This window comes from Hymenobacter sp. DG25A (assembly GCF_001280305.1).
GTDB lineage: Bacteria > Bacteroidota > Bacteroidia > Cytophagales > Hymenobacteraceae > Hymenobacter.
The window spans coordinates 3,624,105-3,738,976 of the sequence record NZ_CP012623.1 but is presented as its reverse complement, the minus strand read 5'-3'; the positions used below and the strand labels follow the sequence as shown (position 1 = coordinate 3,738,976).

105 protein-coding genes and 1 tRNA gene (1 of these 106 only partly in view) are annotated in these 114,872 nt (G+C 58.3%); 42 read left to right on the top strand and 64 right to left on the bottom strand.

Annotated elements, in window-relative coordinates; all coding sequences use genetic code 11:
- Positions 1-182 precede the first annotated feature (182 nt).
- The gene (locus AM218_RS16055) at positions 183-578 is read left to right on the top strand and encodes a YybH family protein (protein ID WP_054415093.1); all 396 of its coding nucleotides are present in this window, start codon (positions 183-185) and stop codon (positions 576-578) included.
- Between the two features lie 322 nt (positions 579-900).
- On the opposite strand, the gene AM218_RS16050 is transcribed toward AM218_RS16055, so the two are convergent.
- The 3 genes from AM218_RS16050 to AM218_RS17150 all read right to left on the bottom strand — a co-directional run bounded on the left by AM218_RS16050 (position 901) and on the right by AM218_RS17150 (position 4,681).
- On the bottom strand, positions 901-2,355 hold the full coding sequence (locus tag AM218_RS16050) for a TolC family protein (protein ID WP_071843820.1): 1,455 nt from the start codon (positions 2,353-2,355) through the stop codon (positions 901-903).
- A gap of 20 nt (positions 2,356-2,375) precedes the next feature.
- The gene (locus tag AM218_RS16045) at positions 2,376-3,623 is read right to left on the bottom strand and encodes an efflux RND transporter periplasmic adaptor subunit (protein WP_054415089.1); all 1,248 of its coding nucleotides are present in this window, start codon (positions 3,621-3,623) and stop codon (positions 2,376-2,378) included.
- A gap of 263 nt (positions 3,624-3,886) precedes the next feature.
- Positions 3,887-4,681 carry a LuxR C-terminal-related transcriptional regulator gene (locus AM218_RS17150; protein WP_054415087.1) on the bottom strand — a complete coding sequence of 265 codons (795 nt, stop codon included), beginning with the start codon at positions 4,679-4,681 and terminating at the stop codon, positions 3,887-3,889.
- A gap of 458 nt (positions 4,682-5,139) precedes the next feature.
- Here AM218_RS17150 and AM218_RS16035 point away from each other — a divergent pair, with 458 nt between their 5' ends.
- The gene (locus AM218_RS16035) at positions 5,140-6,630 is read left to right on the top strand and encodes a nicotinate phosphoribosyltransferase (RefSeq protein WP_054415085.1); all 1,491 of its coding nucleotides are present in this window, start codon (positions 5,140-5,142) and stop codon (positions 6,628-6,630) included.
- Between the two features lie 10 nt (positions 6,631-6,640).
- On the opposite strand, the gene AM218_RS16030 is transcribed toward AM218_RS16035, so the two are convergent.
- The 15 genes from AM218_RS16030 to AM218_RS16875 all read right to left on the bottom strand — a co-directional run bounded on the left by AM218_RS16030 (position 6,641) and on the right by AM218_RS16875 (position 22,325).
- A complete protein-coding gene (locus AM218_RS16030; RefSeq protein WP_054415083.1) occupies positions 6,641-7,060 on the bottom strand; it encodes a hypothetical protein in 420 nt (139 codons plus the stop codon).
- 43 nt (positions 7,061-7,103) lie between these two features.
- The gene (locus tag AM218_RS16025; RefSeq protein WP_054415081.1) at positions 7,104-8,225 is read right to left on the bottom strand and encodes a Gfo/Idh/MocA family protein; all 1,122 of its coding nucleotides are present in this window, start codon (positions 8,223-8,225) and stop codon (positions 7,104-7,106) included.
- Between the two features lie 304 nt (positions 8,226-8,529).
- Complete coding sequence (locus AM218_RS16020) at positions 8,530-9,639, bottom strand: AIR synthase-related protein (protein ID WP_054415080.1); 1,110 nt, start codon at positions 9,637-9,639, stop codon at positions 8,530-8,532.
- A 142-nt stretch (positions 9,640-9,781) separates the two neighbouring features.
- Positions 9,782-11,290 carry an amidophosphoribosyltransferase gene (purF, locus tag AM218_RS16015; protein WP_054415078.1) on the bottom strand — a complete coding sequence of 503 codons (1,509 nt, stop codon included), beginning with the start codon at positions 11,288-11,290 and terminating at the stop codon, positions 9,782-9,784.
- An 8-nt stretch (positions 11,291-11,298) separates the two neighbouring features.
- Positions 11,299-11,991 (bottom strand): phosphoribosylglycinamide formyltransferase, encoded by a 693-nt coding sequence (gene purN / locus AM218_RS16010; RefSeq protein ID WP_231717511.1) that lies wholly within the window; start codon positions 11,989-11,991, stop codon positions 11,299-11,301.
- Positions 11,975-13,258 (bottom strand): phosphoribosylamine--glycine ligase, encoded by a 1,284-nt coding sequence (purD, locus tag AM218_RS16005; protein WP_054415076.1) that lies wholly within the window; start codon positions 13,256-13,258, stop codon positions 11,975-11,977. The genes purN and purD overlap by 17 nt, the downstream gene beginning before the upstream one ends.
- Positions 13,259-13,280: 22 nt before the next feature.
- Positions 13,281-13,916: a CatB-related O-acetyltransferase gene (locus AM218_RS16000; RefSeq protein ID WP_054415074.1), complete on the bottom strand. Its 636-nt coding sequence runs from the start codon at positions 13,914-13,916 to the stop codon at positions 13,281-13,283.
- A gap of 4 nt (positions 13,917-13,920) precedes the next feature.
- A complete protein-coding gene (locus AM218_RS15995) occupies positions 13,921-14,304 on the bottom strand; it encodes a nuclear transport factor 2 family protein (RefSeq protein WP_054415072.1) in 384 nt (127 codons plus the stop codon).
- A 90-nt stretch (positions 14,305-14,394) separates the two neighbouring features.
- Positions 14,395-15,327, bottom strand: a complete 933-nt coding sequence (locus AM218_RS15990) for a phosphoribosylaminoimidazolesuccinocarboxamide synthase (RefSeq protein WP_054415070.1) — start codon at positions 15,325-15,327, stop codon at positions 14,395-14,397.
- Positions 15,328-15,373: 46 nt separating this feature from the next.
- A complete protein-coding gene (locus AM218_RS15985) occupies positions 15,374-16,414 on the bottom strand; it encodes a phosphoribosylformylglycinamidine synthase subunit PurQ (RefSeq protein WP_082318332.1) in 1,041 nt (346 codons plus the stop codon).
- A gap of 4 nt (positions 16,415-16,418) precedes the next feature.
- Entirely contained in the window at positions 16,419-19,448 is a 3,030-nt protein-coding gene (locus AM218_RS15980; RefSeq protein ID WP_054415068.1) for a phosphoribosylformylglycinamidine synthase subunit PurL, read from the bottom strand.
- Positions 19,449-19,573: 125 nt separating this feature from the next.
- Positions 19,574-20,188, bottom strand: coding sequence for an orotate phosphoribosyltransferase (gene pyrE, locus AM218_RS15975; RefSeq protein WP_082318282.1), 615 nt, complete (start codon positions 20,186-20,188; stop codon positions 19,574-19,576).
- Positions 20,189-20,318: 130 nt separating this feature from the next.
- Positions 20,319-21,083, bottom strand: coding sequence for an orotidine-5'-phosphate decarboxylase (gene pyrF, locus AM218_RS15970; RefSeq protein ID WP_054415066.1), 765 nt, complete (start codon positions 21,081-21,083; stop codon positions 20,319-20,321).
- The gene (locus AM218_RS15965) at positions 21,071-21,934 is read right to left on the bottom strand and encodes a dihydroorotate dehydrogenase (protein WP_082318281.1); all 864 of its coding nucleotides are present in this window, start codon (positions 21,932-21,934) and stop codon (positions 21,071-21,073) included. The genes pyrF and AM218_RS15965 overlap by 13 nt, the downstream gene beginning before the upstream one ends.
- 241 nt (positions 21,935-22,175) lie before the next feature.
- On the bottom strand, positions 22,176-22,325 hold the full coding sequence (locus AM218_RS16875) for a hypothetical protein (protein WP_157547698.1): 150 nt from the start codon (positions 22,323-22,325) through the stop codon (positions 22,176-22,178).
- 728 nt (positions 22,326-23,053) lie between these two features.
- On the opposite strand from AM218_RS16875, the gene AM218_RS15960 reads away from it, so the two are divergent.
- Positions 23,054-23,632, top strand: coding sequence for a DUF4468 domain-containing protein (locus AM218_RS15960; RefSeq protein ID WP_082318280.1), 579 nt, complete (start codon positions 23,054-23,056; stop codon positions 23,630-23,632).
- A gap of 292 nt (positions 23,633-23,924) precedes the next feature.
- Here AM218_RS15960 and AM218_RS15955 read toward each other — a convergent pair whose 3' ends face one another.
- The gene (locus AM218_RS15955; protein WP_231717510.1) at positions 23,925-24,737 is read right to left on the bottom strand and encodes a DNA/RNA non-specific endonuclease; all 813 of its coding nucleotides are present in this window, start codon (positions 24,735-24,737) and stop codon (positions 23,925-23,927) included.
- 505 nt (positions 24,738-25,242) lie between these two features.
- Positions 25,243-25,557: a T9SS type A sorting domain-containing protein gene (locus AM218_RS15950; RefSeq protein WP_054415058.1), complete on the bottom strand. Its 315-nt coding sequence runs from the start codon at positions 25,555-25,557 to the stop codon at positions 25,243-25,245.
- A 234-nt stretch (positions 25,558-25,791) separates the two neighbouring features.
- On the opposite strand from AM218_RS15950, the gene AM218_RS15945 reads away from it, so the two are divergent.
- From AM218_RS15945 to AM218_RS15935, 3 genes are all read left to right on the top strand, one after another.
- Positions 25,792-26,910: an NAD(P)/FAD-dependent oxidoreductase gene (locus tag AM218_RS15945; protein ID WP_054415911.1), complete on the top strand. Its 1,119-nt coding sequence runs from the start codon at positions 25,792-25,794 to the stop codon at positions 26,908-26,910.
- Positions 26,911-26,973: 63 nt separating this feature from the next.
- A complete protein-coding gene (locus AM218_RS15940) occupies positions 26,974-28,152 on the top strand; it encodes a type III polyketide synthase (RefSeq protein ID WP_054415056.1) in 1,179 nt (392 codons plus the stop codon).
- A 45-nt stretch (positions 28,153-28,197) separates the two neighbouring features.
- Positions 28,198-28,908: a methyltransferase domain-containing protein gene (locus AM218_RS15935; RefSeq protein WP_231717509.1), complete on the top strand. Its 711-nt coding sequence runs from the start codon at positions 28,198-28,200 to the stop codon at positions 28,906-28,908.
- A 28-nt stretch (positions 28,909-28,936) separates the two neighbouring features.
- On the opposite strand, the gene AM218_RS15930 is transcribed toward AM218_RS15935, so the two are convergent.
- Together AM218_RS15930 and AM218_RS15925 are read right to left on the bottom strand one after the other, a co-directional pair.
- Positions 28,937-29,845 (bottom strand): histone deacetylase family protein, encoded by a 909-nt coding sequence (locus AM218_RS15930; protein ID WP_054415909.1) that lies wholly within the window; start codon positions 29,843-29,845, stop codon positions 28,937-28,939.
- A gap of 135 nt (positions 29,846-29,980) precedes the next feature.
- Positions 29,981-30,055 (bottom strand) — tRNA-Val (locus AM218_RS15925).
- A gap of 189 nt (positions 30,056-30,244) precedes the next feature.
- Here AM218_RS15925 and AM218_RS15920 point away from each other — a divergent pair.
- Both AM218_RS15920 and AM218_RS15915 read left to right on the top strand, forming a co-directional pair.
- Complete coding sequence (locus tag AM218_RS15920) at positions 30,245-30,943, top strand: porin family protein (protein WP_054415053.1); 699 nt, start codon at positions 30,245-30,247, stop codon at positions 30,941-30,943.
- A 79-nt stretch (positions 30,944-31,022) separates the two neighbouring features.
- Complete coding sequence (locus AM218_RS15915) at positions 31,023-31,523, top strand: DUF6992 family protein (RefSeq protein ID WP_054415052.1); 501 nt, start codon at positions 31,023-31,025, stop codon at positions 31,521-31,523.
- A gap of 66 nt (positions 31,524-31,589) precedes the next feature.
- On the opposite strand, the gene AM218_RS15910 is transcribed toward AM218_RS15915, so the two are convergent.
- From AM218_RS15910 to AM218_RS15880, 7 genes are all read right to left on the bottom strand, one after another.
- The gene (locus AM218_RS15910; protein WP_054415050.1) at positions 31,590-32,156 is read right to left on the bottom strand and encodes a type 1 glutamine amidotransferase domain-containing protein; all 567 of its coding nucleotides are present in this window, start codon (positions 32,154-32,156) and stop codon (positions 31,590-31,592) included.
- A 101-nt stretch (positions 32,157-32,257) separates the two neighbouring features.
- A complete protein-coding gene (locus AM218_RS15905) occupies positions 32,258-32,785 on the bottom strand; it encodes an acyl-CoA thioesterase (protein ID WP_054415048.1) in 528 nt (175 codons plus the stop codon).
- Between the two features lie 117 nt (positions 32,786-32,902).
- A complete protein-coding gene (locus AM218_RS15900; protein WP_054415046.1) occupies positions 32,903-34,006 on the bottom strand; it encodes a DUF3616 domain-containing protein in 1,104 nt (367 codons plus the stop codon).
- Between the two features lie 74 nt (positions 34,007-34,080).
- Complete coding sequence (locus tag AM218_RS15895; protein WP_054415044.1) at positions 34,081-34,515, bottom strand: hypothetical protein; 435 nt, start codon at positions 34,513-34,515, stop codon at positions 34,081-34,083.
- Positions 34,516-34,611: 96 nt separating this feature from the next.
- Complete coding sequence (locus AM218_RS15890; RefSeq protein ID WP_157547696.1) at positions 34,612-35,058, bottom strand: hypothetical protein; 447 nt, start codon at positions 35,056-35,058, stop codon at positions 34,612-34,614.
- Between the two features lie 124 nt (positions 35,059-35,182).
- Positions 35,183-37,186 carry an FAD-dependent oxidoreductase gene (locus tag AM218_RS15885; protein ID WP_054415041.1) on the bottom strand — a complete coding sequence of 668 codons (2,004 nt, stop codon included), beginning with the start codon at positions 37,184-37,186 and terminating at the stop codon, positions 35,183-35,185.
- A gap of 233 nt (positions 37,187-37,419) precedes the next feature.
- Entirely contained in the window at positions 37,420-38,868 is a 1,449-nt protein-coding gene (locus AM218_RS15880; RefSeq protein WP_054415039.1) for an aldehyde dehydrogenase family protein, read from the bottom strand.
- 231 nt (positions 38,869-39,099) lie between these two features.
- Between AM218_RS15880 and AM218_RS15875 the strand changes: the two genes are divergently transcribed.
- Complete coding sequence (locus tag AM218_RS15875; protein WP_157547695.1) at positions 39,100-39,567, top strand: DinB family protein; 468 nt, start codon at positions 39,100-39,102, stop codon at positions 39,565-39,567.
- Between the two features lie 117 nt (positions 39,568-39,684).
- Here the strand turns inward: AM218_RS15875 and AM218_RS15870 are convergent, their stop codons facing one another.
- The gene (locus tag AM218_RS15870) at positions 39,685-40,101 is read right to left on the bottom strand and encodes a hypothetical protein (protein WP_157547694.1); all 417 of its coding nucleotides are present in this window, start codon (positions 40,099-40,101) and stop codon (positions 39,685-39,687) included.
- A gap of 138 nt (positions 40,102-40,239) precedes the next feature.
- Here AM218_RS15870 and AM218_RS15865 point away from each other — a divergent pair, with 138 nt between their 5' ends.
- Positions 40,240-41,091: an AraC family transcriptional regulator gene (locus AM218_RS15865; RefSeq protein WP_054415032.1), complete on the top strand. Its 852-nt coding sequence runs from the start codon at positions 40,240-40,242 to the stop codon at positions 41,089-41,091.
- A 174-nt stretch (positions 41,092-41,265) separates the two neighbouring features.
- A complete protein-coding gene (locus AM218_RS15860; protein WP_054415030.1) occupies positions 41,266-42,237 on the top strand; it encodes a hypothetical protein in 972 nt (323 codons plus the stop codon).
- 85 nt (positions 42,238-42,322) lie between these two features.
- Here AM218_RS15860 and AM218_RS15855 read toward each other — a convergent pair whose 3' ends face one another.
- The gene (locus AM218_RS15855; RefSeq protein WP_054415028.1) at positions 42,323-42,988 is read right to left on the bottom strand and encodes a T-complex 10 C-terminal domain-containing protein; all 666 of its coding nucleotides are present in this window, start codon (positions 42,986-42,988) and stop codon (positions 42,323-42,325) included.
- Positions 42,989-43,335: 347 nt separating this feature from the next.
- Here AM218_RS15855 and AM218_RS15850 point away from each other — a divergent pair, with 347 nt between their 5' ends.
- Entirely contained in the window at positions 43,336-43,620 is a 285-nt protein-coding gene (locus AM218_RS15850; RefSeq protein ID WP_054415026.1) for a hypothetical protein, read from the top strand.
- A 61-nt stretch (positions 43,621-43,681) separates the two neighbouring features.
- On the opposite strand, the gene AM218_RS15845 is transcribed toward AM218_RS15850, so the two are convergent.
- Positions 43,682-44,782, bottom strand: coding sequence for a M23 family metallopeptidase (locus AM218_RS15845; RefSeq protein ID WP_054415023.1), 1,101 nt, complete (start codon positions 44,780-44,782; stop codon positions 43,682-43,684).
- Positions 44,783-44,936: 154 nt separating this feature from the next.
- Here AM218_RS15845 and AM218_RS15840 point away from each other — a divergent pair, with 154 nt between their 5' ends.
- The 5 genes from AM218_RS15840 (at position 44,937) to rlmF (ending at position 49,106) form a co-directional block, all read left to right on the top strand.
- Positions 44,937-45,548, top strand: coding sequence for a pseudouridine synthase (locus tag AM218_RS15840; RefSeq protein ID WP_054415022.1), 612 nt, complete (start codon positions 44,937-44,939; stop codon positions 45,546-45,548).
- Positions 45,549-45,637: 89 nt separating this feature from the next.
- Positions 45,638-45,847, top strand: coding sequence for an alkylphosphonate utilization protein (locus AM218_RS15835; RefSeq protein WP_054415020.1), 210 nt, complete (start codon positions 45,638-45,640; stop codon positions 45,845-45,847).
- A gap of 323 nt (positions 45,848-46,170) precedes the next feature.
- Positions 46,171-46,629, top strand: a complete 459-nt coding sequence (locus AM218_RS15830; RefSeq protein WP_054415018.1) for a cold-shock protein — start codon at positions 46,171-46,173, stop codon at positions 46,627-46,629.
- Positions 46,630-46,899: 270 nt separating this feature from the next.
- On the top strand, positions 46,900-47,901 hold the full coding sequence (locus AM218_RS15825; RefSeq protein WP_071843819.1) for an MBL fold metallo-hydrolase: 1,002 nt from the start codon (positions 46,900-46,902) through the stop codon (positions 47,899-47,901).
- A gap of 215 nt (positions 47,902-48,116) precedes the next feature.
- The gene (gene rlmF / locus AM218_RS15820) at positions 48,117-49,106 is read left to right on the top strand and encodes a 23S rRNA (adenine(1618)-N(6))-methyltransferase RlmF (protein WP_054415017.1); all 990 of its coding nucleotides are present in this window, start codon (positions 48,117-48,119) and stop codon (positions 49,104-49,106) included.
- Positions 49,107-49,611: 505 nt separating this feature from the next.
- Here rlmF and AM218_RS15815 read toward each other — a convergent pair.
- Together AM218_RS15815 and AM218_RS15810 are read right to left on the bottom strand one after the other, a co-directional pair.
- A complete protein-coding gene (locus AM218_RS15815; RefSeq protein WP_054415015.1) occupies positions 49,612-49,935 on the bottom strand; it encodes a hypothetical protein in 324 nt (107 codons plus the stop codon).
- Between the two features lie 152 nt (positions 49,936-50,087).
- Complete coding sequence (locus tag AM218_RS15810) at positions 50,088-50,489, bottom strand: hypothetical protein (protein ID WP_054415013.1); 402 nt, start codon at positions 50,487-50,489, stop codon at positions 50,088-50,090.
- Between the two features lie 494 nt (positions 50,490-50,983).
- Between AM218_RS15810 and AM218_RS15805 the strand changes: the two genes are divergently transcribed.
- The 3 genes from AM218_RS15805 (at position 50,984) to AM218_RS15795 (ending at position 55,219) form a co-directional block, all read left to right on the top strand.
- Entirely contained in the window at positions 50,984-52,657 is a 1,674-nt protein-coding gene (locus AM218_RS15805; RefSeq protein ID WP_054415011.1) for a hypothetical protein, read from the top strand.
- 335 nt (positions 52,658-52,992) lie between these two features.
- Positions 52,993-54,372: an AAA family ATPase gene (locus AM218_RS15800; RefSeq protein ID WP_054415009.1), complete on the top strand. Its 1,380-nt coding sequence runs from the start codon at positions 52,993-52,995 to the stop codon at positions 54,370-54,372.
- Entirely contained in the window at positions 54,365-55,219 is an 855-nt protein-coding gene (locus tag AM218_RS15795; protein ID WP_082318276.1) for a DUF4435 domain-containing protein, read from the top strand. The genes AM218_RS15800 and AM218_RS15795 overlap by 8 nt, the downstream gene beginning before the upstream one ends.
- Positions 55,220-55,324: 105 nt before the next feature.
- Here AM218_RS15795 and lpdA read toward each other — a convergent pair whose 3' ends face one another.
- The gene (lpdA, locus tag AM218_RS15790) at positions 55,325-56,731 is read right to left on the bottom strand and encodes a dihydrolipoyl dehydrogenase (RefSeq protein ID WP_054415005.1); all 1,407 of its coding nucleotides are present in this window, start codon (positions 56,729-56,731) and stop codon (positions 55,325-55,327) included.
- 433 nt (positions 56,732-57,164) lie between these two features.
- Positions 57,165-58,826, bottom strand: coding sequence for a M1 family metallopeptidase (locus AM218_RS15785; protein WP_054415003.1), 1,662 nt, complete (start codon positions 58,824-58,826; stop codon positions 57,165-57,167).
- Positions 58,827-58,996: 170 nt separating this feature from the next.
- On the opposite strand from AM218_RS15785, the gene yedA reads away from it, so the two are divergent.
- On the top strand, positions 58,997-59,938 hold the full coding sequence (gene yedA, locus AM218_RS15780; RefSeq protein ID WP_054415001.1) for a drug/metabolite exporter YedA: 942 nt from the start codon (positions 58,997-58,999) through the stop codon (positions 59,936-59,938).
- Positions 59,939-59,945: 7 nt separating this feature from the next.
- On the opposite strand, the gene AM218_RS15775 is transcribed toward yedA, so the two are convergent.
- The 12 genes from AM218_RS15775 to AM218_RS15725 form a co-directional block, all read right to left on the bottom strand.
- Positions 59,946-60,860 (bottom strand): universal stress protein, encoded by a 915-nt coding sequence (locus AM218_RS15775; protein ID WP_054414999.1) that lies wholly within the window; start codon positions 60,858-60,860, stop codon positions 59,946-59,948.
- Positions 60,861-60,910: 50 nt separating this feature from the next.
- The gene (locus AM218_RS15770) at positions 60,911-61,645 is read right to left on the bottom strand and encodes a sulfite exporter TauE/SafE family protein (protein WP_054414997.1); all 735 of its coding nucleotides are present in this window, start codon (positions 61,643-61,645) and stop codon (positions 60,911-60,913) included.
- 45 nt (positions 61,646-61,690) lie between these two features.
- Positions 61,691-62,368: a hypothetical protein gene (locus tag AM218_RS15765; protein WP_054414995.1), complete on the bottom strand. Its 678-nt coding sequence runs from the start codon at positions 62,366-62,368 to the stop codon at positions 61,691-61,693.
- A gap of 85 nt (positions 62,369-62,453) precedes the next feature.
- The gene (locus AM218_RS15760; protein WP_054414993.1) at positions 62,454-62,927 is read right to left on the bottom strand and encodes a FixH family protein; all 474 of its coding nucleotides are present in this window, start codon (positions 62,925-62,927) and stop codon (positions 62,454-62,456) included.
- 150 nt (positions 62,928-63,077) lie between these two features.
- On the bottom strand, positions 63,078-64,487 hold the full coding sequence (gene ccoG, locus AM218_RS15755; protein WP_054414991.1) for a cytochrome c oxidase accessory protein CcoG: 1,410 nt from the start codon (positions 64,485-64,487) through the stop codon (positions 63,078-63,080).
- Positions 64,488-64,556: 69 nt separating this feature from the next.
- Complete coding sequence (locus AM218_RS15750; RefSeq protein ID WP_082318275.1) at positions 64,557-65,423, bottom strand: cbb3-type cytochrome c oxidase N-terminal domain-containing protein; 867 nt, start codon at positions 65,421-65,423, stop codon at positions 64,557-64,559.
- The gene (locus AM218_RS15745; RefSeq protein ID WP_054414989.1) at positions 65,417-65,683 is read right to left on the bottom strand and encodes a hypothetical protein; all 267 of its coding nucleotides are present in this window, start codon (positions 65,681-65,683) and stop codon (positions 65,417-65,419) included. Before AM218_RS15745 ends, AM218_RS15750 begins: the two co-directional genes overlap by 7 nt.
- The gene (locus AM218_RS15740) at positions 65,677-65,880 is read right to left on the bottom strand and encodes a hypothetical protein (RefSeq protein WP_054414988.1); all 204 of its coding nucleotides are present in this window, start codon (positions 65,878-65,880) and stop codon (positions 65,677-65,679) included. The genes AM218_RS15745 and AM218_RS15740 overlap by 7 nt, the downstream gene beginning before the upstream one ends.
- Before the next feature lie 36 nt (positions 65,881-65,916).
- Entirely contained in the window at positions 65,917-68,112 is a 2,196-nt protein-coding gene (gene ccoN, locus AM218_RS15735; RefSeq protein WP_054414986.1) for a cytochrome-c oxidase, cbb3-type subunit I, read from the bottom strand.
- Between the two features lie 119 nt (positions 68,113-68,231).
- Complete coding sequence (locus tag AM218_RS15730) at positions 68,232-68,723, bottom strand: DUF4126 family protein (RefSeq protein ID WP_054414984.1); 492 nt, start codon at positions 68,721-68,723, stop codon at positions 68,232-68,234.
- Between the two features lie 291 nt (positions 68,724-69,014).
- The gene (ccoS, locus tag AM218_RS16450; RefSeq protein ID WP_071843818.1) at positions 69,015-69,179 is read right to left on the bottom strand and encodes a cbb3-type cytochrome oxidase assembly protein CcoS; all 165 of its coding nucleotides are present in this window, start codon (positions 69,177-69,179) and stop codon (positions 69,015-69,017) included.
- A 5-nt stretch (positions 69,180-69,184) separates the two neighbouring features.
- The gene (locus AM218_RS15725; RefSeq protein ID WP_054414982.1) at positions 69,185-71,608 is read right to left on the bottom strand and encodes a heavy metal translocating P-type ATPase; all 2,424 of its coding nucleotides are present in this window, start codon (positions 71,606-71,608) and stop codon (positions 69,185-69,187) included.
- Positions 71,609-71,775: 167 nt separating this feature from the next.
- Here AM218_RS15725 and AM218_RS15720 point away from each other — a divergent pair, with 167 nt between their 5' ends.
- From AM218_RS15720 to AM218_RS15710, 3 genes are all read left to right on the top strand, one after another.
- Positions 71,776-72,267, top strand: a complete 492-nt coding sequence (locus AM218_RS15720; protein ID WP_071843817.1) for a hypothetical protein — start codon at positions 71,776-71,778, stop codon at positions 72,265-72,267.
- A gap of 35 nt (positions 72,268-72,302) precedes the next feature.
- Complete coding sequence (locus AM218_RS15715) at positions 72,303-72,701, top strand: group III truncated hemoglobin (protein WP_054415907.1); 399 nt, start codon at positions 72,303-72,305, stop codon at positions 72,699-72,701.
- Positions 72,702-72,822: 121 nt separating this feature from the next.
- Positions 72,823-73,191, top strand: a complete 369-nt coding sequence (locus AM218_RS15710; protein WP_054414980.1) for a group III truncated hemoglobin — start codon at positions 72,823-72,825, stop codon at positions 73,189-73,191.
- 86 nt (positions 73,192-73,277) lie between these two features.
- On the opposite strand, the gene AM218_RS15705 is transcribed toward AM218_RS15710, so the two are convergent.
- From AM218_RS15705 to AM218_RS15690, 4 genes are all read right to left on the bottom strand, one after another.
- Positions 73,278-74,993, bottom strand: a complete 1,716-nt coding sequence (locus tag AM218_RS15705) for a carbamoyltransferase family protein (protein ID WP_054414978.1) — start codon at positions 74,991-74,993, stop codon at positions 73,278-73,280.
- A gap of 134 nt (positions 74,994-75,127) precedes the next feature.
- Positions 75,128-76,813 carry a 2-oxoglutarate dehydrogenase complex dihydrolipoyllysine-residue succinyltransferase gene (odhB, locus tag AM218_RS15700; protein WP_054414975.1) on the bottom strand — a complete coding sequence of 562 codons (1,686 nt, stop codon included), beginning with the start codon at positions 76,811-76,813 and terminating at the stop codon, positions 75,128-75,130.
- A gap of 127 nt (positions 76,814-76,940) precedes the next feature.
- Positions 76,941-79,787 carry a 2-oxoglutarate dehydrogenase E1 component gene (locus tag AM218_RS15695; RefSeq protein ID WP_054414973.1) on the bottom strand — a complete coding sequence of 949 codons (2,847 nt, stop codon included), beginning with the start codon at positions 79,785-79,787 and terminating at the stop codon, positions 76,941-76,943.
- A gap of 211 nt (positions 79,788-79,998) precedes the next feature.
- Positions 79,999-81,126, bottom strand: coding sequence for an L-dopachrome tautomerase-related protein (locus AM218_RS15690; RefSeq protein ID WP_157547692.1), 1,128 nt, complete (start codon positions 81,124-81,126; stop codon positions 79,999-80,001).
- Between the two features lie 497 nt (positions 81,127-81,623).
- Here AM218_RS15690 and AM218_RS15685 point away from each other — a divergent pair, with 497 nt between their 5' ends.
- The gene (locus tag AM218_RS15685) at positions 81,624-82,175 is read left to right on the top strand and encodes an RlpA-like double-psi beta-barrel domain-containing protein (protein WP_054414969.1); all 552 of its coding nucleotides are present in this window, start codon (positions 81,624-81,626) and stop codon (positions 82,173-82,175) included.
- A gap of 21 nt (positions 82,176-82,196) precedes the next feature.
- On the opposite strand, the gene AM218_RS15680 is transcribed toward AM218_RS15685, so the two are convergent.
- Positions 82,197-83,213 carry a hypothetical protein gene (locus AM218_RS15680; protein ID WP_082318274.1) on the bottom strand — a complete coding sequence of 339 codons (1,017 nt, stop codon included), beginning with the start codon at positions 83,211-83,213 and terminating at the stop codon, positions 82,197-82,199.
- Between the two features lie 129 nt (positions 83,214-83,342).
- The gene (locus AM218_RS15675; protein WP_054414966.1) at positions 83,343-83,744 is read right to left on the bottom strand and encodes a hypothetical protein; all 402 of its coding nucleotides are present in this window, start codon (positions 83,742-83,744) and stop codon (positions 83,343-83,345) included.
- A 124-nt stretch (positions 83,745-83,868) separates the two neighbouring features.
- On the opposite strand from AM218_RS15675, the gene AM218_RS15670 reads away from it, so the two are divergent.
- Entirely contained in the window at positions 83,869-85,707 is a 1,839-nt protein-coding gene (locus tag AM218_RS15670; RefSeq protein ID WP_054414964.1) for a WG repeat-containing protein, read from the top strand.
- A gap of 27 nt (positions 85,708-85,734) precedes the next feature.
- Here the strand turns inward: AM218_RS15670 and AM218_RS15665 are convergent, their stop codons facing one another.
- A complete protein-coding gene (locus AM218_RS15665) occupies positions 85,735-86,148 on the bottom strand; it encodes a DUF6799 domain-containing protein (protein WP_054414962.1) in 414 nt (137 codons plus the stop codon).
- A gap of 200 nt (positions 86,149-86,348) precedes the next feature.
- Between AM218_RS15665 and AM218_RS15660 the strand changes: the two genes are divergently transcribed.
- Positions 86,349-86,621 (top strand): hypothetical protein, encoded by a 273-nt coding sequence (locus AM218_RS15660; RefSeq protein ID WP_054414960.1) that lies wholly within the window; start codon positions 86,349-86,351, stop codon positions 86,619-86,621.
- 81 nt (positions 86,622-86,702) lie between these two features.
- On the opposite strand, the gene AM218_RS15655 is transcribed toward AM218_RS15660, so the two are convergent.
- The gene (locus AM218_RS15655; protein ID WP_054414949.1) at positions 86,703-88,220 is read right to left on the bottom strand and encodes a hypothetical protein; all 1,518 of its coding nucleotides are present in this window, start codon (positions 88,218-88,220) and stop codon (positions 86,703-86,705) included.
- A 222-nt stretch (positions 88,221-88,442) separates the two neighbouring features.
- Here AM218_RS15655 and AM218_RS15650 point away from each other — a divergent pair, with 222 nt between their 5' ends.
- The 11 genes from AM218_RS15650 to AM218_RS15600 all read left to right on the top strand — a co-directional run bounded on the left by AM218_RS15650 (position 88,443) and on the right by AM218_RS15600 (position 101,940).
- On the top strand, positions 88,443-89,180 hold the full coding sequence (locus tag AM218_RS15650; protein ID WP_054414946.1) for a hypothetical protein: 738 nt from the start codon (positions 88,443-88,445) through the stop codon (positions 89,178-89,180).
- Between the two features lie 43 nt (positions 89,181-89,223).
- Positions 89,224-89,817: a hypothetical protein gene (locus AM218_RS15645; RefSeq protein WP_071843816.1), complete on the top strand. Its 594-nt coding sequence runs from the start codon at positions 89,224-89,226 to the stop codon at positions 89,815-89,817.
- A 73-nt stretch (positions 89,818-89,890) separates the two neighbouring features.
- On the top strand, positions 89,891-90,109 hold the full coding sequence (locus AM218_RS15640; protein ID WP_054414942.1) for a CsbD family protein: 219 nt from the start codon (positions 89,891-89,893) through the stop codon (positions 90,107-90,109).
- Positions 90,110-90,308: 199 nt separating this feature from the next.
- Positions 90,309-90,881, top strand: a complete 573-nt coding sequence (locus AM218_RS15635) for an RNA polymerase sigma factor (RefSeq protein WP_054414940.1) — start codon at positions 90,309-90,311, stop codon at positions 90,879-90,881.
- A gap of 134 nt (positions 90,882-91,015) precedes the next feature.
- On the top strand, positions 91,016-92,047 hold the full coding sequence (locus AM218_RS15630; protein ID WP_054414938.1) for a FecR family protein: 1,032 nt from the start codon (positions 91,016-91,018) through the stop codon (positions 92,045-92,047).
- Between the two features lie 43 nt (positions 92,048-92,090).
- Entirely contained in the window at positions 92,091-95,549 is a 3,459-nt protein-coding gene (locus AM218_RS15625) for a SusC/RagA family TonB-linked outer membrane protein (protein ID WP_054414936.1), read from the top strand.
- Between the two features lie 21 nt (positions 95,550-95,570).
- Positions 95,571-97,073 carry a RagB/SusD family nutrient uptake outer membrane protein gene (locus tag AM218_RS15620; RefSeq protein WP_054414934.1) on the top strand — a complete coding sequence of 501 codons (1,503 nt, stop codon included), beginning with the start codon at positions 95,571-95,573 and terminating at the stop codon, positions 97,071-97,073.
- A gap of 75 nt (positions 97,074-97,148) precedes the next feature.
- On the top strand, positions 97,149-98,246 hold the full coding sequence (locus AM218_RS15615) for a LamG-like jellyroll fold domain-containing protein (RefSeq protein ID WP_054414932.1): 1,098 nt from the start codon (positions 97,149-97,151) through the stop codon (positions 98,244-98,246).
- Positions 98,247-98,351: 105 nt separating this feature from the next.
- Positions 98,352-99,542, top strand: coding sequence for a glycoside hydrolase family 130 protein (locus AM218_RS15610; protein ID WP_082318330.1), 1,191 nt, complete (start codon positions 98,352-98,354; stop codon positions 99,540-99,542).
- Between the two features lie 72 nt (positions 99,543-99,614).
- Positions 99,615-100,889, top strand: a complete 1,275-nt coding sequence (gene fucP / locus AM218_RS15605; protein ID WP_054414930.1) for an L-fucose:H+ symporter permease — start codon at positions 99,615-99,617, stop codon at positions 100,887-100,889.
- Between the two features lie 220 nt (positions 100,890-101,109).
- On the top strand, positions 101,110-101,940 hold the full coding sequence (locus AM218_RS15600) for a DUF1206 domain-containing protein (protein WP_071843815.1): 831 nt from the start codon (positions 101,110-101,112) through the stop codon (positions 101,938-101,940).
- Between the two features lie 120 nt (positions 101,941-102,060).
- On the opposite strand, the gene AM218_RS15595 is transcribed toward AM218_RS15600, so the two are convergent.
- Complete coding sequence (locus AM218_RS15595; protein ID WP_054414925.1) at positions 102,061-103,275, bottom strand: NAD(P)-dependent oxidoreductase; 1,215 nt, start codon at positions 103,273-103,275, stop codon at positions 102,061-102,063.
- 259 nt (positions 103,276-103,534) lie between these two features.
- Between AM218_RS15595 and gcvP the strand changes: the two genes are divergently transcribed.
- Entirely contained in the window at positions 103,535-106,459 is a 2,925-nt protein-coding gene (gene gcvP / locus AM218_RS15590; RefSeq protein ID WP_054414922.1) for an aminomethyl-transferring glycine dehydrogenase, read from the top strand.
- Between the two features lie 127 nt (positions 106,460-106,586).
- Here the strand turns inward: gcvP and AM218_RS15585 are convergent, their stop codons facing one another.
- Entirely contained in the window at positions 106,587-106,880 is a 294-nt protein-coding gene (locus AM218_RS15585) for a hypothetical protein (protein ID WP_054414920.1), read from the bottom strand.
- A gap of 222 nt (positions 106,881-107,102) precedes the next feature.
- On the opposite strand from AM218_RS15585, the gene AM218_RS15580 reads away from it, so the two are divergent.
- Positions 107,103-107,699, top strand: a complete 597-nt coding sequence (locus AM218_RS15580; protein ID WP_197273986.1) for a DUF4136 domain-containing protein — start codon at positions 107,103-107,105, stop codon at positions 107,697-107,699.
- 77 nt (positions 107,700-107,776) lie between these two features.
- Here AM218_RS15580 and lipA read toward each other — a convergent pair whose 3' ends face one another.
- Together lipA and AM218_RS15570 are read right to left on the bottom strand one after the other, a co-directional pair.
- Positions 107,777-108,670 (bottom strand): lipoyl synthase, encoded by an 894-nt coding sequence (gene lipA / locus AM218_RS15575; RefSeq protein ID WP_054415904.1) that lies wholly within the window; start codon positions 108,668-108,670, stop codon positions 107,777-107,779.
- A 78-nt stretch (positions 108,671-108,748) separates the two neighbouring features.
- A complete protein-coding gene (locus AM218_RS15570; RefSeq protein ID WP_157547691.1) occupies positions 108,749-109,534 on the bottom strand; it encodes a hypothetical protein in 786 nt (261 codons plus the stop codon).
- Positions 109,535-109,651: 117 nt separating this feature from the next.
- Here AM218_RS15570 and AM218_RS15565 point away from each other — a divergent pair, with 117 nt between their 5' ends.
- Positions 109,652-110,059: an OsmC family protein gene (locus AM218_RS15565; protein WP_054414914.1), complete on the top strand. Its 408-nt coding sequence runs from the start codon at positions 109,652-109,654 to the stop codon at positions 110,057-110,059.
- A gap of 94 nt (positions 110,060-110,153) precedes the next feature.
- On the opposite strand, the gene ytxJ is transcribed toward AM218_RS15565, so the two are convergent.
- The 4 genes from ytxJ to AM218_RS15545 all read right to left on the bottom strand — a co-directional run bounded on the left by ytxJ (position 110,154) and on the right by AM218_RS15545 (position 113,395).
- Positions 110,154-110,492, bottom strand: a complete 339-nt coding sequence (gene ytxJ, locus AM218_RS15560) for a bacillithiol system redox-active protein YtxJ (RefSeq protein WP_054414912.1) — start codon at positions 110,490-110,492, stop codon at positions 110,154-110,156.
- Positions 110,489-110,857, bottom strand: coding sequence for a cupredoxin domain-containing protein (locus AM218_RS15555; protein ID WP_054414910.1), 369 nt, complete (start codon positions 110,855-110,857; stop codon positions 110,489-110,491). Before AM218_RS15555 ends, ytxJ begins: the two co-directional genes overlap by 4 nt.
- Before the next feature lie 92 nt (positions 110,858-110,949).
- Positions 110,950-111,294 (bottom strand): hypothetical protein, encoded by a 345-nt coding sequence (locus AM218_RS15550; RefSeq protein ID WP_157547690.1) that lies wholly within the window; start codon positions 111,292-111,294, stop codon positions 110,950-110,952.
- Between the two features lie 121 nt (positions 111,295-111,415).
- Positions 111,416-113,395: an alpha-ketoacid dehydrogenase subunit alpha/beta gene (locus AM218_RS15545; protein ID WP_054414906.1), complete on the bottom strand. Its 1,980-nt coding sequence runs from the start codon at positions 113,393-113,395 to the stop codon at positions 111,416-111,418.
- 138 nt (positions 113,396-113,533) lie between these two features.
- Here AM218_RS15545 and AM218_RS15540 point away from each other — a divergent pair, with 138 nt between their 5' ends.
- Positions 113,534-114,872, top strand: the 5' portion of a protein-coding gene (locus AM218_RS15540) for a SusC/RagA family TonB-linked outer membrane protein (RefSeq protein WP_054414904.1). Its footprint extends 1,286 nt past the window's final position; only the first 1,339 of its 2,625 coding nucleotides appear in the window; the start codon lies at positions 113,534-113,536; its stop codon lies off the right edge, out of view.

The following is a 114,872-nucleotide window of genomic DNA, read 5'->3' as shown; positions in this document are numbered from 1 at the left end:
GTTCGGAAATGGCGCGCCTACTGTGCGCTTTTGCGCCAAGTCTTCCCAAACAGCCGTAGCACGCACTCGAAACCCACCATAATTATTCCCTTAAGTCCCTCAGCATGACATTTTTATTTTTATGAATTATTTCCATCTTACATAAGCATCATTTTTTTCCCATCCACTTCATCTCATTCATTATGCCTACCACAGCCACAAGCATTCGTGATGAAATCCGGCGTGCCAACGACACCTTTGAAGCCAGCTTTGCGCGCGGAGACTCCGCCGCCATTGCCCGCCTGTACACTGACGGTGGCGTAGTGCTGCCCACCGGCATGGAGCCCATTCAGGGCACCGCAGGCATTCAGGCGTTCTGGCAGGGCGCCATGGAAATGGGCATTAAGCAGGTAAAGCTGAAAACCCGGGAGGTAGAAGAGCTGGAAGACACCGCCATTGAACTCGGCAACTACACGCTCTTCGGTGGCGCCGGCCAGCTGATAGACCAGGGCAAATACATGGTGGTCTGGAAACAGCAGGGAGGCCAGTGGAAGCTGCACCAGGATATCTGGAACACCAACATTCCGGCTGCTTCCTAAGCCGTCATCCCTTAGTCATTCCCGGCCGGGCGAAGAATCAGCCCGCCCGATACTCATACAAAAAGCCCTTTACCGTGCCACGGTAAAGGGCTTTTGCCTTGAATTGTCATGCAGAGCGGAGTCGAAGCATCTCTCCCGCTTCGCCTGTCATCCTGAGCAAAGCGAAGGACCTTATCACGCTGGAACGAGTCGTTGTTACGCTTTTCGTTCTTTGGTGATAAGGTCCTTCGCTTTGCTCAGGATGACATATAGTTTGGCAACGTCAGCACGCGATATGCTTCGCGGCGCTCTGCATGACGTTCGGGTGGCTTTTTAAACAGCTTTACTGCTTCGCCACCAGCGGCTCCTGGCGCTCAAAATCATACAGTGTGAGGGCGCGCAGGCGGTAGTGAGCCACCCAACTGGCGCGCAGCGCGGCAATGTAGCTGCGCTTGGCCTGGTCTTTTTCGTTGAGGGCAATGTTCAGGTCCGTGAGGCTGATGCGGCCCACCTGGTAGGTGGCGCGGGCAATATCGTAGCGGCGCTGGGCCAGCGTATCGGCGCGGGCGGCTAGGTCCAGCTGCTCGTTGAGGCTGCTGAGCTGGGCGGCCTGCGTGAGCACCGACTGCTCAAACGTCTGCTGCTCCTGGGCTACGGTTTGCTGCACCTGTTGGCGGTTGAGCTCGGCAGTTTTCACAATGGATTTCTGCCGGCCCCAGTCCAGAATAGGCACCGAGAAGGCCAGGCGCACCTGCTGCTGGTCCTGTGGGTTGTTGTAGCTCGACCAGAACGTTTCAGCCTGGTTCATGTAGCCCAGGTTGGCCACCAGACTGGCCTGAAAGCCGGTAGTGCCTTTGGCGCGTGCCACCTCACTCTCGGCCTGCAGCAAACGCCGCCGGAACACCAGCGACTCGCGCCGGTTCTGGCGGGCCTGCGCCAGCGCCTGATCTGTGGGCACCGGGAAGCGCGGCGCGGCGGTAGGAATAGCCAGCTGCAGCGCCTCGGCGCTCAGGCCGGTGTAGCTCTGCAGGTCAATGGCGGCGCTCTGGGCCTCCAGCAGGGCCTGCCCCAGGGCCCGGCGGGAATTCAGCAGGTTGAGCTCCAGCAGCAGCAGGTCGCTCTGCGAGAGGCGGCCCAGCTTGTAGCGCTCCTGCCCTATCCGGAACAGATCTTCGTTGGCTTGCACGTTCTGCCGGGCTACTGAGGCATTCACCTGCTGCAGAAGCACATCGAAATACAGCTCCGTAATGCGCTGGGCAATGTTCTCGCGCTCCTCCACGTACTGCCGCTGCGACTCCTGGTAGCGCAAAGGCTCAATTTGCCGGGCCCAGCGCAGGGAGTTGTATGCGCCCAGGGGCTGCGTGAGGCCAATGCCAATGGGCCGGTTGCTATAGCTGCGCTGGCTGGTGTTAAAATTATCGAAGCGCTGCATCTCGGAGGCAATCATAATCTGCCCGCCGGTGAAGCCAATATTCTGGGTGAGGGTGGCCGCCAGGTTGGAGTTGTTGAAGCGCACGGCCCGGAAGGCGGTGGTGCCATCGGGCTGCACTACCGGGGCTATCTGGCGGCTGAAGTCCGGAATGGCACCCTGCAGGGCCAGCTGGGGGCGGTAGTTGGCGCGATAGGTGCGCCACTGCCAATAGCTGGTTTCGCGGTTGGTCTGCGCCTGCCTGGCTACCGATGACTGCGCCAGTGCCTGGGCAATTACCTGCTCCAGGGTGAGCGGCGCGGGGGGGGCCTGGGCAGTCAGGCGCAGCCCGGGCACCAACAGCAAAGCGACAAATAGAAAACGTTTCATAGCTCAGGAAAGGCGCGGAGTTAGTCTTTAATCGTCAGGAGAGGCGTGGTATCGTACTCCTTCATGTCCGAGATGATAATCTCGTCGCCGGGCTGCAGGCCGCTGAGCACCTGCACGTAGTCGAAGTTGCTGTCGCCGAAGCGCACGGTGCGCTGCTCGGCTTTGTCGCCCTTCACTACAAATACTTTCTGCTCCTGCCCGCCCTGGTAGAAGGGGCCGTTTTTTACGCGCGTCACGTGGTTGTGCGCTTTGGTTACCACGTACACATCGGCGCGCAGATTGGAGCGCAGCGCCGGGTGGTGGTTTTCCTCCAGCGTAGCATAGAAGTTCACCACGCCCTTATCCACGGCCGGGCTTACCGTGCTGATGGTGCCGCGCAGGTCAGTGCCGTTTAGGCGCACCACCACCGGCGCACCCACATGCAGGGCATCGGCGTAGGAATCGGAAATGGAGGCTTTCACCCGGAAGCTGGTCAGGTCGGCTACGCGGGCCAGGGGGTCGCCCTGGTTCACGGTGGTGCCCAGCTCATCGTTTACCCAGGTAACCACGCCGGGCTGCTGGCTGCTGATGTTGGCTTGGGCCAGCTTGCCGGCCAGGTCGGAAATGCTGCGGTCCTGCATCTGCATGGTGTAGCCCAGCTCGCGCACGTCGGCGGCGTTGCTCAGGCGCTGGTTGCGGATCTGCTCGCGCAGGCGCTGCAGCTCCAGTTGGGCCACTTTCAGGCTCAGCTCGGCCTGGCGCACACTCTCGGTAGTGCCGCCGCCTATTTTGAGCAGGTACTGCTCATCGTGCAGCGCCGACTGCAGGCTGCGCACTTTTACCTGCTGCACCTGCTCCTGAGACTGCAAATCGTTGAGGCCGTGCTCCAGCTTGAGCTGCAGCTGGGAGTTTTTATTGCGGTTCTGCTGCTGCTCGTCCTGCAGCTTGGCCAGACTACTGGTGGTCAGATCTTTATCCAGCTCCAGAATGGTTTGCCCGGGCTTTACCTTCTCCCCTACCTGTAGGGCCACCCGCCGGATGGTGCTTTGAATAGGGCTGGTAATGACGGCCTCGTGGCCGGGAATAATGAGGCCCGAGGCTGTGAGGGAGGCTTCTACGTCGCCGGTTTCCGCGGTGGCGGTGAGAATATCGGTGCTTTTCACGCTGGGCCGCAGCACCGTGCGGAAAGCTAGCAGGCCGCCTATTGCTACGGCCACCACCAGAAAAACAATCAGCCAACGACGACGCTGGCGGCGGGTTTGAATGGCGGTAGAAATTGCTCTGTCCATTTTCGTGCAGGAAGGGTAAAGGTTCCTGCAGGTATAGCCAATGCCCGTGCCATTTTTATAAGGCATTGTTTATCAATATTTTGAATACAAATATTAGATTATCCCTATCCCAAATTATGTCCAAAAATGGACAGGGTGTTCGGAAATGAAAGCGCCCTTCTCCACCATCGGTCACAAAAAACACCGGCCCCGGGCTCCCTCTCAGGAAGGCCGGGGCCGGTGGCCGCAAGCGGGTAAAGCGGGTAAAGCGGGTAAAGCGGATCTTAAATCAAGCCGGCCGCTTCGGCAAAGCTTACCAGCTTGGATGTGTCTTTGATGTTGGTCTTTTCCAGCATGTTGCGCCGGTGGGTTTCCACCGTATGCACACTGATAAAGAGCTGATCGGCAATGTCCTTACTGGTGAAGTCCCGGCCCAGCAGGCGCAGAATCTCCAGCTCCCGCTTGCTGAGGAAGTTATCGGTGCTGAGCGTGTGGCTTTCGGTATTGTAAGTATAAAGCAGATCGGTGTGCTGGTCTCGGACGATGTTAATCATCATGTTATCGTTCTTTTTCAGGTGCGACACATTGCTGATAATCAGCAGCATCCGGCAGGCATTACCTTCCTCATCCAGATCCAGAATGGCATTGCGCTGCAATACGCGCATGTAGTTGCCATTGAGGCACCGCAGGCGGTAATCGTAGCTGGAGCGGTAGTTTAGACGGTGCTGCCGCTCGGGCATGGCATCCAGATAATCCAGCTCCAGCTCCAGAAAACGCACCAAGCCCGGCAAGTCGTCGGGGTGCACAATGGTGAAGGTGAAATCCAGGCCCCCGGTCAGAAACCGCTCGGCTTTGTAGCCCAGGGCCCGTTCCACCATGTCGCTGATATAGACGTAGCTGGCCTGACTGGCATCGAAAATAGCCACGCCGCAGTCTACCATGACAAAAATCTTCTCTAGCAGCGGATTATGCTGCAACAGCAGCTCTTTATCAAACGAGCTACCCCCGGCTGCATGAGTCCGGTAACGCTGCACTAGCTGGCTTACCGAGGTGTGCGACACCTGCAAAACCTCTTCCATAGCCTTCTCAAATTTTACTCCCCTCTACGCTACTCCATCCCCTCTTCCTGCTCGTTTCCCCTGCCTATAGTCGCACCCTCGGTCTGAGGTATCGGCAAGAGAATCTGCTACTGTGCTGGGTTTTGTTCTCCCACCACCAATTCAATATTTTAAATATAACGAATTATATATATAATTTTATATTTTTTATATTACAAGGCTGATAATACATGATAACTATCAGGTGATATGCTGTTTATATATAGCCGCAATTTACTTTACAAGATAGTATACGCGGCGCGGCAGAAGGTTGCATAGCTTTTGGGGAATATTATCTGTCGGCCATTATTTTAGTTGAAACGCGGAGTACCTATTCTGTTCATGGCCCTTCCGGCATACTGTTTCAGCAAGAAACTGCCGCTTCAGCACCATATTGACAGCTCCACCGTAGTAGAAGCAATTCTTCCCAACTTGCCCGCATGAATTCAGCCCCGCTTTCCGGCCTGTATGCGCCCTCGCTTAGTCTGCTCACCGACCTCTATCAGCTTACCATGGCCTATGGCTACTGGCAACAGGGCCTACAAGACCGCGAAGCCGTGTTTCACCTATACTTTCGCCGCCCGCCCTTTGAGGGCGGCTATGCCGTGTGCGCAGGCCTGGCCTACGCCGCCGACTGGCTTTCGCACCTCCATTTCTCCGAGGATGACCTGACGTACCTGCGCAGCCTGAAAGGCAGCAAAGGCACTCCGCTCTTCGACCCTAAGTTTCTGGAATACCTACGCGAGCTGAAATTCACCTGTGATGTGGATGCCATTGCGGAGGGTACGGTGGTTTTCGCCAATGAGCCCCTGATTAGGGTGCAGGGCCCTTTGCTGCAGGCCCAGCTGGTAGAAACCGCCCTGCTCACGCTGGTTAATTTCCAGACGCTGGTGGCAACCAAAGCAGCCCGCGTGCGCGAAGCAATAGGCCCTGAGGACCAGATGCTGGAGTTTGGCCTGCGGCGCGCTCAGGGGTTCGACGGCGGCCTTTCCGCCAGCCGGGCCGCCTATCTGGGCGGGGCCGATGCTACCTCCAACGTACTGGCCGGGCAGCGCTTCAGCATTCCTGTAAAGGGCACCCACGCCCACAGCTGGATTATGGCTTTTGAAGACGAGGAAACGGCTTTTAAGGCCTACGCCCAGGCTTTCCCGGATGACTCGGTATTTCTGGTAGACACTTACGATACGCTGGAAGGCGTGCGCCACGCCATTGCCGTGGCCCGCGAAATGCGCGCCAACGGCCACGAGCTGGGCGGCATCCGCCTGGACTCCGGCGACCTGGCCTACCTCAGCCGCGAGGCTCGCGCCCTGCTGGACGAGGCAGGCTTCCAGCAAGTCCGCATTGTGGCCAGCAACGACCTGGAAGAAAACCTCATTACCAGCCTCAAGCAGCAGGGCGCCCGCATCGATACCTGGGGCGTGGGCACGCAGCTGGTTACCGCCTACGACCAGCCGGCCCTGGGGGGCGTGTACAAAATGGCTGCCCTGCGCAAACCCGACGATTCGGGCTGGGACTACACCATTAAGCTCTCGGAGCAGCTGGTGAAAACCAGCATCCCGGGCATTCTGCAGGTGCGGCGCTACAAGTCGGAAAAAGGCCAGCCCCGCGCCGATATGCTCTACAACACCGCCGAGCCCCTCCCCAACCAGCTCACCATCGTCGATCCACTGGATGCCACCCGCCGCCGCCTCGTGCGCCCCGATGCTGCTTTTCGGGAGCTATTGGAGCCTGTTTTCCGCCGCGGGCAGCAGGTGCAGGAGCTACCTACCCTGGCGGAAAGCCGCGCCCGCGCCCAGCGTGAAGTGCAAAGCCTGGACCCCAGCATCCGCCGCTTCCTCAACCCCCACACCTACCCGGTGGGCCTGGAAGAAACGCTCAATACCTTCCGAACGGAGCTGATTCTGGAGAAGCGGCCATTGCGGCCTGCGTAAAAAGTAGGTTCTAATCAAAAATCCACTCGCACCAAAAGTCTAAGTCTCGGCCATTAAGCTGCGCCCTTTCGTCCTCTGTCAAGGGGGATATCACATAATCTTCATGACTGATGGTACCCAGCAATAAGGTATTATCATGATATAAAGCTGGGTCTTCAAAGTCACTTCCCTGCCAATCTTTGTATGGCACCGATTTGATATACGCCACTACTTCTGGTGTAAGCGAGAAACGGTGTGTGGCTTTATAAACTCGCGGAATGTTAGTAGGCAGGAAAACCTGTGCTTGAGCAAGCACAGGAGACAATCGAGCTTTTGACCACAGTTGATTCAGCTCTAAGTAATTTGCTTTGGGAAGGGCTTTATCAAGCAATTCACCCCAGCGTGTTGCAGGGAGTTTGTTAAATGACTCCTGCAAGAAATACTTTGGCATTTTCTCTGCTTTTTGGATCGAGACGGGACAAAGCAACCTCTTGTTACACCTTCACCCGCTTACCGGTACGGGTATCATAAATGGCGTGAATCAGCCTGATATCCCGCAGACCTTCCTCGCCGGGTGTTTTGGGCGTGGTGTTGTTGAGCACGCACTCGGCCATGTGGTCCAGCTCAGCGGCAAATTGATTGCCTTCGTCTACGTTGGGTTTCCGCTCCCCGTTTTTGTCGCCAATCTTCAGGTTGTGCTCCTTATAGTCGGTGGCGGGGTCCAGGTCCAGCCAGGCTTTGTCGCCGAACACACGGTAGCGCTTCACTTCCTGAATGCTGTAGGAGCTGGTGCAGGTGGCCAGCACGCCGCTGGGAAAGCGAAGCGTGAAGTGAATCCGGTCTTCTACTTCCTGGAAACGCGGGTCGTTTTTGTCAGTTGATTCGATGGCGGTTACTTCTACCGGCTCTTCGCCGGTGAGGTAGCGGGTGGCATTCAGGGAATAAATGCCGATGTCCATGAGGGAGCCGCCGCCGGCCAGCTTTTTCTGCACCCGCCAGGAGTCGGCTTTGTCGCCGGTGGGGTCTACGCTACGGCCATGGTCGGCGGTGATTTGCAGCAACTTGCCCAGCTCGCCCTTACGGATGCGGGCAATGGCATCCAGGTTAAACGGCTCGTACTGGGCCCGGTAGGCCACCATTAGCTTTTTGCCGGCTTTCTGGCAGGCATCTATCATCTTCTGACAATCCTCCGGGGAGGTAGCCATGGGCTTTTCCGTCAGCACGTGCTTGCCCGCTTTGGTCGCCCGAATGGTGTACTCGGCGTGCAGGCCTACTGGTAGCACAATGTAGACGACATCTACCTCGGGGTTATCCTTAATGGTGTCGAAGTTCTCGTAGTTATAGATGTTTTTGGCCTCTACCCCATACTGACGGGCCAGCTTCTTGGCTTTGTCGGGCGAGCCGCTGACCAAAGCCGCAATGCGGGCGTGTTTACAGTCTTTAAAGGCGGGCATCATTTGCTGGGTGGCAAACTTGCCCAGCCCTACTATAGCAAAGCCAACTTTCTTCTGGTCGTCGTACTGCATGGCATCATCAAGAGGTGAAGGAGCAGATGCAGCCGCTGGCCCGGCCACGATAACCGTGGCCACCGCCTGGCCCGCCTGGCGCAGAAACATGCGCCGCGAAGCGGAAGAGTCGAAACCGTTCTTAACAAGCCCTACGCTAACATCTGGGTAGGCTGAACGGGTAATTTGCCAGCGCCGTTACGGGCAGCTAACGGATGGGCAGAATTTTCTACTTCTGTTCTTAACCTTAAAACGGACTGTCAAGACCTTAAAAACGTCATGTCGAGCGCAGTCGAGACATCTCGCGTGCTGATGTTGGGATAGTAATTACACTATTCAACACACTAGCGAGATGTCTCGACTGCGCTCGACATGACGTTCCTTTCTATTGAATTTGCTGGCTCGTAACGCCGGCTTACGCGTAGCTCAACTCGCCCGCGCCTACTTTCAGCCGGATACCGGGCTCAGCGGTGATGCGCCCGGCTACTTGGGCGTCGTAGCCATCGGCACGGAGCTGGGCGGCTATGGTTTCAGCCTGGGCTTCATCGGTTACCAATAGCATGCCGTTGCCCATATTCCAGTACAGATAGGCATCGGCAGGGGTGATGCCGGCCAGCTCGGTGAGCTTCTGCATGGCGGGCAGGGGCTCGAAAATGTTCGTCAGCTCGGCGCCCACGCCGTTTTTCAGCACGCGCTTGAAGTTATCGGCAATGCCGCCGCCGGTGATGTGTGCGGCGGCGTAGAGCGGCAGGCCCGCGTCCAGCACCCGCGCCACGCCGGGCGAGTAGATGAGCGAAGGCGCCAGCAGCACCTCGCCCCAGGTGTGGCCGGCGCTACCGTGCGGCGTAGCATCCAGCCCATCATAGGGAGCTGAGTGCCAGTTGTCACCGAACAGGTTTTGCAGGGTGCGGCGGGCCAGGGAAAAGCCGTTGGAACGGAAGCTGGGCGAGCGAAGTGCTACTACTGCCTGACCGGCTTTCACGCCGGCACCGCTCAGGGGGCGCTCCAGGCTGGGGTGCAGACTACCAATGGCCGTGGAGCACCAGTTGAAGTTCATTTTAGCACCCGGCCAGCCGCCGATGCGGTTGCCCAGCTCGGCAATTTCGCCGCCCGTAATGGCCATTTCCGCAAAGTTGCAGGCATCGTGCAAGCCGCGCATCATCTCGTCAATCACCTCATAGTCGAGGGTATTCACGTCGATGATGTTGGAGAGGTTGGTAGGCACGAAACCACCCACGATGAGGTCGTCGGCCGTCATGGCTACCAGGTCGTAGCCCAGCGTATCGAACTTGCCTACCCGCTCCGCTACCTCAATCTTAGTCCCGATGCCATCGGAGGAAATACCCAGGCGGGCGTTGCCGAAGCGGATTTCGTTGGCGAAGCCGCCCTCCAGATCCTGAGCCGCCTCGCCAGGCTTGCCAGCGCGGTTGGCGAAGGTTTTCTTGGACCAGGCGTAAGCGTTGCGGGAGCATTCGTTGCCGAGGTCGATGTCGTAGCCGGCGGGTTTCTGAGAGGAAGTGGACATGCGGTCTATTTATTTTTTTCTGTCATCCTGAGCCTGCGAAGGACCTTCTCCCGTTGAAACGAGTCGTTGTTACGATGGTAGTTCAGGCGTGATAAGGTCCTTCGCAGGCTCAGGATGACAGGTGTTTTTTAGCTGATGGATACTAGTGTTCCGTTGGTTCGGGGGCCTTGGCGCTGACGGAGGGTACCACATCGGTGCGGTTCTTTTTGTCGCCGCGGTGGCTTTGGCGCTCCTCCTGAATGTGGCGCAGGTACTTGGTCACGTCGCCGGTAGGATACTCACCGGTGAAGCAGGCAAAGCAGCTGCCGCCGTGGCCCTTATCCTCCGAGAAAAGCTCTTTCAGGTCTTCTATCGATTGATAGATAACCTTATCAGCCTCAATGTAGCGGCAGATTTCCTCCTCGGTGTAGTTGGCGGCAATCAACTCCGTGCTCATGGCCATATCAATACCATAGATGCAGGGCGCAATAATGGGCGGCGCACTGGAAATGAAGTAGACCTCCAAAGCACCGGCCTCGCGCAGAATGCGCACAATGCGCCGCGAGGTGGTGCCCCGCACAATACTGTCATCGACTACGGCAATCTTCTTGCCCTCCACAAACTCCCGGATGGGGTTCAGCTTTTTCTTCACAATGTCCTCGCGGCCGGCCTGGCTGCTCACAATAAAGGAGCGGCCCATGTGGTTGTTTTTCACCAGCGCCCGGCGGTAGGGCACCCCAATGGCCTCGGCCAGACCAGAGGCCGAAAAGTAGCCCGAGGAAGGCACATCAATCACCATATCAGGCTGAATACCTGACTCAATTACCTTACGGGCCAGCATCTTACCCAGGCGCACCCGCTCCCGGGCCACCAATCGGCCATGAATGGTGGAGTCTTCGCGGGCAAAGTAGATGTGCTCGAACACGCAGAAGTTTTTGGGCTGCTCCTGCTGGTTCTTGTGGTGTACTTTAAAGTCTTTGTCGATGAATACCGCCTGGCCGGGCCCTACGTTTTCCAGGAATTCGAAACCCAGATAATCGAAGCAGGTGCTTTCCGAGGCAAAGGCGTAAACCGGACCGTTCTCCGTCTGGCGGCGGCCCAGCACCAGGGGCCGGATGCCCAGCGGGTCGTTGAAGGCCAGCAGGCCATGGCCGGCAATAATGGTAATAGTGGCGTAGGCCCCTTTCACCAGCTCCTGGGTGGTTTCTACGGCATCGAAGATATCCACAACCGACAGCGCATCCAGGTTCTTCAGGCGCAGCTCCGAGGCGAAGGTGTACATGATGAGCTCCAGGTCGTTGCTGGTTTTGGGCAGCACGTGGTAGGTATCATGCAGGCGCTTGGCGGCCTGGCGGAAGTTGATGACGTTGCCGTTGTGCACCATCGACAGCCCGAAGGGGTAGCTGGTGGTAAACGGCTGGGCCAGTTCGGCGTCGCCGGAGCCCTGGGTGGTATAGCGGGCATGACCGATACCGATGTTGCCTCTCAGCTTCTTAAGCTGCTTGGGCTTGAACACATCAGCAATCAGGCCGTTGCCTTTGCAGAGGTGGAAATTTTCGTCGAAGGTGGCAATGCCGGCCGCGTCCTGCCCGCGGTGCTGCAACGCGGTAAGACCAAATACGATGTCGTGAGCAACGTCATCGGGGCCGTAAAAACCTACAATTCCGCACATGGCAGTTCTTAGTTGTTAGTTGCCGGCCCCGGGAGGCTGGCAACGGAGGTGGGTGGTGTATGGGGTGTGGTCAGAGCCGCTTCGGCAGGCAGGTCAGGCAGCTCGCCCCGAAGCAGGCGGGCCAGCGTAGTGGCGTAAAGCTGATGCTCCACGGCCAGGCCGCGGCGCTCTACTTCTGCCAGGGTATCAGCCCCGCGCAGATCAACTGGTTCCTGGGCCAGCACAGGCCCGGTATCCAGGCCTTCGTCAACCAGATGCACCGTGATTTTGGTTTCCGGCAGCTGGTGTTCAAAGGCCCATTCATAAGCGTGCAGCCCTTGGTGCTGATGGGTGTCAGCGGGGTGAATGTTGAGAATGCGCCCGGCAAACGCCCGAATAAACGTAGGCGACAGGATGCGCATGTAGCCGGCCAGCACCACGTAATCAGGCTGGTAGCTGTTCAGAATATCTACTACCGCGGCATCAAAATCGGCCCGTTTATGGCCCTGGCTGCTCAGGCTATCGGTGAGGCAGCCCAGCGCCCTGGCGGTTTCCAAGCCGGGGGCATCAGGCTTGTTGCTGAATACCACCGCTATTTCGGCCACATCCTGCAGCACCCCGTGTTGCACGGCTTTTACCAGCGCCACCATATTGGAGCCCCTGCCCGACAATAAAATGGCCAGGCGCTGCTTGCGGGTAGTATGGTTACCGGGTGAGTTCAAGAACGGGAGTCGGCCGCTGGCCAATGTCTGTGCGGATGTACACATCCTGAAATTTAACCTTTTCTGCTTCCCGATACACGTGATGCACAGCCTCTTCCAGCTCATCACCGTGGCCCACCAGTACCATTACCCGGCCGCCGCTAGTTACCAGCTGGCCTTCAGCATTGTGCTTGGTAGCGCCGTGGAAGGCCAGGATGCTGGGGTGCAGCTGGTCCAGGCCGGTGATGGGGAAGCCGGTGGGGAACTGTGCGGCGGGGTAGCCGCCCGAGGCCAGCACCACGCCCACGTAGTAGCCGCGGCGCTGGCGAACCACCGTTTCCTGCAGCCGGCCATCCAGCGTGGCTTCAATCAGCTCCAGCAGGCTGCTTTCCAGGGCGGGCAGCAGCACTTCGGCTTCCGGGTCGCCGAGGCGGGCGTTGTATTCCAGCAGCTTGGGCCCCTGGGGCGTGAGCATGATGCCGAAATACAGGAAGCCTTTGAAGTTGAACTGCTCTTTCTGCAGGCCACCCAGCGTAGGATCTACAATGGCGGTGCGGATGGCCGCCAGCACGTTATCATCAGCGAAGGGCACGGGGCAGTAGGCGCCCATGCCGCCGGTGTTGGGGCCCTGGTCGCCGGCCAGCAGCTGCTTGTGGTCCTGGGAAGGCGCCAGCAGCCGGATGCGGTTGCCATCGGTTACGCCGATAATGCTGATTTCGGGGCCGGACAGCTTTTCTTCCAGCAGGAAGCTAAACCAGCCGGTGTGCTGCTGCTGCAAATCGTCCAGCGCGGCGTGGGCCTCTTCCACGGAAGAGCACACATACACGCCCTTGCCCGCAGCCAGCCCATCATATTTCACTACTACCTGCCCTGCCAACTCGGTGGCTTTGGCGCGGGCAGCTTCCAGCTTGTCGCTGCGGTACTGCCACGACATAGCCGTAGCCACCCCGTGCCGCCGCATAAAATCTTTGCTCCACACCTTAGAGCTTTCCAGCGTAGCCCCGGCCCGGCTCGGACCAAACACCCGGATATCAGAAGCGACAAAATAGTCGGTTACCCCGGCGGCCAAAGGCGCCTCTGGTCCTACCACGATGAGCTTGATACCGTGCGCTTCGCAGAACCCCTGGATAGCCGGAAAGTCGGTGGCGCTGATTTCGGGATGGCTGTTGGGGATGCCGCCGTTGCCGGGCAGCACGTGCACGGTGGCGCCGTCGCGGGTCAGCTTCCACGCCATGGCGTGTTCACGGGCCCCGCCGCCGAGAAGTACTATGGGTTTAGAAGTTGCCATATTATTCAGGAAGCATCATTTCTTAAATACACTGCTTAAGCGCCTTAACGTTGTTACTGGTCAGCGCCGCGAGATTACTGGTGATTTTCTCCGGACTCCAATCCCACCACTTGACTTGCAAAAGCGCCGCAGTTTCTTCTGCCGAAAAACGCTGCTTGATAGTCTGCGCCGGATTGCCTCCCACGATGGTATAAGGTGCCACATCCTTCACTACAGTAGCGTTAGTAGCGATTATAGCACCGTCGCCAATGGTTACGCCAGCCATAATAGTGGCATTGTGGCCAATCCAAACATCATTGCCAATCACCAAGTCTCCCTTTGTAGGATAGCTCTTCCCAGTCATAGCGCCTTCCCAGCCGTGCTCGAATATGGCAAACGGATACGTGGTAAGGGCATCAGTTAAATGATTAGCTCCGTTCATAATGAAGGTTACACCGGAGGCAATCATGCAAAATTTCCCAATAATCAATTTGTCACCCGTGAACTCAAAATGATATTTCACATTCTTTTCAAAGTTGGCAACATCCTCGAAGTCATCATAGTAGGTGTAGTCACCCACGATGATATTTGGATTCGTCACAACATTTTTCAAGAAGCACAGGCGACTATAAGCGGCCAGGGGAAACTTTATTGCTGTATCGGGACCAAATTTACTCATGCGTCTAGCTGATGTCGTTGATGGAAACAATCTGACTATCGGCAAACTCAAAAACCGACTTACCCTGCAGCTGTAGCGTATCGCCCGGCTTTAAACCATTAGGAAACTCAATGGCCGCCACGCCGGTATAGTCAATCAGCACTTCCACGCGGTTGTCGGCTACCAGCCAATTAGTGATGTGCTGCTTCCGTTGCGAGAAGTACTGCCTGGCTTGCTCGGCCTGCTGACGGAAGCTTTCCTTACCGGTGGTTGTCAGGTTGACTTCGCCGCCGGAAATGTTGCGGAACACCACGTCTTCGTGCAGATGGCGCACCATCCCCTCTACATCGAAGCGGTTGTACGCTTCAATGTAATCTTGCACTAGTTGTTTGTGTTTCGCAACGTTCATTGGCTTGGTATTACAGCGCCCGCAGCTTAGCGTTATCGGGGCGCACTACTGTGAGGTTAGGAGTAGCCGAGGGCATAATCACCGACGAGCTTATTCATTTTTCATGATACCGGCGCGCACGAGGTTGCCCACAAGGCGGGCCCGGACGTCGCCGCCGGCAGTGGTTTCGTTGCCGGTGGGCAGTGGGGCACCCGTGATACGCTCGTAGATATCGAGGTAGCGGCGGGTGGCTTCGGCGGACACTTCGGGCGTGAGGGCGCGGGGGTAGCCTGCTTCCGTTTTGTTAGCAATCAGCCACTGGCGCACGTATTCCTTGTCCATCTGCTCGGCCGTTTCGGGGTTCTTGGCATAGTCCTCGGCGCTCCAGAACCGCGACGAATCGGGCGTGTGGATTTCGTCAATCAGAATCAGCTCCCCATTCAGCAAACCAAACTCGTACTTGGTATCCACCAGGATGATGCCGCGCTCCGCCATCCACTGGGAAGCGAAGTTGAACAGCTCCAGCGACTTCACCCGCATCTTCTCATACAGCTCCGCCGACACCCAGCCTTCCGATACCAGGTTCTCCGGCGTAATCTCGCGGTCCGACTCCTCCTTGGTGGTAGGCGTCACGATGGGCTCGGGGAATTTCTGGTGCTTGGTCAGGCCGTCCGGCACCGTCACGCCCGAGAACGTGCGCTGACCCTGCTGGTAGCCGCGCCACATGGAGCCCGTGAGGTAGTTCCGCACCACCATCTCCACCCGAATCGGCTCGGCTTCCTTGGCCAGCGTCACGTTCGGGTCGGGCAGCGAAATCACGTGGTTGGGGATGATGTGCCGGGTTTTGTCGAACCAGAAAGCAGCCAGCCCGTTCAGCACCGCGCCTTTGTGGGCCACGGGCGTTTCCAGCACCGAGTCAAACGCTGACAGACGGTCGGTTACCACGATGAGCCGCTCGCCCGAAGGCGCGCGGTACGAGTCGCGAACTTTGCCGCGGTGCAGGAGTTCGAGCTGGGGGGTATCGAAGTGATTGAGGGTGTTCATACGACGAATTAGCAGCCGGCACTAGGTCAGCGGAGTGCGGAGGTGTCTAGGATGTAAACTGGCGGGCTTGCTGGGGCGTAGTAGCGGCCTGGCGCTGGCCTTGCACGTGTTCCACAATGTTGCGGAACAGCTTTAGGCCGTCGCCTTCCTCGCTCAGCTGGGGGTTCTGGCGCTTGCGCCGGGCCCAGTCGGGGTGATTGTACAGCGAGAGGAAAGCCTCAGGGTGCGGCATCAGGCCGAATACCTGGCCGGTGGTGTCGGTCAGGCCGGCGCAATTCAGGTCGGCACCGTTGGGGTTGAAAGGATACACGTCCGTCGGCGAGCCGTCGAAATCGGTGTAAGCCAGGCAATTCAGGCCCCGGGCTTCAATTTCCGCCAGCGTGTCTTCGCCCTTAATAATAAGGCGACCTTCGCCGTGGCGCACCGGCACTTCCATCGTGTCAATGCCTTTCAGGAAGGGAGAGTTTGATTTCGGGTTGACTTTCAGCTTCACCCAACGGTCTTCGTAACGGCCCGAGGCATTGTGCGTCAGGGTCACTTCCGGCGTTACGTGGCCGCTTAGGTTGGGCAGCAGGCCCAGCTTCACCAGCACCTGGAAGCCATTGCAGATGCCCATCACAAACTTGCCGTTGGCAACGAACTGCTTGATGTCGTCGATCAGGGTGCGACCCTCGGCGTTTTTGCGGTAGCGAAGCTTGTTTGCCAGCACCACGCCCGAGCCGAGGTCGTCGCCGAACGAAAAACCGCCGGGGAAGTTCAGGATGTCGTAGTCGTGGATGCTGACGTGGCCGTGCAGCACCTGGTTGAGGTGCACAATGGTGGCTTCGGCGCCCGCCAGCCGGTAAGCGGCGGCGTACTCTTCCTCGCAGTTGATGCCGAAACCGGTCAGAATGAGGGCGCGCACTTTCGGGCTATGTCCGGACTCCGGGCTACTTTTCAGCGGCTCCGTTGTTTCGTGGCCGGGGTCTACGCTTTTGTAGCCGGGCAACTTGATGTTGCCCTCCCGGTCCACCACTTCGTGGCCCGGGTCGTCGTGCTGCGGCCGGGGCGGCGTGGTTAAATCCGGCAAAATTGGTTGCTGTTCCATCTGGCTATTGCGCTTCCGCATGCTGGCCGAAGCCGATGATTCGATTAACGGGACCATTGGTCCACTCGTGGCGCAGGGCCGTCGTGCTGGCCGAAACGACCGTCTGACCACCGTGCTGTACCGTCAGCTGGCCGTCCTGGGTTACGCGGCCCAGGCGCGTGGCCCGGCTGCCGAAGTGCTGCTCAAAAGCCACCACATCTTCCGGGGCCACCGTGGCCACAAAGCGGGAGTGCGACTCTGAGAACAACTGTGCTGTTACACTCAACCCACTGGCCGGCAATTCTATAGCAGCGCCAAAGCCATAACCAAATGTGGCCTCAGCAAGTGCCACCGCCAGGCCGCCATCCGAGAGGTCGTGGCAGGATTGGATGAGCTTTTTATCGTTGGCCTCTCCCATCAGCGTGTACAGGGCTTTGGCTTCCGCGAAACGAACCTGGGGCACATTGGCTCCCAGCTCACCCAGCAGCTGGTAGAACTCTGAGCCGCCCAGCTCGTCGTAGGTTTCGCCCAGCAGGTACACCACATCGTCGGCTTGCTTGAAGTCGGAGGTGATGGTATGGCGGACGTCCTCAATTTTGGCGGTCATGGAGTACAGCACCGTGGGCGGCACCGAAATCTTTACGCCGTCGGCCTTGAAGTCATTCTTCATGGAGTCCTTGCCCGAGGTGAGCGGGATGCAGTAGGCTGCCGTGGCATCACGCAGGGCCTGGCACATACGCACCAGCTTGGCCAGCTTCTGTTTGCCATCGGGGTTGCCGATGGGGTCGTACACCGAGTCGGGCACGCAGAAGTTGTCGTTCACGGACCAGAAGTTGCCGTCGCCATAACTCAGGTTGGGAAGCTTCCCGCCCACGGCTACAATCTGGCGCACAGCCTCATCAAACGCGCCGGCCGACATATGGTAGGCATCCAAATCACCGAAGCGAGGCAGAATACCGTTGCTCACGGCCACGCCTTCCCAGCTCTCGAAGTTGAAGCGCACCACGGCCGCGTCCTGCGGCGCCTGACCGGTAGCGCCCATGAGCGGCTTGATAATCGTGCGGCCTTTCACCTCGTGGTCGTACTGCCGAATCACCGATTCGCGCGAGCAGATGTTGAGGCTGCCGAGCAGGCGGCTCAGCACGTCGGTATAGTCGAGGTTGGTGGGCAGCGCCGGCTCTGAAGCCTGGGGCTTGCACCACTCGGCTTCCAGCACTTTGCGCGGCACGCCTTCGTGCAGGAAATGCATGTTCAGATGGGCTACTGACGCGCCATCGAAGCGCACATCCAGGAAACCATCCGAAGTGAAGTAACCGATGTCAGTCAGCTCTACTTCCATTTCCTGTCCCAACGCCAGCAGCTCGTCCAGCTTAGCGGGCTCCACAGCCAGCGAAAACCGCTCCTGCGACTCGGAAACAAAGATTTCCCAGGGCCGCAGACCGGGGTATTTCAGGGGTACTTTTTCCAGCTCTACCACAGCACCGCCGCTGATAGTAGCCAGCTCGCCGATGCTGGAGGATAAGCCGCCCGCACCGTTATCGGTGCTGCACTTAATCAGGCCGCGGCGCGTAGCCAGGATCAGGAAGTCCATGGCCAGCTTCTGCGTGATGGGCGAGCCGATCTGCACCGCCGTGGCGGGCGAGGTTTCGTCTAATTCAATGGAAGAGAAAGTAGCGCCGTGGATACCGTCTTTACCCACCCGGCCACCGGCCATGATGATGCGGTCCTGGGCGTCAATTTTCTTCTCCCAAGAATCGTGGCCGGCCAGTTGCATGGGCATCACGGCGCCGGTACCGCAGTACACCAGCGGTTTGCCGGCGTAGCGGTCATCAAACACAATAGCCCCGTTCACGGTAGGCACGCCCGATTTGTTGCCGCCGTCCTCGATACCCTTGCGCACGCCTTCAAAAATGCGGCGCGGGTGCAGCTGGTTGCTCAGCAAAGTACCCGAAAACTCGGGGTTGCCGAAGCACAGCACGTTGGTATTGAACAGCAGCCGCGCGCCGCCAATGCCGGTAGCCAGCGGGTCGCGGTTGTTGCCCAGAATGCCGGTTATAGCTCCGCCGTAGGGGTCGATGGCCGAGGGCGAATTGTGCGTTTCTACCTTCCACACGAACAACGACTCGGGGTTGATGCGCACGGCCCCGGCGTTGTCGGAGAATACCTTAATCAGCCAGTCGTTGCCGTTGGCCCGCAGCTGGCGGTCTACCTCGGAAGTGGCGTCTTTAATGTAAGTCTTGAATAAGGAGTCGACTTCGAAGGTTTCGCCGGTGTCGGCATCCTTATACTTAATGAGGGCCGAAAACTCCTTGTGCTTGCAGTGCTCCGACCAGGTCTGAGCAATAATTTCCAGCTCGCAGTCGGTGGGGTCCTGGGGCAGGCCGGCGGCCTGGCGCTCCTGGGCAATGCTGGTATAATGGTCGCGCACGGCGCGCATTTCCTCCAGGTTCAGGGCGTAGAGGTTGTCTTTCGACAGCTTAACCAGCTCCTCATCCGAGAGGCCCAGCAGGCGCACGGTGTCCGTAATAGATTCGGCCCCACCACCCGGGCGCGGCGTGTAGTCGCGGATCTGGGTTATGGGGCCGACTTCGAAGCGGTTGATGAGCTTGTTGCCGAGCAGCTCTTCGGCAAGGCGGCGCAGACTACTCTCCGGCAACTCGTGCTCCAGGAAGTAGAGCCGCTTGCTGAAGATGTGCTGGGTATGGATATCGAGCGGCTCGTTGAGGAAGTCGCCGAGGGCGTTCTGGGCCGATATGCCTTCGTCGTCCGTCACGCCGGGCAGCTTGGCCACCAAGATATAGCTTTTGTATTCGGCGCCGTGGCGGAACTCGTCGAGGGCCACGTCGTGCAGCACCGGATCCTGGAGGCAGTGGGTGGCGAAGTCGCGCAGCTGCTCACCGCTCAGGGGGTAGCGCACCGTGTAGAGGGCGGTGCTTTGCACCCGGCCGGTATTCAGGCCAAGGTGACGTTGGGCAGCTTCGGCTATGCGTTGGCCCTCGCCATCATGTTGGCCAGGCTTAAGCAGAAGCTGAATAGTTCTTTGGGTAGATTCCAAAAGATGGGTGTTTATCTATTTTTCGGGTTTCCCACGCTGCGGCGAAAGTGCCACCGTGAGGAAGCATACCCACGCAGGGTACGCCGAAAATGCCTTGCTCCGGAGCCGCTTGCGCCGTAGTAGGTTTAAGAAAACGCTTTATCTGGCCGACTGCCAGGCTTTACCACCGGAATACCTGCCCGGCACAGCGGGCAATCATCGGGTGCGTAGGTAGCCGCCGTTACCGGCAGCAGGGCAAAGTTCGGAAAATTCAGCGCAGCATCCCCACCCGTGCGGTCAATTAAACTCGCCACGGCCAAAACTTTTGCGCCCATCCCTTCCAACACGCGGGCTACCTCATTGGTGCTCTTGCCGGTAGTCACTACATCTTCTGCAATGATAATCTGCTGGCCGGGCTCCACGGTAAAGCCGCGGCGCAGGGTCATCTGCCCCGTATCATCCCGCTCGGTAAATATGCCGGGCACGCCCAGCTGCCGGGCCAGCTCGTAGCCAATGACTACGCCGCCCATAGCCGGGCCTACTACCAGATCCGGCTGCAAACCGGCTTCACGAATCATATCAGCCAGCTGTTGGGCAGCCGGGGCAGCCAGATCGGGCCGGCGCAGGAATCGGGCACACTGCACATAGGTGTCGGAATGCAGGCCGGAGGAAAGGCGAAAGTGCCCGCGCAGCAGCGCATCTTCCTGCAGCAATTGCTGCTCCAGGGTTGCCGGGGTGAGGGTGGTGTGGGTGGAACTCAAGGGTGGTACTGTAGGATGAAAGGTGTGGAAATAGCGCGAAGCTCCGGCTTCGCGCACGAGCAGAGCGAGTTCCTAATATGGCGCGGTTCCGGCTACTCGCTACGCTCATGCGCGAAGCCGGAGCTTCGCGCTACACTGTTACCGGCCGGAACTGGTTGATTTGCTCGACCAATTCCCGGGCGGCGGCGGCGGCATCGGCCGCCTGCCACAAAGCGCGGGAAGTGTTGATCAGCAAACCGGAGCCATCGGGGCGCAGGCCGGCGCGTAGGGTAGCCTGCAGGTCGCCGCCCTGGGCGCCCACGCCGGGCACCAAGAACCACTGCTTCGGGCTGATGGCACGCATCCGGCCCACGGCTTCGGCGTTGGTGGCACCAACTACCAGCCCAATACCGCCGCCATGCTCTTCGTCCAGCTTACGGGCCACGCGGGCCGCGCAATCGGAAAGGGAGCCGCCCCGGGTGAGGGCTACATCCTGCAGGGAGTGAGCAGGTTTGTTGGAGGTTTTGGCCAGCACAAACACCATTTTGCCGGGGAGAGCGAAGGGCAGAATAGCGTCGTCGCCCATATAGGGATTCACCGTCACGCCATCGGCCCCAATGATGTCATAGGCGAAGCGGGCGTAGTGGTCTGCGGTGTTGGCTATGTCGCCGAACTTGCCGTCCAGGATAACCGGGATGCTTTCGGGGATGCGCTGCACGGTTTCGCGCAGCAGCTTCACGCCATCTTCCCGGCTCAGGAAAAAGGCCAGATTAGGCTTGAAAGCGGCGGCATAATCATGAGTCTGGTCAATGACTTCGGCCAGCCGGCGGGCTACCTGCGCATCGTCGCCTACGGGGTCGAGGCCCACGCAAAGCAGCGAGTTTGCGTACTGAACACGTTGAATCAGCTTTTCCATGCGGAAGCAGTTTTAGGGTGGGTGTGGTCACATTCCATAGCCAGTCGGGCCGACAGGCCAGGCTCCAGCCACTCGCCGCTGGCCACCTGCACGGCACTGGCACCGCAGCGCAGGTAGTCGGTTACATGGGCGGCGGTAAACACGCCGCCGGTACCAAAAATGGGCAGCGTAATCTGTTCATCATGCGCCAGCTCCCACACGCAGCGCAGGGCTACGGGCCGCAGGGCCTCGCCCGACAAGCCACCGGCCACGGGAGCGGCGGTAGCATCTTCCGGCAGGTGCAGGGCTTTAAGCAGGTTGGTAGCTGCCAGCGCGGTAGCGCCGCCTTCCTGGGCGCCCAGCGCGAGGCCGCGGATATGCTCGGGCCACGGCGGCAGCTTCACAATAATGGCGGCATCGGGGCCCAGTTCGTTGCGCACGGCCTGGGTGGCGTCGCGCACAAACTTGGCGGTCAGTTCTTCGCCCTTTCCCGTGTCGGGTTGGGTGATGTAGACTTCCACGCCGGCTATCTGCGCGCCGACTTCCCGGGCCAGAAAGCGGGCAATTTTGCGGAAGCCGGGGATGCCGGGAGCGGTGATGCTCACAAACACGGGCACGCCGTAGCTGAGCAGGTGAGCCAAATGCTCCTGCACCAGAATTTCGGCGCTTTCCGTGCGCATGTTGGTGGCGTTGAGCAGGGTTTGCTCATTCACCTGCCAGATACCTTCCTCATAGAGCCCGGGCTTGGGCTCCATAGTCACGGTACGGGTAAAAATAGCTCCCAGACGCTCGTAAGCGGGCCCCGTGGGTAGCTGCCACGGCGCGGCGGCCAGGCAAACGGGGCTTTGTAAAGTAAGAGTACCGAGTTGCATGATGATTCAAGTTAAGAAATTCTGCGGGCGCTTTTCCTGACCTCAAGGGGTGGCTCCTTCCTGACAGCACTTTCACCAATTTCCCCTAAGTTCAAGGCTGTCATTCCAGAACCACCCGCCCGTTGGCTGGCGCCGCAGGGAATAAAAGAGAGGCCGGTTCCGCTGGTTATGCTTGGGCTTGAACTGCCCTAAAAGCAAAGCGCCCGGCAGAGCCGGACGCTTGCGGAGAAGGGAAGTTAGATTACGTTTTGTACTTGCAGGATGCGTGGAACATAGCATCCCATATTTTGATGACGGCCATGCGCTTGGAGTCAGTGCTCAGGTTGACGTTGCGGGTGGCGCCAGGAGCGGCGGCTACCATCTCCTGGGCAAGGGTGGTATTGTCGTTCATGGGTTGGATCAGGTATGGATTGATGGTTTAGAAAACGGCAGAGCATGAGGCTCCCACTGCGCCAACCGACCCGATTGGACACAAAAAAACCGCTTCGAAAACCGGAGCGGCAAAGACGGGAAATCCAGAAAAAACAAAAGAGTCAATAAAGCAAAAGACCTCTCGGCCTTTTCGCAGGACCTCGTTATGTCGAGTCCCGCGCTTCATTAGATGTTGGGGTGTATCTGAAGCACAGGCCAAATCTACAACTACTTTTTGATGGCGCAACAATGGGGTAACATAATTTTTCTTGTTGCCGGAATCTTACACGCCTCCACTGCACCCTCCAGGTAGCCGCCCGCTGCCTCCCGCTATAGCACCATGACTATCAACGCACTACCAAGCTCAAAAGCAGAAAAAATACCAGGATTTTGCCAGCGCTGATGCTGATTATCATCCCGAAAAACAATCATACTTTCTGCTATAAAAGGTCCGTAAATCCGACATCTTTCCAGCCGCCTTTGATCAGTGAAAATGCTTGTCCAAGCTCATCAGAAACCCGAAACTATTTTATCTGCACCTTGCTTTTCAGTTAAGCTACTTATAATCACTGAGCATACCTGTATTATTAAAACACAATTTCTGGTATTTTAACAAATAGATAACAGACTTTGTAATGTGCAATAACAATAGATATAGTACCTTTATTCTCCAGTTGGTTTTTCACGCACATACGCTCCTCTCTGTTTATGAAAACAACCTTACTTTCTCTGGTATGCTGCGGGATGCTTTTTTTCTCGGCTCCCCTTCGTGCGCAAACGTCTGACTCCGCTCCCGTGGGATACAGTGAGCAGGTACCAGCCCCCGAACCGGGCAAGAATGCCCTGTTTTTGCGCGGAGCCAACTGGGTGGAAAACCGCTTTGCCTTTGGCCCCAAAACAGATTTCCGAAAGGATGCGGCTACCGGCGAGGTCCGGGTAACCGGTACCAGCAAGGTGACGCCGGTTACGGCATCCGGCAAAGACCAGGAGTTCACGGTACGCTTTGAGTTCGTATTTCGCTGTACGGAGCAGGGCTATACCTATAGCGTGGGCTCTTTCCGCTGCATAACTGACCCCGAGAATCCAACCGCCTCCGTGCCGCTTGATGAGTATATCGCCCAGTTGGCGCAGGAGCGCAGCAACTCGCGCACCCACAACGACCGGCGCGTAAGAGCCCAGGCCACTGCCCTGGCCAGCGAAATTTCCATGAGCTTCCGCTCCTATATGAACAGCATGCCCGTTACGGACGACAGCACCGTGGGCCTGCCCGGCTCGGACGGGCAGTGAGTAGCCATCACTTTCAACAAAAGCCTCCTCAGGAATTGGGGAGGCTTTTTTGTGTTACAGAGCCAGATGGTTATACCAGAAAGCCGCCGGCCTGAGCCTGATATAGCATCCCGTTGCCCTGGCAGCTATAAACGAAACAAGCCGCGTTGCAGCGCGGCTTGACTTCAATCCCAGTAAACTTCAAAAATACTCACCAGACTGGCTTACGATGAAGACGCCAGATGGTTTGAGCATCAGCCGGTTAATGACAACATTTTATATACAACAACCGCAGATCTGCCCTGCCGGCAGCTTATTGTACCGGGCCGTTATCCACTTTTGCTTCGAGGGTGTTCTGCACAGTACCAGATACTGCAGATAGCAGGTCGTAGCCAGTGGCTTGCTCAATGGCATCCACGCTGGTGCGGTAGGTACTCCAGTTGGGGTTCAAGCTATTATCGTTGGGCGTATCCACAGCAATAACCCGTGTGCTACTGGTTACCCGGGCCGCATCGCCCGTGCCGTTGGGCAGCACCACAATGACCTTCCAGATACGCTTGGGCACGGTTACATGCCCGCTGCTAAGGGTGGTGTAGTAGCCGGCCGAGCCTGTGCCGCCTTTCCCATACTGGCCCATGGTGATATAGAGCTCATTACCGCTGTTAACCAGGGTGCGGCAGTAGTTCTCCAGGCTGGCCCACGTCTGCTGGTTATTCTGCGGGGCCTGCGGAATCATGTTGCTCATCAGGAAGGTGGCCGAGTTGTCGCTGCTGGAGCCGGTGCGGTCGGCGGAGGGGCAGTTGTGGCCCCGATCGAAGCCCGAGCCGGAGTAGCTGGAAGCCGATACCTGATACCAGCCGGCGGGCAGCGTGTTGTCGGCCCGGAAGTCGTCCTGGCGGGCGGCAGAACCCAGCCAAGCCGAGCTCAGGTGCCAGCTCACCCAGTTGGGCGTGCCCCGGTCGCGGTGGTAGCTCAGCGTGTACTGGGGCTTCACCAACAGGTAATTCCCATATTGGGTGGCATCTGCCACTGCCCCGCTGGGATTGCCCAGGGCCAGGTTGTCGTCCCGCGTGGCCGGCCCTCCGGCAGTCGGCTCCTGTTCGGTACAGGCGGCCAGCATCGTCATAAAAAGCAGTAACCCAGCCCGGCAGTAATCAACTCGCAGCATAAAAACGGAACAGCACTATTTGGGTACAAATATGGCAGGTTATCCGTGCGCATTGTCGGGCTTACGAAACCTGCTGCTCTGTTTAGGGGTTGAACTTATAATAGCTGCTTCACCGTGTCGTTTGCCTGGAAGAAGTTGACTTGAGTAGTTGTTTTTTTTGTTCTGTCTTTTAGCCCTGAACCCTATGTCACTGGCCATTTTCGCGGGAATTTCCCTTGTAGCTACCCTGGTGTTGCGCCATTCCTGGCCCACCCGGCACACCGCCCTACAGCCGGTACCCGTTCCGGCACGGCGCCGTTAGGCCTCCGTTGTAACTTTTTAAAGCGGTGCTTTCCCCGGGAGGCACCGCTTTTTTTTGAACAAGATTATGGCGCCGGCTGCTACCTTTCCCGCCAGAGTGCAACAATAAAAAAGCCGCCCCGGTAAGGAGGCGGCTTTTTTGAAGGAGGACGTACAGCCTACTTTAGCGGATGACCAGCTTGCGCATGGTGCTGCTCTCATCAGACTCCAACTTAACGTAATACAATCCGCTGGCAAACTTGCTTAAGTCCAGCGTTTTGGTAAAACGGTCGTTCAGCTCTGTGAGTGATTCCCGGTAGATAACCGTTCCAATAACGTTCAGAATGCGCAGCTCCATTTTGCGGCCTTCGGCCCCGGAAATAGAGATATGCACAATACCCGTACTGGGGTTAGGAAACACCAAAAGACTTTTTTCCTCCAGGGCGGTTTTAGCCGTGGGCTTGGTTGCCGGTTGGGCTATAGCAGCCGGAATACTCATGCGTAATGGGCCAACGCACAAGAGACATAGCAACAAAATATAGCGTAGGAGTTTCATCATAGCAGGCAGTAGCGTGTGGGCAAATTCAGGGGCCGGATACTTGGGTAACGTGAAGTATTCGGTTAGGTTTACAAAGGTAACCACCTAATTGTGAAACTGATTAGCTATATATACTTTCTTTGGGATAAAAGCTGCATGCACTTTAGCTTTTCCGATATTTTTTTTCATGTAAGCATGCAGGATGTACTCATTATAGGGGGTGGGCTGGCCGGCCTTACAGCGGCGCTGGACCTGGCAGACCGGGGCCATGGCGTGACGGTGATAGAGCGTAAAGCGTACCCGTTTCATAAAGTGTGCGGCGAGTATGTGTCCAACGAAGTGCTGCCGTATCTGCGCCGCCTGGGCGTGGCGCCCGATGAGCTGGCCCCCGCCTCCCTCACCCATTTCCTGCTTAGCTCCCCGGCCGGCCGCACCCTTACCGCACCCCTGGATCTGGGCGGCTTTGGCGTGAGCCGCTACACGCTGGACCACTTCCTCTACCAGCGCGCCCTGGCGCGGGGCGTGCAGTTTGAGCTGCTGGCTACCGTAACCGATGTGCAGTTTGATGCGGCCCGGGATACCCATACCGTGCAGCTGGCCGATGGCCGAACGCTGCCAGCCCGCCTGGTGCTGGGCGCCTATGGCAAGCGGGCCACCCTGGACCGGCAGCTGCAGCGGCCGTTTTTTCAGCAACGCTCCCCCTACATAGGCGTGAAATACCACCTGCGCTACAACATGCCGCGCCACCTGATTGCCCTGCACAACTTTGCCGATGGCTACGCAGGCATCTCGGCCATCGAAGACGATAAGTTTTGCTTTTGCTACCTCACCACCCGCCGCAACCTGAAAGCGGCGGGCACCATTCCAGCCATGGAAACCCAGGTGCTGGCCCGCAATCCGCAGCTGCGCGCTATTCTGCAGGAGGCCGAGTTCCTGTACCCGCAGCCGGAGGTTATCAATGAAATATCCTTCGCCCCCAAAAACCCGGTAGAAAACCACGTACTGATGTGCGGCGACGCGGCCGGCCTGATTACGCCGCTTTGCGGCAACGGCATGGCCATGGCCATCCACGGCGCCGCCCTGGCCGCCCAGCTAACCCACGAGTTCCTGACTAAAAGTATAGCCCGCCCCGAGCTGGAGGCCCGCTACCGCCACCGCTGGCACCAACTGTTTGGCACCCGCCTGCGGGTGGGCCGGGCCGTGCAGGGGCTCTTTGGGCACCCCATACTGAGCGAGGTGCTGGTGCGTGGCATGGGCTACTGGCCGGCCGGCGTGCAGCTGCTCATGCGGGGCACCCACGGGCAGAGTTTTTAACTGAATTTTGGCATAGGCAATCCGGGGTGCCTATCCGGGCGTAATTTGCGTATACTGCGCCCAATGACAAGCTACCTGTGTGCCATCGGCACTGCCACCCCTCCTCACCGCATTGCGCAGGCGCAAATAGCCAGCTTTATGGCCGCTGCCCTGCAGTTTGACGCGGCTGCTACCCGCAAGCTGCAGGCCCTGTACCGCGTATCCGGTATTGAGCAGCGGCACTCCGTGCTGGCCGATTATGCCCGCACCAACGGCGAGTTTGAATTCTTTCCGAATACCCCTGATCTGGAGCCGTTTCCTACCGTGGGGCAGCGCCTGGCCGTTTATCGGGAGCACGCGCTGCCTCTCTCCGTAGAAGCCGCGCTGGATTGCTTCGCGCAGCTGCCGGAGGCTACGCCTGCTACCATCACGCATCTGATTACCGTGAGCTGCACCGGCATGTATGCGCCGGGGCTGGATATTGAGCTGGTAAAAGCCCTGGGGCTGCGGGCTAATGTGCAGCGCACCTGCGTTAATTTCATGGGCTGCTATGCGGCGTTTAATGCCCTGAAGCTGGCCGATGCCTTCTGCCGGGCCGATGCCGACGCCCAGGTGCTGATTGTGTGCACTGAGCTGTGTACCCTGCACTTCCAGAAAAGCCCCGACGACGACCACCTGATTTCGAATGCCTTGTTTAGTGATGGTTCGGCGGCGGCGCTGGTGCAGGCACGCCCGGCCAGCCAGGGCCCCAGCCTAGCTCTGGAAGCCTTCCACTGTGCTCTGGAGCCCGATGGCCACGACGACATGGCCTGGCATATCAATGACTTCGGCTTTGAAATGACGCTGTCTTCCTACGTACCCAAGCTCATTCAGCGGGGTATCCGGCAGTTGACGGAACGTTTACTGGAAAACCTGCCCGTAAAACTGGCCGATATTCACTCCTTTGCCATTCACCCTGGCGGGCGCAAGATTCTGGAAACCATTGAGCAGGAGCTGGGCATCTCGCGCCACGACAACCGCTTTGCCTATAAGGTGCTCCGCGACTACGGCAATATGTCGTCGGCTACGGTGCTGTTTGTGCTGCGCGAGCTACTGCAGAGCCTGACTCCCGCCGATGCCGGCGCGCCGGTACTGAGCTTTGCCTTCGGCCCGGGCCTGACGCTGGAGGCCATGCTGCTGCAGGTATGCTACCAGCCTACGGAGGCCAGCAGCAACCACCCTGCCCGGCAGACGGAGGCCGTGCCCCGGCAACTGGCTTATTAATACCGCAGGCGCTTCTATTTCTTACCTACTTTCCTCTTTTTCAGCTTGAATTTCGCCCACCGCGCTACCGAATCGGAGTTGATGGATGATTTGACGCTGGCCTCCGATGCCCTGCGCCAAAACCTGGACGAGCTGGAGCTGATTAACACCCGCCTGGGCGGCTACGGCGTGCTCACCCATGCCCTAGCGCAGCTACGGCCGCGCTTTCCCCAAAATCACCCCCTGCGCCTGGCCGACCTGGGCAGCGGCGGCGGCGATACGCTCCGCTACCTGGCCCGCTGGGCCCGCCACAAGCAAGTACCCGTAGCCCTCACGGGCATCGATGCCAATGCGTTTATGGTGGCGTACGCCCGGGAGAAGTGCCAGCAGTATCCGGAAATCAGCTTTCAGCAGCAGGATATTTTCGCGACGGATTTTCAGCAGCAGTCTTTTGATGTGCTCACTTGCAGCCTGTTCTGCCACCACTTCCCGGATGAGCAGCTGGTGCAGTTGCTGCGCCAGTGGCAACAACAAGCCACACTGGCGGTCATCATCAATGATTTGCACCGCCACCCGCTGGCCTACCACAGCATTAAGTGGCTGACGCGCTTGTTCGGGGGCTCCTATTTGGTACAGCATGATGCGCCGCTGTCGGTAGCACGGGCTTTTACGCGGCAGGACTGGCAGCGCCTGCTGCAGCAGGCCGGTATCCGGCACTACACGCTGCGCTGGCGCTGGGCCTTTCGGTGGCAGGTTGTTATCACAAAGGAAGCCTGAAAACGGGCGGGCTTTTCCCCCTGCCTGCTTAGTCATACAGCCCGGCGGCTACCCGGTAGGTGTTCACGTGGGCTTCCACAATGTCGGCCAGGCGCTCAGAATAGCCACCGCCCATGCACACCACAACCGGCACCTGGTGGCGGCGGCATAGCTCCAGCACCTGATAGTCGCGCTGGCGGCAGCCTTCCCGGGTTAGCGCTAGGTGCCCCAGCTTATCGGTGGCCAGCACATCTACCCCGCTGAGGTAGAATACAAAATCGGGCTGCACTTCCTGAAACAGGCGGGGCAAGGTTTCGGCCAGCAGTTGGAGGTAGGTGGCGTCATCGGTGCCATCGGCCAGGGGCAGGTCCAGGTCAGAGTGCTCTTTGCGGTGGGGGTAGTTGCGAGCCCCGTGCATGGAAAAGGTGAACACGCGCGGCTCCTGCTGAAAAATAGCCGCCGTGCCATTGCCCTGGTGCACATCCAGGTCCACAATTAATATCTTCCGAATGCCCAGCTCGGGGTGGGCCAACAGGTAGTGCGCCGCCACGGCCTGGTCGTTGAGCAGGCAGAACCCTTCGCCCCGGTCCTGAAAGGCATGGTGCGTGCCGCCGGCTATGTTGAGGGCAATGCCGTGGGGCAGGGCGCGCAGGGCGCACTCTATAGTACCGCCCAGAATGGCTACCTCCCGCTCCATCAACTGCCGGGACCACGGAAAGCCGGTGGCCCGCTCCTCCTGGCGCGTGAGCTGCCCGTGCACCAGCCGATGGTAATAATCAGCGGAATGCGTACGCAGGATATCGGCGGTTGCCGCGGGCTGCGGGGCAAACAGGCTGCTTTCCGAGATAATATCCTCGCGCAGCAGTTGTTCCGGCAGCAGCTCATACTTGAGCATAGGAAACCGATGGCCAGCCGGTAAGGAATGCGCATAGAGAGGAGCCCAGGCAACAGGTAGCATCAGACGAAATAAAAAGGCAACAAAAAACCCAGCCATTTGACCGGGTTCTTATGCGAGATTCGGGGTTGTATCGTTGGCCAACCGTAAGCAGATTCTCTCCTTCTGCTTGTGGAAAAACGATACGTGAACGATGCGTGAGGCATACTGGGCTCGAACCAGTGACCTCTACCCTGTCAAGGTAGCGCTCTGAACCAGCTGAGCTAATGCCCCGACATGTCCACTGGCGGCGGCCGTGAAAGGTCAAATATACAGGAAGCCTCCACATTCACAACGAAAATCGGGGGTATTTTTTGCCCTCCTATCTACGATATGTAACATTCTACCTGCATCTAAGTATAGTCGGATATGATTTGCATGGGCCAGTCCCCTGCTTCCTATTCCACCGAACGACTATATCTTATGAAAAAGCTTCTGCTCCTTTTCTCTGTTTGCGCTGCCACCCTTGCTACTACTCAGGCTCAGGTGCGTCCCGGCGGGGCCTTATCCTCCACAGACTACCCTAAAGGCACCACCGATTCCCGCAATGGCGGCTTCGGCATTAAGGCCGGGGTAAACTTTGCCGATATCCGCGGCGCGGACAAAAAGAACTACACCAACACGGAGAACTATACAGCCTTCCACGCCGGCTTCTACTCCCAGTTCAGCTTCTCCGAGAAGTTCTCGCTGCAGCCCGAGATTCTGTATAGCCGCCAGGGCTTTAAGGGCGGCACGCCCACTAATACCTCCTCGGAAACGCGCCGCCTCGACTACCTGCAGGTACCCGTGCTGCTGGTGTACAACTTCCTCGATAACGTGAGCATTCACGTAGGCCCGCAGGTATCCCTGCTGACCAAAGTGAAAGAAGGTGACTTGGACCGCAAAATTTCCAACGAGCAAAGCAGCAATGGCGCGTATGTGTATGACTACAGCTACAGCAGCCTGGACTACGGCCTGGCTGGTGGCGTAGAAGCCCGCGTAGGCCCCGCCCGCATTGGTGGCCGCTACACGGCCGGCCTCAACGACATCATCAAGGACCCCAGAACTACTGGTGCGCAGGCCCTGACCAACATCAAGAACGGTGTATTTCAGGTGTATGTAGGCGTAGGCATCAACAACTAAGCCTCCCTCTGACTTAATTAAAAAAAGGAAGTCCGGCCGGGCTTCCTTTTTTTGTGGTTTCGCCTTACCCGCTACGCTCATGGATACCACTGCTACGCTTGCGCTGCTACACCACCAACGAGAGCTGCTTACGGAGCACGGCATGGCCGTGCTGGGCACGTGGGCCCTGCTCAACCTGCTGGTCAGCGGCTACCTGGTGGCCCGCACCGACCGCCGCACCGAGCCGCATTATTTCCACCAGATGAACGCGGGCTGGAACATCATTAACCTGCTGCTGGCCGTGGCTGGCATACTGCGGGCGCAACCGGGGCCGGTAGCCGGGCTTACGCTGGCGGCCAGCCTGCAGGATCAGTACACGCTGGAGAAGATTCTACTGCTGAATGCGGGGCTGGATGTGGCGTACTTATGCGTGGGCAGCTGGCTGCGGGCGCGGGGCGCCTGCGCGCCGCAGCGGCCGGAGCGTCTGCTGGGCTTTGGCCGCTCCCTGTGGCTGCAGGGCGGCTTTTTGCTCTTGTTTGATACCGGCTTTTACTTCCTATACCACCGCTACGCCGGGGCGCTGCTGGCCCTGGTTTCCTAAACAACACAACAGCGCCCCACCCGTGCTAACACGGATGGGGCGCTGCCAGTAAGAAAGCGAGATGCGCTAGGCGCTTACTTTTTCCTTTACCAGGGCTTCTTTAATCTTCTCGTTGAAGTTGGGGATGTCCTGGGGGTTGCGGCTGGTAATCAGGTTGCCATCTACCACCACGGTTTCATCTACCCAGGTTGCGCCGGCATTCTGCAGGTCGGTGTGCAGACTGGGCCAGCTGGTTACTTTGCGGCCTTTCACTACGCCGGCTTCAATCAGCGTCCAGGGGCCGTGGCAAATGGCGGCTACGGGCTTACCGGAGCGCACAAACTCCCCGATGAAGCTGACAGCCTTTTTATCGGTACGGAGCACATCGGGGTTCATCTGCCCCCCGGGCAGTACCAGGGCATCATAATCGGCCACTTTCACGTCGCCGATAACTTTGTCTACCGAGAATTTATCGCCCCAGTCTTTCTCGTCCCAGCCCTTAATGGAGCCGCTTTTCAGGGAAATGATGTGGGTAGTAGCGCCTTCGCCTTCCAGAAATTTCTTGGGCTTTTCCAGCTCCGATTGCTCAAAGCCGTCGGTGGCTACAATGGCTATTTTCTTGCCTTTCAGGGAGTCGTTTCCAAAGATGCTCATAGCTGTTTTCAGGTTTAGTTGAAGAAGGATAGAGAACAAAAAACCGGAGCCACCATAGCGGCTCCGGTTTTTCTTTAACGCAAACCCAGGCCCTGGGTTCTTTATTTCTCCTCGCCGGAGCGGGCCCGCTTGAGCTCTTTGCGCAGGCTGCGCACCCGGTCGTCAAACCCATCGGGGTCGTAGTCAATGCCTTCCACGTCCAGCTGCTCCAGCATCTCCATCAGCTCATCGGAGTGGTCGGTGCGCACGCCGGAATCTACTTTCACAAATGTCATTTCCGACCAGAGCACGGCTTTCAGCTTCTGGCTATCCTCGTTCAGCATTTGCATTTCTATCACCAGGTTGGAGTTATCGAAATGAATGAGCTGCGTGCGAATGCGCACTATTTCGCCCTGGCGGGCCGGGCGCAGGTAGCTCAGGTGGTGCTTGGTGATAACCCAGCTGGCATTTTGCTCCCGCGCCAGCTGGCCCATATTTAGGGCGTAGTGCCGGGCTACCTGCTCTTCGCGGGCATTCAGAAAATAGTCGAGGAAACGGGCGTTGTTGAGGTGGCCCAGCATGTCGCAGTCCTGAAAGTAGACACGGTGGGTGGTTTCGGGGGTGCGCACCAGCGCAGAAGAAGCAGCCATAGGTGGCAAAGAAAAGGATTAGAAAACGGTTGGTGGGCAAAGCACCTTTCCGGTGGTGCCCCACCTGCTAGCACACGGCAGAAAGAACCAGGCCGCTACCTGTATGGGCGAGCGGCGCTACGCCGGCAAACGATAAGCCGCCGCCAGCACCTGGTGGGGTTCGGGTTTGCGGGCATCGGTGGGGCTATCAAACACCACCAGAATATGGTCTTTATCGAGCAGGCCCATGCCTTCGGCGCGGTCCTGGCCGGAGGTAGCTCCCGTGCCGTGGGGCACGTCAAAGAGGCGCTTCAGGTGGTCTTCGTCCACAAAGCCGTCGGTGGGGCAGTGCAGGGCATCGCGCCAGCGGAACACGGCAATTGTCCCGTCCAGATCCATGGTAGGGCCAGCCAGCAGCAGGATGTCGTTGCCGACCTGGCGCAGTTCCCGCAGGCCCATTCCCTTTAGGTCCAGAAAGTGCTTTTTGTAATATTTTTCGGTGGCGCCGTCCTGCTTGCGCAGGCACAGGCGGCCATGCTTGTCTTCTTCCGGCAGCAGCTCCAGCACCACGGCCCAGCCCCGCAAAACCGGGCCGCGCAGCCCTACAAACAAGCGTCCATCCGGCGTGGCAGCCAGGCCTTCAATGTCAAGGCCATTATCCTTGCCCGGTATTTTAAGGAAGTGCTTCAGGTGCGGATCGTGACCCAGCAGATCCGTGAGTTCATTAGCCTTACCGGAGCCGTGCAGCTGGGCGGCGCGCAGGATATGCCCGGGCTTGGTGGGGTGGGGCGCTTCCCGAAACAGCTCGTACTCGCCGGTTTCGGGGTTGCGCAGCAGCGGTATGCGGGCCAGCAGGTTGCGGTTGGGCTCCTGTTTCACTTTGGCCAGCTTGTCCAGCTGCTTGGCTACGTCCTGATGGTTGGGGTCGGGCTGCTTGCGCCGGAGGCTGTGGGAGCCCACCAGCCAGAGGTAGTGGTTGGCCTCGCCCATGCCCTCAATATCAATTTCCTCGTCTTCATCGGAAGGCAGATCCAACAAGTCGGCGAGGGGGTACGAGGTGTGCTCCGCAAATTCATGCGGGCCTACCAGCCGCAGCCGCTCAATGGTGGTGCGCTCATCACAGCTCAGCCAAAGGTTGTCGCCGGTGCGCAAGGCGGTGGAGAGGCCGTCGCGTACGTGTTTGCCGGCCTCGTTCAGGCTGAGGCGGGGATTGAAACGGAGGGTATAGGACTGAAAACGCATAAGCAGGAGGCGGCATGCTGGCCGCTGAATTCCGCAAACGCAGCCCTAGGGCTTAAGTTTACCAGTAGCTGCGGCTATTTCTCGCCGCCGGCCTTGCGGGCCTGCATTTTAGCCTGGATATCACGCTTTTTCAGCTGATACTGCTTGAACTGCTCGGGTGTAAATAATTGCTTCAGCTGATTTTCCGACTCGGCGTTGATGCGCTTAAGCTCGGTGGTGAGGGCGGCGCGGTCGTTGGGGAATTGCTGTCGGGCCGCGTTTACCTGCTGCACCGTGGATTTTAACAGGACCCGCACCTGCGCCTGCTGCTCATTGCTGAGCTGCAGCTCCTCGCCCATCACCGAGGCCAGGTCGCGGGCGGCAGTACGGGCAATAGGCGCGGCGGGGCGCACGGGCTCGGCCACGGCCGCCGTCTTGGCTGGGGTTTCGGCCTTATTCCGACGGGCACAGTTACTAAAAACAAGCGGGGCACAAACGGCCAGCAACAGCAAAAAACGGGCGGCAGACATGGATAAGGGATAAGCGTGCGCCCCTGCATACGCGAAATCCGCGCCAAAGGCTTACTGGTCCCTATCTTTTGTAGCCCTTGGGCCCCGGCCCCGTCTTTACTGTGTGATGGGCGCCGCAGGCATGGGCGAGGCTTTGGCCTGCATACGTGCCTGCAGTTTTTGCCGCCCACTCATGTATTGCTGGTATTGAGCCAAGGAAAGCGCCGCCCGCAGCTGCCGCTCCGAGTCGGCATTGATGCGGCGCAGGGCCGTGTTCATAGCCATAGGGTTATCGGCGTAGAGGGTGCGGGCGGCCCGGGCTTTTTGCAGCGTAGTGTGCAGAATTTCATGAATGCGCCCCTGCTGCCCGGGCTCCAGCTTCAGCTCTTCCGTCATGGCGTTGGTCAGGTCGCGCGCCGGGCTTTTGGGCTCTGCCGGCTTTTCTTCCGGCTTTACGGCCTCAAAGGCGCTATCCGGTAGATAAATGCTGAAGCGCACGCACCCCGAGGATACCATGGCCAGCAACAACAGCCCGCAGGCAGTAGAAGTAAAGGTTGTTTTCATAGAGGAGGTAGTAAAAGGGCGCATTCAGGCAGATTCTATCTTTCCTGAATGCAATATTTACCAAACCTTCCGGAATAATCCTATACCTGCATCGGATTAAATCTTTACTACTACCTTCTGCTGCTTACGCTCCACTTTTCAACTGCTGCGCCGTGTAATGGGCCAGCGCCATAATGGTCAGCATGGGGTTCACGCCGCTGCAGGCCGGAAAAGCCGAGGCATCGGCTACGAAGAGGTTTTTCACCTCGCGGGTTTCCCCGTTTGGCCCAATGGGGTGCGTGGCGGCGTTGCCGCCCATACGGCAGGTGCTCATCTGGTGGGCGCTGTATAGCCCAAACTGATTGGCCCGCCACCCCAGATGCGGCAGCCGGTCCAGCACCTCAGGGTTGAGAATCTTCCCATCCTGTGCTTTCACCGTGGGCAGGGTGCCGTGCGGCAGATACACTTCCCGGGCTCCGGCCGCCGCATGAATTTCAGCGGCGGCGCGTATGCCCTGCAGCATATTGGCCCGGTCAAACTCACTGAGGGTATAGTCGATGCATGGGGCACCCTGCTTATCTACGCTCACGCGGCCCCCGTCCCGGTCGCGGGTGAGTACAATAAAGTGGCCCATACGGGCGGCCTGCAGCATCATCTGCTTGTGCTGCTCCCCGGAGAGCCAGGGCAGCACCATGGCCATCAGGCCTGGGTGGGCGGGCGGTGTTTCCAGCTTGGCGCCGAAGTTGGTGCCGTGCAGCATGGTATAGCCATCATTCACCACCGACATCATCGGCCCAAACCAGGGCTCCATCAGGTGCGAATACAACCCGGAAACGGCCACCGTGGGATGCAGGTGCAGGTGCCGCCCCAGATGCGGGTGGCGCAGCCCGCTACGCAACAGCAGCGCCGGCGTTTGAATAGAGCCCCCGGCTACCACCACGCGGCGCGCCCGCACCATAATGTGCACCGGCGGGCCATCGGCGGGTGTATACACGGCTTCGGCGCCGGCGGCCTGGCCCTCGCGTACCAGCACGCGCTCCACCTGCGTATCGCAGAGGAAGCGGGCGCCGTCGTTGAAGGCTTGCTGCAGGTAGGTATTCAGGGTGCCCTGCTTGATGGCGTGCCGGTCGCCGAGGGGACTAAAGCCCAGACTGCGGAAATGTTCCTCTGAATCAGTAAGGCCTTTTTCGTTGCGGGGAATCAGCTTCACTTCCTGCCCCAGCCGGGTAGAGCCGTCCCAAAGCGCCTGGTTCTGGCCGTTGTGGCGGGTGTATTCTATGTTCACGCTGAGCGCCCGGCTCACGGCATCCAGGCTTTTCTTGAATTCCAGGGAAGTGAAGTGCGGCACCTCGTGCTCGCGAGCCCATTCCTGCAGAATATAATCGGGGGTGCGGAAGGCGCCGGCCCAGTTTATGGTGGTGCCCCCCCCCAGGCAGCTGCCCGCCAGCAGGGCTATGCCGCCATCCTGCGTAGCCAGCGCGCCTTTGGCATCATAGAGCTTGCCCAGCATATCCACTTCCCGCTGCGTGAAGTCGAAGCCGTGGAAGTACGGGCCTTTTTCCACCACCAGCACATCGTAGCCGGCGGCGGCCAGCTCCCCGGCCACTACGCCGCCCCCGGCGCCGCTGCCAATAATCAACACGTCGCAATCCAGGGTGGTATCGGTGGTGGGCCGCAGCGTGCGGATGGGCCTGGGGGTGTCTACCGGCGCATCATCGGGCTGCGGACCGGGGTAGCCAATGGCGGCCCACACGGGGTTGGGGCCGGTAGCGGGCGCATCGCCATAAAACAGAAAGGAAAACAGCTTGCGCAGGGCCTGAAAGCCTTTGCGTAACTGCGGCACGTTGCTCTGGGCCCAGCTTTGCAGCATTTTCTCCCGCTGCGCCGGCGGCAGATGGGTGAAAGGGCGCAGCGGCCCAAACCACGTCAGGCCCAGCGCGGGGGTATCGAGCAGGGTAAGCAGCTGGCGGAATTCCTGCTGAGCCGCCGTGGGCTGCCCGGACAAAACCTCGGCCACCTTATCCAGATCTACACCCTCGGAGCCGGCGCGCAGCCAATACTCCGTTTGCTCCGCATGACCGGCTACTGCCGGAATAAAGGTATCGGCCAAGGCGCGCAGCACGGCGCGTTGTGCATCAGAGAAGATCATACCCCAGAAAAGCGAGTTGCAGCCTGGCGCAACAAAATGGCTGCGCCCCGGAAAATATCGGGCTTTTCCGCGTAAAGTAGTCGGCTTGCAGCGTTTTTCTTTCAACGAACTAGTAGCGCGAAGCTCCGGCTTCGCGGACGAGTTCAGCGAGTTCTAACGTATGCAGACGCCGGCTGCTCGCTCTGCTCGTGCGCGAAGCCGGAGCTTTGCGCTACTCTGCGCGCTACCAGCTATTAGAAATACTTGATCAGCAACTCAATCAGGCCGCGCACTTTGGGCGTGTAGGGCGGGTACATCAACTTGATGCCGGTACGCCCCAGGCGCTGTTTCAGCACGCCTTTTTCATTGGAAAACGCCAGAAAGCCGAAGTGGCCGTGCGCTTTGCCAATGCCGCTGTTGCCGGCGCCGCCAAACGGCAGCTCGGCGTGGGCCAGGTGCAGAATGGTTTCGTTGATGGCCGCGCCCCCGGCCGTGACGTTTTCAATGAGGTACTGCTGGTTTTCGCGGCTGCGGCTGAAAATGTACTGGGCCAGCGGCTTGGGGCGGGAATTGATAAAATCGACGGCGCTTGCCAGGGAAGTATAAGGCACCACCGGCAGCAGCGGCCCAAAGATTTCTTCCTGCATGATGCGGCTTTCCGGCGCTACGTGCGTGAGCACCGTGGGCTCAATGAAACACTGATCTGAATCGATGCTGCCGCCCAGGGCAATGGTGGCGCCGGCTACCTGCGCCTCTTCCAGCAGGCCGGCCAGCCGGGCAAAATGATGGCCGTTTACAATGCGCGCATATGAGGCCGATTCCTTTACCCCTGCCTCGGTGGGGTTATAATACTTTTGGATGGCGGTGCGCATCTCCGCTAACAGCGGCTCCTGCACTTTTTCGTGCACCAGCACATAGTCGGGGGCCACGCAGGTCTGGCCGGCGTTTACGCATTTGCCCCAGATCAACTTTTCGGCAGCATCGCGCAGGTCGGCGGTTTCATCCACCACCACCGGCGACTTGCCGCCCAACTCCAGGGTAATGCTGGTGAGGTGCTCGGCGGCGGCGCGCATCACCACTTTACCTACCTGCGGACTGCCGGTAAAGAAAATATGATCAAACGGCAGCTTAAGCAGGGCGGTGGCTACGTCTTTGTCGCCTTCCACCAGGGCTACTTCCCGGGGCTCAAACACTTCTTCCACCATGCGGCGCAGCAGGGCCGCTACGTGGGGCGTAAGCTCGGAGGGCTTAATGATGCAGCAGTTGCCGGCAGCCAGCGCCGAAATCAGCGGGTCTACGGCCAGGTAGAACGGGTAATTCCAGGGCGAGATAATCAGGCAAACTCCGCGGGGCTCAAACTGTACCCAGGATGTGGTGCCCAGCAAGGACAGCGGCGTTTTTACTTTACGCGGCCGCATCCATTGCTTTAAATGGGCCAGCGTATGCTTGATTTCTCCCAGACTGGGCCAGATTTCGGTGAGGTCGGTTTCGGCGGCGGGCTTGCGGAAATCAGCGAAATGCGCTTCCTGAATAGCCAGGCGGTTGGCGGTAATCCAGTCAGACAGCCGGCGCAGGCGCTGGCCCCGCTCGGCGGCGGTGGCGCGTCGCAGCACCGGCTGGTGCTGGCGCTGCTGCTCAAACAAAGCACGCAAAGTATCTACCCGGGGAGCAGCCGGGAGCGGAGAGGTTGCGTTGAAAGCCATGCAGACTGTGAAAAAGAAGTAGGAGGTGGTTTCTAAGGTAAGCGAAAAGTGGCCCGGAAAGTTGCCCGGCTACCGGGCACAGCAAGTAGGCTTCCCGCTGAAGCCAGAATAAAAACATGTCTCCGCCCTTTTTTGCACTGTTTAATAGGACTGGACAGGGAATATTAAGTAATTTTCGGGCCCATCCTACCAGCCGAAGCCCGCAGCCTGCTGTCCGCCTTGGTAACGCCCATGCCTACCTCCACTATCCTTGCCCACGAAGCTGTAGCCAGATTACAGGAAATGCTGTCGGTGCTCAATGCCCACCTGCGCTCCTTTTCGGAGGAAGAAATGGAGCGGCCGCTGGCCCCCGGCAAATGGTCGCGCAAGGAAATCCTGGGCCATATGATTGACTCCGCGTGCAATAACCACCGCCGGTTTGTGCTCTGCCAGACGGAGCCGGCCGCCTATCAGATGGTGCCTTATAATCAAGAAGCATGGGTGCAATGCGGCGCTTACCGTACCGCACCGGCTGCCGAGCTGCTGCCACTCTGGACGCTGTATAACCAGCAGCTCATGCGCATCATCCGCCGCATTCCCCAGGAGCAGCTGCAGCACCGCGTCGATTTTGAAAATGGCTATTCCGTAACGCTGGGCTGGCTGATAGAAGACTACAGCGTACACCTGGAGCACCACGTGCGCCAGATTACGGAGGGGTAGGCACAAAAAAAGAACGGAGCTCCCCAGCTCCGTTCTTAGATTCCCACCCAACTTGTCTCCCACACTATAGAAAAGGTTACGGCCCCACCCATGGTACCGCACCCCACTATGTATGCACTATTGCCGCGCTACCGGCTGCCGCTCCTGTAGCCAGGTGAAGGCGCTGTACTGACCCGGGGTCAGAATGTGCGCCATGGCAGTTTCGTAGCGCTGCACAATCCGCAGCTCGCTTTGTTGACGCAGTTGGTTGCCCGTATCCGTGGTGTTGGGGACCACAGCTACCGGCGCCTGCGCCAGCGAGTCAAGCTGACGGAACTCTTCATACACGCACCGCCGAACGGCTACCTGCTGCCGGGCACTGAGCTGGAGGGCGTACGCCAGGTATTTAGTAACCTGGGCAGCCCGCAACCGAAGTGAGACAGGCTGCGCCGGGGAAATCCCCACCGCCAACTGCCCTACTCCAGCTTCCGCAGCGCCGGTAAGCATCAAACCAACCAGCAACAAGAGCAACGAGCGGTTCAGAAGAGCTTTCATACGGCACGGATGAAAAGTATACTCAAAGGTCCTATTTGGTGGTGCGGAACACCACTACCTTATTCACCACTTTTGGTGCTCTGTTGACATGTTTCTTTATCTTAGAGGCTTATATCAGCCACTTTAGCACTAAATCCTGTGAAACTGCAATTTGAAAACATTCAATCCTCGGCCGACAGCTCCTTCACGCTGCTTCATTACACCGAGGTGCAGAATGGCGGTTTACTCTGGCACCACCACCCGGAATACGAGCTGGTATACATCCCGAAGGGCAACGGGCGGCGGCACATCGGCCAGCATATTTCGCGCTTTGAGCAGGGCGAGCTGGTGCTGATTGGCCCCAACCTGCCACACCTCACCTTCAGCTATGGGCAGGAAGGGGCTTTTGAGGAAATAGTAGTGCAGATGCGGGCCGATTTTCTGGGGGAAGGCTTCTGGCAGCGACCCGAAATGGCCGCCGTGCGCGAGCTGCTGGCCCGCTCGCACCAGGGCCTCTCCTTCGGGGGCGCTACCCGCACCAAAGTGGGCGCCATGCTGCGGCAGCTGCTGGAGGAGCCGCCTTTCATGCGCCTGCTCACGCTGCTGCAGCTCCTGCAGCAGCTGGCCCACTCCCCCGACTATACCGTGCTGGATGCCGACCACGATGGGCAGGCCCTGCACGGCAAGGAGCAGCAGCGCCTGAGCCGGGTGTATCAATACCTGGAGCAGCATTACCGCCGCCCCTCCCTGGATGTGCGCGAAGTGGCTGATGTAGCTTTTTTATCGGTGCCCGCTTTCTGCCGGTATTTCAAGAAGATGACGCGCCATACCCTCACGGATTTTCTGCAGGAATGCCGCGTCAACCATGCCTGCCGGCTGCTGCTGGATGAGGTACCCGTGACGGAAGTGTGCTACGCCAGTGGCTTTAACAACGTGTCGCACTTCAACAAAACATTCCGCAAGCATACCGGCTACAGCCCCAGCGAGTACCGACGCCAGCACGCGGCGTAGGGGCGGAACGGGCAGCCCGGCCGCTGTGTTGAACAGCTGCCCGCCGCCTGCCGGCATTATGGCCGCCTCCCTATGCTATCCTTTTTCCTGCTGTTCTACCACCTTTTGCTGACGGCGCTGCCCTAGGCCGCCCCAGCGCCGGCCCTGGTGCTGCAGCCCCAACCCGTGCCTTTCATGCCCCGGGAATTTTATCTGGCAGAAGTAGCCGATGCCCGGCCAAAAGGCACTCCTTTAGCGCTCCTGCTTTCCACCGCCGGGGCAGCCGCCAAACCGGCCGCGCAGGAGCTGCAGGGCGGCACGCTGCCCGCCCTGCAGGATTTTGTGCGCCACAGTGTGCCCCGCAACCCGGCCCTGCGGCCGGTTACCATGCGGGTACAGGCGCTGCAGGTGCGCGAAACCCCGGGGCCCGGCGGCACTATTGATGGCAAAATAACCGTCACACTGGCCTTCGACTGGTCCCGGGCCGGCGAGCGGGTGCCGCTGGTGGAGTACCGGGGTGGGGCGCAATACCGCCGCCTGCCCACCCAACGCACGGTGGTAGCGCCGGCCCTGCGTCAGGCCCTGGTTTCGGGGCTGGTTTATCTGAATACCTGGATAACTCAGCAGGCGCCCCGAAACCCGGATCTGGCCACGGCAATTGAGGTACGGTTTCGGGATGAGGTGCGGCAGACGGAGGCGGACACGCTGTTTTATGACCCCGGCAAGCCCTTAACCTGGGCAGACTTTACCGGCCCGCAACGGGGAAAAGGGTTTGCCGCAGCCGTATTTCCCAGCTTCGCCTACCAGGGCCGGCCTTTCATGGAGCAGGGGAAGCTGCGGCTGGATATGACCCTGAAAGTATTTGTGGTACGCTCTTCGTCCTGGACCAGCACCCAACTGCCGGAGCCCCTCCGTCACGAGCAAGGGCATTTTGACCTGGTAAAGCTGGTGGCCGAACGATTCCGGCGCAAGGTGCACCCCGATAGCCTCACCTTCGCCGATTATAACAGCATCATTCAGCTTCAATACCTGCGCTCCTACTGGGAGATGAACCGCGTGCAGGAGCAGTATGATGCCGAAACCCGCCAAGGCCAGGATGAAGCCGCCCAGCAGCGCTGGAACCAGCATATTGACACGGAGCTACGGGCGTTTAAAGTCAAAAGCTGAGATATAGACAGCCTGCTTTCAGGCCATAAAAAAAGCCCGCTCCTGTATGGAGCGGGCTTTTTTTATTATGCAGGCAATGGGAGAGTTAGTCTTTTACTTTACGCTCGCCATCATCCGCGTCGCGCTTTACTTTCACGCCGTTGGAGTACTCCACTTTCCGGTCACCGTCTTTGTCGATTTTAACGGTGGTGCCGTTGGTGTATTTGATTTTGGTTTCGCCATTGGCTTTCTGCTCATACTTCTCAATGGCCGGACCCCGACGACGAGCAGCGGGCGCGGCGTTGCGCTCCGTGTTGGTGGTAGTAGTGGTTACGCTGTAAGGCGTGCCGGAGTAGTAGGAAGAGCGGTTGGTTTCGTAAGTACGGTACTGCGTGGGGTTGGTCACGATAGTGCGTACTTCGCTGTCCGTTTCATCATTTACCAGACGCTGCGCAGCGTAGCGGCCCGTGGTATCGGTGGAATAGCGCGAGTTTATCTCATTCAGCCGGCGGCCGCGGGTGTAGTAGGTTTTCTCGATGCGGGTTACCACTACGGTATCCGTCACGTTGAGGTCCTTGGCAATGCGGTCGGCCAGGCTGGAGGCTTCGGTACGATAAGCTGCCGTGTCGTTGTCCATATTATTATCACCCACTACCACGGCCGTATCGGCGGAGGGAGAAGTGGCGGCCTCGGTGGCTGCTTGTTTGTCCTGGTTGCAGGAGGCAGCGGTAAACGCAACGGCCGCCGACAGGAAAAGAAGTGACTTGTTCATGAAGAGTTAGATCAGGGGGAGAGATATAGCCGGTTGGCTATACTGGGGCCTGATACGGTGGCCTTCCGGCTGGGGTTGCAGCCACGGGCGGCAGCAACTACGTGGTTACCCGGAAAAAATCAGGGAAAACGCCCCGCCGCCAAAACATAAGGCAGGTTTTGGCAGCGAGGCGTTTTTGGGCAGTGATTGACAGCTGCGCCCCAACTCGGCAGGCCAGAAGGGCATACTCCAGATAACCCTCCCTGCCGACTAAAATAGTTTCCAGGGCTGGCCAACAAGCTTGGCGAAGCTCAACTATTGCGGTACCTTATTGGCTCAACTCTCTTCAACACCACCACACCTGATTTATGAGCAACACCGACGCAGTAACTTTAATGATTACGCACGAAGTAGGGGATTACAACCAGTGGCTGGAAGTTTTCCAGGCCCACGAGCCCGCCCGCAGCAAGGCCGGCATTCGGATTAAGAACATCTACCAGGCCGTGGACAACCCTAACCGGATTACGGTGCAGTCGGAAGCGCCTAGCGCCGAGGTGGCTGCGGCCTTTATGAGCAACCCTGAGAACAAGGCCGCTATGGCCAACGCCGGGCTGCTGAGAGCACCCAGTGTGCAGATTCTGCGCCAAGTATAGCCTGGTTTGCTTAAGAAAGTGCCCGCTGCTCCATGGAGCGGCGGGCATTTTTTGGGTTGGCCTATTTCCGTTCCTGCAGCACAATATCCCCGCTGTCAATAGCGCCTTCGGCTACCGGGCGGCTCTGGCTGCCGCGCACCAGCCGGAACCTGCGGAAGTAGGCGGGCAGGCCTTCCACGTTCAGGTCTTTGCCGGTGCGCAGCTCATAGTGCAGGTGCGGGAAATAGGAGCTGCCTGAGGAGCCCACGTGGGCCAGCAACTGGTCGGCGCGCACCTGGTCGCCTGGTTTCACTTGCAGGCTGTTCTGGCGCAGGTGGCCCAGCAAACTGAACTCGCCGTTGCCGTGGTCGATGACGAGGTAGTTGCCATAGAGCAGCAGCGGGTCTTTCCCCACCATCTCCCGGGGGTTGAAGAAGTCTTGGCCGTTGTCGTTGTCGGGTTGCTGGGCGTAGGCAGCTACCACGCGGCCGGCGGCGGGGGCGTGCACCGGCTGATCGAAGCCGAAGTAGTCGGTGTTCTTTTTGCCGGTGCCGGTGTTCTTGTCGCCCTGTTCATTCACCACCACAAAATCGTGGGCGTAGCGCATGAAGTTGCTGCGGATGCCGAACTGCTGGGCCACGGGGTGCTGGAAATCGAGGCGGCGGTGGTGGGCGTTTTCGTCGTGCCCGTCCCAGATGAGCAGGCGGCCGGAAAGCGGAATTTTCAGGGCGGTTTTGGGCTGGTAGCGCTCCGGCTTCACTTCCACTGTCTGCGTAACTTCGGCCTGGTTAGCCTTCTGAAACTCGAAGGTGTAGCGCAGGCGGGCTACATCAATATCAGGAGCAAATGTGTGAAAGGGGTTGAACACCAGCGCCGTTTTCCCGGGCGCAAATACCCGGTGCGATAAGCTGGTGACGCTGGGGCTAAAGCCGTTGTTATCCACAAATTTGCGCACCACCAGCGCGCCACTTTTATCATAAACCGATACTTCCACTTTCTGCAGCCAGAGCGAATCGGGGCCGGCCTGCACGGCAAAATCGAAGGTGAGGTGAGAGCCGCTCCGCTCTTCCAGCAGCACACGGGTGGGCGCCACCCGGATGGCTACGGCAGCCTCATCAGGAAGCGGCGGAGAAACAACCGGGCCCAGCGCCAGGTAAGCAGTCAGTAGAAATGAAGCGAGCATGAGCGGACAGGTGAAGAGGTGTTTCAGGCAGATGCGAACAACGGGAAAAGCGTTGCCTGCTGCGGTGGGTGGCGGCTTCCCCAGGCCCGGCCAGCCATTCCCGGGCGGCCGGTGGTATCTTTGTCTCCGATTCAGATTCAATGCCTTTGCCTTCATGGAGGAACCCAGCACGCACCAGCACTTTTTAGTACACAAGCCCTTTGGCTACCTCAGCCAGTTTCGCAGCCAGGCTTCCAAGGAGCAGAAAAAGAACTTTCTGGGCTCCCTGTACGATTTTCCCGAGGGCACCATGCCCATTGGCCGCCTGGATGAAGCCAGCGAAGGCCTCATTCTGCTGACCACCGATGGCAAAGTAAGTGAGCGAATCCGGCGCAAAGACGTGGAAAAAGAGTACTACGCCCAGGTAGATGGCCTGATAACCAACGAAGCCGTAACGCAGCTGCAACAGGGCGTAGAAATCGGGGTGGATGGCGAAAAGTATCTCACACTGCCCTGCGCCGCCTTCCGGCTGGAAACGGCCCCGGATCTGCCGGCGCGCACCCGCAAAATTCGCGACGACCGCCACGGCCCTACCAGCTGGGTAAGCATTACGGTGACGGAAGGCAAAAACCGCCAGGTGCGCAAAATGACGGCCGCCGTGGGTTTTCCTACCCTGCGCCTGGTGCGCGTACGCATTGGCGCGCTGCTGCTGGGCAGCCTGCAGCCGGGCCAGGTGCAGGAAGTAGCCGGGCTTTTAACCCCCGAAATGCAGAACTCCGAATATTAGCCTGCGAGACTAGCTATAAAATGCGGATATTTGTACCAGCAAGCCCCCGGTAAGGCGGCCTTGCGCTATCCTTCCCCTATTTCCCCTTCATGGACGTAAAAGACAGCAACGGTAATCTACTTAAAGACGGCGACTCAGTGACGCTCATCAAAGACCTGAAAGTTCGGGGCTCGTCGCAAACGCTCAAGCGTGGCACGGTGGTGAAAAGCATTCGGCTCACTGATGACCCCGAGGAAGTAGAAGGCAAGGCTGGCGGCTCCATGATGGTATTGAAGGCTGCTTTCATCCGAAAAGCCTAGCGCGCCTCCGGGCGGCGCAAGAACCTTCGCTACGGCGCACGGTTGCTTTTTGGCAACGCGGTGCATTTCCGGCAGTCGGTTGTTTGCCCGCTGTCTTCTCCTGTTACGTTCCCGGTGGAAGGGCTGCCAGTGTGCTGGCCATGGCGCCTGGGCTTTCGGCAAAAAAGGCGGCAGTTTTCTGCGCCTTCCCTGCTACTTTAACCTTTTTTTGATACGCTGAACTTTCAGTTTTACGTATCTGTTTTTAGTAATCAACAATTCTGTGTTAGTTATGTGCAAATTTACTGCACAGCACAGGGACTTCACTATATTTCATAACACACATGGGCAGGTCACAAGCAACTTTCGGCAAGAAGGAAAACGAGAAAAAACGCCAGAAAAAGAAACTGGATAAGGCTGAGCGCAAAGAAGAGCGCCAGGCCAATGCCGCTAATGGCAAAAATCTGGACGAGATGATGGCGTATGTTGACGAAAACGGCAACATCTCCGCTACTCCTCCGGACCCAACGCGCAAGAAGAAGGAAATCAAGACGGAGGACATCCAGCTGGGTGCCCGCAAGCAGGAAGAGGTAGACCCCGCCGACGCCATCCGCAAAGGCGTGGTTTCGTTCTTCAACGACTCCAAAGGCTACGGCTTCATTAAGGATCAGAAGTCCCAGGAGAGCATTTTTGTGCACGCCAACGGACTGGTGAACCAGATTAAGGAAGGCGACAAAGTAAGCTTTGAGGTGGAGATGGGCCAGAAAGGCCTCAACGCCGTTCGCGTGAAACTCGAAAGCTAGCCTATGGTCTAGCCATACACTCTCGCATCTGCCGGATTGCCGCTTTCGAGCGGCAGCCTGCACGGTGCCTCTTTGCCACATTATAAAGTACCCTGCCCCAAACAGCTTGCAAGCAGAGGCGGACGCTCCCGGAGTGTCCGCCTCTTCCTGTTTATACTATTTGCCTAGGATGCTGCAGATAGGGGTAGCTGCCTGGTTATTTTAAAACACCCGTCTGGGTTAGAGCGTAGGGAATGGCTCGGCTATTTCTCACTTTAATTTATTGGACCTATGCTTTCTAACCATGCTACCCGGGCAAGCACTCCTGCCCTGCAAGCCGTAGTGCCCGGCGTTACGGGCTGGCGCAATGTCTTTGTGAACTTGTATTATGTGTGGCTCCAGGAGCAGGAGGCAACCGGCGCGCCCTGGGTGCTGGTAGATGCCGGCCTGCCCGCCTCCGCCGATAAAATCCGGCAGCACGCCGCGGAACTGTTCGGCCCCGACTCGCCCCCGCAGGCCATTGTGCTTACCCACGGCCACTTCGACCATGTGAGTGCGCTGCCCTCCTTGCTGGAGGCCTGGCCCGAGGTAACGGTGTATGCCCACCCGCTGGAGCTGCCTTACCTCACCGGCCGCTCTTCCTACCCCAGCCCCGACCCCACCGTGGGCGGCGGCATGTCGGCTATGTCTTTCCTCTACCCCAAAAAGCCCCTGAACCTGGGCAACCGGGTGCAGGCGCTGCCTGAGGATGGCACGGTGCCCCACCTGCCGGGCTGGCGCTGGGTGCATACGCCCGGCCATACGCCCGGCCACGTTTCCTTTTTCCGCGAAGCCGACCGCACCCTGCTGGCCGGCGACGCCTTCGTGACGGTAGAAGGAGAATCGGTGCTGGCTACCTGGAGCCAGAAGCAGGAAGTGCACGGCCCACCCGCCTATTTCACCCCTGACTGGGAACAGGCCCGCACCTCGGTAGAGGCGCTGGCCCGCCTGAACCCCGAAGTAGCCGCTACCGGCCACGGCATTCCCATGTTTGGCGAAGAGCTGCGCCAGCAGCTGCAGGATTTGGCCGAGCATTTCCGTGAGAAGGCAGTGCCTGCCCACGGCCGCTATGTAGACCATCCCGCCACCGCCGATGAAACCGGCGTGCGCTCGGTACCGCCGCCGGTGGTTAGCCCGTGGGTAACCACGGCGCTGATAGCCGGAGCGGTGGGGGCTGCCGCGCTGCTGGTGCGTAACAAGCAGAACGGCCGGCCTAAACCGCGCGTCAGAACCACGTATCCGCCAAAGGCATAACATCTGTAAAAGCAGCGGCCGCTCCGGGAGCGGCCGCTGCTTTTATAGGCCGGCTGTATGAAGGGCGGCAGGGGTTGCCTGAAGTATGGGTACCTTTGAGCCGGTGCCCCGCCGCGGAGAGTCTTCCGGGCCTTTCCCGCCTGCCCTGCCGGCCCCGCACCACCAACCCCACATCAGCCACTCAGCGGCGCCGCCAGGTGCCGCTACCCTGCCCCATGAGCCAAGCACCCAAGGACCACTCCACCGAGAAAGAGAACCTGCACCCCCGCAACCGCCACCGCAACCGCTACGATTTCCCGCAGCTCATCCAAAACAATCCTGATCTGGCGGCCTTTGTAGCGGTCAATCAATACAACGACGAGAGCATCGACTTTGCCAACCCGGAGGCGGTGAAGGCACTGAACAAGGCGCTGCTGAAGCAGTTCTACGGCATTCAGCACTGGGATATTCCGGCGGGCTACCTCACGCCGCCCATTCCCGGCCGCGCCAACTACGTCCATTATCTGGCCGACCTGCTGGGCTCTTCCAACGAGGGCGTGGTGCCTACCGGCAAAAGCATTCGGGTGCTGGATGTGGGTATGGGCGCCAACTGCATTTACCCCATCATTGGGCACCGGGAGTACGGCTGGAAGTTTGTGGGCGCCGATGTAGACCCGGTGGCCGTGCGCATGGCCAAGCAGATTGTGGCCAGTAACCCCTCCCTCAGCGGAGCAGTGGAGATACGCCACCAACCCGTGCCCAACGATATTTTCGACGGGATAATAAAGCCCAACGAGGTGTACGACCTGACCATGTGCAACCCGCCGTTTCATGGCTCGCAGGCCGAGGCCGAAGCGGCTACCCGACGCAAGGAACACAACCTGGGCACCGGCAAAAGCACGCCCAAGCCCGAGCCCAACTTCGGGGGCCAGTCGAACGAGCTGTGGTACCCGGGCGGCGAGGCCACCTTCCTGTGGCGCATGGCCGAAGACAGCGCCCTGTTCCGCACCAAGTGCTTCTGGTTTACCACGCTGGTATCTAAAAAGGAAACCCTGCCCGGCCTGTATAAGTCGCTGAAAAAGCTGGGGGCCGTAGAGGTGCGCACCATTACCATGACGCAGGGCCAGAAAGTCAGCCGCCTGGTAGCCTGGACGTATCTGGATGCCGAGCAGCAGCAAGCCTGGCGCGAGAAGCGCTGGGGAGTTAAGCCCACTGCTACGGAATAACCTTATCAGCAAGGGCGCGGATTTTACGCGCCCTTTGGGCTTGAATATCCAGGAAAAAGCCGGGTGGGAAGCGTGGCGGGTCGGTCTGACCCGCTGCGCTTCCCACCCGGCTTTTTTTATCAGGTAGTTAGTCCAGGATGTATGAACGTCAGCAGAAAGACGCCATACATTCAGCAGAAAGTGTCATGTCGAGCATGTGGCGCATCAAGCCAGGATCAAGACATCTAGCGTGCTGATGTTGCCATACTATCTGTCATCCTGAGCAAAGCGAAGGACCTTCTCACGGCTGAACGACCATCGTAACAACGACTCGTTCTAGCGTGAGAAGGTCCTTCGCTTTGCTCAGGATGACAGGCGAAGCGAGCGAGATGCTTCGGCAGGCTCAGCATGACCGGTTCTTTTTAGGACGTGCTTTTTCCCAACAACATCAGCACGCGAGATGCTTCGCTTTCAGCTCTGCATGACGGTTGAATGCCGACCAGGAGTCTGGACTGACTATACCCGCCTAGGAGGCGCTGGTGCTGGCGTGGCCTTTCGTGGTCTTTTTGCCCACGCCTTCCAGAGCGGCCAGATTATCTTCTGCCGCCGTGGCATCAGAAGAGGTGTTAACCGGCTTGGCGGCATCCTTGCGGCGCTTGGCTAAGTAGCCCAGGCCCAGCGCTACCAGGGCGGCGCCGCCGGCTACTTTCTGCGTGGTGCTCATTTTGACCCCACCCTTGGTCAGCTTCTTCAGGGATTTGGCGGCCCCGCTCAACAGGGACTTCTTTTTCCCCGCTTTAGGCGCAGCCTTGGTTTTTACGCTGGCGTTGGTCTTGTTCTTCTTTTTCATGGCTTAGGTCGATAAAGGAATAGTGAGGTTTTGATAGGAGCAGCAACCGCAGGGAGGTATCCGCAATTCTGGTGGCGAAGGTTGCCGCACCAGGAATACTTCCTGCAGCTTAGTGAGCAGCGTGGCACAAACGCATAGGCGGCTGCCGGCCGTTATTCGTCATCAGGACTGGCGGCGGGCTTGCGGCCGAAGTCGGGGCGCGGTTTTGCGGCTTTGGGGCTTTTCCGGCCTTTGTGAGCGGAAGCCCCATGGGGAGGACTCACCACTTCGGCATCTATTTCCTCCGTTGTGGCCGCCTCTTTGGCTGCGGCCAGCTGCGGCAACGGAATAGTGAAGCCATGGTAGGTTATCTGCCCGCCCTCGCGTTTTAGCTTGTCATAATACAGGTAGCCGGCGGCCAGCAAAGCCAGACTGCCCACCAGCTTCTGGCCGGTGCTTAGCTTGGCAATTTCATCAGTCACTTTCCGGAACCGCTTAATGGATAAGGCGGCCCCGTCAATGATATCGTCGGAAAAGCCGTTGTCTTTCGAGTTCTTCTTTTTGCGCTTGCCCATAGTGGCGTATTCGCAAGCCCTGCCCACAAGGTTTCCACATGGCCTTAGTTAGGCACTACCTTTTCTTTAAAAGCTTACTTTCTCCAGGTAGCCCTGCTCGAGGCGCTGCCTCCGTAATGGTTGCCAGCTTCGTTGTAAGGCAAGGGTACACCACCCTATCTGTCATCCTGAGCAAAGCGAAGGACCTTCTCACCGCTAAAAGACAAGCGTCACAACGACTCGTGCTAACGTGAGAAGGTCCTTCGCTTTGCTCAGGATGACAGGCGAAGCGGGAGAGATGCTTCGACAAGCTCAGCATGACCGGTAGGTAAGGACCGGTGGTTTGTAACGGGTGGTTTTGACGTGAGGGTTTGTGACCGGTGATTTATGACCGGTGGTTTGTAATGCTTGGTTCGTGATGCTTGATTTCAATAGTAACAGCTATTCTAAAAATAACTCAAGCGCTTCCCAGCAAATCCGTAGTTTGCACTCTGTTGCGTTTATTATCTTATTCTATGTTCTCTGTATTAGTTCGGGCGTTTCTCAGTGGGTTTATTTTCCTCTTCTTCTCCAGCGCCAGCTTCGCGCAAACAGCTCCTACGGAAACGGAGCTAAACAGCTTCTACGACCAGCTGAATGCCTACCGCACGGCGCGCTACCAGCCGCTGCCGGACCTGGAGGCACTGGAACTACCTTCTACCTTTTCGGGGGCCGATTTAAAGGCCCTGCGCCTGCAGGAGCGGCACATTGTGCGCGTAGATCTGGTGTACACGGCCTTCCGCCTCAACCCCACTTTCAATCAGCGGCAGCTTAACCTGAGCCGCATCCGCAACCTGGCCGCCGGGGTGCCGGGCTTGCTGCAGGACGAGTCCGTGACCTGGACGCTGGTAGAGCAAACCGGCTGCAACAGCCCCGCCGCCTGCCAGCCGTTCTTCCACGGGTTTGTGGTGTATGTCAGTAAGCACGCCACCGCCGCCACCAGCCGCGCCGACCTGGACAGCCTCACGCGCAAGCTGCGTCTGCTGGAAAAGAAGCGCCCCAAGGCCACCAAAAAGAGCCAGGGCAAAGCAGTGGCCTGCAACCTGCCCCTGAGCCGCTTCACCAACCGCCAGATGGCCCTCAACCTGCGCCGGGCCTACAAATGCCCGCAGCGCACCCCCCAAATTGTGAAGTTTCAGATGACGGTGGATGCCAGCGGCAAAACCCAGAGCGTGCAGGTGCAGCCCACCAGCAAGCCCTTCTGCACCTCTGAGCTGGAGGAGGCCATCCGCAAGAGCGTGGTATTTGCCTCGGGCTTCCCCATCAACCGCCGCCAGTTTCCGTTTATTGTGAAGGGGGCCGTGCGCCTGCCCATGGGGCCGCTGCAGCTGGTGGGGCAGCCCGATGTGGGCATCACTAACTTTTCCCTGCCCGATTCGGTGGCGCGGCTGTACCGCGTGTTTCTGAAACACAAGAACCCCCAGCACAAGCACGACTACTGCGAGGCGCGCATTACCAAAGCCGGCGAGCTGCTGGCCTCTGCCGATACCGCCGCCCAGGAACCACCCCTGCCGCCCGATGCCAACGTGGTTTCCCGCGTGATGCAGCGCCACCCCGAGTGGAGCAAGGAAGTGGTGGTGACGGACGTAACCGGCAGCATGTTCCCCTACACCTACGATTTGCTGGCCTGGCTGCAGCTCAGCGCCCTCGAAGAAAAGAAAACCTTTGTGTTCTTTAACGATGGCGACGACCAGCCCGACAAGAACAAGCGCGTGGGCAAAACCGGCGGCCTCTACCAGGTAAAAACCGACAGCTACGAGCCCATCAAAAACAAGCTGATTGAAGCCATGAAAGCCGGCGGCGGGGGCGACGCACCCGAAAACGACGCCGAAGCCCTGCTCTATGCCCAACAGCTCACCCCGGCCGCCAACTCCACCGACATTATCCTGATTGCAGATAACTACACCTTCCCCCGCGACGCCAAGCTCCTCAAAAACACCACGGCCCACGTGCGCATTATTCTGTGCGGAGTGCACGACTACATCAACCCGCGCTACCTCGCCCTGGCCCGCAAGCACGGCTTCTCCCTGCACACCATCGAGGCCGACATCATGGATTTAAGCAAGCTGCTGGAAGGCGAAACCATCACCATTCAGGGTCAGCAGTACCAGGTGACGAAGGACGGGTTTAAGCTGGTGCAGAAGACGTAAGGGACGTTTGCTCCTCTCAATGCCTAACGGATAAACTTGTTCAACTCTATTCTATAAAATATATAGTATCTACTAACACAATCACCACCGCAGCAACTTAAGTCTTCTATTCCATATTATTAGTGAGAGTTTCAGTATGCATATAAGGGTTTTATTAATAACAAATAATTTTACCACTGCAAAACATTACCTACTACCCAATTGCAATTCATTAGTTTTTTAATTAAAATACATAAAAGCATATCATGAAAAATATTTCACTACACAAGCAATAAAATTCAATTAAAATTGAGTAAAAAAACGAAACATATTTTTTTTCAAAAACCCTAAATAAAATGAGAATAAAACAATTTAATGCAGAAAAAGTCAATGGATACCTTGACTTTAATATTAATTTCAATGACTCCCTTACTTTTTTGATTGGAATCAATGGAGCCGGGAAAACTACTGCTATAAAATTAATACTTGGGTTATTAAGCCCAAGTTGGATAAATCTCACACAAATCAAATATAAATTTGCCGAAATAACCTGCGACTTAAATGAAGAAACTGTTAACATAAGATCTGAATACATTGATTTAGACAAAATAAAGCTCAGCATCACATATAAAAAAGATAAATTTAAATCAACAACAAGCACTGTAAAAGTGCAAGACTTACCAGTTATTCAATCTAGTGATGTAAGTCGGTTCGAAGTTAGGCAAATAATAAATAGATATGCCCGATATGAAACACACTTTATCGAGCTAGAAGCAGTAAAGAAAATAAGAGAGCTAGCCACTCCAATATTTTTAGGTTTAGATAGACGTATACATCAAGGCTCGGAAATAGATCTGTTAAATATAGACTCATTTATGAGAGATAGAGATTATACAAATGATATTAAGGGAAACCTATATGAAAGCTTAATAGAAATTGAAAATCTAATTAAAACATCTTTTTTAGAGTATTCACAAATACAATCCGAAATAGGAAGTTCATTAAAAAATAAAATCATAAATTCCTCTTTCGAAATAATTCAACACAATGACACCGCAGCATTTAATATAAAAACAGATACAAGTATAATAGATAGAAAAAATAAAATAATTGAAGCGTCAAAGAATTTTGAAATACCTGATTTGGAATCGAAAATAATTACTTATTTTGACAAACTTGATACTATACAGAAAGAATTAGCGGAAGAGAGAGATAAAAATCAAAAACCCGGCAAAAACTCAAATGCATTTATGAGTAAATTAAGTCAATGGTTTATTAATATTCCTCAGCTACAAAGAATAGACAGTATCATTTCAATATATGAGGATGCGCAAAACGAAATTGTAAATCATTATCGCAAGTTTATAGCATTTGAAACACTAGCTAATAAATATTTTGATGAAAACAACAAAAAGTTGTCTATCAAAAAAAATGGAGAAATTGAAATAGAACTACCTAATAAAACACAAAATAGCATTTTCAAACTATCATCAGGAGAAAAGCAAGTAATAATAATGTTAGCCCAACTCATCTTCGGCGAAAAAAGGGAAATTTTCATAATAGATGAACCTGAGCTAAGCCTACATCTGGGATGGCAAGAAATATTTGTTCAAACAATTAAGGAAGCCAGTCCTGAAACCCAATTTATACTAGCTACTCATTCACCAAGCATTGTAGGCAGTGTTGAAAACGAAATTTATTGCGTTGATTTAACAAGTGAAGTGGAATATGCTTAGGTATAAAAGCTCCGTAATTCCAACAATTGCTTTGTTTTTTAAATCAAGCAATGATGTCGATATTTTCATCGAAGACTCCAATGATGAGGAGTTTTACAAAACTTTGTTTTCAAGATTATTAAGCAGTAAAAAAATAAGCAAAATAATTTCTTGCAAATGCAAAACAGAGCTTATCAAAGCTTGCGAGAACGATCAATATGACAGAAAAAGAAAAAGAATCTATGTAACTGATGGGGATCTGGATTTAATCTTCGATAACAATAGAAAAGACTTAAAGTATCTTCACGTACTAAGCAGGTATTGCATAGAAAACTTTTTGCTTGAAGAAACAGGAATCATAGAAACTCTTTATGATAATATAGTTTTAGACAAAGAAGATATAAAGAAACAGCTTGTATTTGATAACTGGCTCAAAGGAATAACCAACCCTTTATTAGAACTTTTTCTCCACTATTCTATCACACATGAGCATAAAATGGGAATAAAAACTGTTTCAACATCCGTAGGAGGTTTTTGCAAACAACATAGAGGCATCACAGTTTTAGATAATAAAAAAATAGAAGACAGAATCCAAGAACTAAGAGATGAAATTATTACTTCTCTAGGTGAAAATATCTACAATGAATCAATATATGAAAAAAGACAAAAATGGCCACCTAATATTAAATCATTAATTACCATAGTATCAGCTAAAGACTATATTCTACCCCTATTAACTTTCAGATTCAAGAAACTAAAAGGCAAAGAGTCCTATAATTTAAAGTGGGAATCATTAAGGATTAGACTGGCGAAAACCTGTGACCTTGACTCCTTAGATGATTTAAAGACAAAAATCTTATCTATATAAGACCAAGTTCTATATCCTATAGTCAAATGCTTAGAATAAAAAAAGAGGCTGATGCTCTGGGAGCATCAGCCTCTTTTTTTATTCTACCGTCTTTCAGCGCAAGCATTACATGTGGATGGCCCGGTTATCCGTCGCAGCTAAGCACGCTTCCTTCATGGCTTCGGCGTAGGTGGGGTGGGCGTGGCTCATGCGAGCTACGTCCTCGGCGGAGGCGCGGAACTCCATGGCCGTTACGGCTTCGGCAATGAGGTCGGCGATGCGCGGGCCAATCATGTGCACACCCAGGATTTCGTCGGTTTCCTTGTCGGCCAGCACTTTCACGAAGCCGTCGAGGTCCATGGAGGCGCGGGCGCGGCCCGAGGCGCGGAAGGGGAAGTTGCCGGTTTTGTAAGCTTTGCCCATTTCCTTCAGCTGCTCTTCGGTGTAGCCCACGCCGGCTACTTCCGGCCAGGTGTACACCACGCCGGGGATGAGCAGGTAGTTGATGTGCGGCTTCTGGCCCGCAATGGTTTCGGCCACAAACACGCCTTCTTCCTCGGCCTTGTGCGCCAGCATAGCCCCCCGAATCACGTCGCCGATGGCGTAGATGCCGGGCACGCTGGTTTGCAGGTGCTCGTCTACCTTAATGCGGCCGCGCTCTTCCATCTGCACGCCAGCGGCTTCCAGGTTCAGGCCGGCGGTGTAGGGCACGCGGCCCACGGCTACCAGGCAGTAGTCGCCTTCAAACTTCACTTCCTCGCCTTTCGGGTTGGTTGCGGTTACCGTCACGGCGTCGCCCTCGCGGGTAGCGCCGGTTACTTTGTGGCTCAGGAAGAACTGAATGCCGATTTTGCCCAGGATGCGCTTCAGCTCTTTGCCCAGGGCGCGGTCCATAGTCGGAATCAGCGAGTCCATGAACTCCACCACCGATACTTTGGCGCCAAGGCGGGCGTATACGGAAGCCATTTCCAGCCCGATTACGCCGCCGCCAATCACAATCATGTGCTTGGGCACTTCCCGGATGTTCAGGGCCTCGGTGCTGGTGATGATGCGCTCCTTATCCTGCGCAATAAAGGGCAGCACGGTGGGCTTGGAGCCGGTAGCAATGATGACGTTTTTGGTCTCAATCTGCTGCTCCTCGCCGCCCGCGGTGGGCTGAATTTTGATGTGGTTTTTGTCCACGAACGAACCTACGCCATGAATGACGTCGATTTTGTTCTTCTTCATCAGAAACTGAATGCCGTCGGTATTGGCCTTCACCACGCCGTTTTTACGGTCGATGAGCTGGTTCATGTTGATCTGCAGGTCGCTCAGCTCAATGCCATGCTCCTTGAAGGTAGTATGGGCATTGTGGTAGTGCTCCGTGCTATCGAGCAGGGCTTTGCTGGGAATGCAGCCCACGTTGAGGCAGGTGCCGCCCAGGGTGTCGTACTTCTCAATAAGGGCCGTTTTGAGGCCGAGCTGGGAGCAGCGGATAGCTGCCACATAACCGCCCGGGCCGGAGCCGATAACGGTAACGTCGTATTGGTTCATATTCAGCGGGTGAGTTCGGTGGAAATCAACGGGCGCGAAGGTACGGATGAATCGGTGGTGCGCTTGGATGAAACCGGAATTTAACGCCGGAAGTTAGCTCCCCTCCTTTTTTAAGGAGGGGTGGCCGCAGGCCGGGGTGGTAAAAGGCGTTGTTTGGTTGAACGAAGCCCGACCCAATTTGCATCAACAATGTGTCATGCTGAGCGCAGCCGAAGTATCTCGCGTGCTGATGTTGCCAAAGTAACTGTCATGCTGAGCGGAGCCGAAGCATCTCTACCGCTTTGTAAGGGTTTACCACACTAGCGAGATGCTTCGGCTCCGCTCAGCATGACGTTTTGGGTAACAACGACTGGTCAACCACCCCTAACCCCTCCTTATCTGAGGAGGGGAACTAGCTTTTTAGCTTTCTGGAATTCTTAGACTGATTTATTCCCTACTCTACCAGCGTGCCGATGTAGTAGTTCTGGGTGTCTACTTCCAGGTTGTCTTTGGTGAGGCCGGGCACGTCAATCGGTTGGAATTTGCGGGTGAGCTTTACGCGCTGGTATTCGCCGCCTTTGGCGCGCAGGCGCACCGGCATATCAAAGGCAGGCTCGTCAGCAATCCAGCGGGCCAGGGTTTTGCCATCGGGGGTGAAGCGCACTTCTAGGGTAGGAATGTTGGGGTGGCGCAGGTACTGGTCGAAGATGGGCGTGAGGTTCTGGCCGCTCTGCTGATTGATGTAGTTGATGATCTGCTCGGTGGTGACGGTCTGGTGATAGAACTGCTGACCCAGGCCGCGCAGAATCTGACGCCACTTCGCGTCATCGTTCACCGTGAGGCGCAGCATATGCAGCATGGCGGCACCTTTGGGGTACATGTCGCCGGAGCCTTCTTTGTTTACCTCATACGGCCCGATAATAGGCTGGTCGTTTTGAATCCATTTGCGGGTGCCGTGGATATAATCGGCTGCAATGGCCGGGCCAGCGTTGCTTTCCACAAACATGGCTTCGGTGTAAGTGGTGAAGCCCTCATGCACCCACATATCGGCAATGTCCTTGGTGGTGATGTTGTTGCCGAACCACTCATGGCCGCTTTCGTGGATGATGATGTAGTCCCACTTCAGGCCCTGGCCCGTGTCAGACCGGTCGGTGCCCAGGTAGCCGTTCTGGTACTTGTTGCCGTAGGCCACGGCGCTTTGGTGCTCCATGCCCAGGTGCGGCGCTTCCACCAGCTTGTAGCCATCCTCATAAAACGGGTACGGCCCAAACCAGTACTCAAACGACTTCAGCATGGGCTTTACGTTGGCAGCAAAGTGAGTTTTGGCTTTGCTCAGGTTTTCGGGCAGCACCCAGTAGTCCAGCGTGAGCTTGCCTTTCTCACCGTCGAAGGTGTCGGCGAAATGCTGGTAGTCGCCCACGTTCAGGGCCACATCGTAGTTGTTGATGGGGTTCGAGACAAACCAGTCGTAGCGCGTGTAGCCGCCTTTCAGCTTGGTTACTTTGCGCAGGCGGCCGTTGGAAACATCTTTCAGGCCCTTGGGCACCGAGATGCTAATGAGCATGGAATCCACCTCATCGGCTTGGTGGTCTTTGGTGGGCCACCACACACTGGCGCCCATGCCCTGGCAGGCAGAGGCCACCCATGGCTTGCCTTTGGCATCCTTGGTAAACACCAGCCCCCCATCCCAGGGCGCTTTTTTGGCCACAATAGGCTGCCCTGAGTAATACACCCGGAACTCATCCTTCGTACCCTGCCTGATGGGCTGCGGAAACGTTACGAATACCGCATTGGCCTCCCGCGTAAACGGCACCGACTGCCCGTGGTAGTCTACCTTCTCCACTTTCAGGTTATCGAACAAATCAAACTGCAGGCGGGTGAAATCCTGGGTGGCCGTGAAGCGGAACTGGTTGGAGCCGCTGAGGGCGCGCTTTTCCACGTCCAGCTTCACATCCAGATGGTAGTAGTTGATGTCGTAGCAGGTGCGCAGGGGCGTGAGTTGCCCCCGCAGCGAGTCGGCGCGGGTAAAGGTGGTTTTGGGCTGCATCAGCTGGGCCTGGGCAGTGGCAGTCAGGCTCAGCAGCAGAATAGTGAGCAGGCGAAGATTTCGGCGCATAAGAAAAAAACGGGGTGCGGAAAGCGTAACAAGGTAAGGCTTCGGCCAAAGACCCCAACCATCAGTCCACGTTGCGGCCGATTATTCCGGCCACAGGAATTTCCGCAAGATTCCGGCGCAACCTGCCGGGTATTCTGGTGTAGGTTTGCGCTGAACTCTGTCCTTCCGTTATGTCTCGTCCGGCTCGCGCCTCCTTTATACTGGCTTTTGCCGCCCTTTATATCATCTGGGGCTCTACCTACCTGGGCATCCGCTTCGCTATTGATTCCATTCCGCCCCTGCTGATGGCCGGCTCGCGCTATGCCCTGGCCGGCGCGCTGCTCTACAGCTTTATGCGGCTGCGCGGCGCCCCCGCTCCCACCGCCCAAGGCTGGCTGCACGCCGTGGTTATCGGGGTGTGCCTGCTGGGCTTCGGCAACGGCGGCGTAACCCTGGGCGAGCAGTATATTCCCACGGGGCTGGCGGCGCTGCTGGTGGCCACGGTGCCCATGTTTCTGGCCCTGTTGGGCTGGCTGAGCGGTATTTCGGCAAGGCCCACGGCCTGGGTTACGCTGGGCCTGGGCTGCGGACTGGCCGGCGTGTATCTGCTGGCGCGTACGCCCGGCGCCTCGCACGTAGCTATTCCCGGCCACGAGGGTATTGGCATTGCCTGCGTGCTCACGGCCGCGCTGGTGTGGGCCATTGGCTCGCTCTACTCCAAGAAAAAGCAGCCGGCCTCCTCCCCTTTTGTGTCGGGCGGGATGCAGATGCTATGCGGCGGCCTAGCCATGATTGTGGTGGGTTTACTGCGCGGTGAGGCCACGGGCTTTCACGTGGCTGCCATCACCACCAAGTCCTGGATAGCCTACGCCTACCTGGTTACGTTTGGCTCCGTTGTGGCCTTCACAGCTTACATCTGGCTGCTGCGCCACGTAGAGCCCGCGCTGGCCGGCACTTACGCCTTTGTGAACCCCGTGGTGGCCGTGCTGCTGGGCTGGGCTTTTGCGGGCGAAACCCTAAACGCCCAGATGCTGGGCGGGGCCGCGCTGATTGTCATTGCCGTAGTGCTGGTAGTATTAGGCGGCCGCCGAAAGGTCCCCGTGCGTCCGCTGGCAGCCTCCCGGGTAGCCTGATGCCCTGTTAGTCCAGCGAAAACCCGGCGGCGGAGAGCGGAATAGTGGTGTGCATGTCGGGCAGGGCCATGCGGGAAGCGCAGCGGGCGCAGCAATGCACCGCGGGCATAGCAGCCGTGGGGCGCAGCAGCAGCACCGGAATCTGCTGATGGTAGGCCAGCGTGGTGGTATGGCAGGTGTCGAAAAAGCGGCAGAGCTGGGCCTCATCAGTAGGAGACAGAATCAGCAGCTGGGCCTGCACGTGGGCGCAGTACTCACTGATGCCCTCCACCATATCATCGTCTTCCAGCAGCTGCACATTCACCTGGGGCCACGTAAGCTGGCGGCGGCTGGCGGCCAGCGCCCGCTTAAAGCCCACCAGATTCTGGCGCTGCTCCCGGCCATATATCTGCACCAGCTCCATCTGCCCGGGCAGGGCATCGGCCAGGGCTGAGAGCCGCGGCAGCGCACTGAGGCTCAGCTGGGTGAAATCAGTAGCAAACACCAGGCGCGTAGGCAGGGGCCGGCGGCCGGGTGGCACCACCAGCACGGGGCAGCGCACCAGGGAGCTTACGCGCACCGGGTGGTTGTCCGTCATGGCCTGGGCGGGGCAATGCGTTTGTTCCAGGCTCATCACCACCAAATCGGCGGCGTTCTGGCTTACTACCTCGGCAATATGCTCGGGCAGGGAGCCGGCCAGCGCCCGGAAGTGGTAGTGCAGGCGGCGGGCATCCTGGCGCACCAGCTGCTGGTAGCGCATGCGCTCCACGTGGTTTTGCATGCGGGTGAGCAGGGCATCTTCGTCGGTAGAGGAAAGCGCGGGGCCGGGCTGGCAGTAGAGCAGCACCAGGTTGGCGCGCCACCGCACGGCCAGCTTGTTGGCGTAGGCCAGCGCATATTCGTCGGAGGCCGTGAGCGTCAGGGGAATGAGAATAGTTTTCATGGGAAGGAGATTTCAGGCCCGAAAATCGACGAAGAGAAAAACGAAAAAGGCTACCGGCACTCGTGCACGGTGAGGGGCTGCGCGGTAGCAGTGGCAGTGACGGTGGCAGTAGGTTGGCTGAGTGCCGGGCTTACATAGGGAATTCCCAGCCCCAGTCCGCGCAGAATAAACAGGGCGGCCATGAGCGTAGCGCCTACCGGCACCGCCGCCCGCAGCCGGGCGCGCCACAGTAGCGGCACCAGTCGGCCCGTTAAGGAAAGAGCCAGCATGAGGGGCACCGTACCCAGGCCAAACAGAGCCATATACAGCATAGCGCCCGGCACACCCGGCGCGCTGATGGCCCCGGCCAAAGCCAGATACACCATACCGCAGGGAAGCAGGCCGTTCAGCAGGCCGGTGGTGTAGAGGGCGCGGGCGGTGGGCTGCTGGAAGTAGTACATCAGCCGGTTTCTCACGGCGGCCAGTACCCGGCTCAACCCCAGAAAATCGGCCACGCGGCCGGTGTAGCGCTCCGGCACGACTACCAGCAGCAGAATCAGCAGGCCAGAGGCAATGGATAGTCCCTGCTGCCAACCGGCCAGGCGCAGGCTCTGCCCCACCACGCCGGCCAGGGCACCCAGCAGGGAGTAGGTTGTTACGCGGCCCAGATTGTAGAGCACGCGGCCCCGCACATAGCGCCAGCCCACGGGGTTGTCCTTGCCCGGCAGTGCCAGCGCAATAGCCCCGCACATGCCTACGCAGTGAAAGCTACCCAGCAACCCGAATAAGAAACCAGCCCAGAGCATGACAAAAAGCGAGCTAATGAAGAAACGATGAGGTGAAGCCGCCTGTTATTGGCAGGCGCCCCGCATATCAATGAACACCAGCCGCCAGCGCCCACCAGCCCCCGCCGATTTGGAGAAGTGGTACTGGTAGCCGGTGCGCGTTTGCAGCACCGAGGCCATGGCGCGCCCCTGCGCGGCCTGTCCCTGCTGCCGGGTACCGCCCTTAAGGGCCGCCTGCGGCCAGAAGTTGAGCGCCCGAAACCCGGTGGCGGGCCCGCTAAAGCAGCCTTCGGTGGAAAAAGTGCCGGCCGGACAAGTGGCCGTGGGCAGTTTATTCACGGCCTTGGGCGCGGCGCAGGTCATCAGGGTTTTTTCCAGGTTGAAAATCGGCTGCTGTTTCTGGCTGCGGAAGTTGCTCACGTTGGCCACCCGGGTGACCAGCGGCGTGTTGCCGGCCTTTTCCAGAATCCAGAGGCCGTATTCCGGGTCCATCAGCAGGTTCAGCACCTGGGCATCGTGGCCGCGCAGGGCGCCGTCCAGCATCAGCCAGGCTCCGGTCAGGGAGGTGTCGGAGGGCATCACGGCGTTTTCGGTTTTAGCCGCGGCCGGGTCGGGTTTGGCCGGCCGGGATGGCAGGACCTTCACCGTTGCCGGACCGGTGGGCTGGTCGGGCATGCCGTTAGGATTCTTGACATCTCCGCAGGAAGCCAGCAGCAGACCCAGAACAGGAAGAAGGCGTTTCATAAGCAGGGCGTGAGATGCGCGGCCCGGTGGGCCGCCGATAAGAAAAAGGTGCCGCCGCGGATTAAGCGGCAAAGCCAGGGAGTGGTCAGATGGAAAGCTCCTTCTCCAGGAAATACTGCTGACCACCGGCCGTAAACTCTACCCGCAGCCGCCACAGGCCGGGCTGCAGCTTGCTGGTGCTCAGCTGCTGCCGGGCCGGCGTGCCCGCGGGCGTGAAGGGCAACCGGAAGTCCAGCTTCTGATCAGAAGGCCGGAAGAAGTGCAGCGTGCCTTGCACCGTTTGCTGCGCCAACGCTGCCGGCAGCTCCAGCGTGATGCGCTGGGCAGCGGCATCGTAGGCCACCTGTACCGGCGCGGGCAGGGCCGCCGTGCGCGCCACCGATTCCATACGCTGCTGGTAGGCCAGCTCCTGCTCGTAGTAGTCGGTGCTGACCAGGTCTACGTTGGTGCGCATGGCCTGCTGCACCATATAGCCAATGTAGCCGGCAAAAAGCACGAAGGCCGCAATAATGGCGTAGGGCCAGATGGTGCGCTTTTGAGGAGAGGTTGGAGTAACCATGAGAAATATGCTTAAGCAGTAGCAAGTGTCATGCAGAGGCGTAGCCGAAGCATCTCGCTAGTGTGGTAATTACTGGGGCAACGTCAGCAAGCGAGATGCTTCGCTTTCAGCTCTGCATGACGGGCTGCTATTGTGTTTCAGCAGCCTTACTTACTGCGGTGGCCCCAGAAACTTGGTGTTGGTTTCCGTAATGAGCTGGCCACCGCTGAACACGCCGATGCGGATTTTCTGGTTGGTAGCGTGCAGCGCCGACTTCGGCAGCTCGGCAAAAAATACCCCTTCCGTCAGGCCCTGGGCCGGCAGCGTGAGGCCGTCTTTACCCACCAGCGCAATGGTGCCGCCGGCGGGTTCCAGCACTTTCAGGGTGATGGGGTACGGGTGGTTGGTTTTGTTGATGACGGAGATATTGTACAGGTTGGAAATGGTGCCCCGCTCGGTTTTCTGGAACAGCTGGCCCGGCGTGCGCAGCACCGTGGCCTCCACGTTGGAGCGCGAAACCAGCAGAAACGTGAGGCCCGCCAGCAACAGCACCAGCACCCCCGACAGCGCCTTCATGCGCCCCGTGAGGCGGAACTTAGTACCATTGGCAATGTCGTTTTCCGAGGCGTGACGGATCAGCCCTTTCGGCAGGTCCACCATGGCCATGATGTTGTTGCAGGCATCGATGCAGGCGGTGCAGTTGGTGCATTCCAGTTGCTGGGCGCCGTTGCGGATATCAATGCCGGTGGGGCAAACCTGCACGCACTGGTAGCAGTCGATACAGTCGCCGGCGGTACGCTCCTGGTTTTTGCGCAGCTTCTCGCGGGGCTCGCCCCGCTTGTAATCGTAGGCTACTACCAGGCTGTCTTTATCCAGCAGCACGCCCTGCAGGCGACCGTAGGGGCAGGCAATGGTGCACACCTGCTCCCGGAACCGCGCAAACACCGAGTAGAACACGCCCGTGAACACCACCATGGAAGTAAGGCCGCCCAGGTGCGCCGTCAGCGGATCGGTAATGATCTTCACCAACGCATCAGACCCAATGATGTAGGCCAGAAAGGTGTTGGCAATCAGAAACGAAATCAGCAGAAACAGCGCGTGCTTGGTAGTTTTGCGCCAGATTTTGTTCCAGGTCCAGTCGGCGCGGTCCAGAGCTTTCTGCTGGGGAGAATCGCCCTCCAGCCAGTACTCTATGCGCCGGAAAACAAACTCCAGGAAGATAGTCTGGGGACACACCCAGCCGCAGAAAATGCGGCCGTACACGATGGTAAACAGGATAATGAATAGCAGAAACGCCAGCGCGCCCACCAGCAGAATAAAGAAATCCTGGGGCCAGAAGATCTGCCCGAAGATGATGAACTTCCGCTCGGGCAGGTTCAGCATCAGCAGCGGCAGCTCCCGGAAGCGCAGCCAGGGGCCCACAAACAGCAGCGCCAGCAGTCCGTAGCTAATCCACTTGCGGGCGCGGTACAGCGGGCCGCTGGGCTTCTTCGGATACAGCCACACACGCTTGCCCTCCGCATCTACCGTGGAGATGGTGTCGCGAAAGTCGTCGTTGGGTTGAAAAGTGGTAACGGACATGGCAGGTGGCGCAAGCTGGGGGCAGTGGCGCCTGAACGGTGAATAACGGGTGCGGGCAGACAGCCCGGATTACAGCTCCTTCTCGCCCTGAGGCTCTTTGGCGCCTGCGGGTTTCGAGCCTTTTAAGCTTTCGATGTAAGAAGACACCTGCAGAATCTGCTTGCTGGCCAGCTTGCCCTTCCAGGCCACCATGCCTTTGCTGGTGACGCCGAACTTGATGGTTTTGTACACGTGGTTGATATCGCCGCCATGCAGCCAGAATTCGTCGGTGAGGTTGGGGCCTACTTTGCCCTCGGCACTGGCGCCGTGGCAGGGCGCGCAGTTGGTGGCGAAGATGGTTTTACCCGCATCCAGGTCGGCGGGGGTTTTCAGGGGCGTGTAGGTGGTCAGCTTGTTGGGGTCGTCGGCATCGGCGGAAACCAGCAGGGTAGCCTGGCGCATTTCCGTTTCGTACTCCGCCAGCTGCAGCTGCCCGGCATGGGCCACGTGGTAGTAGCCCATATAGGCAAAGGCAAACACAATGCTGAGGTAGAAGCCATACTTCCACCACGGCGGCAGGTCGTTGTCGAACTCCGTGATGCCGTCGTAGTCGTGGCCCATCAGCTCGTCCTTGTTCTTGCCCACTACCAGGGCTGTGTCGCCGACGAGCAGGCCCACTACTTTGCCGCTCCAGGTGTCGTGCACCGTGGGCAGCTCGTAGAGCCTGCGCAGCTGGGGCTTCATCTTCACCACTATCATGGTGAAGAGCAGTATAAATACCAGCAGCACCAGCAGCAGCGTGCTCAGCAGAAACCAGAACAGCATCACCTGCGTGTCGGCACCGGTGGGTTTGGCGGGGGCGGCGGCTTCGGCCGGCGCCTGGGCCAGGGTCGTACCGGCCTGCAGCAGCAGCGCGGCCGCCAGGGGCCAGCGGGAGGTCAGCTTAGAAGTTAGCATATAGAAGCTCCTTTCTGCGTGGAGAGGTTTTGGTCTTGGGCGGCGGCGTCTTTGGCTGCCGTGGAGTGGTGCACTGCCGAGGCGAGGGAGGCGCCGGTAACCAGCGTGAGCACCAGCACAATACCCAGCACCCCCAGCAGCATCCAGAACAGGATGCTGGAGCCCGAGGTGGCTGGTGCCGCGGCGGGCGTTTGCGCGGCGGCCAGGTAGCCGGTGAGCAGGCCGGAGGCCGTCAGCAGCACGGTGCGTTTGGTTAGCATAGCGCGTCAGATTCGGGTTGGGGGGCCGGGGCTTCGTCGTCGCCGAGCAGGGGCATCAGACTCATGGTGTACAGATGCTGTCGGTTGGCGATAACCACCCAAATCAGCAGGCCCAGGAAGAAGAGAAAGAAGATGACAAAGGAGATAAGCGGGTATATCTCAATGCCGGTAATGGATTCCAAAACGTTCTTGTACATAGCAGTAGTGCAGTTTGAAGGAGTGGATGCCGAACCTTACCGGGCTGCGGCGGCCGCCTGCTCCGGCTTCACTTTGATATCGGTACCCAGCCGCTGCAGGTAAGCAATGAGGGCCACAATTTCCTTGTCCGATTTCACTTCGATTTGCTCCTTCTTCAGCTCCTGCACAATGCCGTCGGCCTGGCGGCGGGCATCGGCCACAGCCTGCTTGTCATAGCCGGCGGGGTAGGGCGTGCCCAGGCTCTGGAGTACCCGAATTTTCTTGGGCAGCGTGGAGTAGTCAATGTCGTTCTCAAACAGCCAGGGGTAAGGCGGCATAATAGAGCCCGGCGACATGCTGGTAGGGTCCAGCATGTGGTTGTAGTGCCAGGAGTGCGGGTACTTGGCGCCCACGCGGTGCAAATCGGGACCGGTGCGCTTGCTGCCCCACAGGAAGGGACGGTCGTACACAAACTCGCCGGCTTTGCTGTACTCGCCGTAGCGCTCGGTCTCGGAGCGGAAGGGGCGCACCATCTGGGTGTGGCAGTTGGAGCAACCTTCTTTGATGTAGAGGTCCCGGCCCTGCAGCTCCAGCGAGGTATAAGGCTTCACGGAGGCAATGGTGGGCACGTTCGACTTGATCAGGAACGTGGGAATCATCTCCACGGCCCCACCAATACCGATGGCCACGGTAGCCCACACCGCCATTTGCACGGGGCGGCGCTCAATCCAGCGGTGCCAGTGGCCGGCATCAGCATGCGGGTCTTCGGCAGCAGGCAGCAGCGCAGGAGCCTGGGCTTTTTCCTCGGCCAGCAGGGAGCCGGCTTTGGCGGTTTTCACCAGGTTGTACAGCATCAGGAACACGCCGCTTAGGTAGAGCACCCCGCCAATGCCGCGCAGGTAGTACATGGGTACAATCTGCAGCACAGTTTCCAGGAAGTTGGGGTACTGCAGCATGCCCTCGGCATTAAACTGCTTCCACATCAGGCCCTGGGTAAAGCCAGCCCAGTACATGGGCAGCGCGTAGAACAGGATGCCGATGGTGCCAATCAGGAAGTGGGTGTTAGCCAGCTTCTTGGAATACAGGGGCGTGCGGTACAGACGCGGCCACAGCCAGTAGAGCATGGCAAAGGTGAGGAAGCCGTTCCAGCCCAGGGCGCCTACGTGCACGTGGGCTACAATCCAGTCGGTAAAGTGGGCAATGGCGTTTACGTTTTTCAGGCTGAGCATGGGGCCTTCGAAGGTGGCCATGCCGTAGGCCGTAATGGCCACTACCAGGAATTTCAGCACGGGCTCTTCGCGCACTTTATCCCAGGCGCCGCGCAGCGTGAGCAAGCCGTTGATCATGCCGCCCCAGCTGGGCGCCAGCAGCATGATGCTGAAGGCCACGCCCAGACTCTGGGCCCAGTCGGGCAGGGAAGTATACAGCAGGTGGTGAGGACCAGCCCAGATGTAAATGAAAATCAGGGACCAGAAGTGGATGATAGACAGGCGGTAAGAATACACCGGCCGGCCCGCTGCCTTAGGCAGGAAGTAGTACATCAGGCCCAGGTAAGGGGTGGTCAGGAAGAAAGCCACGGCGTTGTGGCCGTACCACCACTGCACCAGGGCATCCTGCACGCCGGCGTAGGCGGAGTAGCTTTTCATGAAGCTCACCGGCACCGCCATGGAGTTCACGATGTGCAGCACCGCTACCGTAATGAAGGTGGCAATGTAAAACCAGATACCCACGTACAGGTGCCGCTCGCGCCGCTTGGCAATAGTGCCGAACATGTTCCAGCCGAACACCACCCACACCAGCGTAATGGCAATATCAATGGGCCACTCCAGCTCGGCGTATTCCTTGCTGGTGGTGAAGCCCATGGGCAGGGAAATCAGCGCGCTCAGAATAATCAGCTGCCAGCCCCAGAAGTGCAGCTTACTGAGCTTCTTGGAGTACATGGGCGTTTTGCACAGGCGCTGCAGCGAATAGTACACGCCCATGAAAATACCGTTGCCCACGAAGGCAAAAATCACGGCGTTGGTGTGCAGCGGCCGGATGCGTCCAAACGTGGTGAAGGACGTGTGCATGTTCACATCGGGCTGGGCCAGCTGGAACGCCGCCAGAATACCGACCAACATGCCGGCAATGCCCCAGAAGATGGTGGCAATGCCGAAATCACGAACAATCTTGTTGTCGTAGAAGAACGTCTCGAGGGCCCGCGTGGGTGGTGCCTGCGGCGGGGCAACCTGCGGTTTCGGGTCAACTATCATACAGAAAAGGACCTTTATAGAAGTAGTGGTTTTACTTCTTCAAAGGTCCTTTTCAGGGGGCGGGCAAAAGATGACGAAAGTCAGTTGCCGGTCTGATTGATGTCAGCCCAGCAGGCGGATTATTGCCGGGGCTGGTAGTTATGCAGCAGGGCTTTGCCCCCGGCCACCACCAGTGCATCCTCAACAAAGCCCGTCCAGGGCTCCTTGGTGGTGCCACTGTTATCGGCCAGCTTGCGCAGGGCGAAGGCCCCGAAGGTGCCGGCCAGGGCGCCCAGGCCACCCACCGCCGCACCGCGCAACAGCTTCTGTCGGTTGAGCTTATACAGGGCCGCACCCACCAGCGCGCCGGAAAGCGTGCGACCCATTACACTTACGGGCTCGGTGCGGTTGGGCATTGCAGGCAGCTTGTCGCCCACCATTTCGGCCCCGGCCAGGGCTTTCAGGCCCGTGGAAACAGCACCGCTCTGCAGCCAGCCAAGTTTGGAGTGCGCCAGCCGCCCCGAGGGCTGGTCCCGCAACGCGCCGCTCAGCAGCGCCGGCGCCGACATACTCCGCATGCCGGCAATTACGCCCATGCCCATTGTTTTCCAGAAAGCCGAAGAAGAAGCCATACGTATATCCGTTATATCATCAGAAAGTAAGACTGATGCTTACGGACATCGGCCCCGGATGGCTGCCTTCAAGTAGCGCGAACTGTAATCCGAACAGTAGCACTATAGTCGTGCGCTTAGTCGCATGTACCGCATAGTAGCACGGAAACAGTAGCGCGAAGCTCCGGCTTCGCGTACGAGCAACGCGAGTTCCTACGCGTTGAGAATATGTATGCAGACGCCTGCTACTCGCTACGCTCGTCCGCGAAGCCGGAGCTTCGCGCTACTATGCGGTACGTGCGACTAAACGCACTACGGCTTTTGTGGCGGGTCCAGGGGTTCGTCCTCGAAGAGCATGCGCACGGAGGGCGTATAGGTATCGTCGTACTGCTTGGTGCGCACGGCCCACACAAAAGCCACCAGGAACAGAATGGCCACTATGAGGCTGATGGTGATTAGGCCGAAGATGATTTCCATAAGAATCAGAGGTTGCGTTTGTAGGCGGCGTAGCGCACCAGCAGTGTGGAGAAAATAATGACGCTCAGGGAGCTGATGGGCATCAGAATAGCTGATACGATGGGCGTAAAACGGCCCTGCGTAGCCAGTCCCAGCCCAATACCATTGTAGATAAAGGACAGCACGAACGTGGCTAGCACAATCTGCAGTGAGTCCTGGGTGAAGCGCAGAAACGTGCTTAGTCGGCCAAAGCTGCTGGCGTCCAAAATGGCATCGCAGGCGGGGGAGAAGTTGCTGAGCGTATCGGTGAGGGCAATGCCGGCGTTGGCCTGGCGCAGGGCCCCGGCGTCGTTTAGGCCGTCGCCCAGCATGATGACGGTGCGGCCCTGCTGCTGCAGCTCGGCCACGTAGGCCAGCTTATCCTCAGGGCTCTGACGGAAGCGCAGCTCGGCCTTGGCTCCGAACAGCTCCCGCAGGCGGGCCCGCTCGGAGTCGTTGTCGCCGGAAAGCACGGCCAGCTGGTAGCGCTTGCCCAGGTCAGTCAGGATTTTAGGTAGGTCGACGCGGTACACGTTCCGGAAACGGAAGCAGCCGGTGCGGCCATCGGCCAGGCGCACGTACACCCGGGACTGCATCGTATCTGTAGTAGTGGCGGTATCCGAGGCAGAAGCCAGCCCCACAAAAGCCGCCGAGCCGACACGCCACTCCTGCCCGGCCACCGTGCCGCGCAGCCCCAGACCGGGCGTTTCGCGGAAATCCGTCACCAGGCGGCCTTCGCCGGCCGGCAGCTCCTCCGCCAGCCGTTGGCTCAGGGGGTGGGTAGATTGGGTTACCAGCGCCGCGAGGGCCTGCTGCTCGGCTAAACTCAAAGCGGGGCCTTCGTACTCCACGGCGGAGCGCTTCACGTCCGTGAGCGTGCCGGTTTTATCAAATACGATGGTATCGGCGCGGCCCAGTACTTCTGCTACGGCGGAGTTTTTCAGGTAGAATTTGCGGCGGCCAAACACCGTGAGGGCGCTGCCCAGCGCAAACGGCGTGGCCAGCGAAAGCGCGCAGGGGCAGGCAATAACCAGCACAGAGGTGAAGGCGCGCCACATCATCTGCTGGTCGCGGGGAAACCAGTAGACAATAGTGCCTAAGGCCAGTAGGAGCGTAACGCCCACAAAGTAGCGGCCCACGCGGTTGGCGTAGGTTTCCAGGGTGGCGTGGGTCTGTTTCTGGAAGGTGGGGTTGTTCCAGAGCTGGGTCAGGTAGCCCTGCGACACTTCGCGCACCACCTCCAGCTCTACGGCCTCCCCTACCTGCCGGCCGCCGGCGTACACCACCTCCCCGGCCACCTTGGCCACCGGCGCGCTTTCCCCCGATACAAAGGAGTAGTCAATCTGCCCGGTGCCGCGCATCAGCATGGCATCGGCGGGAATAACCTCCTGGTTGCGCACCCGGATGCGGTGCCCCACCTGCAGCTCCTTCACCGACACCGACTTATCGCCGGCCGGCGTGAGCAGCGTAACGGCCACTGGAAAGTAGGAAGTGAAGTCCCGGTCGAAGCGCAGGGCGTCGTAGGTGCGCTGCTGTACCCATTTGCCAATCAGCATGAAAAACACCAGCCCCGTGAAAGAGTCGAAGTAGCCGGGGCCGCGGTGCGTGAGAACTTCGTACACGCTCACGGTGAACAGCGAAGTCAGCCCCAAACTGATGGGAAAATCGAGGTTGATATAGCGCTGCCGCAGCCCGGCCCAGGCCGAGCGGTAGAAGTCGCGGGCACTGAACAGCAGCACCGGCAAGCTCAGCAGCAAGCTCAGATAGCCGAAGAAGCTGCCGAACTCCGCCGCCAGCTGGCCCGTGAAGGAGAAATACTCCGGAAATGCCAGCAGCATCACGTTGCCAAAGCAGAAAGCCGCCAGTCCCAGCTGGTAGTATATGGTGCGATTCACTTGGGCGGCCGGGCCACCCAGCTCGGCCAGCGTAATCTGTGGCTCGTAGCCCAAAGAGGCCAGCAGCTTCACCACGTTTTTCAGAGAGGTAGCATCGGGCTGGTAGCTCAGGCTGATTTCCTTGCGCAGAAAGTTTACCCGGGCCTCCGATACGCCGGTATCCAGCTGGTATAAGTGCTCCAGCAGGTAAATACAGGAAGCGCAGTGCATCTGGGGCAGCGTGAGCGTAAGGCGGGCCAGCGTATTGCTGCGGAAGCTGAGTAGCTGGGCCTGCACCGCTTCGGAATCCAGATAGTCGAAGCGGCCGGGCAGCTCTACGTCGGCCACTTTGCGGCCGGGGTGCTCGTCCAGGGAATAGTACTGGCAGAGGTTATTGGCCTGCAGTAGCTCGTACACGGCTTTGCAGCCCTGGCAGCAGAAGGGCTGCTCCTGCCGCATAATAGGTTGCCCGGGGCAGTCGTCGCCGCAGTGGGTGCAGGCTACGTGAACGGTAGTTTCAGAAACGGAAGCGGCCACGGCTGGTAAGGACTGATGGATTAAGCAAAGGTCCGGCCCCGGGCGGGGGCAAAACCTGAGGAAAGTCAGCTTCCCGGATGACAGTCATCAGCCCGCCTGCCCGGGCCACGCCGCAATTTTGAATGGTAAATTCGCGGTCCGTTTCCCTTCCCTGCCTACTTTTTGCTATGCGTTCCTCTCAAAGCACCTTATCCCTGCTGCTCGTGCTGGCCCTTTTTGTGTGGGTGGGCATGGTACTGGCTATTTCCTTTCTCGAAGCCCCGCTCAAGTTCACGGCCCCGCACATTACCGTGCCGCTGGGCGTAGGCATCGGCCGCATTGTGTTTCACGCCTTGAATAAAGTAGAACTGGGCCTGAGCATGTTGGCGCTGGTGTGTGCCGGCTGGCTGCGGGTGCCCTCCCGCATCTGGCTAACTTTGCTCACGGCCCTGCTGGTGCTGCTGGCCCAAACCCTGTGGCTGCTGCCGGCCCTGGATGTGCGCGCCGAAGCCTTATTAGCCGGAAGCCCCGCCCTGCCCAACTCCCAGCACGTAGTATATATAATCCTGGAAATCACCAAAGTACTTGCGCTGCTCACAACCGGCGTGCTGGCTTTCCGGCAGGCACAGCGCCGGGCGCTGCAGCCGCTGGCTACGGCCCCGGCAGCGCAGCTTGCCTAAGTTATTCGTCTTTTCGCTTTCGAAGTTTATTGCTCATGCCTTCCCCCGCCCCTCTTTCTGATATCTCCACGGAAGCCGACATCCGTTTGCTCGTCGACCGTTTCTATGATAAAGTAAACGCCGATGCGCTGCTCAGCCCCATTTTTAATGAGGTAGCCCAGGTGCATTGGGAAAAGCACCTGCCCACTATGTACGACTTCTGGAGCGGCCTGCTATTGGGCACCGGCCGGTACCGGGGCCGCCCCTTTCCCAAACATCTGGTGTTGCCCGTCGACAGCCAGCACTTCCGCCGCTGGCTCACGCTTTTCACCGAAACGGTGGATGCTCACTTTGCCGGCCCCGTAGCCGACGAAGCTATTCGCAAAGCCGGCAACATTGCTACCATTTTCGAGTATCGTATCCATCAGGCCCGCAATCCGTTGCAGATTTTATAGCCTAAAACCGGTGATTAGGACGGTTAGAAGAAAAAATTGCAACAAAATTTTTGCAATCGAATGCGAATTCCGCGAAACCTGCGTAAATTCGCTACGTATCTACCCTCCAACCCCATCTGCTATGAAATCTGCTGCAGCTCTTCATGATATCCGGAACGAAGGCGACATTAAGACGCTGGTAGATACCGCTTTTAGCAAAGCAAATGATGACGAGCTTCTGGCGCCTTTGTGCCAGGCAGTAGCCCAGATTCACTGGCCCCGCCACCTCACCTCCCTCTACGATTTCTGGAGCAACGCCCTGTTGGGGACCACCCGCTACCAGGAAAATCAGTCCATTCCGCTGCATTCCGTGCTTACTACTCAGGGCACCCGCTCGCAGCGCTGGATTACGCTGCTGGAGCGCACCGTAGAAGAGCAATTCTCGGGCAGCAAAGCAGAAGAGGCCAAGCACAAGCTGACCACCCTGTTTTCCCGGGCGCAGACCGCCTAGATTTCCACTTCCTTCCGACATAAGAAAGCCCACCCGATACAGCTTCGGGTGGGCTTTTGCTTTTTGGGCTGATTCGTTTGCTTCCGCTAGGCCTCCTGCTTCAGCAGCAAAAACGGCCCCAGCACCAAGGCATCCAGGCCGGAGCGAAAGTAGCAATCCAGCGCATCTGCCGGCGACTCCACCAGCGGCATGCCATTCAGATTAAAGGATGTGTTCAGCAGCACGGGCACGCCGCTGAGCTGCCCAAAGGCCAGCAGCAGCTGGTGAAACAACGGGTTGGTAGTAGGGCACACCGTCTGGAGCCGGCCGGTACCGTCATCGTGCGTGACGGCGGGCAGCTGCTCCCGGGCCTCGGGCCGCAGAGGGAAGACCTTTTCCATGAAGTAGGACGTCTCGTCGGGCAACAGGTCGAAGTAGTCCTGCTGATGCGCTTCGGGCACGGCCGGGGCAAAGGGCCGGAAACCCTCCCGGTACTTGATGCTGGCATTTACCTGCTCTTTCATAGCGGCCAGCGTGGGGTTGGCCAGAATGCTGCGGTGGCCCAGGGCCCGTTGTCCCAGCTCCGAAGCCCCCTGAAACCACCCTACTACTTTCCCGGCCTGCAGCAGCGCGGCCGTTTCCGTCACGATATCCGTCGGGCGCTGGTAACGCAGCTTCCGGCGCTCCAGCTCCATTTCTAGTTCCACCTCCGGGTACTCCCGGCCGAAGAAATTATGGCGGTCGGGTTCCTGCGTTTTCTTTTCGCCCAGCACAAAATGCCGGCCATAGAGGGCGCTGCCCACGCTGATGCCCGTATCATCGGGTGTGCCGCCGATGAAGATGTCGTGGTAGGGCGTGTGGTGCCTGAGCTTGCCGTTCAGCACGGAGTTCATCAGTACGCCCCCGCCCAGCACCAGCTTCCGCTGGCCGGTTTGCCGGTGCAGGTTATTGAGCAGCTCAAACACCACCTGCTCCGTAATGTGCTGCACGGCTGCCACAATATCATACTCCCGCTGCGTAGGCGTGGCCCCGGCGGCCAGCGGCGGACCCAGCAGCTCTACCAGCTTGGGAGAATAGTAGTGCGGCGTGAAAAACAGGAAAAACTCAAAGTAGCGCAGGTCCAGCTCGTAGTGCAGCCCCTGCACCTGAATAAGCGGGCGCAGCCGCTCGTAGTAGGTGCGCCAGTTGCCACGGGCGGCCAGCGCCATAATTTTCCACTCGTCGCTGTTGGGGCGGAAGCCAAGGAAATCGGTGAAGGCGGCGTAGAACAGGCCCAGCGAGTGAGGCGTGCGGTTGGCGGCCAGTTCCTCAAAGCCGTGCGCGGAGGCCGTGCCCAGCAGGCCAGTGGTTGTCTCACCAAAACCATCGGCTATAAATACATCGGCCTCCGCAAAACCAGACGGCAGCAGGGCGTTGGCCATGTGCGCGTGGTGGTGGTTGACATAGTGCACCCGGGTTTGGGTACCGTGCAGGCCGTACAGGGTCTGGTCCAGGCTGCCAACGCCGCCTTGCAGGGCCACCAGCTCATTGAGGGTCAGCTGGGCCAGCTTGCCCCGGTTCTGGAAGGCATCGGCGGTGGTTTGGTCGGGGCGCGTGAGGTAGGGCGCGGGGTTCCAGCCCACAAAAACGTCGGTAATATCTTCTACCCCAATGCCGGCCGCCGCACAGCAGTAGCGGATGGCCTGCCGCGGAAACGATTTATCCTGCTTGATGCGCGTGAGCCGCTCCTCGGCAATGGCGACCTGCACCCGGCCATCGGGCCCCAGCAGGCAGGCGGAGGAGTGAAAGCCACTGCAGTTTATTCCCAGAATCCGGTGCGGCATCAGCAAAAATGGTAAAGCAAACAGAAAGCTTCTTTCAGCCCGAAAGTACGCAGTCTGCCAGGTTCAGGCATAAAAAAAGCGCCTGCCGCTACAATAGGGGCAGGCGCTTTCAGGATTTGGACGCTTCTGAGGGCTTACACGCCCAGCAGCAGGCGGGTTGGATCTTCCAGCAGCTCTTTCACGCGCACCAGGAACGACACCGACTCGCGGCCGTCAATGATGCGGTGGTCGTAGCTCAGGGCCAGATACATCATCGGGCGAATCACCACCTGGCCGTTTTCAGCTATGGGACGCTGCACAATGTTGTGCATGCCCAGAATAGCCGACTGCGGGGCGTTAATGATAGGGGTGCTCATCATGGAGCCGAACACCCCACCGTTGGTGATAGTGAACGTGCCGCCCGTCATCTGCTCAATGGTGAGCTTGTTGTCGCGGGCCAGGCCGGCGAGGCGCTGAATTTCTTTCTCGATACCATCAAAGGACAGTTCCTCGGCGTTGCGGATAACCGGCACCACCAGGCCTTTGGGGGCCGATACGGCAATGCTGATGTCGCAGAAGTCGTTGTACAGGATGTCGGTGCCATCAATCTGGGCATTCACGGCGGGCCACTCTTTCAGAGCTACGCACACAGCCTTGGTGAAGAACGACATGAAGCCGAGGCCCACGCTGTGCTTCTCCTTGAACTTGTCCTTGAACTTATTGCGCAGGTCCATGATGGGCTGCATGTTCACCTCGTTGAAGGTGGTGAGCATGGCCGTTTCATTTTTCACCGTTACCAGGCGGCGGGCTACCGTTTTGCGCAGGTTGCTCATCCGCTCGCGTCGCACGTTGCGGTTGCCGCTGGCAGCAGCCGGAGCCGCCTGGGCAACAGCCGGCGCTGCAGCGGCCGGAGCAGCTACCGGAGCCGGAGCAGCGGGACGGGCCTGGGCGTTCTGGGCGTCTTCCTTCGTGATGCGACCATCCCGACCGGAACCCTGTACATCGGCGGGGCTGATGCCTTTTTCGCCGAGAATCTTGCCGGCCGCCGGTGAGGGCGTGCCCGTAGCGTAGCTGGTAGTAGCCGAAGTGGCCGGAGCCGCCGCGGCTGGCGCAGCCTGAGTAGCAGCAGGCGCAGCGGCCGGAGCCGAAGCGGCCGCCGGAGCGCCGCTACCACCTTCAATGCGGGCAATAGTTGCCCCAATGCCGATAGTTTCGCCTTCCTTAACGGCGTGGCGCAGCGTACCGCTGCCTTCGGCGGGCAGCTCAAACGTGGCCTTATCCGATTCCAGCTCGGCAATAATTTCGTCGCGCTGTACCTGGGCGCCGTCTTCCTTCAGCCACTTGGCCACGGTTACTTCCGTGATGGACTCGCCCACGGCGGGAATCTTCATTTCTACCGTAGCACCACCGCCGGTGCTGGCGGGTGCAGCGGCCGCCGTAGGCGTATTGGCTGAGCCCGCCTGTGAGCCACCGTAGCCGCTTTGGTTGCTGGCCTGGGGGTTTTCCTCGCCTTTGCTTACCGGGTCGGCCGCTGGCTGGGCCGGAGCGCTGGCTGCTGGCACGGCTGTAGCGGCGGGAGCCGCTGCCGAAGCTGCCGGCGCGGCGCCATCCCCATTAATATCCGCAATAACAGTTCCGATGCCAATGGTTTCGCCTTCCGCCACCCGAATCTTCAGCACGCCGTCTGTTTCGGCGGGCAGCTCAAACGTGGCTTTGTCTGACTCCAGCTCGGCAATTACTTCATCGCGCTTCACGGCCTCGCCGTCTTTCTTGAGCCACTTGGCAATGGTAACCTCGGTGATAGACTCGCCGACGGCGGGGATTTTAATTTCCAGACCCATAGGTGGGAGTGTTGAAGGGTTTCGGTGGGGAATGTCATTGAAGTTGTCATTCCGGGTGAAGCGAGGAATCTGGCTTACCTACTGGAGGCTGACCCAGATTCCTTACCTCATTCAGAATGACACAGGACTAGTCCTGCTTCTTGGCTATTTCGGCGGTGGCTTTGATGTTGTCGGCTTCTACTTCGGCGGAAGCAATGCCGAAGGCACGAGCCACCAGCTCTTTCTGCTCCTTCACGTGCACCTTGTTGTAGCCGGTAGCCGGCGACGCAGAGGGCTTGCGCGAAATCACATCTTCCAGCTCGCGGCGCATAAAGCGCAGCAGATAGTTCCAGTAGCCCATGTTCTCGGGTTCCTCTTGTACCCAGTACACTTTGGCTTTGGGGTACTTGGCCAGCTCCACGGCCAGCTGCTTTTTGGGGAAGGGGTGCAGCTGCTCCAGGCGCACAATGGCCACGTCAGTACGTTTCGACTGCTGCTGTTCGTCCAGCAGGTCGAAGTATACTTTGCCCGAGCACAGCAGCACGCGCTTCACTTTCTTGTCCTCAGCGTACACGTCGCCCAGCACTTCGCGGAAGGTACCGGAGGTGAACTCCTCCACCGGCGACACGCACAGCGGGTGGCGCAGCATGGACTTGGGCGACATGACCACCAGCGGCTTGCGGAACTCCCAGGTCAACTGACGGCGCAGGGCGTGGAAGAAGTTGGCCGGCGTGGTCATGTTGGCTACCACAATGTTGTTTTCGGCGGCCAGCTGCAGGAACCGCTCGGGGCGGGCGTTGGAGTGCTCCGGGCCCTGGCCTTCGTAGCCGTGGGGCAGCAGCATCACCAAACCGTTCATGCGCTGCCACTTGCTTTCAGACGACACAATGAACTGGTCAATCATGGTCTGGGCGCCGTTGGCGAAGTCGCCGAACTGGGCTTCCCAGATTACCAGCGCCGTGGGGTTAGCCATGGCATAGCCGAATTCAAAGCCCAGCACCGCGTACTCGCTCAGCAGGGAGTTGTAGATGCGCAGCGTTTCCTGGCCCTCGCCAATGTAGTTGAGCGAGTTGTAGGGGGCCGAGGTTTCGGCATCGTGCAGCACGGCGTGGCGGTGCGAGAACGTGCCCCGCTGCACATCCTGACCGCTCAGGCGCACAATGTGCTTTTCGGCCAGCATGGAGCCGTAGGCCAGCAATTCGCCGGCGGCCCAGTTCAGCACGCGGTTTTCGAAGAACATCTTGCGGCGCTCTTCCATCAGCTTTTCAATCTGCTTCAAAGGGCGGAAGCCTTCGGGCAGCGTAGTCAGGGCCTTGCCTACTTTCGCTACCATATCCTCGCTGATGCCGGTTTGCGGCGACTGATCGAAGTCCTCCGTCTTGCTGCGGCGCAGGCTGCGCCACTCGTTTTCTAGGGCCTGGTAGTTATAAGGCAAGGGCTTCTGCTTCACCAGATCCAGGCGGGCCTGCAGGGTGTCGCGAAACTCCTTGTCCATCTGGGCGGCCAGTTGCGCGTCTACGTCGCCGCGCTGCACCAGCATGGCGTTGTACACCTCGCGGGGGTTCTGGTGCTTGCTGATGAGGTTGTAGAGCGTGGGCTGGGTGAACTTGGGCTCATCCGACTCGTTGTGGCCGTGGCGGCGGTAGCACACCATATCAATAAAGATATCGGCGTGGAACTGCTGGCGGTATTCGGTAGCCAGCTGCACGGCAAATACCACGGCTTCGGGGTCGTCGCCGTTCACGTGCAGCACCGGCGCGTCAATAATCTTGGCCAGATCAGTGCAGTAGATAGACGAGCGGGCGTCTTCGAAATCAGTGGTAAAACCTACCTGGTTGTTGATAACGAAGTGCACGGTGCCGCCGGTCTTGTAGCCTTCCAGCTGCGACATCTGCGTTACCTCGTAGCCAATGCCCTGGCCGGCCACGGCGGCGTCGCCGTGAATCAGGATGGGCAGCACTTTCGCGTAGTCGTTGCCGTAGCCGTGGTCCAGCTTGGCACGCACAAAGCCTTCCACCACGGGGTTTACCGCCTCCAGGTGCGAGGGGTTGGGCGCCAGCTTCAGATTCACGGTGCGGCCACCGGCATCTACCTGGCTGCTGTAGCCCATGTGGTACTTTACGTCGCCGTCGCCCATGGTCAAGTCCGGCACGGCTGTTCCCTCGAATTCCGAGAAAATCTGCTCGTAGGTTTTGCCCATGATGTTGGCCAGCACGTTCAGGCGGCCGCGGTGGGCCATACCAATCATCACTTCCTCTACACCCAGCTCAGCCCCTTTGCGGATGATGGCATCCAGCGCAGGGATGGTAGTTTCGCCGCCTTCCAGCGAGAAGCGCTTCTGACCGAGGAACTTGGTATGCAGGAAGTTCTCGAACACAACGGCCTCGTTGAGCTTACTAAGGATGCGCTTTTTGTACTCGATGCCAGGGTTAAAGCTCAGGGAGTCTTTCTCTACTTTTTCGCGGAACCAGTCGAGCACCTGCGGGTCGCGGATGTACATATACTCGAAGCCGATGGTCCGGGTATAAATCTTATCCAGCGCCGCTACAATGTCGCGCAGCTTGGCGTTCGGGCCCAGGCCCAGCACTTCGCCGTTTTTAAAGGTCGTGTCGAGGTCGGCTTCGCTCAGGCCGAAGTCAGAAATGCTGAGGCGGGCTTTACGGTCCTTCCGCTCGCGCACCGGGTTGGTGCGGGCCACCAGGTGGCCGCGGCTGCGGTAGGCATGAATCAGGTTACGAACCTGGGTTTCCTTATCGGCCGATACCTTATCTACGGCGCGGATTTCTCCGGCCTGGTTGGTACTTGCGGCGGTGGTTAAAACTCCTTCGCCATCGGCCTGCGGCATACCACCTTCGGGGTACTGCTGCGAGAAGTCGAATCCTTCAAAAAACTTGCGCCAGCCAAAGTCTACCGACTCGGGGTCGTTCTTATAAGACTGGTACAGTTGGTCAATATATTCGCCGTGGGCATTGGCGATGTAAGAGTAAGCGTCCATGCGGTAGGAGCTGGTGTGACGGCGGTAAAGGTAAATGCTAACATCAGAAAGCGAAAACTGATATTCGCATACTCAAATAAACCTGTTAATCAATGAGATGATTTTCAGGTGAAGTGGGCTCAGTCTTATAGGATACGGCAATCTATCGAAAGCAAACCAGTAGCAGTACCTGTAATGACTTTCCATACGGCTTATTCCGCATTCTATTCCGCTATTGTTTGCCCTGCGGGCGGAAGCGGTAGATTTCATACTTGCCCCGCTCGGCTGGCGCATACTGCAGCTGGGAAGTGGTGAAATAGATATAGCCGTTGGCATCCTCCGCAAACGTGTCGGCCCAGCGAATGCGGGCATCCTTTACCACATCCGTTACCTGCCCGGTGCGGGGCACGGTTACTCGAATGGCATCCGTAGTCAACCCGCCAGACCAGATACGGCCGTCACGGGTGCGCCACAGGCCGTCGGCGGGGCCAATGGTGGCAACGGTTTGCACGGCGGCGTGAAGGCTATCGGCGGGGGTATTGCGGCGCAACAGGCGCGTGGGCACCCGAAAGAGCTTATCCCCGGTAAGCATGGAGAAGTACAGCGTGTCGCCGCTGGCGCTTAGCTCAATGCCATCGGAATGCACCTGGTTGGTCCATTTCTTCCCGTTGAAAGTGAGGTAGGGCAAATTGGGTTTGGTGACAGAGTCATTTGCCAGCTGGCGATGCACCTGGCCGGAGCCCAGCTCTACGGCCAGCAGCGCGCCGGAGCCCGAGTCAGTAAGGTAGGCCACGTTACGGGCCACATCTACGCGCACATCATTCAGGTAGGACTGCTTGTTCCAGGTATTGGCCGGGAATTTATAGGTGCGCAGCAGCTTGCCACTAGCAATATCAAACACATGCAGCCGGGGGCCGGCGGGGAGCACGCCTTTGAACTCAGGGTTGTTGGGGTCTACCACCCACAGGCGGTTTTTGCTGTCGGCTACTACGCTTTGCACACAGCTGAACTTCTCATCCGGCGAGGCGCCGGGCTGCCAGGCGTTGCGGGCCGCATCGGGCCAGGGTTTGGTGGTGCCGTCGGGTAGCAGCTCGGCTATGGAAACGGGCACATCAGCCGACCAGCGGGGAAAGTTGACGAAGCGGCGGCCATTGGGCGCGATGGTAATGCCGGTCCATTGCCGGTCGTGCTGGGCTACCAGCTCCAGTACGACGCCCGGGGTGGTACTTGTAATAGTAACGGTGCTGTCGGCAGGGGCCTGGGCGGTACTACCGCCTTCCTGAGAGCCCGACTGACAACCGCCCAGTAACATGCCCAGCATGGTGGAGGCAGTCAGGGAAGTGATTAAGAAATGCTTCATCAGCGAATAAAAAACGAAAAAAGTGCTCCGGAGCACGGAGGGAAAGCCAGGTAGCGCCTCACTATACGTAGGCGGAACTAGGCTTATTCTGAGGTATTACCCAAGGATTAGATAACCGGTAATTACCTACGCGCTAACGAGGCTGTTGTTCGGCAACGCTGCATAAAAACAGATGCTTACCAAGCAATTCGTCGGTGTAAAATATTGGCACTAAAAAATGATTGAAATTGTACTATTCAGTTCAAACCTCGCCTCTGGCGTAGTAACAGTGCCGTGCGTTATAGCATCTTCGGTCTGCTTTTAAAGACTTATTTTCTTGATAAAACAAAATGATAAATTGAAATCAACATAAATTATATAGCTTAAAGGCACTCATCTAAAAAAAGTGTAACCTTTGTCTCGTTCTAAGGGTACGCTCCTTGCCTCAGGCAGGTTTGTCAAATTTGGACGAAGCTTATACTTCCTGGCTTAAACGGAAGTCCACAAACTCAAACGCCATGTCTATTGCTCTATTTCTGCTAAACCTCATCTTCGCCCCCCAAACTGCTCTGCTCCCCCCTTCGCCGAACCATTCGGTCACTTACACCATCGTTGCGCCGCCGGTTATTACCCCCCGCGCGGTAACCCTACAACCCGGCAGCTATTCAGCCAACCTGCCCAAGCAATTACCTCATTATACCGTAACGGCTACGGTGTACACGCCCGATGTACGACAGACTGATTCTGAGCCGTTCATTACCGCCGACAACTCGCGCATTCCGCGCAACCATTCCAGCAAAACCCGCTGGGTAGCCGTTTCCCGAGACTTACTGAAACACTGGGGTGGCCCGCTGAAGTACGGCGACCAGGTACGGGTATCGGGCCTTTCCGATGAGTTGGATGGCGTTTACGTCATTCACGACACCATGAACCGCCGCCACCGCCACTGCATTGACGTGCTGGTAAACGAGCGGGAGATTCGCGGCCGGATGACCCGCGACGACTTCGGTTTGTGGAAAGGCGTGCGCATTACCAAGGTTTCGGCTTCCGAAGCCTGGAACGAAGGCTAAGCGTTCAAAAAGCCATACTTTTTACCCGGCCGCTGATGCCGGGAAAGTCGTCAGGAGGCGGGGTTTCCCCGCGGCGTCGTACAGAAAGCTCAGGGGCTGAGCCGGGTCGCGCATAATATCCGTGAGCGGAATCTGCCACCGCTTCCACATCTCCAATAACGACTGCGCATACCCTGAATTTTCCCAGGGATTGAAGATTTCCCGCGTAATATCATCGATGAGGGTGTCGTACACGACCTGGCTGTCGCCGGGCTGTATCGTACGCGGGTAATAATCGGGCACTACATTAAACAGATAGGCCGCGTAGTACACGCGGGCCTTGAATTCAGCAATCTGCACCGGGTGCAGGGGGCGCGCCTGCGCATCAGCATACACCTGGCGCATGGCCTGCCGAATTATGCCATTATCCAGCAGGCAGGCCACCAGCACGGTATTATCCAGCTTAATGCTGAAGACCATGGTGGTCAGGTCGTCGTCGTACTCAAAGGCAATGGTATCCTCCTCGGGGGCAACCTCCAGAATAAACAGGGAGCTGGGCGTGAAGTCCTCAAACTCGATGGGCACGCGCAACGCCTGAAACACCTGAAAGAACGCCTGAAAGCGCAGGAGCATCTGGGCATTTTCCGCCAATGGGTACTGGGGCTTGATGAGGGGCGCCTGTTCCGTGAGCAGCTCCTTCATCAGGATACCATAGAACATCTTACCCAGCCACAGGAAAACCGTTTTTTCCGGCAGGGCGCGCAGGCTATTCTGCCCGCCTTCCGTGGCCGCTTTTATGGTTGCTTCCAGCGGCTCTACGTGCTGCTGGCGGCAGGTGGGGCAGCAGGGTATGCGCAGCTCCTCGTTGGTAACAATGCTTTGATCCAGCAGGCGCATCTGGCGGGCGCGCAGGTTGTAGCGGTCCATCAGCCACTCGGCAAACACCGGCACCGTATCCTGGGGCGGCGTTACGGCCATACCGCACAAAAAGCACAGGTGCGGGCCAAAGCGCATGCTATCAAACGGGTCGTAGAGGGTCAGGTCGGGAGCGGCAGCCATAGGTTTAAAGCGAATAGGCGGCAAAGGTACGGCGGCCGCGCAAGCTTCGGCACTCCTTTTCCTAACAACAGAACGCCCGGCCACTTACGTGGCCGGGCGTTCTGGCTTAGAGCAGGCTGTGGGTAGCCGCTAGCGCGACAACGTAGAACCCAGCTTGATGAGAATCTTACCCAAATGCGTGAGGGGCGCGGTGTAGCCGTTGGCAGCTTCTTCCGCTACCTTTATGGTTTCATTGCCCAGGCTGGCCATTATTTCGGCCAGGGTGTGGCTATCAGGGTTTTCCTGGCTGAGCTGTTCACGCAGAGCTGTCATTTCCTGCGTAATTTTGGCCAGGCCCGGCCGGCCGCTGGCACGCAGCACTTCTTCCCAACGACCGATTTCCGAAAGGCCATGCTTGTTTTGCCGGCTGGGAACTCCTTCGTTGAGCAATGTGAGCGTATCCTCGACCAAGGCAGAGTTTTGTTCGTCGCTTACTTCCAGGGGTACTGTGGGCGTAGGCGTAGACTGGGGAGTGGGGGTGATGGAATCCATAGAATGAAACGAAAAAAAGCCGAGGTAGTGCTGGCATATACTTGTTTGCCGCCGGAAAAGTTAAGCCACCCTACCAGACTCCTTTTCGTACATGCGCCCGGGCCCTGTGCCGCTTTTTGCTCCTATGTTATACGAAGTTCTTTTTTCCGCTTTCCCCACCCCCGCCCGGCTTGCACAGTATGAAGCGGTCCGGGACGCTTTACAGGCGGAAGCCGACGCGCCCGATACCCTGTTGCTGGGCCAGCTGGCCGTAGGCAATGGTCTGGTGCTCGATGCTGTACTGATTCGCCCGCATGCGGTGGCTATTCTCCTGCTAGAGCCCCGCGGCGGCCACCTCACCCTCACAGACTTTGCCAGCGCCCCCTGGCAGCTGGGCGGCGCCCCCATGCCGGGCAAGCAGGCCGCCAACCCCTATCAGGCTTTTCAACAGCAAAAAGAAGCGCTGGCTGATTTCCTGCGCCCCCACCTCACGGCCGATCAGGCCAATCTGAACTTTACCACCGGACTGCTGCTGTTTGGCGAGCCAGTGACTTTTGCTCCGGAAGTAGAGGCGGCCATGAGTGCCGTACCTGGCTCCAGTAACTTCCATTTGCTGGCCGACCCAGGTCGTTTTACCCGCCGCCTGAGCCAGCTGGCCACACCCGAAATAGACCTTTCTGCTACTGAGCTGCACCAGTTGGCCGAAACGCTGGGAGCCGCTCCGGCCGAAACCCACGCAGGTCAGGAACCTACTGAAACAGCAACAACCCATGAAAACGAGCCGGAGCAGGAGCCGGCCTACCCGGAAAATGCCGGCGACTTTTTCCGGCAGAAAGCAGCGCAGCTCTGGAGCTGGCTGGGGGCCGAAGATATTGAGGACGTAGACCGCAACGCCTACCAAACCACAACCGGCCAAACCCACCAGCAGGAAAAGCAGGAGCTGGAGCAGCTGCGCGCCACCATGCAGGCGGAGCTAGCCCGACAGCTACAGGCCATGGAAGCCCGCGACGCGGAGCGGGAGCAAAGCATTGCCCAGCTCCGCGCCCAGCTGGCGCAGGCCCCGGCAGTAGCGCCCGAAGCGGCTACCATCCGTCAGCAGCTGGCCACCGAAAACCGCGAAAAGGAGGCGCTGGAGGAAGCTATCCGGGCTTCGCAGGCAGAGTCGGCGGCCCGCAACCAGGCGCTGGATGCTAAAATCAGGCAGCTGGAAGAGCAGATGCAGCGCCAGTCATCGGCCGGCACTCAGTTGAAAGGTCTGGTGGCGCCCGGGTTTCGGCGGGTGCGGGCCTGGCGCCGCCGCTTGCCGCGGGTGGGCGTGGCTGCCGCCGGAGCTGCCGTACTGGGCCTAAGCCTGTGGGGCCTCAGCCACCTCACAGCCGATACCCCCCACCCTTTCCAGAAAGACGGTAAGTGGGGATATGCCGATGAGGATGGCGACCTGGTGATTCCGGCCCTGTACAGCTCCGTAGAGGAGTTTGATGCTAACGGCAATGCCGTGGTGAAGAAGGATGGGGCGTATGGTTTTGTAGATACCGATGGAGACGAAACCCTCCCGCCCGCCTACGATGCCCTAAAGCCGTACTCCGACGGCTATGCCCGCGTCCGCATCGGCGACCTGTACACCTTTGTGGACGAGGACGGCCAGGAGTTTCCGCAGTATTTCTACAATGCTCTTGACTTTAGCGAGGGCCGGGCCGCCGTGCTCAATCAGCGGGGCTGGTTTTACATTACCGGGCCCGAGGAAACCGAAACCCCACCACCCGTTTTCCAGGAAGCCTACTCCTTCCATAAAGGTGTGGCCCGCGTGAAGATGAAAGGCCACTACACCTTCATCACTCCCCGCTACCTGGCCAACCCCGACCAAGGCACGGAACCCTTTGGCCAATACACCCAGGCCAGCGACTTCGTGGACGGCAAGGCCCGGGTAACGCAGGATGGCAAAACCTTCTTTATTGACGCCGACGGCGACCCGGTGGATAACTAACCAGCCAGAGCAGTCCGGCCTTTTCGGTTAATCATCGCCCCGGTGCTTGCCGCCTTTGTGCTTGCCGTTTTTCTTGTGTCCTTTGGCTTTGCCCCGAGGGCCATATTGCACCCAGCGCTGCCACCCGGTGGGCTCCGCGGCTACCCGCGTGGCAGCGGAGGCAGCCGGGCGGGGCGCTGAAGCAAAAGTTAGCTGCCCACCGGCTCCGGCGCGCACGGCTACCACCGCACCGTGGAGCGTGCAGCCCTGTCCTTCGGCCAGCTCGGTATGGCGGCCGTCGGTTTCCACTATAAATCCATCCCGGCTTACGGTGCGGCCATTGGGCAGGTGTATATCCTGCGTCATGGGCCGCTGAGCGCCGTTGCGCACCACATACATGGTGCCGTCACGGCGCAGAAAACCATCATTGGCCGATTGCGCCTGGCTGAATGAAAACGACAAGCATAGAAAAGCAAAGAGGCAAAAACGGACCAGACGCATAGAAATGAAAAGCAGAAGAAATCGAAATCAGACCTACGCCAGCCAGGGGGCCAGCGTTGCCCTGCCCCGACAAATACAGGGCCAGCCCTGGGCCAACGGGTTACCTTTCTTCCACAACCTGATTAAGGGCAACATTTCCAACTGACTCAAACATCATTCCTATGAAATTCTCGCTGAAATCTGCCCTGATTGCCGTTGCTTTCGCTGCTGTTGCCACTTCCTGCACCAAGACCGAAGAGCAGCAGGCTGAAACCACCGTAGATAACGCGGCTGCTAACACCGAAATGGCTGCCGACACGGCTGCTGCTGCTACGGATGACGCCATGGAAGGCGCTGGCCAGACTGTAGAAGCTGCCGGCGAAAAGGCTGCTACTACCACCGAGCAGACTGCCAACGAAGCTGCTGCCGCTGCTAAAGAAGAAGTTAAAAACTAAGTACGCTGCCCAAACGGGCGCTGTACTTTCTATAAAAGCGCCCCTGGTCTCGTGCCGGGGGCGCTTTTGTGTTTTATGCAATTAAGCGCCGGCCAGGGCCAGCAACACTTCATAGTAAGGCTTGGCTAACGTGCGGGCTTTCAGCCATGCGTAAAAGCTCAGGGCCTGCAGGTCTTCTCGCTCCAGGGGCAAAAAGTGGGGCATCTGGGCCACGCGCTCCGCAAAGGCCGGGCACGTAGCCACGGCCGGATCCTGAATAATTTCCCGCACCAGAGCCAGATAGCTGAGAATGTACTGATAAGCTCCGGTGTCGCCAAACCGCTCCCGCACGCTGCGCTCAATGGCGCGCAGGCGGTTCAGGGCCAGATCAGGGTTGCCCAGCTCCAGCTGCACCAGCATTTCGCCCATGCTTTTATTCAAAGTCCATTCCACGCCCATTTTCTGCTCGCACCACTGGTCGGAGCGGCCAATGGCCAGCAGTACTTGGTTGGTTTTGGCGTAGCGGCCTTCGGCGAAATAGTGGAAGCCCAGCCCCAGCCGGATGGTGAGCTGGTCCTGGAGCCGCATGGCCGTAGTAGCGCCCCGGAGCATGCTTTCCAGCAGCCGGATGCTGTCGGCATTGCGGCGCAGAAAGGCCTGGTTGGCCGCCAGCAAAGCAATATAGCGCGGGTAGTACTCGGCGTGCAGACTGCGGGGGCCGTCGGCCAGGGTTTGACGCAGGGTTTCCAGGTATTCCATGGAGCGCTGGAAGTGCCGGTTGCGGTAGAGCACGTGCGCTATCATATAAAGCAGACCCAACTGATAGTAGCGGTGCGCGGGCGCAAACCCGTGGCGCTTTTCCATGAGGTGGTAGCAGCGGATGATAAAGGGCTCAAAGGAAGCGAAGTCGCGGCGGGCCAGCATGGTGTTGCGGGCAATGGACAGCAGCTGGTAGAGCAGCGTGGGGCGCCGGGCAAAGGCCTCCAGCAAGTCATACTCGCGCAGCACCTCGTGCGCAATGGTATCGAAGGCGGCGTTGCGGCCCAGGGCCCGGGCTTCCAGCAGGCGCTGCCGGATCAGGCTGCTGGCAATGGCGGCGCGCTCTTCCTCATCGGCGGCTTTCTTATTGAGGTTGCGGCGCCGGATGATGCTGGTCAGGTCGTCGGCGTACTCGCTGTGGGCGTGCGCAATCTGCAGGTTGAATACCGAGTTCAGCAGCTCATACTGGTCATTGGCCTGGGCCAGCTTCTCGGCTTTGCGCACGGTGGACCAGGCCAGCCGGGGCACGCCGGTTTCAAAGAGGTATTGGGCCAATTGCAGGAGCCCGCGCCCGGTGGCGGCCGTGGTGGGGTCCTGCTGCAGCTGGCGCAGCACCAGATAATCGGTGAAGTGGCGGAGCAGGCGCTTGCGCAGCGCATAGTACGCCACGGCGTTGGGCTCTTCCGGGTACAGGAGCGCCAGCAGTTCGTCAGTGGTGTATTCCTTCTTGTGCAGCAGCAGCTCGCCCAGGCGCGCATCCATGCGGCCTTTGCTTTTGCGGCCCTGCCGATGCAGGAATTGCAGGAAGTCTTTTCGCTCTTCTAAGGGCAGGGCCAGCAGCGCCGTGCGCAGATCATCCATAATAGCTAAGTATAGGCTTCAAATATGCAGAATAATAAAGTCTGAATATTCATCTACAAATCACTATCATTCAATTTTTTACATAGATGCATAGGTTTCTCAGGAAGTCCGCCGGAGGCTTATATCATCTTGCAGCTTATCATTAATAAGTTCAGCTTTAACCCTGATTAATCTTTTAACCACACCACCTATGAGAAAGCAGCTACTTTTTTGTTCTGGCTTATGCTGATAAGCGGCCTGGCGCAGGCCCAGGACTTGTTGGTGAAGCAAAACGGCGAAGAGGTACAGGTGAAAGTGGTGGAGATAACCCCTACCCTCATCACCTACAAACGCTTCGATAACCCGGAAGGCCCGCTGATTTCGGTGTACAAGTCCGAGGTGTTCATGATTCGCTACGCCAATGGCTCCAAGGAAATTATTACGCCCCAGCAGCCGCAACAGCAGGCAGGCGGGCTCCCGCGCCAGGCACCGCCCGGCGGCGTAGCTCCCCCTACCGATGGCTCGGTGGTGCCCGGCGACGCCAACCCCGCCTTCGACCCCGTGCACCTAAGCGGGCCCCGCATCGGCATTACGGTCCTGACAGGGGCCGTAGTAGACAAGGCCAAGGACGAGTTTAGCCTGAATCCCTTCCTCACGCAGTTTGGCTGGCAGTTTGAAACGCGCATTTTCCGCCTGCCCAACGGCACCTCCGGCCTGTTTGAGATAGTACCGCTGATTGGCGGTCTGGAGCAGGGTAAATTTATCCCCAGCGTAAACGGCCTGATTGGTATTCGGGGCAAGAAGGGGTTTGAGTTTGGCATTGGGCCCAACCTGACGCCCGTGAGTGCCAACATTGCCTTGGCCGTTGGCACCTCCTTCCAGGCCTACGGGGTGAATTTTCCGGTAAATTTTGCAGTAGTACCCGGCAATGGCGGGGCCCGCTTCAGCCTGCTGTTCGGGTTTAACTCGCGGCGGCGCTAACTACCGATACGCTCTTCTCTCAGCTTCCTCAACTCTTACCTGTATGCGACGCTTTTTACTTTTTTTGTTTCTGCTGCTGCCTGCCCTGAGCCAGGCGCAGGACGTCATTCTGCGGACCTCCGGCGAAGAGCTGCCGGCCAAAGTAGTGCGCATAACGCCCGACCAGGTAGTATACATGACCGGCACTGATACGCTTCGTATGCCCGCGGCGGAAGTGTTTTTAATACGGTATGCCAACGGCACGAAAGAGGTGCTGGGTAATAAGGCAGTGGCCGGCACGCCGCCGGCACTTACCCCACAGCAAGCCGAGCAATTGGGCCGTTCTGATGCCCGGCAGCTGTTCAAGGCCAAAGGGGCCTTCTGGGGCACCTGTGGTGCTACATTTATAACGATGAGTGCCTATGGGCTGGGGGGTATTGCAACCGGTGCCGCTATTGCAGCCACCCCGCCCAAAGACAAGAATATTATTCCATCCCGCCCCGAGCTTTTGCAGAACCCAGATTATGTACGGGGCTACAAGCAGCAGGCCCAGAACAAAAAGCTGGGTAAAGCAGCAGCCGGTTTTGGTGTGGGCGCAGGCGCTGCCCTAGTAGCAGTTACCATAGCGGTGGTTGTTGCCCTTAGCCAGTGGCAATAAAAACTCAACCACGTCTATAAAAGAGCCGTACAGGGAGAAAGCACCTTTGCTTTTTCACTAATTCCTTTTTGTCATGGACGTTAATCGTAATAACATAGAAGACAATACCGAGCTGCGGGCTCGCGGAAACTGGAATGAAATCAAAGGCCAGGCCAAACAGAAGTGGGGCCAACTCACCGATGACGACCTGGACTACCAGGAAGGCCAGCAGGACGAGTGGTTTGGGCGGATGCAGGAGAAAACCGGCGAAACCCTGAGTGATATCAAATCCTGGTTTCAGCGCACATTTTAACTTATAACGCTGTCGTTACTAACGCGGGCTGCTCCTGAACTCAGGGGCAGCCCGCATTGCGTTAAGGCCCGCTCTGGTTGCTGTACTCAACCACCGGATTTCGTTGACAGATGGGCTGGTAGGACAAGTCATTAATTACTCTACCTTAGCTTATCTGCGGCAGGAGCACGCATTTGGCGGGCGCGCTGCTTTGATTCTTATGACAGCCGACGAACAGCATAGTGTACAGCTTTGGGAGCGTTTCCGCGGCGGCGAAGCGGCCGCGCTGGCAATGCTGTTTGAGCTGCACTACGAAGCCCTGTTCAACTATGGCGTTAAGCTAACCGGCGATGAGGAGCTGGTAAAAGACAGCATCCAAAATCTGTTTCAAAAGCTGTGGCGGCGGCGGCAGGGCGTGCGCGCCATTCAAATTGTCAAGGCCTATCTCTTTAAAGCGCTGCGCCATCATCTGGGCGATGAAATCAAGCTGGTGAAACAGCGGCGCTACCTGTTGCCATTGTCGGCGGATTCGTTTGAGGTAACCTATTCTCACGAGGAGTTCCTTATTGCGGAGCAAACGGATGCCGAGCAGCAGGCGCTCCTGCTGGCAGCCATTAACCAGCTCTCTAACCGCCAGCGCGAGGCTCTATACCTCCGTTTTTTTGATGGCTTCCCCTACGAGCGTATTGCCGAGGTGATGTCGCTCAACACCCAATCCGTCCGCAACCTGGTTTTCAATGCCCTGCAGGCTATTCGCAAGGTTATGAAAGCCTCTTGGGCGCTGGACCGGTAGGCACCAAAGCCCGCAAACAGCCCGGGTGAAAAAAATTTACCAATCCATGAGTATAAACGGCCCATTGCGCCGTGGTAGAGATAAAAGAGCGCCTGAACGGTCCTGCTACCGCCCTGCTGCTCGGTCCTCTACTCATGAATTACTCTGCTTACTCTACCGAAGACTTCCTGGCCGATGAATCGTTTCAGGCATTCGTGCTGGGGCACGATGTGGCCACTACGTCTTTCTGGCAACAGTGGCTGATCGAAAACCCCGGCAAAGCGGCCGAGTTTCACGAAGCGCAGACCATCCTGCAGCAGGTAGTAGGCCGGCCGCGCGCCCTGCCCGAAGCTATCAAGCAGGAGGAGCTGGCGAAATTCCGACACTATCTACAGCCGGCCCCAGCGCTACGCGTAAGTCGGCAACGCCGATGGCCGGTAGTACTGGCCGTTCTCTCCGCTATGCTAATGGTAGGTCTGGGATTCTGGCGCTATATGCTTCCCACTGAGCTTCAATACACCACCCTGGCCCATCAGCAGCGCCAGGTGCTGCTGCCCGATGGCTCACAGGTGATGCTGAATGCCAACTCAACTCTGACGCTATCCAAAGACTGGGCCCCGGGACAGCCCCGCGAAGTATGGCTCAAAGGCGAAGCCTATTTCATTGTTCGGCATACCGCACCTGCCCGCCTGAAAACCGTGGCCGCTGCGCCGGCCAACGTGAAGTTTACCGTGCATGCCGGCACCGTAGACGTAGCCGTGTTGGGTACCCAGTTTAATGTGCGTCACTTAGGCGGCAGCACCAACGTAGTGCTGCGCACCGGACAGATTCAGCTTAGCCGCCACCAGGCCGGCCACACCGAACAGGTGCTCATGAAGCCCGGCGAGTTGGTAAGCACCGATGCCAGCCAGCCCCAGGCCCCGCTTACTAAGCGTACCGTGAAAGCCGACTTTTATTCGGCCTGGACCAGCGGGCATCTTGACTTTAATAATACGCCGGTAGCCGACGTGGTAGCCTTGCTGCGCGATGGTTACGGCCTGCAGGTAACGGTTAATAACCCGGCCCTGGTACAGCAGAAGCTGACCGGCTCGGTTCCCAATCAGGATTTGGAGGTATTACTCAATTCGCTTGGTAAGTCATTGGATGTGCAGGTACGCCGCGAGGGGCAGCACGTCTGGCTGGACTAAGCTTTCCAGGTTTTGCTTCGCTTCACTTTCCATTATCCACGCTATGGCCTTTTCTACTTTTCCAATCAAGTTATTGCCACTGGTACTGATTGGTAGTCTGAGCACTGCCGCGCAGGCCCAGGCGCCGTTGGTAGCGCTGCTCAAAACACCCCAGGACCAGCCAAACCGGGCCGCGGCCAGTCGGGGCATGTCGCTGGAAAGCTTCCTGTCGGAGATGAAAGCGGCGCATAAAGCTTTCTTTCTGTATCGCAGCGAGTTGGTGAAGGATAAGTTCGTCAATCTGGAAGGCCATACGTTTAATACCTGGCAGGACAAGCTCGTGTATGTTATCACGATGAGCGGATTGCGCATCGAGAAAACGGCTCACAATGTGTACATCATCTCAGCGCCAAAATCATCCGGTGCCTCGCTGCAATCGATTGCAAAAAATCCTGTATTCTATACCACAAACGATATAGATGCCTCCATGGCGTCGCTGATTGAAACGGTGAAGGGCCAGGTGCGCGGCCCCGACAACACGCCCGTACCAGGGGTAACTATTGTAGTAAAAGGCACTACCAACGGCACCCAGACCGATAACGACGGCAATTTCACCCTGACCCTTCCCAATGCTGACGCTACGCTGGTGGTTTCGGCCATTGGCTTCGTGACCCAGGAAATTCCGTTGCAGGGCCGCACCCAGCTCACTATCAAGCTGCAAACCGACGTGAAGGCGCTGGAAGAAGTAGTGGTGCTGGGCTACACTACCCAGCAGAAAGAGAACGTAACGGTGGCCGTATCCCAGATCAACCAGCAGGACATCAACTCCTTGCCGGTTACGGGCGTGGCCCAGATTATGCAGGGCAAGGCAGCGGGCGTGGCCGTAACCCAGGCCACGGGCGCCCCGGGCGAGGCCATTGCCGTGCGCATCCGGGGTGTAGGCACCATCAACGACAACAATCCGCTCTATATCATTGACGGCGTACCTACCAAAGACGGCATTAACCAGATTTCGCCGAATGATATTGAGAGCATCAACATTCTGAAGGATGCGGCAGCAGCGGCTATTTACGGTGCCCGTGCTTCCAACGGGGTGGTCATCATTACCACCAAACGGGGCAAATCGGGCAAGCCGCGGCTGAGCCTGAACGCTTATACCGGGCTCCAGACGCCGGCAAACCTGATTAAAATGGCCAACACGGAGCAATACGTGAAGGCCTTTAATGAAGCCGCCCAGAATGACGGGCGCGGCCAGATTTCCCCGGCTGTGGCGGCCACCCTGCCCGATGTAGACTGGCTACGCGAGGTGCTGGAACCGGCTTGGCAGCACAACGTGCAGCTGGACGTAAGCGGGGGCGGCGAAAACTCCCAGTACATTGTATCGGGCAGCTACCTCACGCAGGACGGCTTGATTAAGAACTCGTCGTTTGACCGCTACGGGCTGCGCACGGGCATCAATAGCACCCTATCCAAGTACTTCAAGGTGGGCACCAACGCCAACCTCTCCTACACCAAAACCCGGCAGGTAGGCTCCTCCGGCGACGGGTTTGGCGACGGCAACCCGGGCGCCAGCATTGTGCGCTACGCCCTGTTCCGCACGCCAGCTACCCCGGTGTACAATGCGCAGGGGCAGTTTGTGGACCTGCCTAAGTTTGCGGATGGCACCAATGCTTCCGCCTTCTTCGGCGACGGTATTAACCCGGTGGCGCTGGCCGATGCCGCCGACCGCAACTTCTTCTCCTACGCGCTGCTGGGCAATGGCTACGTAGACTTTACCCCCATTGAGCGGCTGCGGGTGCGGTCAGACTACGGCATTACGTTCCGCATTACCGACTACAAGCAGTTTTTCAAGACCTACGGCATCGACCGTTCTTTCAACTCGCCGCCCCAGCTGGCGCAGTCGAACAGCAACGAATTCAACTACAACTGGACCAACACCGCCACCTACGATCTGCCGCTGGGCAAGAGCACTATCAATGTGTTGCTGGGTACAGAGGCGATTAAAAATAATGCCCGGGCCATGTCAGCCTCGCGGCGGGGCTACGTGGATCAGTCCAGCCCTTTCCAGTATCTTGATGTGGGCTCGGGCGTGCAGCAGAACGGCGGCAACGAGACTCACTCCTCGCTTTGGTCCACCTTCGGGCGCCTGGGCTACGACTATGACCAGCGGTACCTGGCCAGCTTCAACTACCGGCGCGACGCCTCCTCCCAGTTTCTGCCAGGGCAGCGGGCCGAAACCTTCTTCTCCGGCTCAGCGGGCTGGAATATGGCGCAGGAGTCTTTCATGCAGAACATCACGGCCCTGTCGCAGCTCAAGCTGCGGGCCAGTGTGGGCCAGCTCGGCAACTCGGCCATCGGCAACTACCCCTACGCCTCTCTGGTGGGCAATGCGGGCTACTATCCTTTCGGCGGCGTTTCCACGCAGGGGCTGACGATTACCTCCGTGGGCAACCCCAACATTCAGTGGGAGCGCAGCACCCAAACCGACGTGGGCCTGGATGTGGGCGTGCTGCGCGGGGCCTTGCAAATGTCGATTGACTACTACATTAAGAACACCACCGGCGTGCTGCTGAACCTGCCACTGCCCAGCAGTGCCGGGGGCCGCGGCAACCCGCCCGCCAACGTGGGCGAAATCCGCAATCAGGGCCTGGAAGTAGAGCTTAACTACCGCAACTCCATTGGCAAAGACTGGAAATACAGCCTCAATGGCAACCTGGCTACTCTGAAAAACGAGGTTATTTCCCTGGGCGATGCCCCTTCGATTGTGGGTGCCCGCATCGATAATAACTACTACGCCACGCTCACGGCCGAAGGCCAGCCCATAGGCTCGTTTTATCTGCTGCAAACCGACGGCATTTTTCAGAATGCGCAGGAGGTATTCACCAGCGCCTACCAGGGTCCGGGCATCAAGCCCGGCGACGTGAAATTCAAGGACTTGAGCGGCCCCGACGGTACGCCGGATGGAGTAATCGATGGCCTCGACCGCACCTTTGTGGGTAGCCCCATTCCGAAGCTGACGTACGGCCTGACCAGTAACCTGAGCTTCCGAAACCTGGATTTGAGCGCGTTTTTCCAAGGCGTGTACGGCAACAAGCTGTATAACCAGGTCAACACCGATATCGAAGGGTTCTACCGGGCCTTCAACCTGACGGAGCGCGCCGCCACCAACTACTGGACCGGCGAAGGCAGCACCAACGAGTTTCCGCGCCTTTCCTGGACCGGGGCCTCCAACAACAAGCAGCCTTCTGACCGCTTCCTGGAAGATGGCTCCTACCTCCGCCTGAAAAACCTGCAGCTGGGCTACACCTTCGGGGAAAAGCTGCTCACGCCCATGCGGGTATCGTCGGTGCGGCTCTACCTGAGCGTTCAGAACCTGCTGACTTTCACGAAGTACACCGGCCTTGACCCCGAGCAGGGCACCAACAGCAACTCGCTGGGCGAGGGCGCCCGGGCTGTGGGCATCGACTGGGGTAACTACCCCTCGGCGCGCACTTTCACGCTGGGCATCAATGCTAGTTTCTAAGAATACCGAGCCGTTTTCGTTATGAAAAATAAGCGCATCACCCTGAGCCTGCTCACCCTGCTGGGCCTGTCTATGGCCGCCTGCGAGAAGTTTCTGGACCAGCCCGTGCTGGGCCAGTTTGAAGCCGGCGCCTTCTTCACTTCCGATGCCAATACCATTCTGGCCGTTAATGCGGCCTACGTGCCGCTTTCTTTCCGCGACGCAGCCTCTAACCCGATTTGGGTGCTGGGCGACGTGGCTTCCGACGACGCCGTGAAGGGCAGCAACCCCGGCGACCAGGCTGATTTCGACAATATTGACCAGTTCAACATCACGCCCATCAACTCGGCCGTGGAAGCCCTGTGGAAGCGCTATTACGACGGCGTGTTCCGCTGCAACGTGGTGCTGGATGGCCTGCCCGAGTCGAACACCCGCGTGAGTGCCGGGGTGCGGCAGCAGGCTATGGGGCAGGCGCAGTTTCTGCGGGCCTACTATTACTTTCAGCTGACTACTATTTACGGGCGCATACCACTGCGCGTGAAGGTGGAAACGCCCGCCGAGCTGCAAAGCCCGGCCCGCGACCAGTCCGTTATCTACGCCCAGATTGAGGCCGACTGCCTGGCGGCGGCCAATAATCTACCGGAAAGCTGGAGCGGCGCCGACCAGGGCCGGGCGACCAAGGGCGCGGCCCTGGCGCTGCTGGCCAAAACCTATTTGTATGAGCAGAAATGGGCCCTGGCTGCCCAAACGGCGCAGCAGGTGGAGGGGTTGGGCTACAAGCTACTGCCGGTATATGCCGACAATTTCCGGGCCGCCACCAAATACAATTCGGAGGCCATCTTCGCCGTGCAGCATACTTCCGGCCTGAGCCCGGCGCAGGGCAACAACCTCAACCAGTGGTTTGCGCCGCGCCAACAGAATGGCTATGGCTTTTTCCACCCCACGCAAAGCCTGGTCGACAACTTTGAGAAGGCCCCGGATGGCACGCCCGACCCGCGCCTTGACTATTCCATTGGGCGGGAAGGGCAATTGTTTTTTGGGGAGCCCTTTGATGTGAACTGGAGCACGACGGGGTACCTCTCGAAAAAGCACCTGCAGCCGCTGTCAGAAATTCCGGCCGCCATTAAGGGCGACGGCGACCTGAACTTCCAGGCCATTCGCTACGCCGAGGTATTGCTCATCGATGCCGAAGCGTCCAATGAAGCCGGCAACCCCACCGCCGCACTGGCAGCCCTGAACCAGGTGCGCAAGCGGGCCCGCGAAAGCTACCTGAATGACCCTACTCTGGCGGGCACCGGCACGGTTCCCGAGGGCCTGCTGCCCGACATCACGACCAACGACCAGGGCCAACTGCGCGACATTATCCGGCAGGAGCGGCGCTCTGAAATGGCCCTGGAGTTTCAGCGCTACTTTGACATAATGCGCTACGGCGAGGCCTACGCCCGCCAGGCCCTGGGCACCATTCCCAACTTCAATTACGCTCAGCACCGCTTCTATCCCATTCCGCAGAGCGAGCGGGACACCAATAAACGCCTGTTTGAGTAGGCACCAGACACCACTTTTTTACCCAATTCCCCTTTCACTTTTCCATTTATCTCACATCCTTTTTCAATACCCACCATGAACAAATCCAAGCTTTACCTATCCCTACTCTTTGGCTGGCTCCTGTTCGGGGCTCTGTCGCTGTCCATCACCTCCTGCTCGGATGATGATAATGACAACGCGCCTACTGTGACGTCCGACAAAACCAAGCTTTCGGCTTTGATTGACTCCACAACAGCGGTGCACAATGCCGCCGTAGAAGGCTCCAAGCCCGGCAACTACAGCACCGGCTCCAAGGCTACGTTCAAAACGGCCATCGACGCGGCCACGGCTACTAAAAATGATGCCTCGGCTACCCAAACCACGGTAAACTCCGCTGAAGCAGCCCTGCGCCGGGCAGCTAAGGCGTTCCAGAGCAGTCTGGTGCAGGAGGTATCGGCGGCTAACCTGGTGGCCCAGTGGAAGTTTGAAGGCAATGCAAACGACGCTACCTCAAACGGCAACAACGGCATGCTGATGGCCGGCTACATCAATGACCCCAACACTACAACGGCAACGAAAATGATGGGAACTACCCAGCCTGTGCTGGTAGCTGACCGATTTGGCCGTCCTAACCAAGCGTATGCCTTCGATAAAGGCGCTTACATTGAGGTACCCTACAAAGTTGCCCTCAACCCGCAGGCTATTACCATCAGTGCCTGGGTAAAGCGCAACGGCACTAATGCCGACAACTACATTGTGTCCTTGAACCGCTGGCAGGGCTACAAGTTCCAGCTGCAGGGAGCCAACAAGCCTTTCCTGACCGTGGCTACCACTACCGGCATTACCGACAAAGACGCAGAAACGGGTGAAGTGGCCGATGCTACCTGGACGCACGTGGTAACGTCGTACGTGGACGGCACCATGAAATTCTACATCAATGGCGCCCTAGTGAAGACCTGGACGGGCATTACCGGAGCGCTGAAAGCCACGCCTAAGCCTATTCCGTTGGCCATCGGTCAGCAGCTGCCCAACAGCATCTACGACAGCGCCGCTCCCTCGGGCGAGGCAGCCGATTACTTCAAGTTTTACGGGGCCGGTTTCTTCATCGGCTCTATGGATGATATCCGCATCTACAACCGGGCTCTGACCGACGCGGAAGTAAACTCCATCTACACCATCGAAAACTCGCTGTAAGCGCGAAGCCTGTGTGAGCGAACATCAGTATCTCCCACTGTTTCTGCTTCGGGAATAGTGGGAGATATTTTTTATCTCCTCACGCCTCACCTCTACCCTAACCGCATGACTATTTTCGACTTAAACTGGCGCCTGGCGGCTACCGGACTGGCCCTGACGGCCCTGGTAAGCTGCAACCGCACCGATTCTGATAAGACCAGCACCAAGCCTATTGTGGGCGACAACTGGGCCCTGCTCGACTTCACTAAGGTGGACAGCATCAACCCCATTATGGGCCCCAGTACTGTGGGCAAGTTTCAGGACCCCATCCTGAAGCAGACCATTATGTGGGAAGAAAAAGACGTGTTTAACCCCGCCGTGGTGGTGAAAGACGGCAAAGTGTATATGCTATACCGGGCCGAGAACATGGTGCGGCCACCGGTGGGCAAAACCTCCCGCATCGGGCTGGCCAGCAGCACCGATGGCCTGCACTTTACCCGCATGGCCGAGCCGGTACTCTACCCCGACTACGACGACCAGAAGCGCTGGGAGTGGCCCGGCGGCACCGAGGACCCGCGCGTGGTGGAGGATGACAAAGGTACTTACTACATGACCTACACCGCCTACGACGGCGACAAGGCCCGCCTGCACATTGCCACCTCCAAAGACCTGATGAAATGGACCAAGTACGGTAACGTATTTACCCAGGCCGCCGGCGGTAAGTACGTGGATAAGTGGACCAAGTCAGGCTCCATTGTTTCGCGCTACGAGAACGACGGGCGCATTGTGGCCGCCAAAATCAACGGCAAGTACTGGATGTACTGGGGCGATGCCCAAATCTGGCTGGCTACTTCAGATGACCTTATCCACTGGACGCCCATTGAAATGGCCGCCGGCGAGAAGCCTCCGGTACCCCTGCGCGCCCAGGCAGCTACCATGCCCGAGCTGAAGATTGTGCTGCCCACCCGCGAAGGCAAGTTTGACAGCGACCTGGTGGAATCCGGCCCGCCGGCCATGCTCACCGACCAGGGCATCCGCCTGATTTACAACAGCCGCAACGTGCCCGCCATTGGCGACAAGAGCCTGCCCGAGGGCACCTATACCGCCGCCCAGGCCCTGTTCGACAAAAACGACCCCACCAAGCTGCTCAAGCGCCTGGACAACTACTTCATGCGCCCGGAAAAGCCTTACGAGACCACAGGCCAGGTAAACCAAGTGGTGTTCCTGGAAGGGCTGGTACGGTTCCAGAACAAATGGCTGATGTACTACGGTACGGCCGACTCCAAAATTGCCGTGGCCACACGGCCGGTAGAGTAGGCACCTATATTTCTCCCATTAGAACGTCAGGTTTTGCTCTGCAGGGCATGACGTTCTTTTTCCTTCCTCTTCATGCAATCCGTTGCTAATTCGACCCTTGGCGCCCCTACCTCGGTACCTTTCACCGAGAAAAAGTACATTCCGACGCTGATTTTCGTCTCGTCGTTGTTTATGCTCTGGGCCATTGCCATTACCATGGGCGATGTGCTGAACAAGCACTTTCAGAACGTGCTCAACGTGAGCAAGGCGCAGTCGGGGCTGGTGCAGTTTTCCATCTTCGGGGCATACGCCGTAATGGGCATTCCGGCCGGACTGTTCATGAAGCGTTTCGGCTACAAAAAAGGAGTATTGCTGGGGTTAAGCCTCTATGCCATAGGGGCCTTCCTGTTTGTACCGGCGGCCAACGCGGCATCGTTCAGCTTCTTCCGGGGAGCCCTGTTCGTGCTGGCCTGCGGGCTGGCCACGCTGGAGGCAGTAGCGCATCCGTTCATGGCAGCCCTCGGCGACCAGCGCACCAGCGACCAGCGCCTGAACTTTGCCCAGTCATTTAATGGCCTGGGGGCCGTGGTGGGGCCGCTGTTAGGCAGCTACTTCATCCTCAGCGGCCCGCACACCGATGGCGACTTATCGTCGGTAAAGCTGCTGTATGTGGGCATCGGCAGCACCATTCTGGCTATTGCGGTGGCCTTTTCCTTTGTTAAAGTACCCGCACTGCAGGATGCCCATGGTGCGCCATTGGCCCCGGCCGAAACGGAAGCCGGCTTTTACAGTGGCACGGCCGAGGAAGTGCCGGCGGCCAGAACCCTGTTTCAGCACCCACACTTTCGGTGGGCCTGGTTGGCGCAGTTTCTCAACGTAGCGGCGCAGGGCGGCACCTGGGCCTTTTTCATCAACTATGGCGTGGAGAAGATGCACCTCTCTGATGCGGCCGCGGCCGGCTACTTTTCCCTGTTCATGGTACTGATGATGCTGGGCCGCTTTGTGGGCACCTTCCTGATGCGCTATATAGCCCCCAACAAGCTACTCACGGCCTTTGCGTTAGCTAATGTACTGATGTGTATAGTAGTAGCGCAGAGCTGGGGCTGGGTATCGTTTGGGGCGCTGCTGCTGATCAACTTCTTCTTCAGCATCATGTTCCCCACCATTTTCAGCCTCGGTATCAAAGACCTGGGACGGCACACGCCGCAGGCTTCATCTATCCTGGTAATGGCCGTGGCGGGCGGGGCCGTGTTTCCTTACCTGATGGGCAAAGTGGCTAACCATGATATAGCGGCGGCCTACTACCTGCCCATTATATGCTACCTCTTTATTGCGCTGTTTGGGGCGCGGCTCTACCGGCTGCGGTAGTCCTTTCCCCGCACAGCTCCCGGAAGCTACACCTCTGGTGCCGGTTTATGCTCGATTAAAGCGCCCCGCCCCACCGAAATTGGTGAAGCGGGGCGCTTTCTTTTAGCCATGTGGAGCTTGTTCTGCGTAGACTTTCCCGTTGCCAGTTCGTTCAACGGGCTTTCCCTACCAACTACCCACCGGCAACTCACAACGGGCAACTATCAACTCACTTCCTTTTATGTCGCTTGCAACTACTATTTCTGCTGCGGTGCCCGGTTCGCCCTCGGCGGGCATTCGGGCGCTGGCCCGCTTTGGCTTTGCGGCCAAAGGCGTGGTGTATTTTTTGATGGGCATTCTGGCGCTGCTGGCCGCTACCGGGCAGCAGGGCGGCCAAACGGCCGATAAAGAACAGGCTGTACAAACCGTGCAGAGTTTACCGGGCGGCCAGGTTTTGCTGGGGCTGATTGCCTTTGGCCTGCTGGGCTACATAATCTGGCGCTTTACGCAGGCGCTGCGCGATACGGAGAACAAAGGCTCCGATGCTAAAGGCTTAGGTCGGCGGCTGGGCTATGCCGGCAGCGGCTTGGTATATGCCAGCGTGGCCTGGTATGCGGCACAACTGGCGATGAACGGCTATGCCGATAAAGGCGGCAACGCCCGCCAGGACCTGACAGCCAAAGTACTGAACTGGCCGGCTGGCGAATGGCTGGTGATGCTGCTCGGGCTAATCATCATTGGTACCGGCCTGTATCAGATTTACCGCGCCTATTCCGGCTCTTTCAGCAAACATGTGAATGATAGTGGCCTGCCTGCCAATCAGCAGCAGATTGTGTATCGCACGGGCCAGGTGGGCTACACTGCCCGGGGCATTGTGCTGGGTATTATTGGGTACTTTTTTGTGCAGGCCGGGCGCCAGCACCGCGCGGCAGCCGTAGGCACCACCGATGAGGCCTTCGATTTCCTGGCCGCTATGGGCCCCGCCGCCCTGGCCATTGTTGCGCTTGGCCTGATGGCCTACGGCCTCTACATGCTGGTGCGGGCCAAATACCCCGTACTGAACGGTATTTAGCCTTTCTAAGCTCTCCACAAACCGTAGAACCACTACAAAAAGCCTCCCGCTGAAATGAGATTTCAGCGGGAGGCTTTTTGTATCCGGGCATATGGCCGCAACCTAACAACAGCACCTGGTTTAGTCCGCCACGTAATCGGTCAGGTACTGATACCGCTCCGTCAGCTGGCCGCCTTTGGTAATGGTGGCCCGCTCAATAATGCCGTCGGGTGTGTCGCGGAGCAGGTGCGGAAACACGTTATCGATCAGCTGCCGGCCGAAGTCACGGGAGGCATTGCGGGGCAGCTCGCAGGGCAGGTTATCCACGGCCATTTCCGTGATATTGCCCGGGCGGGAATACGGCGGCTCCAGCTCGCCGGTAGTAGGGTTATAGTCGAAGGCCGGGTCCTGGATGGTGGTGCTGCGCTTGGTGGTGGGCACGGAGCCATTCACGTCGCAGGTTACATCGGCAATGGTATTGATGCGGAAATTGGGGCGGCGCGTGTCTTCCTCCGTGAAGAGCTTGGGGGCGGCGGGGTGCCAGTAGGCGCAGGCAATCAGCAGGTCCGTAACGGGCAGGTAGCTGCTGAAAGTAGACTCGTACTGCTCCGGATGCTTATGAAAATCCGGGGTATCCCACACCCGGCCGTCGCGGCGGCGGTTGTAGTCGGAGCTGCGCAGCTGGGTGTACACCGGCTCGTGGAAATCATGGTACAGATAATCGTACACGCTTACCCGACGGATACCCATGCGGTCCAGCACCTCCACGGCCCCCTGCGCCACGCGGCCGGTACCCGTTACCACCATTTTTATGGGCGGCAACTGCTTTACCTTGAAGAACTCTTCCTGCATATCCTCCATATCCACGCACTTATAGGCCGGCTTCAGCTCATACAGCCCGTGCTTGCGGCCATACGTCAGCAGGCCGTTATAGGCGCCCACAATGCCGGCCCAGCGGCCAAAGGCTACAATCCGCTCTTCCTTTTCATTAGTGAGCAGCTCGTAGTCTATCAGGGTGATATTTTTCTGCAGCACCTGCCGGAGCAGCTCCCGGTTGGCCGGCTGCTTTTTCACGGTATGCGAGAAGAACAGGTAGGTTTTGTTGGAAATCAGCTGCGCGATGGGTACTTCCTTCACCCCCATCAGAATATCACAGTCAGACACATCAGCGCGCACTTCCAGGCCTACGTCGCGGTATTCCTGATCGGAGAAGCAGCGCACGGCACTTTCCTGCACCACAATCTGCAGCCCCGGATAGAGGGAAACCGCTTCCATGCATTTTTTTGGCGTGAGGGGTACGCGCTTGTCGGGTGGGGTTTTGCCTTCGCAAATCAGGCCAATAGTAATAGGACGCATGCAGGGAGATGGGTGGGTGGCAATCTGGCCCCAAATCTGGTTAAATTATTTGGGCTCACCGCAGCAATACACAGGCATACCTTTGCAAAATGCCATAGCTGCTGCCTATAAGGTGCTGCCTATAAGGTGCTGCCGGAAGATTTCCCGGAACAACCCTAAACTTTTGATGGTTTGTGGGTTTAAGCATGAAGCCTTTTCGCGCTACCTTTGTCAGGGCTCTTTCCGGAGCCTTGCTGTTGCCACCCTCACCCATCCTTTTATGTTGCTGAAAACCAAGCCCGCCGATGTGTTCGTGGACCGCCACAATGGGCCCGACGAAGCTGCCGTGGCCGAGATGCTGCGCACCATTGGTGTGGAATCGATTGACAAGCTTATCGACGAAACCGTGCCGGCTGCCATTCGCCTGAAGAAGCCGCTGAACTTGCCCGCTGCCCTCACGGAGCGGGCTTTTTTGGCGAAGTTCAAGCAGATTGCCGGTAAAAACCGCTTATTCAAAAACTACATCGGCCTGGGCTACCACGACACCCAGCTGCCGGCCGTTATTCAGCGGAATATCCTCGAAAACCCGGGCTGGTATACCGCCTACACCCCCTACCAGGCCGAAATTGCCCAGGGTCGCCTGGAAGCCCTGATCAATTATCAGACAATGATAATTGACCTTACGGGCCTCGAAATTGCCAACGCCAGCCTGCTCGACGAAGGCACTGCCGCTGCCGAGACGCTGCACATGTTCCACTCCCTGTCCAAGAAGAAGAATGCTACCCGCTACTTCGTCTCGGAGCAGGTGCTGCCCCAAACCATTGACGTGCTGCGCACCCGCGCCACGCCGCTGGGCATTGAGTTGGTAGTAGGTAACCACCGCACCTTCGACCTCACCGATGAGTCCCTGTTCGGGGCTATTCTGCAGTACCCCGCTGCCGATGGCGCCGTGTACGACTACACCGATTTCATCTCGAAAGCGCACGACAACGGCCTGTTCGTAACCGTAGCCGCCGACCTGATGGCCCTCACGCTGCTCACGCCTCCCGGCGAGATGGGCGCCGACGCCGTAGTGGGCAACTCGCAGCGCTTTGGCGTGCCCATGGGCTACGGCGGACCGCACGCGGGCTTCTTGGCTACCAAAGACGCCTTCAAGCGCGTAATTCCCGGCCGTATCATTGGTCAGAGCATTGATGCCGCCGGCAACAAGGCCTACCGCATGGCCCTGCAGACCCGCGAGCAGCACATCCGCCGCGAAAAAGCTACCTCCAACATCTGCACCGCCCAGGTGCTGCTGTCGGTGCTGGCCGGCATGTATGCCGTGTACCACGGCCCGCAGCGCCTCAAGCAGTTCGCCTCCAACATCCACGGCCTCGCGCAAACGCTGGCCGCCGCGCTGTCGGATCTGGGTCTGAATCAGCGGAATGAGTTCTATTTCGATACGCTGGACATCAAGCTGGAAAGCGTAGAGCTGCAAAATGCCATCAAGCAGGAAGCCGAGGCCGCCGGCATCAACTTCCGCTATTTTGAAGAGTATGGCTCGCCCCGCGTAGGCATCTCCCTGAACCAGAACACCGAAATTGAAGACGTGCGCGACATCGTGGCCGTGTTCAGCAAAGTGCTGGGCAAAGACGCCAAGCCCGTGGAGCTGCCCGCTGAAGTATCCGTGAACTGGACTGACAACCTGATCCGCACCAGTGAGTATCTCACGCACCCCATCTTCAACTCGCACCACTCCGAGCACGAGATGCTGCGCTACATGAAGCAGCTGGAAAACAAGGACCTGAGCCTGGCGCACTCCATGATTTCCCTGGGTTCGTGCACCATGAAGCTGAATGCCACCGCCGAGATGATTCCGGTGACGTGGCCGGAAATTGGTGGTCTGCACCCCTTCGCCCCGCGCGAGCAAGCGCAGGGCTACGCCGAAATCTTCAAGGACCTGGAAGCCTGGCTGTGCGAGGTAACCGGTTTTGCAGCCGTTTCGCTGCAGCCCAACTCGGGTGCCCAGGGCGAGTATGCCGGCCTGCTAGCCATTAAAGGCTACCATGATGCCCGCGGCGACCAGCACCGCAACGTAGCCTTGATTCCGGCCTCAGCCCACGGCACTAACCCCGCTTCGGCCGTAATGGCCGGCATGCAGGTAGTGGTAGTGAAGAGCACCGAAGATGGTAACATCGATGTGGCCGACCTGAAAGCCAAAGCCGAGCAGTATGCCGACAAGCTGAGCTGCCTGATGGTGACTTACCCCAGCACGCACGGCGTGTACGAGGAAACCATCATCGACATCTGCCAGACCATTCATGACCATGGCGGCCGTGTGTACATGGACGGCGCCAACATGAATGCCCAGGTAGGTCTCACCTCGCCCGCCACCATTGGCGCCGATGTGTGCCACCTGAACCTGCACAAAACCTTCTGCATCCCCCACGGGGGCGGCGGACCCGGCGTAGGCCCGATTGGCGTAGTAGCCGACCTGGCCCCTTACCTGCCCGGCCACGTGCTCGTAGATGCCGATGGCCGCACCTACGGCGCGGTAACCTCGGCACCCTGGGGCTCCGCCAGCATCCTGCCCATCTCCTACGCCTACATCAACATGATGGGCGGCGAGGGACTGACGCAGGCCACGCGCATTGCCATTCTGAACGCCAACTACATCAAGGCCCGCCTGGAAGAGCACTACCCTGTGCTGTACACCGGTAGCAACGGCCGCTGCGCCCACGAAATGATTCTCGACTGCCGCCAGTTCAAAAAGGCGGGTATTGAGGTGGAGGATATTGCCAAGCGCCTGATGGACTACGGCTTCCATGCGCCTACCGTATCGTTCCCGGTAGCGGGCACGCTGATGGTGGAGCCCACGGAGTCGGAAAGCAAAGAGGAGCTGGACCGCTTCATTGAGGCCATGATTGGTATCCGCAAGGAAATTGCGGAGGTAGAAGCCGGCCGCGCCGATGCCAAGGACAACATGCTGAAGCATGCCCCGCACACCGCGGCCAGCGTGCTGACGCACGAGTGGACGCGTCCCTACTCGCGGGAGCAGGCCGTGTACCCCACAGAGTACGCCCGCGCCTACAAGTTCTGGCCCACCGTTGCCCGCATCGACTCGGCCTACGGCGACCGGAACCTCATCTGCTCCTGCACGCCGCTGGAACAGTATGTAGATGCGGAAGAACAGCTGGTGCCTACAGATAAAGGCCCTTCGTACTAAGCGCTAAGCGCAGTACATAACCAAACAGCCCCCGTAACGTGCGTTACGGGGGCTGTTTGGTTATAAGGGAAACAGGGAAGCCAGCGGCCGGGCAGGAAAAGCGGGGCAGCCGGCTAACCGGGTAGCACTACATGCCAAAGCAGTTGCGGTGCAGATAGCCGTTATACGTCTGACCATCCTTCACCACGCGCACTTTCATAAAATAATAGTCCACCGTATCGGTTACCTGCACTTCCGTTTCTGAGGATAGCTTCACCAGTTCTTTGGACGATTTAGACATCCCATCGTAAAGCACACAATCTACGATAGTGTTATGCGCTACAGGACCCTGGTTGCGCTTAGTGGAAGAAGACGTTTCAGAGGCGGAGCTGCAGGAGAACAGAAGGCCTAAGATGGAAAAGAAGAGGAAAAATCGACCCATAATGCTGAGGTAGGTGGTAGTAAGATTCCAAAAGATACTGCAAAAGCTTGTGCTAATAAAAAAAATTGTCCGATTCCATGTTGACTTCCACAAAACTGGGAACAGTGGCCAGTGAAAATCTGTTAAAAATCGAAGCCCGTAATGTCTTTTTTCATGGCCTGGAGGCACTGGAAGACCGTATATTCCGGGATATACCTCACCTTACTTTTACTTACAAGCTATATGAATTCTGTCCTTCGTTTATTCTCTCGCCCCGTGGCAACGGCCATGGTGGGCCTGGGTTTATTGCTTGCCAGCGCCGGGTGCGCCACCACGGGTCGGGTTGGGGTTACTACTGATTTTGACCATAGTATTAACTTCCGCTCCTATAAAACCTGGGCATGGTATCCGCAGCAGCCATCTGATGCCGAAGGTGGCCCGGCGCACGACTACAATTCCTTCCTCGACCAGCGCATCCGCAAGGCTGTGGAAGCGGAAATGAGTCGCAAAGGCCTCATGCTCACGGATAAAGCACCAGACGTGTATGTAGCCTATAGCGCGAAAGTGGAAGACAAGCAGCGCGTAGACCCCCTATACAACGGCATGTACCCCTACGGGTATCGGTGGTATGGCTACGGCCGGCAGCAAACCATCATCGACAACTACAAGGCCGGTACGGTCATCATCGACATTGTAGATGCCAAGCGCAAGCAGCTGGCCTGGCGCGGCTATGGCCAGGCGCGGGTAGACAATCAGACCATTACGGAGCCGGAAGTGTACCGCATTGTGGGCAGTGTACTGGGTACTTTTCCTCCACAGGATGCCCAGGCCCGGCGCTAATTCCGCCGCATTCCATTCCACTAAAAAGCCCGCTTCTGCTTGAAGCGGGCTTTTTTTATTCCAGTGGGTGAAACCGCTTAAATTGGCACGTTCACGTGGCGCTCGGCGTGGTAGCTGGAGCGCACCAGGGGGCCGCTTTCCACGTACTTCAGACCACGGCGCAGACCTTCTTCCCGGTAATGCGCGAACATATCGGGGTGAATGAACTCGGCTACTTCCAGGTGGCGCTTGGTGGGCTGCAGGTACTGGCCCAGCGTGAGAATGTCCAGGCCATTGGCTACCAGGTCATCCATGGCCTTATACATCTCCTCCTGGGTTTCGCCCAGGCCCAGCATAATACCGGATTTGGTGCGCCGGCCAGCGGCTTTGGTCCGCCGGATCTGCTCTAGGCTGCGGTCATACTTACCCTGGGGACGTACCAGCCGGTAAAGGCTTCCCACGGTTTCCATGTTGTGCGATACCACTTCCTGACCGCCGGCAATCATCACGTCCAGGGCTTCCCAATTCGCTTTCACGTCGGGAATCAGGGTTTCAATGGTAGTTTCCGGGCTGAGCTGCTTGATGCGCACCACGGTTTCCAGCCAGATGCTGGCCCCCCGGTCTTTCAGCTCGTCACGGTTGACGCTGGTGATAACCGCGTGCTTCACGCCCATGAGCTGAATAGCTTCCGCTACGCGGCGGGGCTCATCGGTATCAAACTCCGTGGGGCGGCCGGTGGCTACGGCGCAGAACGAGCAGGAGCGGGTGCATATGTTGCCCAGAATCATGAAGGTAGCCGTGCCGGCTCCCCAACACTCGCCCATGTTGGGGCAATTGCCGCTCTCACATATGGTGTGCAGCTTATGTTCATCTACCAGGCGGCGCACGCTGGCGTATTCGGGGCCCACGGGCAGCTTCACGCGCAACCAGTCGGGCTTGCGCGGACGAGCCGGCGCAGCAGCCTCCGGCTGAATCACGGGGAGGGTCAGCATTTCATCCATACTACAAAGGTAGGGGCTAGGCGGCAGTTGGCAGCTATCGGTAGAGAAGGTACCGGGCCGGATTTGGCCTTAGCTGCGGCTGCCGATGTATATGGTCAGATAAACCGACGTGAAGTACCGGTTGTTTAACTGATCATCGGGCGTGCCCAGGGCCCGCATCAATAAAACTGGCTTGGGATAAGCCTCAAACAGAAAACCTGTTTCTACGCCCGCAATGGCGTCGCGGTAGCGGCCGTACTCAAACGTGAGGGCTCCGCGCACGTGCGCCCCTACCTGAGGCTTCAGATCGTTAATACCCGAAAAGAGCGGAGCATGATCATAGATAAAAACTTCGTTGCGGTGCCTCTCGGGGCTATAGGGCTCGGCCCGGATGTCTTCCTGCGAGATGGGCCGGTTCTGCGCGTCGCGCTTGGTGTAGTCGTAGTAGATGTAATAGGGCAGCAGCAGGGCTACCGAAGGGCCCGCGCCCACCAGGCCGTTGATTTGTACCCCAGAGTCCGGTGCTTTGCGGAAGATAACCTTCTGCGCCCCCACGGAAGGCCGCAGCACAAAGGCAGAGTTGGTTTTTCCGAATACATACACGCCGCCGGTGTAGGGATTCTGCACCCGCTGCTCCTTGGGGTGCTTCACCTCCACTACCTCCACCATCCAGAAGCGCGACATATCGGCCGTCAGCAGATGGGTGGAGCGAATCATGCCGCCGCCAATAAGGCCGCCGTTGGTGTTGAAGTTGATGCCGTAGGCAAACTCTTTACGGTAGGTGGGAGCTTCGGTGGCCTGTTGAGCCTGCGCCGGGGCAAAGCTGCCGCAGATTGCGGCCAGCAGGGCAAAACCAAAGAGGAGACTGGTACGCACGGCGCCCGGAAAGGAAAAAACGTGGAACATCCAACCGCCACAGGCCAACCCGGCCCGGCGTGACTTCTCGAAAGTACGTAAATTTACCACCATTCGTCTAGCTCTATTTCATAGCCCATGTCAACCGCCACCGCTCAATACGCCGGCAATTTGCGCACCGAAGCTACACACGTAGCTTCCGGCAACACCATTCTGACCGACGCCCCCGTGGATAACCACGGCCGGGGCGAGGCCTTCTCCCCCACCGACCTGGTTAGTACGGCGCTGGGCTCATGCATGATGACGATTATGGGCATCGTGGCCAACCGCCACGAAGTAGATTTAACCGGCACCACCTTCGAAGTAACCAAGCATATGAGTGCCGAGCCCCGGCGCATTGCCCAGGTAGATGTGCACTTTCATATGCCCGCTGCCTTGCCGGCCAAAGAACGCACCATCCTGGAAAATGCGGCCCGTACGTGCCCGGTAGCCCTTAGTCTGAACCCCGAAATACAGCAGCAGGTTCAGTTCACCTACGACCGGTAACGCTGGTTCTGCCAGGTTCCGTATAGCAACGCCCCGCGCCGATTTCCCTAAGGAATTCAGCGCGGGGCGTTTTGTTTGTAGCGTCAGGGCTTTTCTAGAGCTGGCTTTGCACGTCGCTCAGGCGGATGCCCATGTGCGAGGCATCGTAGCGGCACTCGCCCTGCTTGATGAGCAGCAACTGGGGCGACTCATGGCGCACGCCAAACTTCTCGGCAATTTCATTGGAGATAGGGCGGAAGCGCAGTAAATCCAAGTAGTACATTTTTACATTCGACAGACCGGCATCGGCCCACTGGCGCTCCAGGCGGCTTTTGGCGGCGGCACTAATGGAGCAGCTAGTGCTGTGCTTGAAAATAAGAACAGTCTGCTCTTCTGATTCGCGAACGATATCGACCAGCTGTTCTGGTTGGGTTAGTTGAATCCAGGAATTCATGGAGTGGTGGTAGACTTCTTCAAAGGTTTCTTCGGTATTCGCAGCCAGTGCTGGGGCAGCATGGCCGACATGGGCACGCTTACGCGCGGAATCCCTTCGTGGTCGAACTTATATTTCTCCCGGCCATCGTTTGGCCGGGCTTTCTGGTTGCCGCTGTTCCCGTCTCTAAACGTTTCCCGCGTCACGGCCAGATGCGAGTCCTGGTAGGGCGTTTGGATCCGGCGGGCGTCCCGGAGAGCTTTCCGGTTTTCGGCTCGTTGCTGCGCCGGGCTGGAATAGCTGGTTTGGGCGCAGGCCGGAGCCATCGTAAGCCAGCTGGTCAGAGCCAGCAACACCCCTGCGGTGAAAAACGTGCGAAAAGCCATGGTGGTAGAGAATACGAAATAGCAGAACGTAAAATCCGGGAGAGGCCTGCGAGGTATACGTAGATGGCCAACCGACCGGGCAATGAATTGGTTTAGAAAACGATACCCATAAACTTGCGCTGCCCCACTTTGTGCTTCAGCTTGCGGCGCTCATACTTTTTTTGCTTCAAGAGGCCCTGCTTGTCAAAGCTCTTTTTGGGCGTTTTGAGCTCTGCCACGGCCGCCGACATACCCGTGCCGTTTTTGCCAGCCTTTCCCAGCTTTACCTTGGGCTGCGGCGGCCCCTTGGGGCTGGGAATACGGTAGCGGTGGCAGCCCGTGCCCAGCATTAGCGCGCACGCCAGCACCAGCAAACTCAAGAACTGACCAACCTTAAGAGAAGAGAAAAACTGCATGGGGGCTACTATCCGGGCAAAATCAATTGGTAAGATACGCAAGTAGCGCGAAGCGCCGGCTTCGCGCACGAGCAGAGCGAGTTCTAACGTATGCAGACGCCTGCTACTCGCTGCGCTCGTGCGCGAAGCCGGCGCTTCGCGCTACACTTGTTGGCGCTACGCTTTAATAGTTGCGGAGCTTCTCTACCGTTTCGCGCAGACGCTGCTGGGGCAGGAACTGCTTTTCCAGGGGCGGCGCAAACGGAATGGCGGTATCCAGGGAAGCCACGCGCTGCACGGGTGCGTCCAGGCTCTCGAAGCAGTGCTCGGCAATCCAGGCGGCCAGTTCTCCCCCGATGCCGCCCGTGAGCGTGTCTTCGTGCAGGATAATGACGCGGCCGTTTTTCTCCACCGTCTGGCGCACGGCTTCCTCGTCCCAGGGCAACAAAGTGCGCAGGTCCAGAATGTCGCAATCCAGGTTCAGCTCGGCGGCCAGCGCGGTGGCCCAGTGCACGCCCATGCCGTAGGTAATGATGCTGAGCTCCTCACCCTCCCGGATCAGGGCGGCTTTGCCAATGGGCGTGGTATAATAGCCATCGGGCACGGGGCCGCTGATGCTGCGGTAGAGCATTTTGTGCTCGAAGTACATCACCGGGTTGGGGTCTTCGATGGCCGCGCACAGCAGGCCTTTGGCATCGTGCGGGTTGCTGGGGTACACCACTTTCAGGCCGGGCGTGTGGGTAAACCACGCCTCGTTGCTCTGGGAGTGAAACGGACCGGCTGCCGAGCCGGCGCCAGTGGGCATGCGCACCACCACATCGGCGTTCTGGCCCCAGCGGTAATGGCTCTTGGCCAGGTTATTCACAATCTGGTTGAAGCCGCAGGTCACGAAATCAGCAAACTGCATTTCCACCATGGCCTTCTTGCCCTTGATGCTCAGACCCAGACCGGCTCCCACAATAGCCGACTCGCAGAGGGGCGTGTTGCGCACCCGCTCCTTGCCAAACTGGGCTACAAAGCCTTCCGTTACTTTAAATACGCCGCCATAGTCAGCAATATCCTGGCCCATCAGCACCAGCTCGGGATACTCCTCCATGCTCTGACGCAGGCCATCGGAAATGGCATCCACAAAGCGCTTGTCGGTAGCGGGCGCATCGGCGGCAGGGGCGCGGTCGGGGGCCGCGAAGGGGCGGTACATATCCGCAATTTCTTCCTGCAGGCTGGCCGTAGGCATGGGCACGGCATCGGCCACGCGCAGGCCTTCTTCAATTTCGGCTTTGATTTTTTCGCGGAACTGGTGGCGGGCGGTTTCGCTCAGAATACCCTGCTCCATCAGCCAGTTTTCATAGTTCTGCACCGGGTCTTTCTGGGCCCACTCCTCAAACAGCTCCTGCGGCACGTACTTGGTGCCAGAGGCTTCCTCGTGGCCGCGCATACGGAAGGTAAGCGCCTCCAGCAGCACGGGGCGCGGGTTCTGGCGCAGGTCCTCGGCCAGGCGGCGCACGGTATCATACACTTCCAGCACGTTGTTGCCATCTACCTGCACGGCCTCCATGCCGTAGGCGGGGCCTTTATCAATGAAATAGCGGAAGCGGAACTGCTCGCGGCTGGGGGTGCTCAGGCCGTAGCCGTTGTTTTCAATGATGAAGATGACGGGCAGCTGCCACACGGCGGCCACGTTCAGGGCCTCGTGGAAATCCCCTTCCGAAGCACCACCGTCGCCACTGTAGGTAACGGTGATTTTATTGCGGCGGTCCAGCAGATCTGCTAGGGCAATGCCGCCGGCCACGGCCAGCTGCGGGCCGAGGTGGGAAATCATGCCCACAATGTGGTGCTCGTTGGTGCCGAAGTGGAAGCTCCGGTCGCGGCCTTTGGTGTAGCCGGTAGTTTTGCCCTGCCACTGCGCAAAGAGGCGGTCTAGCGGCACGTTGCGGCCGGTGAACACGCCCAGGTTGCGGTGCAGGGGCAGGATGTACTCATCCTCGTCCAGCGCCAGGGTGCTGCCCACCGAAATGGCTTCCTGCCCGATGCCCGAAAACCACTTGCTCACTTTGCCCTGCCGCAGCAGAATGAGCATTTTTTCTTCAATCATCCGTGGTTTCAGCAGGCCCTGGTACAGGTGGAGAAGCTGGTCGTTGGAGTAGTCCTTACGGTCGAAGTTCATGGAAAGCAGGCGGGTGGGAAGATGATGGCGCCAAAAGTACGGGTTTGGGTCGGAAGGAAAATTATCTATAGAGCTTTCTGAAATATGGGGGTGGGCAGCTTCTATCTTCGGCGCTGATTTCTTCCCTATATATTTTCTATGCCCCAACTATTACCGCTTATCTCGCTGCTTTTTATTGCCCCAGTAGCTCTTGCCCAACAGGTAGATTCGCTGGTTTTCCCTCCGGCAATTAAACCCGGACGCATTATTACAGCTAACGCCGCCCTCCCCGATACGGCGGCTGGGCATTCGCTTATTCCGGGCACACCCTTCCAAGAGCAGCTGCGCCAAGTGGCCGGCGTGCAGGTAACTCCCTACTCCGGCGCTCCTGGCGCCCCGGCTGTGGTGCGCATTCGGGGAGCAGCCAGTATGGGCCGTAACGTGCAGCCCCTGTATGTGCTGGATGGACTCCCGGTGTGGCAGCACCACACCCAGATATGGCAGGATCAGAACCCGGATACGCCCCCCTACTCCTACGAGCTAAACCCCACGCTGACCCTTGCTCCGGAGGATATCCTGTCGCTGGAAATACTAAAAGGGGCGTATGAAACCGCCGAATACGGCGCGCAGGGCATGAACGGCGTTATCCGCATTACCACCCGCAATGGGCAGAACGGCAAGCCGCGACTTACCTACAACGGCTACGGTGGGGTGCAACAGGCTCGTTTCCGCTACAATCTGCTGAACGCCCCCGAGTATGCCGGCCTGGTAAATGAGGCTGCCGCCAACTTCGGCGGCGACCCCAAATACACTCCCGAACAGATAGCCGCCTTTGGGCAGGGCACGGATTGGCAACGAGAGTTGCTGCGCACGGCCGGTGTGCACCACCAGCAGGTAGCGTTACAGGGCGGCAAGGGCCGTACCGTGTACTACACCAGCGCCGCCTATGGGCAGCAACAGGGCATTCTGCAAAACTCCCGCCTGCGCTCGTTCAACCTGCGGGCCACTGTCGAGCACCAGTTCACGCCTAAGCTTATGCTGCGCGGCACACTCTCTACCAGCGAGCAGCAGGCCCGCCTGCTAGCCGATAACTTGACAACCAGTATGGTACTGGCTGTGCCCACCCAACCGGCCCGCACTGTCACTGGCGAGCTGGCGGAACCCGAACTCAACTTTAATAATCCGTTGCGCGAAGCTCTGCTTACCTACCGCACGCCCCGCCAGCGCTACCTGCTGGGCCAGTTGCACCTGCGCTATACCGTGCTGCCATTCCTCACGCTGGAAATGCGCGGCAGCGAGGAGCACATCAACCAAAAAATGACGGGCTACCAGGCATCCTGGTACAGCCAGCCAGCCGGCCGGGTGCTGGAGCAGGAGGCCGAATACCGGCAATGGACGGTGCTGCCGGCCATGCGCTTCCATCACACCTTCGGCCGCCACCAGGTGCAAGTAGGCGTGGCCGCGCAGCGCCAGAGCCAGCAACAGGACCAAGCCCGCC

Coding starts and splice junctions, on each gene's coding strand:
- ccoN (WP_054414986.1), bottom strand. CDS start 68,112: ATGATAGTTGACCCGAAACCGCAGGTTGCCCCGCCGCAGGCACCACCC.
- AM218_RS16020 (WP_054415080.1), bottom strand. CDS start 9,639: ATGTCCACTTCCTCTCAGAAACCCGCCGGCTACGACATCGACCTCGGC.
- AM218_RS15710 (WP_054414980.1), top strand. CDS start 72,823: ATGAAATCTGCTGCAGCTCTTCATGATATCCGGAACGAAGGCGACATT.
- AM218_RS15775 (WP_054414999.1), bottom strand. CDS start 60,860: ATGAAAACTATTCTCATTCCCCTGACGCTCACGGCCTCCGACGAATAT.
- AM218_RS15990 (WP_054415070.1), bottom strand. CDS start 15,327: ATGAACACCCTCAATCACTTCGATACCCCCCAGCTCGAACTCCTGCAC.
- lpdA (WP_054415005.1), bottom strand. CDS start 56,731: ATGAACCAATACGACGTTACCGTTATCGGCTCCGGCCCGGGCGGTTAT.
- AM218_RS16030 (WP_054415083.1), bottom strand. CDS start 7,060: ATGCCAAAGTATTTCTTGCAGGAGTCATTTAACAAACTCCCTGCAACA.
- AM218_RS15695 (WP_054414973.1), bottom strand. CDS start 79,787: ATGGACGCTTACTCTTACATCGCCAATGCCCACGGCGAATATATTGAC.
- AM218_RS15730 (WP_054414984.1), bottom strand. CDS start 68,723: ATGGCTTCTTCTTCGGCTTTCTGGAAAACAATGGGCATGGGCGTAATT.
- AM218_RS15915 (WP_054415052.1), top strand. CDS start 31,023: ATGGATACCACTGCTACGCTTGCGCTGCTACACCACCAACGAGAGCTG.
- AM218_RS15670 (WP_054414964.1), top strand. CDS start 83,869: ATGTTATACGAAGTTCTTTTTTCCGCTTTCCCCACCCCCGCCCGGCTT.
- AM218_RS15870 (WP_157547694.1), bottom strand. CDS start 40,101: ATGAAAGCTCTTCTGAACCGCTCGTTGCTCTTGTTGCTGGTTGGTTTG.
- AM218_RS15715 (WP_054415907.1), top strand. CDS start 72,303: ATGCCTTCCCCCGCCCCTCTTTCTGATATCTCCACGGAAGCCGACATC.
- AM218_RS15650 (WP_054414946.1), top strand. CDS start 88,443: ATGCTGATAAGCGGCCTGGCGCAGGCCCAGGACTTGTTGGTGAAGCAA.
- AM218_RS15840 (WP_054415022.1), top strand. CDS start 44,937: ATGGAGGAACCCAGCACGCACCAGCACTTTTTAGTACACAAGCCCTTT.
- AM218_RS15830 (WP_054415018.1), top strand. CDS start 46,171: ATGGGCAGGTCACAAGCAACTTTCGGCAAGAAGGAAAACGAGAAAAAA.
- AM218_RS16875 (WP_157547698.1), bottom strand. CDS start 22,325: ATGAACGACAATACCACCCTTGCCCAGGAGATGGTAGCCGCCGCTCCT.
- AM218_RS15690 (WP_157547692.1), bottom strand. CDS start 81,126: ATGAAGCATTTCTTAATCACTTCCCTGACTGCCTCCACCATGCTGGGC.
- odhB (WP_054414975.1), bottom strand. CDS start 76,813: ATGGGTCTGGAAATTAAAATCCCCGCCGTCGGCGAGTCTATCACCGAG.
- AM218_RS16025 (WP_054415081.1), bottom strand. CDS start 8,225: ATGTTTCTGCGCCAGGCGGGCCAGGCGGTGGCCACGGTTATCGTGGCC.
- ccoS (WP_071843818.1), bottom strand. CDS start 69,179: ATGGAAATCATCTTCGGCCTAATCACCATCAGCCTCATAGTGGCCATT.
- AM218_RS15760 (WP_054414993.1), bottom strand. CDS start 62,927: ATGGTTACTCCAACCTCTCCTCAAAAGCGCACCATCTGGCCCTACGCC.
- AM218_RS17150 (WP_054415087.1), bottom strand. CDS start 4,681: ATGGAAGAGGTTTTGCAGGTGTCGCACACCTCGGTAAGCCAGCTAGTG.
- AM218_RS15910 (WP_054415050.1), bottom strand. CDS start 32,156: ATGAGCATCTTTGGAAACGACTCCCTGAAAGGCAAGAAAATAGCCATT.
- AM218_RS15860 (WP_054415030.1), top strand. CDS start 41,266: ATGCCCCGGGAATTTTATCTGGCAGAAGTAGCCGATGCCCGGCCAAAA.
- AM218_RS15655 (WP_054414949.1), bottom strand. CDS start 88,220: ATGGATGATCTGCGCACGGCGCTGCTGGCCCTGCCCTTAGAAGAGCGA.
- AM218_RS16045 (WP_054415089.1), bottom strand. CDS start 3,623: ATGGACAGAGCAATTTCTACCGCCATTCAAACCCGCCGCCAGCGTCGT.
- AM218_RS15620 (WP_054414934.1), top strand. CDS start 95,571: ATGAAAAATAAGCGCATCACCCTGAGCCTGCTCACCCTGCTGGGCCTG.
- AM218_RS15810 (WP_054415013.1), bottom strand. CDS start 50,489: ATGGGCAAGCGCAAAAAGAAGAACTCGAAAGACAACGGCTTTTCCGAC.
- AM218_RS15555 (WP_054414910.1), bottom strand. CDS start 110,857: ATGGCTTTTCGCACGTTTTTCACCGCAGGGGTGTTGCTGGCTCTGACC.
- AM218_RS15565 (WP_054414914.1), top strand. CDS start 109,652: ATGTCAACCGCCACCGCTCAATACGCCGGCAATTTGCGCACCGAAGCT.
- AM218_RS15645 (WP_071843816.1), top strand. CDS start 89,224: ATGCGACGCTTTTTACTTTTTTTGTTTCTGCTGCTGCCTGCCCTGAGC.
- AM218_RS15740 (WP_054414988.1), bottom strand. CDS start 65,880: ATGTACAAGAACGTTTTGGAATCCATTACCGGCATTGAGATATACCCG.
- AM218_RS15765 (WP_054414995.1), bottom strand. CDS start 62,368: ATGAAACGCCTTCTTCCTGTTCTGGGTCTGCTGCTGGCTTCCTGCGGA.
- AM218_RS15955 (WP_231717510.1), bottom strand. CDS start 24,737: ATGACGATGCTGGCCGCCTGTACCGAACAGGAGCCGACTGCCGGAGGG.
- AM218_RS15825 (WP_071843819.1), top strand. CDS start 46,900: ATGCTTTCTAACCATGCTACCCGGGCAAGCACTCCTGCCCTGCAAGCC.
- AM218_RS15815 (WP_054415015.1), bottom strand. CDS start 49,935: ATGAAAAAGAAGAACAAGACCAACGCCAGCGTAAAAACCAAGGCTGCG.
- AM218_RS15960 (WP_082318280.1), top strand. CDS start 23,054: ATGAAAACAACCTTACTTTCTCTGGTATGCTGCGGGATGCTTTTTTTC.
- AM218_RS16055 (WP_054415093.1), top strand. CDS start 183: ATGCCTACCACAGCCACAAGCATTCGTGATGAAATCCGGCGTGCCAAC.
- AM218_RS15615 (WP_054414932.1), top strand. CDS start 97,149: ATGAACAAATCCAAGCTTTACCTATCCCTACTCTTTGGCTGGCTCCTG.
- purF (WP_054415078.1), bottom strand. CDS start 11,290: ATGTGCGGAATTGTAGGTTTTTACGGCCCCGATGACGTTGCTCACGAC.
- AM218_RS15770 (WP_054414997.1), bottom strand. CDS start 61,645: ATGCTCTGGGCTGGTTTCTTATTCGGGTTGCTGGGTAGCTTTCACTGC.
- AM218_RS15625 (WP_054414936.1), top strand. CDS start 92,091: ATGGCCTTTTCTACTTTTCCAATCAAGTTATTGCCACTGGTACTGATT.
- AM218_RS15750 (WP_082318275.1), bottom strand. CDS start 65,423: ATGCTAACTTCTAAGCTGACCTCCCGCTGGCCCCTGGCGGCCGCGCTG.
- AM218_RS15785 (WP_054415003.1), bottom strand. CDS start 58,826: ATGCGCCGAAATCTTCGCCTGCTCACTATTCTGCTGCTGAGCCTGACT.
- AM218_RS15800 (WP_054415009.1), top strand. CDS start 52,993: ATGAGAATAAAACAATTTAATGCAGAAAAAGTCAATGGATACCTTGAC.
- AM218_RS15900 (WP_054415046.1), bottom strand. CDS start 34,006: ATGCGTTTTCAGTCCTATACCCTCCGTTTCAATCCCCGCCTCAGCCTG.
- AM218_RS15950 (WP_054415058.1), bottom strand. CDS start 25,557: ATGAGTATTCCGGCTGCTATAGCCCAACCGGCAACCAAGCCCACGGCT.
- AM218_RS15685 (WP_054414969.1), top strand. CDS start 81,624: ATGTCTATTGCTCTATTTCTGCTAAACCTCATCTTCGCCCCCCAAACT.
- lipA (WP_054415904.1), bottom strand. CDS start 108,670: ATGCTGACCCTCCCCGTGATTCAGCCGGAGGCTGCTGCGCCGGCTCGT.
- AM218_RS15895 (WP_054415044.1), bottom strand. CDS start 34,515: ATGTCTGCCGCCCGTTTTTTGCTGTTGCTGGCCGTTTGTGCCCCGCTT.
- AM218_RS15795 (WP_082318276.1), top strand. CDS start 54,365: ATGCTTAGGTATAAAAGCTCCGTAATTCCAACAATTGCTTTGTTTTTT.
- AM218_RS15930 (WP_054415909.1), bottom strand. CDS start 29,845: ATGCTACCTGTTGCCTGGGCTCCTCTCTATGCGCATTCCTTACCGGCT.
- AM218_RS15805 (WP_054415011.1), top strand. CDS start 50,984: ATGTTCTCTGTATTAGTTCGGGCGTTTCTCAGTGGGTTTATTTTCCTC.
- AM218_RS15940 (WP_054415056.1), top strand. CDS start 26,974: ATGACAAGCTACCTGTGTGCCATCGGCACTGCCACCCCTCCTCACCGC.
- AM218_RS15595 (WP_054414925.1), bottom strand. CDS start 103,275: ATGCGTCCTATTACTATTGGCCTGATTTGCGAAGGCAAAACCCCACCC.
- AM218_RS15995 (WP_054415072.1), bottom strand. CDS start 14,304: ATGAACGTTGCGAAACACAAACAACTAGTGCAAGATTACATTGAAGCG.
- AM218_RS15640 (WP_054414942.1), top strand. CDS start 89,891: ATGGACGTTAATCGTAATAACATAGAAGACAATACCGAGCTGCGGGCT.
- yedA (WP_054415001.1), top strand. CDS start 58,997: ATGTCTCGTCCGGCTCGCGCCTCCTTTATACTGGCTTTTGCCGCCCTT.
- AM218_RS15545 (WP_054414906.1), bottom strand. CDS start 113,395: ATGAACTTCGACCGTAAGGACTACTCCAACGACCAGCTTCTCCACCTG.
- AM218_RS15585 (WP_054414920.1), bottom strand. CDS start 106,880: ATGGGTCGATTTTTCCTCTTCTTTTCCATCTTAGGCCTTCTGTTCTCC.
- AM218_RS15705 (WP_054414978.1), bottom strand. CDS start 74,993: ATGCCGCACCGGATTCTGGGAATAAACTGCAGTGGCTTTCACTCCTCC.
- AM218_RS15720 (WP_071843817.1), top strand. CDS start 71,776: ATGCGTTCCTCTCAAAGCACCTTATCCCTGCTGCTCGTGCTGGCCCTT.
- AM218_RS15855 (WP_054415028.1), bottom strand. CDS start 42,988: ATGAACAAGTCACTTCTTTTCCTGTCGGCGGCCGTTGCGTTTACCGCT.
- AM218_RS15850 (WP_054415026.1), top strand. CDS start 43,336: ATGAGCAACACCGACGCAGTAACTTTAATGATTACGCACGAAGTAGGG.
- AM218_RS15890 (WP_157547696.1), bottom strand. CDS start 35,058: ATGAAAACAACCTTTACTTCTACTGCCTGCGGGCTGTTGTTGCTGGCC.
- AM218_RS16035 (WP_054415085.1), top strand. CDS start 5,140: ATGAATTCAGCCCCGCTTTCCGGCCTGTATGCGCCCTCGCTTAGTCTG.
- pyrF (WP_054415066.1), bottom strand. CDS start 21,083: ATGGAAAAGCTGATTCAACGTGTTCAGTACGCAAACTCGCTGCTTTGC.
- AM218_RS15905 (WP_054415048.1), bottom strand. CDS start 32,785: ATGGCTGCTTCTTCTGCGCTGGTGCGCACCCCCGAAACCACCCACCGT.
- AM218_RS15630 (WP_054414938.1), top strand. CDS start 91,016: ATGAATTACTCTGCTTACTCTACCGAAGACTTCCTGGCCGATGAATCG.
- AM218_RS15580 (WP_197273986.1), top strand. CDS start 107,103: ATGAATTCTGTCCTTCGTTTATTCTCTCGCCCCGTGGCAACGGCCATG.
- AM218_RS15945 (WP_054415911.1), top strand. CDS start 25,792: ATGCAGGATGTACTCATTATAGGGGGTGGGCTGGCCGGCCTTACAGCG.
- AM218_RS15965 (WP_082318281.1), bottom strand. CDS start 21,934: ATGCAACTCGGTACTCTTACTTTACAAAGCCCCGTTTGCCTGGCCGCC.
- fucP (WP_054414930.1), top strand. CDS start 99,615: ATGCAATCCGTTGCTAATTCGACCCTTGGCGCCCCTACCTCGGTACCT.
- AM218_RS15845 (WP_054415023.1), bottom strand. CDS start 44,782: ATGCTCGCTTCATTTCTACTGACTGCTTACCTGGCGCTGGGCCCGGTT.
- AM218_RS15610 (WP_082318330.1), top strand. CDS start 98,352: ATGACTATTTTCGACTTAAACTGGCGCCTGGCGGCTACCGGACTGGCC.
- AM218_RS16000 (WP_054415074.1), bottom strand. CDS start 13,916: ATGAGTAAATTTGGTCCCGATACAGCAATAAAGTTTCCCCTGGCCGCT.
- AM218_RS16050 (WP_071843820.1), bottom strand. CDS start 2,355: ATGAAACGTTTTCTATTTGTCGCTTTGCTGTTGGTGCCCGGGCTGCGC.
- ccoG (WP_054414991.1), bottom strand. CDS start 64,487: ATGTCCGTTACCACTTTTCAACCCAACGACGACTTTCGCGACACCATC.
- AM218_RS15920 (WP_054415053.1), top strand. CDS start 30,245: ATGAAAAAGCTTCTGCTCCTTTTCTCTGTTTGCGCTGCCACCCTTGCT.
- ytxJ (WP_054414912.1), bottom strand. CDS start 110,492: ATGAATTCCTGGATTCAACTAACCCAACCAGAACAGCTGGTCGATATC.
- AM218_RS15880 (WP_054415039.1), bottom strand. CDS start 38,868: ATGGCTTTCAACGCAACCTCTCCGCTCCCGGCTGCTCCCCGGGTAGAT.
- AM218_RS15875 (WP_157547695.1), top strand. CDS start 39,100: ATGCCTACCTCCACTATCCTTGCCCACGAAGCTGTAGCCAGATTACAG.
- AM218_RS15675 (WP_054414966.1), bottom strand. CDS start 83,744: ATGGATTCCATCACCCCCACTCCCCAGTCTACGCCTACGCCCACAGTA.
- AM218_RS15885 (WP_054415041.1), bottom strand. CDS start 37,186: ATGATCTTCTCTGATGCACAACGCGCCGTGCTGCGCGCCTTGGCCGAT.
- AM218_RS15985 (WP_082318332.1), bottom strand. CDS start 16,414: ATGGAACAGCAACCAATTTTGCCGGATTTAACCACGCCGCCCCGGCCG.
- gcvP (WP_054414922.1), top strand. CDS start 103,535: ATGTTGCTGAAAACCAAGCCCGCCGATGTGTTCGTGGACCGCCACAAT.
- rlmF (WP_054415017.1), top strand. CDS start 48,117: ATGAGCCAAGCACCCAAGGACCACTCCACCGAGAAAGAGAACCTGCAC.
- AM218_RS15745 (WP_054414989.1), bottom strand. CDS start 65,683: ATGCTAACCAAACGCACCGTGCTGCTGACGGCCTCCGGCCTGCTCACC.
- AM218_RS15600 (WP_071843815.1), top strand. CDS start 101,110: ATGTCGCTTGCAACTACTATTTCTGCTGCGGTGCCCGGTTCGCCCTCG.
- purD (WP_054415076.1), bottom strand. CDS start 13,258: ATGGCAACTTCTAAACCCATAGTACTTCTCGGCGGCGGGGCCCGTGAA.
- AM218_RS15835 (WP_054415020.1), top strand. CDS start 45,638: ATGGACGTAAAAGACAGCAACGGTAATCTACTTAAAGACGGCGACTCA.
- AM218_RS15635 (WP_054414940.1), top strand. CDS start 90,309: ATGACAGCCGACGAACAGCATAGTGTACAGCTTTGGGAGCGTTTCCGC.
- AM218_RS15660 (WP_054414960.1), top strand. CDS start 86,349: ATGAAATTCTCGCTGAAATCTGCCCTGATTGCCGTTGCTTTCGCTGCT.
- AM218_RS15680 (WP_082318274.1), bottom strand. CDS start 83,213: ATGGCTGCCGCTCCCGACCTGACCCTCTACGACCCGTTTGATAGCATG.